Raw genomic sequence first — 112,947 nt, 5'->3', positions numbered from 1 at the left:
GACTCAGCCGCGATAGCCGATCTGCGCGGAGATGTCGGCCGCCGTGCTGCGCAGCCGCTGCGCGATCGTCCCGTTCCAGTCCGAGGAAAATGTCGCCGCCGGCCCCAGCGTGGTCATCACCAGCGCCAGCTGGCCGGCGTGATCGAACACCGGCACGCTGAAGGCATTGATGCCGGGCAAGGGATAGCCCACCGCCCGCGCCATGCCGCGCTCGCGCACCCGCTGCAGCGCCGACTGGAACGCGGCCTGCTCCTCGATACCGGCCTGCCGCGCCGCCATCTCGCTGGCGATCATCTCTTCGGTCAGCCGCGGCGGCAGGTAGGCGGCAAACACCTTGCCGGTTGCCGAATCCAGCAGCGACATCACCGTGCCGGTACGCATATTGATGTGCACCACGCGATTGCACTCCTGGATCCGCACCACGGTCGGGCCGTGGTTGCCCCACACCGCCAGCGCCACGTTCTGCTGGATGTCCAGCGACAGAGCCGCCGCCCGCTCGGTGGCGATCTTGACCGCGTCCAGCTCGTGCAGCGCCACCAGCCCCATCTGCAGTGCAAACGGCCCCAGCTTGTACAGGCCGCTGCCCGCATCCTGCTCGATCAGCCCCAGCTTGCCGAAACTCACCAGATAGGGATGCGCCTTCGCCGCCGGCATGCCGGCCTCGCCGGCCAGGTCCTTCAGCATCATCGGCGCCCCGTGGCGCACCAGCGTCTGCAGCAGGCTGCCACCCACCTCGATTGATTGGATTCCGCGCCGGTCTTTTTCCATCTTTACCCCGTCTTGCCCGCTGGCATGGTCTGTGTTGTCGAAACGGCGGCAATTCTAGCATTTCCACCACGCCGGTCACGGCGATAATATTCGTTATTATCGAACAAATTGACCAATAACGAATTATTGGCTAACTTGCCAGCATCGCCACTGGCCGCCACCGCGATCAGTGCCAGACTGAAATCAGCGCCGCACCCCGGCCACCGCTCACGGAGACAACCATCATGCTGATCAAGAAAATCCACCACGTCGCCTATCGCTGCAAGGACGCCAAGGAAACGGTGGAGTGGTACGTGAAACACCTCGACATGAAGTTCGTGCTGGCGATCGCCGAGAACGAAGTGCCGTCCACCAAGGCGCCGGACCCGTACATGCACGTGTTCCTCGACGCCGGCCAGGGCAACATCCTCGCCTTCTTCGAGCTGCCGACGCGGCCGCCGATGGACCGCGACCCGAACACACCCAACTGGGTGCAGCATCTGGCGATGGAAGTGGACTCGCTGGACACCCTACTCGCCACCAAGGCACGACTGCAGGCGGCCGGCATCGACGTGATCGGCCCCACCGACCACACCATCTTCCAGTCGATCTACTTCTTCGACCCCAACGGCCACCGCCTGGAGCTGGCCTGCAACACCGGCACGCCGAAGATGATGCAGATGCTGGACGAGGTGAAATGGGACATGCTCAACGAATGGGCGGAAACACGGAAGGCGCCGCAGCACGCGCGCTGGATGCACGACGGCAGCTACTCGGAAGACTGAGCCGCCGCGCCTGCGGCCAACCCTGTCCAAGGTTGGCCGCAACACCCCCGCCGGTAGCGGCAGCGATCACGCGGTCGGCGACCTATACCGCAGGCATGGCTGTGCAGTAAACTTGCCGGCAAACAGCTTTCATAATAACGAACGACACCCTTGAGCGACCCCACACGCTTCCTGAGGAGAGACTTGATATGCACGCAGCAGACCATCCGATCTGGCAGCCGTCGCCGGCCCGCCTGAGCGCGACCCACCTGACCGCCTTTACCCGGCTGGCGGAAACGCTGGACAACCAGCGCTACCCCGACTACGCCAGCCTGTGGCACGCCAGCATAGCGCGCCCGGAGCGCTTCTGGAGCCAGCTGTGGGACTACGCCGGCGTGATCGGTGACAAGGGCAGCGTGGCGCTGGAAGACAAGGACGGCATGCGCGCCGCGCGCTTCTTCCCGCAGGCCGCGCTGAACTACGCGGAAAACCTGTTGCGCCGCCGCGATGACACGCTGGCGATGGTGTTCTGGGGCGAGGACAAGGTCAAACGCGAGCTGACCTGGTGGGAGTTGTCCGATCTGGTGTCGCGCCTGCAGCAGGCGATGCTGGCACACGGCATTGCCGAAGGCGACCGCGTCGCCGGCTACATGCCCAACATGCCGGAAACGGTGGCCGCGATGCTGGCCGCCAGCAGCATCGGCGCGGTGTGGACCAGCTGTTCGCCGGACTTCGGCACCGACGGCGCACTGGACCGCTTCGGCCAGACCGCGCCGCGCCTGCTGTTCTGCCCGGACGGCTACTGGTACAACGGCAAGCAGGTCGACATCGCCGAAAAGATGCAGATCATCGCCAGCGGCCTACCGTCGGTGGAAAAAGTGATCGTGGTGCCCTACCTGGAACGCGCCGACGCCTTCGCGGAAACGGTGCCCAAGGCCGTCACCCTGGAGCGCTTCGTCGGCAGCTTCGTCGCCAGCGAGCTGCTGTTCCGCCGCGTCGGCTTCAACCATCCGCTGTTCATCCTCTATTCCAGCGGCACCACCGGCAAGCCGAAGTGCATCGTGCACGGCCACGGCGGTACCCTGCTGCAGCACCTGAAGGAACACCAGCTGCACGCCGACGTGCACGCCGGCGACCGCCTGTTCTACTTCACCACCTGCGGCTGGATGATGTGGAACTGGCTGGTGTCCGGCCTCGCCAGCGGCGCCACGCTGATGCTGTTCGACGGCTCGCCGTTCGCCAAGGGCGGCCGCATCCTGTGGGACTATGCCGAAACCTACCGCTGCACCCATTTCGGCACCTCGGCCAAGTACATCGACGGCCTGCGCAAGATCGACCTGCAGCCCAAGCGCGACTACGACCTGACCTGCCTGCGCGCGGTGTTCTCCACCGGCTCGCCGCTGGTGGCGGAAAGCTTCGACTGGGTGTACGACGCGATCAAGGACGACATTAACCTCGCCTCCATCTCCGGCGGCACCGACATCGTGTCCTGCTTCGCGCTGGGCTGCGCCAGCCTGCCGGTATACCGTGGCGAGCTGCAGTGCCGTGGCCTGGGCATGGCGGTGGAGATCTGGAACGACGCCGGCCAGCCGGTGGTCGGCGAAAAGGGCGAGCTGGTGTGCACCAAACCGTTCCCGTCGATGCCGGTCGGTTTCTGGGGCGACGCGGACGGCGAGAAGTACCGCAAGGCCTACTTCGAGCGTTTCGACAACGTGTGGTGCCACGGCGACTACGCCGAGCTGACCGCCCACGACGGCATGATCATCTACGGCCGCTCCGACGCGGTGCTCAACCCGGGCGGCGTGCGCATCGGCACCGCCGAGATCTACCGCCAGGTGGAAACCTTCGACGCGGTGCTGGACAGCATCGTCGTCGGCCAGCGCTGGCAGGATGACGAGCGCGTGGTGCTGTTCGTCAAGCTGTGCGACGGCTGCGAGCTGGACAAGACGCTGCAGGCCGCCATCCGCGACAAGATCAAGAACGGCGCCAGCCCGCGCCACGTGCCGGCCAAGATCATCGCCGTCGCCGACATCCCGAAGACCATCAGCGGCAAGATCGTGGAGCTGGCGGTGAAGAACGTGATCCACGGCCTGCCGGTGACCAACCTCACCGCGCTGGCCAATCCGGAGGCGCTGCAGCTGTTTGTCGACCTGCCCGAGCTGCAGGACTGAGTGTTGCGGCCAACGTTGGCCGCAACGGCATGAAAAACGCCACCGTCAACGGTGGCGTTTTTCATTGGCGGCGGGTGCTTACGGCAGGCGCTGCCACAACACGAACAGCTCGCGCTTGTCGCGGGCGCGGTTGCCGCGCCAGCGCTCCTGCCAGCCCGGCAACGGCGTTTCGGCGCGGCGGTCGCGCACCATCAGCAACAGCTTGCAGGCCGGTGCGGCGCCGTCGGCCACTGGCTGCAGGCGCAGGCCGGCGTAGTAGGCCCAGCTGATGCGCGCCAGCTGCTGGCTGACCGACACCGACACGCAGTGCTCGCCGGCCGGCATCGCCCGCATCATGCCCTGCACTACCGGCTGGTAGCTCTTGGCGGCATCGAGGAAGGGCAGCCACAGCGTCATCAGCAGCCCCCACAGCAGCGCGAGACCAGCGGCCCAGTTGGTCACCGCCTGGCGGCCACGCAGATGGCGCCGCGTCACCGCCCAGCCCCACAGCGCGGTGGCGACCAGCGCCAGCAGCAGCGCCAGCCACGACACCTGCGGCTCGTAGTAGGGGCTGAAGTAGCGGGCGCGCTCCGCCAGTTTGACCGGCCAGCCGAAGTTCATCGCCGCCCAGCCCAGCCACACCAGCAGCGAGAACAGGCCGAAGGCCATCAGGCCGAACCAGTTGAGGAAGGCGGCCGCGCCACGGCGCAGGCTGTCCAGCTCCACCGCCGCCAGCACCGCCAGCGGCAGCAGCAGCGGCATCGCGTCCTCGGTATGGCTGCGGTTGGAGAAGGTCAGCAGCAGCAGGATCACCGCGAAGAACAGCAGCGGCAACTGCAGCATCGGCAGCTCGTAGCGGCGGTTTTTCCACAGCGTCCACGCCGCCAGCGGCCACGCCGGCCAGCCGTACCACAGCACCAGCTTCGGGTAGTAGCCGAACTCGTGGAACAGGCCCAGGCCGCCGAAGCCGTCCAGCGGTCCCAGCGCGTGGAACTGCCACCAGGCATGGAATACCTCGGGCGCGCCGCGATACAGCGCCAGCGGCCACAGTGCCGCCAGCGGCAACGCGAACAGCAGCGCCATCATGAGCGTGATGGCATAACCCTTGTTGCGCCAGCTGGCGAAGGCCGGCAGCATCAGCGCCACGCTCCACACCAGCAGCACCGGCAACAGGCTGGTGGCAAGGAACAGCACCACCGTCGCCGCGCCGAGGATGGCGCCGGAGAGCGCCGGCGCCCGCCGCGTCAGCACCAGCGCGTACAGCGCCGCGGCATAACCGGCAAAGCCGGCCACCACCGGGTTCATCTCGTGCCCGGTGACGATCAGCCCCAGGCAGCCGATCAGGATCAGCACCACGCTGCGGCCATGCCGTCCCCCGATCAGCTCGCGGCCAACCCCGCCGGCGAAGGCGAGGCCGATGGCCATGAACAGCGGCGTCGCCAGCCGCGCGGCGTCGTGCAGCGACAGCAGCCACGGCGACAGCAGCCGCGCGAACAGCGTGGCCACCCAGTAGTACAGCGGCGCGCTGTCGAGATAGGCCTGGCCGTCGATCGCCGGCAGCCACCACGGCCCGCCGGCCAGCATGTGCTGCACCACGGCGGTGACGTAGGGCTCGTCCGGCTTCCACGGCGTGTGGCCCAGGATGCCCGGCCACAGCCAGGCAAAGGTCAGCAATAACAACAGCCACGGCTTTTCGGTGGCGGCAGGCAGGCGGGACTGGGAGGAGTCGCTATAGGTCAGCATGGGACAGCCGTACTCGGACAATGGGCTTCAGGATAAACCGGAACAACAAAAAAGGCAGCCGTGGCTGCCTTTTTGCGGACTGCTGCAAGCGTAATTAGCGCTTGAAGAAGCTGCCGAACTTCTGGTTGAAGCGGTCAACACGGCCGGCGGTGTCAACGATCTTCTGCTTGCCAGTGTAGAACGGGTGGCACTCGGAGCACACTTCGATGTGGAAGGCGTCTTTAGCCATGGTGGACTTGGTCACGAAAGTGTTGCCGCAGGAGCAAGTCACGTTCACTTCTTTGTAGTTAGGCTGGATGTCAGCTTGCATGGTCTTTTCCTTTTCTATCGGGCGCAGGGGTTTTGCCTGCGCTTCATCTAAAACGCAGCATTATCCGCACTTGACAATGGTTTGGCAAGCAAAAGCTGGCCGCTGGCCAGCCCTGCCCTTCTTGCTCAGACACGGCGCCAGGTGGTGGTGCCGGCGCTGTCTTCCAGCACGATGCCGGCGGCGGTCAACTCGTCGCGGATGCGGTCGGACTCGGCCCAGTTCTTGGCGGCGCGTGCGTCCTTGCGCGCCTGGATCAGCGCCTCGATCTGCGCTGCCGAAAGGCCGTCGCCGGCCTCGCCCTGCAGGAAGGCTTCCGGATCGCGCTGCAACAGGCCCAGCACGCCGCCCAGGTCCTTCAGCAGGCGCGCCTGCTGCACGTCGCGGCTCTTGTTGACTTCGCCGGCCAGCTCAAACAGCACGGAAATCGCCTCGGAAGTACCGAAGTCGTCGTCCATCGCCGCCTTGAAGCGTGCCGCGTAAGGGTTGTTCCAGTCGATGCCGCCGGAGGCCGGCAGATCCAGGCCGCGCAGCGCGGTATAGAGACGGGTCAGGCCCTGCTTGGCGTCGTTCAGGATGCCGTCGGTGAAGTTGACCGGGCTGCGGTAGTGGCTGCGCACGATGAAGAAGCGGATCACCTCGCCGTCGAAATGGCCGAGCACGTCGCGGATGGTGAAGAAGTTGCCCAGACTCTTGGACATCTTCTCGCCGTCGACGTTGATGAAGCCGTTGTGCATCCAGTAGTTCACGTACTGCTGGCCGTGCGCGCCTTCGCTCTGCGCGATCTCGTTCTCGTGGTGCGGGAACTGCAGGTCCTCGCCGCCGCCATGGATGTCGAAATGCTCGCCCAGGTGGTGGCAGCTCATCGCCGAGCACTCGATATGCCAGCCCGGACGGCCAGCGCCCCACGGGCTCTGCCACTGCGGCTCGCCCGGCTTGGCGGCTTTCCACAGCACGAAGTCGTGCGCGTCGCGCTTGTTCGGGTCCACCTCGACGCGCTCGCCGGCGCGCAGGCTGTCCAGCGTCTTGCCGGACAGCTTGCCGTAGCCGTCGAACTCGCGCACCGCGTAGTACACGTCGCCGTTGGCCGCCGGGTAGGCCTTCCCGCGGGAGATCAGCTTGCTGATGATGTCCTGCATGCCGCCGATGTGGGCGGTGGCGCGCGGCTCGAAGGTTGGCCGCAGCAGGCCCAGCGCCTCGGTGTCGGCGTGCATGTCGGCGATGGTTTCCTCCACCAGCGCCTCGGCGCTGATGCCGCGCTCGGCGGCGCGCTTGATGATCTTGTCGTCGATGTCGGTGATGTTGCGCACGTAGGTGACGTCATAACCGGAGGCGGCAAACCAGCGGTAGATCACGTCGAACGCGGTCAGCATCCGCGCGTGGCCGATGTGGCACAGGTCGTAGACGGTCATGCCACACACGTACATCTTTACCTTGCCGGGTTCGATCGGGTTGAATGCTTCTTTCTGGCGGGTCAGTGTGTTGTAAAGATTGAGCATGACTGGATGAGCCTGTGCAGTTGGTTATTGGTGAACCGCTATTGTAGCAAAGCTGTCAATCCCCCCGCAGCGGAGTTTGCCGCTGCCCCGCCCGCACAAAAAACGCTATGCTGGCGGCCATATCTAACCGGGATTTGCATTACCGCACCATAAGGAGAACCGATGAACTGGAGTCAGGAACTGCTGCAAAGCGCCATCTGGCTGGGCGAGGCCACCGCCATCACGCTGGTGGCATCACTGTTGCTGGGGGTCGCGCTGGCGCGCACCACGGTATGGGGACGCCAGTTCTGGCGGCTGGCGGCACCGTTTTTCACCCCGCGCGTCAGCGGCTGGAGGCCGCTGCTGAGCCTGGGCGCCATCCTGCTGATCACGCTGGCCGGGGTGCGCGTCAACGTGCTGTTCTCGCGCTGGTACAACGACATGTACAGCGCGCTGCAACAGCTGAACGTGAAGCTGTTCTGGGCCTCGATGTTGATTTTCGGGGTGCTGGCGGCGGTGCACGTCGGCCGCTCACTGCTGGAGTACTACCTGCGCCAGGTGTTTGCCATTCACTGGCGGGAGTCGCTCAACGAGTACTTTCTCGGCAAGTGGCTGGACAAGCAGGGCTACTACCGCAGCCAGCACCTGGCCAAGCCAGCGGATAACCCCGACCAGCGTATCCAGCAGGACATCAGCAGCTTCGTCGGCTCCTCGCTGTCGCTGGCGATGGGGGTGATCGACGCGCTGGTGTCCACCTTCGAGTTCACGCTGATCCTGTGGGGGCTGTCCGGCATGTTCGCGCTGTTCGGCGTCGAGATCCCGCGCGGGCTGGTGTTCATGGTCTACATCTACGTGATCGTCGCCACCGTGCTCGCGTTCCGCATCGGCAAGCCGCTGATCCGGCTCAACTTCCTCAACGAGAAATTCGGCGCCGACTACCGCTACGCGCTGGTACGGCTGCGCGAGTACGGCGAGAACATCGCCTTCTACCGCGGCGAGAAGGTCGAGGGCACCACCCTGCGCCATCGCTTCCGCCAGGTGATCGGCAACGCCTGGGATATCGTGCACCGGACGCTGAAGCTGTCCGGCTTCAACCTGATCGTCAGCCAGACCGGGGTGATTTTCCCGTTCATCCTGCAGGCGCCGCGCTTCTTCTCCAAGCAGATCACGCTCGGCGACATGGTGCAGACCTCGCAGGCCTTCGGCCAGCTGCAAAGCAACCTGTCCTTCTTCCGCAGCGCCTACGACGAATTCGCCGGCTTCAAGGCGGTGCTGGATCGTCTGACCGGCTTCATCGACGCCATCCACAGCGCCGACCAGCTGCCGACGCCGGAGCTGACGCCGCAGAACGAGGGCCTCAGCGTGCGGCAGCTGACGATCCGCACTCCCGACGGCCAGACGCTGCTGGCGCAGCTCGGCTTCAGCCTCGGCGCCGGCCAGGCGCTGCTGATCCGCGGCCCGTCCGGCAGCGGCAAGACCACGCTGCTGCGCGCCATCGCCGGGCTGTGGCCGCACTGCGACGGCCATATCCAGCGCCCGCCGCAGAGCGAGGTGCTGTTCCTGTCGCAACGCCCCTACCTGCCGCTGGGTAGCCTGCGCGCGGCGCTGCACTACCCGCATCCGGCCACGGCCAAGAACGAGCACGCGGCGGAAGTGCTGCGCTCGGTGCAGCTGGGCCACCTGGTCGACAAGCTGGACGAGGGGGCCGACTGGGGCCGCATCCTGTCGCTGGGCGAGCAGCAGCGGCTGGCCTTCGGTCGCCTGCTGTTGGCGGCGCCGAAGGTGGTCTTCCTCGACGAGGCGACCTCGGCGATGGACGAAGGGCTGGAAGAAGCGCTGTACCGCCTACTGCGCAGCCGCCTGCCACACGCCACGCTGGTCAGCGTCGGCCACCGCAGCACGCTGCTGATCCACCACCAGTTCGCGCTGACGCTGCGCAGCGGCGGCGAGTGGAAGCTGGAGTCGCTGAGCGAATAAGCCGCACCAAGGTTGGCCGCAACGCCTTGCGGCCAACCTTGCCTTGTTCTGGCCTCGCGCCCCTGCGCGGAGACCGGACAAGGCCGGCTGACAGCATGCAAAAGGCCGCCGGCACCTATCGGTGCGGCGGCCTTTTTGCGCGGCGATCGGACTGCCGGCGCCGTGCCTGTCTTAGCGGCTGGCGACGATGCGGATCTCGATCTTCCAGTCCGGATGGGCCAGTTTCGCCTGCACCGTGCAGCGCACCGGCGCATTGCCTTCCGCCACCCAGGCGTCCCACGCCTCGTTCATGGCGTCGAAATCGGCGAGGTCGGTCAGGAAGATGGTGGCTTCCACGATCTTGCTCTTGTCACTGTCCAGCTCGGCCAGCACGGTGTCGATCAGGCCCAGGGTCTCCGCGGTCTGCGCGCGGGCATCACCCTGACCGCTTTCCGGCACCTGCACGGTGTAGATCAGGCCGTTGACGACCACGGCTTCCGACATGCGCTTGCCCGGTTTGTGACGATACAGACTCATTGCGACTCCCGAATAAATGGATGATGGGTACTGGTACTGCGCGGCAGCACCAAACAAAACGCCGGAGGGTCGCTCCGGCGTTGGGTCAGACAACAGGGTTCTCAGGCCACCGAGGCACGACGCAGACTCTGCGAGAAACGCTGCAGCGATTCGATACCACTGGTCTCGGCGCGGGCGCACCAGTCCTGCAGTTCCTTCAGCAGTTCGTCACGGGTCAGCGACGAACGCTCCCACAGGCGCGACAGCTCCTGACGCATCGAGTACACGGTATGCAGCACCTGGCTCTTTTCCAGCACCACCGCCAGCTGCTCGCGTTCCTGCGCCGGGGTGTCCTTGGCGTCCTGCTTCAGCCAGACCTTCATCTTGCGCACCAGCTGCGGTGCCTTCAGCTCCGGCAGGTGCAGCTTTTCCACCTCGACGCGGTACACGTCCTTCAGCTCGCGGGCATAGCGCGCCGCCACCGCGTAACGGTTGGCGATGATCGCCTGCAGGTGTTCCAGATCCAGCTGCTGGGCACGCTGCTCCTCCACCAGGCGCGGCGCCACCTTGCGTACCTTGGCCAGGCCGCAGATTTCCAGGATGCGGATGTACATCCAGCCGATGTCGAACTCGAACCACTTGTACGACAGCTTGGCCGAGGTACCGAAGGTGTGGTGGTTGTTGTGCAGCTCTTCCCCACCGATCAGGATGCCCCACGGCAGCACGTTGGTGGACGCGTCTTCGTTCTCGAAGTTGCGATAGCCCCAGAAGTGGCCGATGCCGTTGATCACGCCGGCGGCGAAGAACGGAATCCATGCCATCTGCACCGCCCAGATCGACAGGCCGGCGGCACCGAACAGCACCACGTCGATGGCCAGCATCAGCAGGATGCCCTTGCCGGTGTGCTTGGTGTAGACATTGTGTTCCAGCCAGTCGTCGGGTGTGCCGTGGCCGAATTTTTCCATGATGCTGCGGTCCTTGCAGGCGGCGCGGTACAGTTCGGCGCCTTCCCACATGACTTTCTTGATGCCCAGCACTTGCGGGCTGTGCGGGTCTTCCGCCGTTTCGCAGCGGGCGTGGTGCTTGCGGTGAATCGCCGCCCATTCCTTGGTCACCTGGCCGGTGGTCAGCCACAGCCAGAAACGGAAAAAGTGGCTCGGGATCGGGTGCAGGTCCAGGGCGCGGTGCGCTTGATGGCGATGCAGGAAGATGGTTACCGACGCGATGGTGATGTGGGTCAGGACCAATGCCACCACGATATAACCCCACCAGGGCAGGTCGATCAGACCGTTAAGCCATTCCATTCGTAGTCAAACCTCATTGTTTTAACAGAGATAACGCACCATTTTACACAATTCGCCGGCGTAAACGGCAAAAGAATCGACAGTCTCCAGCGTAGCGATTCGTCACGCCGGCGCGGCTACTGTAAGATACGCAGTCATTTCGTCACTCAGGCCGGATCGTGAACGTCAACAAGCACGCTATCAAACTCACCGCCGCCGCTGTCGCCGGCACTTTTGCTTTCTATGGCGCCTTTTCCTACTGGGCCGGCATCAAGGCCGAGGAAACGCTGACAGAGCAACACCAGATGATTGCGGCGATGTCAGTGTTCAAGGTCAAGTCGCACCAGTACCAGCGCGGCTGGTTCTCGTCGCAGGAAACCACCGAGCTGGAGTTCAACCAGGAACTGCTCGGCCCCTACATCGGCCTGCTGCCGGAAAACGTGCGCCCGCTGTTCCAGGGCACCATCCGCTACCACCACGACGTGGCCCACGGCCCGCTGCCAGGCCTGCTCAGCGGCCACTTCAGCCCCGGCCGCGCCCGCGTCGAAACCACCTTCGACATGAGCGAGAGCACGCGCAAGACGCTGCAGCGCTTCTTTGGCGACGCCGAACCGATCACCGTGGTCAACCACTTGGGCCTCGCCGGCGGCGGCGAGCTGAACGTGGCGGTGCCGAAATTCGACTACGAGGAAACCCTCGCCGGCGTGAAGATGACCTGGCGCGGCTTCGACCTGCGCCTGAACTACGCCGACGGCTACAAGGAATACCAGGCCGAGTCGGTGTCGCCCGGCTTCGCGCTGGAGGCCGGTCCCAAGGGCCGCTTCAGCTTCGACAACATCCGCTACCTGTCCGATGTGCGCCCCGGCAACACCGGCGTCAAGCTCGGCACCGGCGAGCTGTCGGTGGCCAATGTCAGCCTGAAGTGGAACGAGAGCATTCCGTACAGCATCAAGCTCAACGAACTGATCCACCTGGTCAGCCGCGTGCGCGTCGGCGAGTTCATCAACCCGAGCGGCGAGTTCCGTCCGTCGAATGTCGAGCTGAAAAACCTGAAGTACCAGATCGTCACCAGCGAGCAGGAAGAATTCATCAACACCCGCGGCAAGCTGGATTTCGACACCTTCAGCTACAACGACAGCGTGTACGGCCCGCTGAAGCTGGACATCTCCGCCAACCACCTGCACGGCCCGACGCTGGTGAAGCTGGACCAGGCCTTCACCCGCATCCCGTTCGAGGAGAAGGACCCGACGCAGCTGCGCAAGCGCTACATCGAGGCGATCACCAAGCAAGGCCTGCCGCTGCTGATCAACGATCCGAAGATCATGATCAACACCTTCTCGCTGCGCATGCCGACCGGCGAGGCCAGGCTTGACGGCCAGATCGCGCTGCAGGGGCTGCAGGAAAGCGACCTGAAGACACCGCTGGAATTCATCAAGCGCTTCATCGCGCTGCTCAACATCGAGCTGCCGCGCCAGACGCTGGAAAACATGGTGGTGGCGCAGGCGCGCAACCTGTTCACCGTCGACGCCAGCGCCGAAGAGCAGCCGGATCTCGGCGAAATCGACAACCTGGCCAAGAGCCTGCTCGACGCCCAGCTCAGCGAATGGGAAAACCAGAAGCTGATCACGCAGCAGAACGGCCAGCTGGCCACCAAGATCGACTTCAAGAACGGCACGCTGCTGGTCAACAGCACCCGCGTCGCCTTGCCGTGGGAAGAAGAGGAAGATCCGGCGCCGCCGGCCGCCTCGGCCGCCCAGTAAGAGCCTGTTCAAAGTCTCGCGAGCTAGAGCGAGACAAGGCGAAAGCGCCTGAGGAAGCGGAGTTTACAAGTCGTAAATGAGCATTCCGAAGGCGCTTTTAACGCGGTATCGCCGAAGCGCAGCAGACATTGAACAGGTTCTAAGGCCAGCGGCCCCGTATCACGACACGGGGCCTTTTTCTTGCCCCCTGCCCCGCCATGCCAGGCCATTAAAGCGGCAGCGACCCCGCAATGAATCCAGCCGGCTGCCACCCTTGGACTAGGCTGAAAGCAGAGACCCACCGGAAGACCCACCATGAGCATGCCCCTGAATGTCGCCCTGATCGGCTACGGCTACGCCGGCCGTACCATCCACGCCCCGCTGCTGCACGCCTGCCCGGCGCTGTGCCTGCACACCATCGTCAGCAGCAAGGGCGAACAGCTGCTGCACGAACACCCCGGCAGCCGCGTGCTCAGCGACGTGGCGCTGGCGCTGGCCGATCCTGACATCGACCTGGTGGTGATCGCCAGCCCCAACGACAGCCACTTCCCGCTGGCCGCCGCGGCGCTGGCCGCCGGCAAGCACGTGGTGGTCGACAAGCCGTTCACGCTGACCGCGGCCGAGGCGCAGGAGCTGCAGGTGCTGGCCGGCGTGCACCGCTGCCTGCTGTCGGCCTTTCACAACCGGCGCTGGGATGCCGACTTCCTCACCGTGCGCCAGCTGCTGCAGGACGGCACGCTGGGCGACATCGCGCTGTTCGAGTCGCGCTTCGAGCGCTACCGGCCGCAGGTGCAGGCGCGCTGGCGCGAATCCGCGACGGCCGGCGGCGGGCTGTGGTTCGATCTCGGCCCGCACCTGCTGGACCAGACGCTGCAGCTATTCGGCCGGCCGCGCACCATCCACGCCGACTTCGCCGCGCAGCGCTGCGGCGCCGTCGCCACCGACTACTTCCACGTGCAGCTGCACTACGGCCGGCTGCGGGTGCGGCTGTCGGCCAGCAGCCTGATCAGCGGCGGCGTGCCGCGCTTCGCGGTGCACGGCACGCTGGGCAGCTACGTGAAATACGGGCTGGACACCCAGGAAGCGGCGCTGAAACGCGGCGAGGCACCGGGCTGCGCCGGCTGGGGCGAGGACCCGCTGCACGGCCTGCACTACTGGCAGCAGGATGGCGAGGAGCACGGCGACGTGGTGCCGACGCTGAACGGCGACTACCGCCACTACTACGCCGCGGTGGCGGCGGCGATCCGCGGCGAAGGCGCCAACCCGGTGCCGGCGGACGACGCGATCGCGGTGATGCAGCTGATCGAGCTGGGGCTGGACAGCGCCCGCAGCGGCTGCGAATTGCCGGTGTAAGGGCAAATGTCAAAATACTGCGGCCAACCTTGATTCAAGGTTGGCCGCAAGCGTTTTCCCCTGGCGCGAACGCGCTATTCCCACACCACGCTGCTGACGAACAGGTAGCCGGCGCCGTACACGGTCTTGATCAGGCGCGGATTGTAGGAGTCGTCCTCCAGCTTGCGCCGCAGCCGCGAGATGCGCACGTCGATGCTGCGGTCGAACGGCGAGATGTCGTGCTGCCCCAGCAGCTGCTCGCGCGGCAGCACGCGGTTGGGGCGCTCCAGGAAGCGCAACAGCATCAGCCCCTCGCCAGCGCTGAGCGGGCGCTCGCCGCCGTCCGGCGCGTACAGCGACAGCCGCGCCACGTCGAAGCGCCAGCCGGAGAAATGCGCCACCCGCTGCCGCGCCGCGTCGCCGGTCTCGCCCGGCGCCTCGCAGCGGCGCAGGATGCTGCGCACCCGCGCCACCAGCTCGCGCGGCTCGAACGGCTTCATGATGTAGTCGTCGGCGCCGCTTTCCAGCCCCATCACGCGGTCGCCGACATGGCCGCGGCCGGTGAGGATGATCACGCCGCAGCGATGGCGTTCGCGGATCTGCCGCAGCAGCGCCATGCCGTCCATGTCCGGCAGGCCGAGGTCGACGATGCACAGGTCCGGCGTCTGCTGCCGCAGCCGCTGCAGGAAGGCCTGGCCGGTGCGGAACGACTCGTGACGGAACTGGTACTCCGCCAGCACGCCGCTGATCAGCCGCGCCACCGCCAGGTCGTCTTCCACCACGTAGATCAGTTTTTCGGGCGGCACCGCCACCGTCAGTTCGTTCTGGGACACAACATCACCTCGTCGAGCATCCGGCCCAGCTGGGCCTCGGTAAAGGGTTTCGCCAGCAGCGGAATGTCGCGGGTGCGGTCATCCGCCACCTCCGCCGGCGCGGCGTAGCCGCTCATCAGCAGGATGCGGATCTCCGGCCGCTGCTGACGCGCCAGCGCCGCCAGCTGGCGGCCGCCGAGCCGGCCCGGCATCACGATGTCGCTCAGCAGCAGGCCGATGTCGGCGATGCTGGCCAGCAGCGTCGCCGCCTCGTCGCCGTTTTCCGCCTCCACCACCGGATAGCCGAGCGCGCTCAACTGGCGCTGCACCACGCGCCGCACCTCCGGGTCGTCCTCCACCAGCAGCACCAGCGGCCGCTCGCGGCCTCCGGCCCGGCCGCTGAAATCGAGCCGGCCCTGCGGCTGCGCCGTCGGCGTGGTGCGCGGCAGGCGCAGGCTGAACACGCTGCCGCCCCCCGGCTGGCTGCTGACGCTGACCTGGCCGCCGGACTGGCGCGCGAAGCCGTACACCATCGCAAGGCCCAGGCCGCTGCCGCTGCCGAACTGCTTGGTGGTGAAGAACGGCTCGAACACGCGCAGCTGCACCTCCGGCGTCATGCCGCAGCCATTGTCTGTCACGTCGATGCGGATATAGTCGCCGGCGGCCAGTTGCCACTCGGCGGCGGCGCGCGCATCCAGCGTCTCGACCTTGGCCGCAATCTGCAGCCTGCCGCCGTCCGGCATCGCGTCGCGCGCGTTCAGCACCAGGTTGAGGATGGCGCTTTCCAGCTGGTTGGCGTCGGCCATCACGTAGTCGTGCTCCGCCACCAGCTGGCAATCCAGCACGATGTTTTCCGGCAGCGAACGCTGCAGCAGCTGCATCATGCCGGGGATCAGCCAGCCGATGCGCACCGGCTGCGCCAAGAGCGGCTGCTGGCGGGCAAAGCCCAGCAGGCGCCGCACCAGCTCCACGCCGCGCCCGGCGGCGTGGAGCGCCGGGTCGAGATAGTCCAGCAGCGCCGGCTGCGGCGGCAGGCGGCGGCGCAATTCGCCGAGGTTGCCCAGCACCACGGTCAGCATATTGTTGAAGTCGTGCGCCATGCCGCCGGACAGCTGGCCGATGGCCTCCATCTTCTGCGCCTGCACCAGCGCCGCCTGGGTCTGTTTCTGCTCGGTGATGTCGAAGGACAGCACGAAGCAGCCCAGCACCTCGCCGTCGGCGGCGATCTCCGGCACCAGCGTGCTGCGCGCGAAGATGGTGCTGCCGTCGTCCTTTTCCATCGAGTACTCGTAGCTGAGCTGCTTGCCGGTCAGCGCCTCCTCGACGTAGCGCTGCACCGCGGCGTAGAACTTGCTGCCCAGCGCCTGCGAGATGTGGCGCCCGCTCATCTGCGCACTGTCGCGGCCGAACCAGTCGGCGTAGCCCTTGTTGGCGTAGCGGTAGATCTGGCCGTGATCGAAATAGGCGATCAGCGCCGGAATGGTGTCGGTGATCAGCCGCAGCCGCTGTTCGCTGCGCTGCAAGGCGGCAGCAAGCTGCTCGTTGGCCAGCTGCGCGACCCCCAGCCGCTGCCGCGCCTGCTCCAGCGCCTGCCCCGCCGGATCGGGCGCCGGTGCCTGCCGATGGCACGCGGCTGCCTGCCCTGCGCCCGGGGCGCTGTACAGCGTGATGAAACCGCCCTGCGGCAAGGGTGCGCCGCGCACGCGCAGCAGCGTACCGTCCGGGCGCCTGCGTTCGAACTCGTGGCGCTCGAAGCGCTGCGCGCGCACCACCCGCTCCGCCACCTGCAGTTCCGCGTCGCCGGGGCCGTACTCGCCGCGGCAGGCGTTATAACGGATGAAGGCCTCGAACGGCGTGCCGACCGCCGCCAGCTGTGGAGGGAAATCCAGCAGCGTCAGGAAGCACCGGTTGCAGGCCACCAGCCTCAGCCCGGCATCGAACACGCTGACGCCCTGCTCCAGCAGGTCCAGCCCGGACAGCAGCGTGGTGCCGAGTGCGGCGTCTGGCGACGGGTGTTGCATCATCACGACGTTCCTTGGCCAGAAAACACTGGCATAGCGGGTAAAAGCCCCATTTTAGAGCAGCGGCACCACAAAATGCCCTGTGGCAACGATTCGTTACATTTGACACAAAGTTGCGCAAGGTTTTATCGCAACCATCGACCGGATAACAGTTGCCGCCACCCTGCCCCGGGCCGGACGGCACCACACAAAGCAGCAACACAGGAGAGCCGGATGTCACAAGCAAGCAAGCCCTACCAGACCGGTCTGGCCAAGACCGCCGCCAATTTTACCGCGCTGTCGCCGCTGGGCTTCATCGAGCGCGCCGCCAGCGTCTACCCGGAACACATCGCCGTCATCCACGGCAGCCTGCAGCGCAACTGGCGCGACACCTACGCCCGCAGCCGGCGCCTGGCCTCGGCGCTGCAACGCCACGGCGTCACCGCCGGCGACACCGTGGCGGTGATGCTGCCCAACATCCCGGCGATGGTGGAATGCCACTTCGGCGTGCCGATGTCCGGCGCGGTGCTGAACACCCTCAACACCCGGCTGGACCCGGAAGCGATCGCCTTCATGCTGCAGCACGGCGAGGCGCGGGTGCTGATCACCGACCGCGAGTTCAGCTTCACCATCAAGCCGGCGCTGGCGCTGCTGGCGGCGCCGCCGCTGGTGATCGATGTCGACGACGCGGAATACGACGGCCCCGGCGAGCGTCTGGGGCAGATGGAGTACGAGGAATTCATCGCCGGCGGCGACCCGGAGTTCGCCTGGCAGCTGCCGGCCGACGAGTGGGACGCCATCGCACTGAACTACACCTCCGGCACCACCGGCAACCCGAAGGGCGTGGTCTACCACCATCGCGGCGCCTACCTCAACGCCATCAGCAACATCGTCGACTGGGGCATGCCGCACCACGCCATCTACCTGTGGACGCTGCCGATGTTCCACTGCAACGGCTGGTGCTTCCCGTGGACGGTTGCGGCCAACGTCGGCACCAACGTCTGCCTGCGCCGCGTCGACCCGCGGCTGATTTTCGAGCTGATCAAGCGGCACAAGGTCAGCCACTACTGCGGCGCGCCCATCGTGCACACCATGCTGATCAACGCGCCGGCGGAGTGCAAACAGGGCATAGCGCATACCGTCAACTGCCTGGTGGCCGGCGCCGCGCCGCCGTCGGCGGTGATCGAGGGCATGGAGAAGCTCGGCTTCAACATCACCCACGTCTACGGCCTCACCGAAACCTACGGCCCGGCCGCGGTCTGCGCCAAGCAGCCGGCGTGGCAGGCGCTGGACCTGTCCAGCCGCACCGAGCGCAACGGCCGCCAGGGCGTGCGCTACACCATGCAGCACGGCATGACGGTGCTGGATCCGGAGACGATGCAGGAAGTGCCGCACGACGGCGAGACCATGGGCGAGATCATGTTCCGCGGCAACCTGGTGATGAAGGGCTACCTGAAGAACGAGGCCGCCACCGCCGAGGCGCTGGCCGGCGACTGGTTCCACACCGGCGATCTGGCGGTGATCCAGCCCGACGGCTACGTCAAGATCAAGGACCGCTCCAAGGACGTGATCATCTCCGGCGGCGAGAACATCTCCTCGCTGGAAGTGGAGGACGTGCTGTGCCGCTTCCCGGACGTGATCGCGGCGGCGGTGGTGGCGCTGCCGGATCCGAAATGGGGCGAGGTGCCGTGCGCCTTCATCGAGCTGCGCGAAGGCGTCAGCGGCGACGAGGCGGCGGTGATCGAACACTGCCGCGCCCACCTCGCCCGCTTCAAGGTGCCCAAGCGCATCATCTTCGGCCCGATCGCGCGTACCTCCACCGGCAAGATCCAGAAATTCCTGCTGCGGCAGCAGACCAACGCCATCGCCGCCATCGAGTAAGGCGCAAGCTTGGCCGCCACGCCGCGGCCAACCTTGTCGGCGGCGCCCTGTTGTCCCGGTGCCGCCGCTAGCGCGCCTTGCGGAAGGTGAGATTGATGCGCTGCGCCCCCAGCAGCGGATGGCTGCCCGGCTGCAGCGGCAGCACGCCGTGGTAGCGCAGCCGTGCCGGCCCGCCCCACACCACCACGTCGCCGTGCGCCAGCGGCACCCGTTGCGCACGCTCGCTGCGCTGCATGCCGCCGAACAGGAACACCACCGGCAGACCCAGCGACACCGACACGATGGGCTGGCCGAAATCGCGCTCATCGCGGTCCTGGTGCAGCGCCATGCGCGCGCCCGGCTGGTAGCGGTTGATCAGGCAGGCATCCGGCTCAAAGCCGGCAAAACCTGCCGCCGCCGCCGCGCTGGCGGCCAAGCGCAACCAGTCCGCCGGCAGCGGCGGCCACGGCAGCCCGCTGGCCGGGTCCTGCGCCTCATAACGGTAGCCGCGGCGGTCGCTGACCCAGCCGTAGACACCGCAGCTGCTCATCGCCACCGACATCGGCTGGCCGCCGGGGGTGAGCATGTGGCGCAACGGCGCCTGCGCCAGCAGCGACGGCAGAGCCTGCAGCAGCGCCGCCGCGTACGGCAGCGCAAAGCCGCGCAGCACCCGCGCGCCGTCGCCGAGCGATTCCTGCCACTGTGGCGGCTGGTCGGCAAACAGGTCGGCCGTCATCGCCCGCATGCCTGTTTGCAAGCGCCGGCGCTCACGGCTTGGCCTCGCGCGCCAGCAGCGCCTGCTTGCGCGCCACGCCCCAGCGGTAGCCGGACAGGCTGCCGTCGGTGCGCACCACGCGGTGGCAGGGAATCGCCACCGCCAGCACGTTGGCCGCACAGGCGCCGGCCACCGCGCGCACCGCCTGCGGCGCGCCGATGCGCCGGGCGATGTCGCGGTAGCTGGCGGTCTCGCCGGGCGGAATCTCGCGCAATGCCTGCCACACCCGCTGCTGGAAGGCGGTGCCGCGCACGTCCAGCGGCAGGTCCAGCCCCAGCGCCGGCGCCTCGACGAAACCGACTACCGTCGCCACCAGGCGCTCGAAGTCGGCGTCGCCGCCGATCAGCTCGGCGCGCGGAAAGCGGTCCTGCAGCTCGTGCAGCAGCGGCTCGGCGTCGTCGCCCAGCGAGATGGCGCACACGCCGCGTTCGCTCTGCGCGACCAGGATCGCACCCAGCGTGCACTGGCCGATGGCGAAGCGGATCACCGTGCGCGCGCCGCCGGCGCGATAGTCGCCGGGCGTCATGCCCAGCACCGCGTCGGCCTGCGCGTAGAAGCGGCTGTTGGCGTTGAAACCGGCGTCGAAAATCGCCGCCGTCACCGTGTCGTGCTGCTGCAGGCCGTTGCGCACCCGCTCGGCGCGGCGCGCGGCGGCGTAGGCCTTCGGCGTCAGCCCGGTGCGCTGCTTGAACAGGCGGTGGAAGTGATAGCGGCTGAGGCCGACCGCTGCGGCCAACGTTGCCAGGTCCGGCAGCGAGTCCGCGCTGTCGATCAGGCGGCAGGCGGCGGCGACCTTCTGCGCGTGCTGCTGCGCCAGCGGCGGCTGGTCCGGCTTGCAGCGCCGGCACGGGCGATAGCCGGCGCGTTCGGCGTCGGCGCAGCTGGCGTGAAAGCGCACGTTCTCCGGCCGCGCCTGCCGCGCCGCGCACGACGGCCGGCAGTAGACGCCGGTGCTCTGCACCGAGTAGTAGAAACGGCCGTCGGCGCGCGCGTCGCGTGCCAGCACCGCCGCCCAGCGCGGGTCGCTTTCCGTTGCCGCCGCCAGGGCGCGGCGTTTCGCTGTCGCGGTCATCTCGTTTCCTTTCCCACACTCGTCAGCCACCGTATGAGCCTACTGTAGCCAACGCGCTATCGTGGCGCATCCCGCCGCTTGCTGCCGAATTCGCCTATTTTGCGACAGCGGTCGCGATTGCAACAGACCGCCGCAAGAAACAGGATGCGACCGGCGCGGCGCGGGGTTAGCGTGTGCTGTCTGCCATTCTCCATCCTGCCAGCCATGTCTACCCTGCCGCAAGCCCCCTACCATGACCCCTACCATGACCCCTACCATGACCCCTACCACGCCGCCAGCCGGCACCTGGCCGCCATCGACGCCGACTGGGCACGACTGGTGGCCGGGGTCGGCCACTGCCGGCTGCAACCCAAGCCGGCGCGCGAGCCGTACGAGGCGCTGGTACGCGCCGTCGCCTACCAGCAACTGCACGTGCGCGCTGGCGATGCCATGCTGGCCCGGCTGCTGGCCTGCCAGCCGCAACCGGTGTTCCCGACGCCGGAACAACTGCTGGCGCTGGACGCTGGGCAATTACGCGGCTGCGGCTTTTCCGGGCGCAAGGTCGCCACCATCCACGCCATCGCCGCCGCCACGCTGGACGGCCGCGTGCCGTCGCGGCAGCAGGCGGCGCAGCTATCCGACACCGAACTGATCGAGCGGCTGGTGCCCCTGCCGGGCATCGGCCGCTGGACGGTGGAAATGCTGCTGCTCTACACCCTGGCACGGCCGGACATCCTGCCGGTCGATGACTTCGGCGTGCGCGAGGGCTACCGTTTTTTGAAAGCGCTGCCGGCGCTGCCCGGCCGCCGCGAATTGCTGGCCGCCACCGCCGCCTGCAGTCCCTACCGCAGCGTCGCGACCTGGTATCTGTGGCAGGTGCCGGGCCTCGCCGACTACCGGCCGCGACCGGGCAAGCGCCGCGCGGCGGCGACCGGCACCGGCTGACCGCAAAGGTTGGCCGCAATAAAAAACCGCCTGCCCGGCGAGCCGGACAGGCGGTTTGTTCATGCGCTAGCGTACGGGCTTAGGCGCCGGTTTTCAGGCCGAAAGCCGCGTCGCCGCTGGCCGGAGCCGCTGCCGGATTGTCCAGCAGTGCCTTGATCGACAGACGCACGCGACCGCGGTCGTCCATCTCGATCGCTTTCACTTTCACGATCTGGCCTTCCTGCAGGTAGTCGGCCACGTTCTTGATGCGCTCGTGGGCGATCTGGGAGATGTGTACCAGACCGTCCTTGCCCGGCATGATGGACACGATGGCGCCGACGTTGTTGTCGAGGATCTTCACCACCGGGCCTTCGTACACCTTGCCCACTTCCACTTCGGCAGTGATCTCTTCGATACGCTGCTTGGCGGCTTCCGCGCTCTCGGTGGAAACCGAAGCGATGGTGATGGTGCCGTCTTCACCGATGTTGATCTCGCAACCGGTGTCCTTGGTGATGGCGCGGATGGTTTCGCCGCCCTTGCCGATCACTTCGCGGATTTTCTCCGGGTTGATCTTCATCACGTACAGGCGTGGCGCGTGGTTCGACAGCTCTTGCGGGCCTTCGATCGCCTCTTTCATGTGACCGAGGATGTGAACGCGGCCTTCCTTGGCCTGTTCCAGCGCGATCTGCATGATTTCCTTGGTGATGCCCTGGATCTTGATGTCCATCTGCAGCGCGGTGATGCCTGCGGCAGTACCGGCCACCTTGAAGTCCATGTCGCCCAGGTGATCTTCGTCACCCAGGATGTCGGTCAGCACCGCGAAGCGGTTGCCTTCCAGGATCAGGCCCATGGCGATACCGGCCACGTGCGCCTTCAGCGGCACACCGGCGGACAGCAGCGACAGGCAGCCGCCGCACACGGAAGCCATCGACGAGGAGCCGTTGGATTCGGTGATTTCCGACACGATACGCATGGTGTAGCCGAAATCGGCTTCCGATGGCAGAACCTGTGCCAGCGCGCGCTTGGCCAGACGGCCGTGGCCGATTTCGCGGCGCTTCGGCGGGCCCATGCGGCCGGCTTCGCCGGTGGAGTACGGCGGGAAGTTGTAGTGCAGCATGAAGCGGTCGGTGTATTCACCGGCCAGCGCGTCGATGATCTGCTCGTCACGCTTGGTGCCCAGCGTGGTGGTCACGATGGCCTGGGTTTCGCCACGGGTGAACAGCGCGGAGCCGTGTACGCGCGGCAGCACGCCGGTGCGGATGGCGATCGGACGCACGGTGCGGGTGTCGCGACCGTCGATACGCGGTTCGCCGGCCAGGATCTGGCCACGCACGATCTCGGCTTCCAGCGACTTGAAGATGCCCTTGATCTCGTTGGCCACCAGGGTGTCGGTGTCTTCGGTGATCAGCGCGCTCTTCACTGCGGTCCAGGCCGCGCCCAGCGCTTCGGAGCGGGCGCCCTTCTGGCGGATGCGGAAGGCGTTGGCGATCATTTCGCCGGCGATGTCGCGGATCTTGGCGATCAGCTCTTCGTTCTGTGCCGGCGCAGCCCAGTCCCACATTACCGGATTCACTTCGTCGGCGAATTCGTTGATGGCGTTGATCGCGGCCTGCATCTGCTCGTGGCCGAACACCACGCCGCCCAGCATCACGGCTTCGGACAGCTCTTTGGCTTCGGATTCAACCATCAGCACGGCACGCTGGGTACCGGCGACCACCAGGTCCATTTCCGAGGTTTCCAGCTCGGTCTTGGTCGGGTTCAGGATGTATTCGCCGTTGGCGTAGCCGACACGGGCAGCGCCGATCGGGCCGTTGAACGGCAGGCCGGAGATGGCCAGCGCGGCGGAGGCGCCGATCATGGCCGGAATATCGGAATCCACTTCCGGGTTCAGCGACATCACGGTGGCCACGATCTGCACGTCGTGGTAGAAGCCTTCCGGGAACAGCGGACGGATAGGACGGTCGATCAGGCGGCTGGTCAGGATTTCCTTCTCGGACTGCTTGCCTTCGCGCTTGAAGAAGCCGCCCGGGATCTTGCCGGCCGCGTAGGTACGCTCCAGGTAGTCCACGGTCAGCGGGAAGAAATCCTGGCCTGGCTTGACGTTCTTGGAGCCGACAACCGATACCAGTACCACGGTATCTTCAACGGTAACGACCACGGCGCCGGAGGCCTGACGGGCCACTTCGCCGGTTTCCAGGGTCACGGTGTGGCGACCGTACTGGAACGATTTGCTAACTTTATTAAACACGTGAGGTTTCCTTTGATTTAAGGAATAGAACTTGCAACGGGAACCCCTAGCAATCAACACCGTAACCGATACCGATTCCTAGAGGCTCCCCCCGTTGACTCAATAAGATACTGCAGAAACGAAAAAGTCGCAGACAGGCTGCGACTTTTCCGAATTTAAACCGATTACTTACGCAGACCCAGACGAGCGATCAGAGCGCGGTAGCCAGCGACGTCGGTGCGCTTGAGGTAGTCAAGCAGGCGACGACGGGAGCTAACCAGTTTCAGCAGGCCGCGACGGCTGTGATGATCCTTGGTGTTCGCTTTGAAGTGCGGGGTCAGATCGTTGATACGAGCGGTCAGCAGGGCTACCTGAACTTCGGTAGAACCGGTGTCGCCTTCCTGGCGCTGGAAATCTTTAACGATCTGTGCTTTTTGAGCGGCGGTCATTGCCATAATAATAAACTCCGATATCGGTTTAGGGTGTTGCCACCCGACAAGTGTAGCGAGCCGAAACCCATCCACACTTCACTATTCGGTTGCCGGAGCAACCATCACCCGCACCGGTTGAAGCAAACCGTCTTCCGTTGCCTCCGCCAGTCCGAGAAACTCGCGTGTTTGCGCGTGGTAAACACGAAAGCGCTGCATTGTCGCACAGTTTTCGGCACCGCGCACGGCCTGGCCGTGACAAAAGCGGCGCGCGTCTTCTGCGGCCAACGTTTGCTCGGGGAAATGCGACACCAGGATATCGACCGGCAGCAGCAGGCCGTCGCGCGCCTCGCGCGGCAAGGCTTCGATCGCCTCCAGTGTATGCGCCTCCTCCAGCCGGAAGCCGCCGGTGGTGGTGCGGCGCAAGCCGGTGAGGTGCGCGCCGCAACCGAGACGCTCGCCCACGTCCTGTGCCAGGGTGCGGATATAGGTACCCTTGCTGCACAGCACCTCGATCACCGCGGTATCGACGCCGTCAAACGACAGCAACTTGATCTCATGGATGGTGACCTCGCGCCCGGCACGCTCGATCTCGATGCCCTCGCGCGCATACTCGTACAGCGGCCGCCCCTGGAATTTCAGCGCCGAATACATCGGCGGCACCTGGGTGATCACGCCGCAGAATGCGGCCAACGTTTGCTCCAGCGTCGCGCGGTCAAACGCCACCGGCCGCTCGATAACCACCTCGCCCTCGATGTCACCGGTGGTGGTGACCTGGCCGAACTTGACGGTGGCGCGGTAGCCCTTGTCGGCATCCAGCAGATAGGACGAGAACTTGGTCGCCTCGCCGAAGCACACCGGCAGCAGGCCGGTCGCCAGCGGATCGAGCACGCCGGTATGCCCGGCCTTGGCCGCGCTGTACAGCCAGCGCGCCTTCTGCAGGGCACCGTTGGAGCTGACGTCGTAAGGCTTGTCCAGCAGCAGCACGCCGTTGATCGGCAGTTTCACCCGACGTGGTGCGCTCATGCCTTGTCGCCAGCCTCGTCGTCCGCGCCGTCAACCGGCTCGTCGTCCTCGGCTTCGTCCGCGTCGCTGCCGGCATCCTGGGCCACCGTCACCGCCGTGCCGTTGACCTCATCGATCAGGCGGCTCATGTACACGCCGCGCTCGATGGAGTCGTCATAAATGAAGTGCAGCTGCGGCGTGGTGAAAATCTGCAGCACCTTGCCGATGCCGTTGCGCAGGTAGCCGGCAGCGCTTTCCAGCGCTTCCTGGGTGATCTCGCGCTTACCCTCTTCCATCACCGTGTAGAACACCTTGGCGTGGGAGTAGTCGCGGGTCACTTCCACCGCGGTGATGGTAACCCAACCGACGCGCGGATCCTTCAGCCCCTTGCGGATCAGCTCGGCCAGCTCGCGCTGGATTTGCTCGGCGATGCGGTCCGAGCGGGAGAAACCTTTTTTGGCTTTGGCCATGATTGCAAACACCTATTGGGCCACGAATACCACGAAAGGACACGAAGCCGTTGCGCCCTTGCGGACAAGCCACGGCAAGCTGTTCGTGTTTTTTCGTGGGTTTCGTGGCAGATAAAACTCAAAAAGGCGGGGCAAGGCCGGCCTTGCGGCCAACCTTGCTCCCGCCCCTAACCACCGTCTTACAGTGTACGCGCCACTTCGACGATTTCGAATACTTCCAGCTGATCGCCTTCCTGGATGTCGTTGAAGTTCTTCAGCATCAGGCCACATTCGTAACCCTGGCGCACTTCCTTAACGTCGTCCTTGAAGCGCTTGAGCGAGTCGAGTTCGCCGGTATGCACCACCACGTTGTGACGAATCAGACGGACGTGAGCAGAGCGCTTGATGATGCCGTCGGTCACCATACAACCGGCGATGTTGCCTACCTTGGACACCGAGATAACCTGACGGATCTCGACTGTACCCAGGATCTGCTCCTTCTTCTCCGGAGCCAGCATGCCGGACATGGCCGCCTTCACGTCGTCCACCACATCGTAAATGATGTTGTAGTAACGGATTTCGACGCCTTCGCTCTCCGCCAGCTTGCGCGCGGCAGCATCGGCGCGGGCGTTGAAGCCCACCACGATGGCCTTGGACGCAATCGCCAGGTTGATGTCGGATTCGGAAATGCCGCCCACGCCGGAGTGCAGGATGTTGACGCGCACTTCGTCGGTCGACAGTTTCTGCAGGCTGTGCGCCAGCGCTTCGTAGGAACCCTGCACGTCGGCCTTGATGATCAGCGACATGCTCTGCACTTCGCCTTCCGCCATCTGGGCAAACATGTTTTCCAGCTTGGCAGCTTGCTGCTTGGCCAAGCGTACGTCACGGTACTTGCCGGCACGGAACAACGCAATTTCACGCGCCTTGCGTTCGTCGGTCAGCACCATCGCGTCTTCACCAGCGGAGGGCACGTCGGACAGACCCAGGATCTCCACCGGAATCGATGGACCGGCTTCGTCGATCTGCTTGCCATTCTCGTCGATCATGGCGCGAACGCGACCGAAGGCGGTACCGGCCAGAATCACGTCGCCCTTCTTCAGGGTACCGGACTGCACCAGCAGCGTGGACACCGGGCCGCGGCCCTTGTCCAGACGCGCTTCGACGATCACACCCTTGGCCGGCGCATTGACCGGCGAGGTCAATTCCAGCACTTCGGCCTGCAGCAGGATGCTTTCCAGCAGCGAGTCGATGCCCTGACCGGTTTTTGCCGACACTTCGACAAACATGGTGTCGCCACCCCAGTCTTCCGGCACCACTTCGTGGGCAACCAGTTCCTGGCGCAGCCGCTCGACGTTGGCCTCAGGCTTGTCGATCTTGTTCACGGCCACCACGATCGGCACACCGGCCGCTTTGGCATGGTGGATCGCTTCAATCGTTTGCGGCATCACGCCGTCGTCGGCAGCCACCACCAGAATCACGATGTCGGTCGCCTTGGCACCACGGGCACGCATCGCGGTAAACGCTTCGTGACCCGGGGTATCGAGGAAGGTCACCACGCCGCGCGGAGTTTCCACGTGGTAGGCACCGATGTGCTGGGTAATGCCACCGGCTTCGCCGGACGCCACCTTGGCGCGACGGATGTAGTCGAGCAAGGAGGTCTTACCGTGGTCGACGTGACCCATCACGGTCACTACCGGCGGACGCGGCAGCGCCTCGGCGGCTTCGGCCACTTCATCCTTGTCCAGGTACGCTTCCGGATCGTCCGCCTGGGCGGCCTTGCCGACGTGGCCCATTTCTTCCACGATGATCAGCGCGGTTTCCTGGTCCAGCACCTGGTTGATGGTCACCATCATGCCCATCTTCATCAGCACCTTGATCACTTCGGCAGCCTTGACTGCCATCTTGTGAGCGAGGTCCCCAACGGTGATGGTTTCCGGCACCAGCACTTCGTGCACGATAGGCTCGGTCGGCGCCTGGAAAGCATGGGCGTTGTTGCCATTCTTGTGCTTGCCACCCTTGCGGCTCTTCCAGTCATTGCTGGCATCGCCACCGCGGGTCTTCAGGCCTTTGCCTTTTTTGCCGTCGTTCCAGTCACGACCACCGGCACCACCTTTTTTCGCCGGACCGCGACGGGCATCGCCTGCCGGCGCCGGAGCGGCGGCGGGTGCGCCAGCCGGAGCCGGACGCGAAGGGGCTGCACCGGCTGCCGGACGGGCACCCGCGCCGGCAGGACGACCTGCACCACCCTGGCCCGGACGCTGACCGGTCGCACCGGCAGGACGCTGGCCGCCTTGCGGACGGGCACCGTCGGTACGGGCGCCGTCACGACCGCCGGCAGCAGCAGGCTGCATGCGTGGCTGGGTCGGCTTGGCCGAACGCGGCATGTCTTCGGTACGCGCAGCAGGCTTGGCTTCCACCGGTGCCGGCTTAGCGGCCGGCGCTGCGGCTTCCAGGCGGGCAGCGGTACGACGGGCTTCACGTTCCTGCTTTTCACGCATCAACGCTTGCTGGCGAGCACGGAATTCGGCCTGGCGAGCCTCTTCCGCGGCGCGGGAGGCCAGCTCGGCGTCGGACAGGATCGAGGCCGGACGGCTGAGTGTCGGTTGTTTCACCGGTGCGGCCGGAGTTTCCACAGCGGCAGGCTTGGCCTCCACCTTGGTTTCCGGTGCCTTCTCGGCAGATTTTTCCGCCTTGGCTGCAGCAGGCTTGGCTTCCACCGGCTTAGCGGCTTCCACCTTGGCTGGCTCGGCAACGACGACAGGCTCGGGCTTGGCTTCCGTTACCGGAGCGGCAACCACTGCCGGCTCTGCCGCAACTGGTGCAGCGACAGTCTTCGGCGCTTCGTCTTCCGGACGCACGAACACGCGCTTCTTGCGGGTTTCCACCTTCACCGTACTGCCCGTTGCGCTCTGCACCTCGGAAGTCTGCTTGCGGGTCAGGGTCACCTGGTTCGCGTCGCGGGCACCGTGCGACGTTTTCAGGAAGTCCAGCAAACGCTTCTTGTCGCCTTCGGTCAGGGTTTCTTCCAGACCGCGCTTGGCGACACCGGCCTTGTTCAACTGCTCAACGAGCCTTTCGGGAGAAAGGCCAAGCTCACTGGCAAACTGCTTAATATTTGTCAAAACCATGCGTATTCCTAATTCCTCTAGCAATCGTTCCGGGCCTTACTGGTCAAACCAGTGCTCACGAGCCTTCATAATCAAGGCGCGGGCAGCCTCGGACTCCATGCCGGTCATGTCGACCAGATCGTCAACGGCGAGATCGGCCAGGTCGTCACGGTTAGTCACGCCGTTTTCGGCCAGCTTGCGCAAGAGCTCGGCATCCATACCTTCCAGATCCTTGAGCTCGTCGGCCACTTCTTCCACTTTTTCTTCCGAGGCAATGGCCAGGGTCAGGATGGCATCGCGGGCCCGGCTGCGCAGCTCGTTCACCAGCGCATCGTCGAAACCTTCGATTTCCAGCATTTCCGCCACTGGCACATACGCCACTTCTTCCAGCGTAGCAAAGCCTTCCTGCACCAGCAGGTTGGCCATGTCTTCATCGACACCGAGGTGCTGAATGAAGTGTTCACGCAACTTGGCATCTTCTTCCAGATGCTTTTCTTCCGCTTCGGCCACGGTCAGGATGTTCAGACCCCAGCCGGTCAGTTCGGCAGCCAGCTTCACGTTCTGACCGCTACGACCGATGGCCAGCGCCAGCTGTTCTTCCTCGACCACCACGTCCATATTGTGGTTGTCTTCGTCGATCATGATGCGATTGACTTCGGCAGGCGACAGCGCGTTGATGACGAACTGGGCCGGGTCCGGCGACCACAGCACGATGTCGATGCGCTCGCCCGCCAGTTCCTGGGTCACCGCCTGCACGCGCGAACCGCGCATGCCGATGCAGGTACCCTGCGGGTCAAGACGCGCATCGTTGGATTTCACCGCCATCTTGGCGCGCAGGCCCGGGTCCCGTGCGGCTTCCTTGATCTCCAGCGTGCCTTCCTCGATTTCCGGTACTTCCAGCTCGAACAGCTGAACCAGGAATTCGCGAGCGGTACGCGACAGGATCAGCTGCGGGCCACGACCCTGGCGGTCAACACGCATCAGGTAGGCCTTGACGCGGTCACCGACACGCAGGTTTTCCTTCGGGATCATCTGGTCACGCGGCAGCACCGCTTCCAGACGACCGCACTCGACGATGGCATTGCCGCGCTCGATACGCTTGATGGTACCGACCACGATGCTCTCGCGGCGCTGCAGGAACTCGTTCAGCAGCTGCTCGCGCTCGGCGTCACGGATTTTCTGCAGGATGACCTGCTTGGCGGCCTGGGCGCCGATACGGCCGAATTCGACCGCTTCCATCGGCTCTTCGATCACGCCGTGCAGCTCGGCGGCGGGATCACGCTCGCGCGCCTCTTCCAGGCTCAGTTCGCGGTCTTCGAATTCCAGCGCCTCGGCATCGACCACGGTCCAGCGACGGAAAGTATGGTACTGACCGGTGTGGCGATCGATCTCGACACGGATATCCAGCTCATCTTCATTGAACTTCTTCTTGGTCGCCGAGGCCAGGGCCAGTTCCAGCGCACCGAATACCACTTCACGGCTGACGTTCTTTTCACTTGCCAGTGCATCCACCAGCAACAAGATTTCACGACTCATCCAACCCTCCGAATTTCTTCTTTACCTTATATACGCGGCCAACATCCTGCCCGATCAGAACTCAGGCTCCAGCCTGGCTTTGTCGATATTGGACAGGGGAATGGCCACAGTGCGACCATCTTCGAGCTGAAGCTGCAAGACGCTGTCCTGGATGCCCGCGATACGACCCATGAAACGCTTCTGCTGCTCGACCGGCAAACGGGTTCTTACCTTGGCCAGGCTCCCCTGGAAGCGCACATAATCCGCCTCCTTCTTCAAGGGGCGATCAAGGCCCGGCGAGGACACTTCCAGTCGGTCATAGTCGATGTTTTCAACCATGAACAGGCGCGTCAGGTGGTTACTGGTGCTGACACAATCCTCGACCGTAATGCCGCCCGGCTTGTCGATGAACACGCGGAAACCACCACCGGGGGTCAATTCAAAATCAACCAGTTCATACCCCAGACCGGGCAGCGTATTCTCAAGCAGCAAACGTACATCCATGGGCATTCGATTCCAGAAATGAAAAATGGGCGAACCGCCCATCCCTTAAAATGGCGCGATTATACCTGATTTCACGACAGATGAAAACCAATGCACCAAGTGCCCGCCGGAGCCCGCGCTTTGCACTGGCGGTGACATCCTGTACATTTGCAATGATTCCGAACGGTCGTTTGGAATGCAGCTTTGGATAATGCTAAAAAAGATAGATACAACACACCGCACCGAGGGGCTCGGCAGCGGCATCGCATAAACAGCACGATGGAGAAGCCACACGTTATGGAAAAAATCTGGCTAAAAAACTACCAAGCCGGTGTAGCCCACGAGATCGACATCAACGAATTCCAGTCGGTCGTCGAGGTTTTTGAGCGCAGCGTCAACAAATTCCGCGACCGCCCGGCCATGGCGTGCATGGACAAGATCTTGAGCTACGGCGAACTGGACACCCTGTCGGCCAATTTTGCCTCCTACCTGCAAAACACCTTGCAGCTGGCCAAGGGTGCCCGCGTCGCCATCATGATGCCCAACCTGCTGCAGTATCCGGTGGCGGTGTTTGGCATCCTGCGCGCCGGCTGCACCGTGGTCAACGTCAACCCGTTGTACACCCCGCGCGAACTGGAACACCAGCTCAAGGATGCCGGCGTCGATACCATCGTCATTCTGGAGAATTTCGCCGGCGTACTGGAGGACGTGATTGCGCGCACGCCGGTCAATAACGTGGTGGTGGCAGCCATCGGCGACATGCTCGGTTTCCCCAAGTCGCTGATCGTCAATTTCGTAGTACGCAAGATCAAGAAGATGGTGCCGCCGTGGCACTTGCCGGGCCACACCCGCTTCAACGACACGCTGACACTGGGCAGCAAGCAGCCGCTGCGCAAGGTCACCCTCGGCCACGACGACATCGCCTTCCTGCAGTACACCGGCGGCACCACCGGCGTCGCCAAGGGCGCGATGCTGCTGCACAAGAACATCGTCGCCAACATGCTGCAGGCCGGCGAATGGGTGAAACCGGTTGTCCGCGAGGGCCAGGAAATCATCATCACCGCCCTGCCGCTGTATCACATCTTCTCGCTGACCGCGAACCTGATGGTATTCACCGAGCTGGGCGCCCTCAACGTGCTGATCACCAACCCGCGCGACATCCCCGGCTTCATCAAGGAGCTGAAGAAGTACAAGGTCACCGCGATGACGGGGGTCAACACCCTGTTCAACGCGCTGCTGAACCACCCGGAGTTCAAGAGCGTCGACTTCTCCACCTGGCGCCTGGCGCTGGGCGGCGGCATGGCAGTGCAGAAGGCGGTGGCGGAAAAGTGGAAACAGGTCACCGGCACGCCGCTGATCGAAGCCTACGGCCTGACCGAGACCAGCCCCGCCGCCTGCATCAACCCGCTGGACCTGAAGGAATACAACGGCACCATCGGCGTGCCGGTGCCGTCCACCGAGATCGAGCTGCGTGACAACGACGGCAAGCCGGTGGCGCGCGGCGAGGCCGGCGAGCTGTGCATCCGCGGCCCGCAGGTGATGAAAGGCTACTGGAACCGCCCGGACGAGACCGCCAAGGTCATCGACAGCCAGGGCTATCTCGCCACCGGTGACGTCGCCGTGATCACCGACGACGGCTTCGTGAAGCTGGTCGACCGCAAGAAGGACATGATTCTGGTGTCCGGCTTCAACGTGTATCCGAACGAGATCGAGGACGTGGTGGCCATGCACCCGGGAGTGCTGGAAGTGGCCTGCGTCGGCGTCCCCGACGACAAGTCCGGCGAGGTGGTCAAGGTCTTCGTGGTGCGCAAGGACATGAGCCTGAACGAGAAGGACATCATCGAGCACTGCAAGACCAACCTGACCGGCTACAAGGTGCCCAAGGCGGTCGAGTTCCGCAACGAGCTGCCGAAAACCAACGTCGGCAAGATCCTGCGCCGCGCGCTGCGCGCCTGACGCCTTCGCGCCCACAACCACCAACCCGTCGCCAGGCGGGTTTTTTCATGGCCGGACTCTCTACAGCCGGCTACCATTCGGGCTAGACTAGCGCCACCCGAGGCGACCAACAAGGCAACCCGCAACCATGCTCATGCTCCCGTTCCTGAAGCTGATGGCCGACAAGAAGGCCAGCGACCTGTTTTTCAGCTGCGGCGCCCCACCGCAAATCAAGATCGACGGCCACACCCTGCCGGTCAACGACAAGCCGCTGAGCGCGGAAAACGTGCAACGCCTCGCCCACAGCCTGATGAGTCCGGAACAGATCGAGGAGTTCGAACGCGAGCTGGAGATGAACTTCGGCACCGCGGTGGACGAGCTGGGCAACTACCGCGTCAACATCTTCCGTCAGCGCGGCAGCATCGGCATCGTCATCCGTTACATCGCGCCCAAGATTCCGTCGCTGGGCCAACTCAACCTGCCGGAAACGCTGAAGGAGCTGACCTCGCTCAAGCGCGGCCTGATCTTTGTCGTCGGCGCCACCGGCTCCGGCAAGAGTTCGACGGTGGCGGCGATGATCGAACAGCGTAACCAGACACAGACCGGCCACATCCTGACGGTGGAAGACCCGATCGAATTCATCTTCGAGCACAAGCGCTCGCTGGTGAACCAGCGCGAAATCGGCGTCGATACCCACAGCTACCAGAACGCACTGAAAAGCGCGATGCGCGAGGCGCCGGACGTGCTGATGATCGGCGAGATCCGCGACGCCGAAACGCTGACCCACGCCATCAACTACGCACAATCGGGCCACCTGTGCATCTCTACCCTGCACGGCAACAACAGCTACCACGCGCTGAACCGCATCATCAGCTTCTTCCCGCTGGAAAACCGCAGCGCGCTGCTGATGGACCTGTCGGCCGCGTTGAAGGCGGTGATCTCGCAACGCCTGATCCCCGCCACTGACGGCAAGCGCCGCCCGGCGCTGGAGGTGCTGATCAACACCTCGCACATCGCCGACCTGATCCGCAACGGCGAGATCGACAAGATCAAGGAGGCGATCGAGGCCAGCATGACCGAGGGCGCGCAGACCTTCGAACAGTCGCTGTTCCGCCTGTACAAGGACGGCCTGATCTCGCTGGAGGAAGCGTTGCACAACGCCGACTCGCCGACCAACCTGTACTGGCTGATCAACCACGACAACAGCAAGCCGGAAGACAGCAAGCCGGACGACGGCGAAAGCTTTGCCGGCTTTACCCTATCCCACTGAACCACAGCCGACGATTACAACCACCATGATTACCCTTTACGGCATTCCCAACTGCGACACCGTCAAAAAAGCCCGCCAATGGCTCGCCGCGCAGGGCATCGACTACGCCTTCCACGACTTCAAGAAACAGGGCATCGCCGCCGACAAGCTGGCGCAATGGATAGACAGCCTCGGCCTCGAACAGGTGATCAACCGCAAGGGCACCACCTGGCGCGCGCTCAGCGACGCCGAAAAGGCACTGGCGACCATCCCGGCCAGCGCCATCGACCTGCTGATCTGCAAGCCGTCTCTGATCAAGCGTCCGGTGCTGGAGCATGACGGCAAGCTGCACCTCGGCTTCAAGGAAGCCGACTATCAGGAGGCATTCGGCAAATGAGCGCAACCCTGGAACTGACCCGCACCCTGATCGCCCTGGACTCGATCACCCCGCGCGACGAAGGCTGCCAGGAGCTGATGATCGCGCGCCTGGAAGACCTCGGCTTTACCATCGAGCGCATGCCGTTCGGCGACGTCAGCAACTTCTGGGCCCATCGCGGCCACGGCGCGCCGCTGCTGTGCTTTGCCGGCCACACCGACGTGGTGCCCACCGGCCCGGTCGACCAGTGGGACAGCCATCCGTTCCAGCCGGTGATCCGCAACGGTCACCTGTTCGGGCGCGGCGCGGCCGACATGAAGGCGTCGCTGGCCGCCTTCATCACCGCCAGCGAGCGCTTTGTCGCGGCCAAGCCGCAGCACAAGGGCACCCTTGCCTTCCTGATCACCTCCGACGAGGAAGGCATCGCCACCGACGGCACCGTGCGCGTGGTCGATGCGCTGGAAGCACGCGGCGACGTGATCGACTATTGCATCGTCGGCGAGCCGACCTCGTCGCAGCGCTTCGGCGACACCATCAAGAACGGCCGCCGCGGCTCGCTGTCCGGCCACCTGATCGTGCACGGCATCCAGGGCCATATCGCCTACCCGCAGCTGGCCAGGAACCCGGTGCACCTGGCGGCACCGGCCCTGGCGGCACTGGCCGCCGAGGTGTGGGATCACGGCAACGAGTACTTCCCGCCGACCAGCTGGCAGATTTCCAACATCCACGCCGGCACCGGTGCCACCAACATCATCCCCGGCAGCTGCGACATCAAGTTCAACTTCCGCTTCTCCACCGAACACACCGCGGAAACACTGAAGGACCGCGTGCACCAGATCCTCGACCAGCACGGCCTGGCCTACGAGTTGCACTGGCTGCTGTCCGGCAACCCGTTCCTGACCGCACCGGGCGCGCTGACCGACGCCATCAGCGGCGCGATCCACGAGGTTGCCGGGGTGGAGCCGGAGCTGAACACCACCGGCGGCACCTCCGACGGCCGCTTCATCAAGCGCATCGCGCGCGAGCTGGTGGAGTTCGGCCCCATCAACGCCAGCATCCACAAGCTGAACGAGTGCGTCAGCGTCGACGACATCGAGCCGCTGTCGCAGGTATACGAGAAGACCCTGCACAAGCTGCTGGGCTGAGCCCAAGCTTGACCCAAGGTTGGCCGCAAAAAAGCCGCCCGGACCGGGCGGCTTTTTCATGGCCGGCAAGCATTCAGCTCAGCGTGCGCCGCTCGTACATCGCCTGCGCCAGCGTGCCCGGATCGACGTACTCCAGCTCGCCGCCGACCGGCATGCCGCGCGCGATGCGCGTCACCTTCAGCCCCTGCGCCTTCAGCATTTCCGCGATCAGGTGCGCGGTGACCTCGCCTTCGGCGGTGAAGTTGGTGGCCACGATCACCTCGGCCACCACGCCGTCACAGGCGCGCGCGATCAGCCGCTCCAGATCGATGTCCTTGGGGCCGACCCCGTCCATTGGCGACAGCCGCCCCATCAGCACGAAGTAGAGGCCGTCGTAGCAGCGGGTCTGCTCCAGCATCAGCAGGTCGGCCGGCATCTCCACCACGCACAGCACCTCCTGGCGACGCTGGTCGTCGGCACAGACATTGCACAGCGGCGTCTCGCTGAAGGTATGGCAACGCTCGCAGTGGCGCAGATTGAGCAGCGCCCGGTCCAGCGCCCGCGCCAGCTTGTCGGCGCCGGCCTTGTCGCGCTGCAGCAGGTGGAAGGCCATGCGCTGCGCCGACTTGGGGCCGACGCCGGGCAGCACCTTCAGTGCGGCGATCAGTTGATCGAGGGACGGAGGATTTTTCATGACAGGACCTGTGGATCACAAAAAAGGTTGGCCGCAAGCACGCACGGCTTGCGGCCAACCTTTGTCGGGGCATGACTCAGAACGGCAGCTTCATCCCGGCCGGCAGGTTCATGCCGGCGGTGAAGCCGGACATGCGCTCCTGCGACAGCGCGTCGGCCTTGCGGCTGGCGTCGTTGAACGCGGCGGCGATCAGGTCTTCCAGCATTTCCTTGTCTTCCTTGGCGTCGTCCAGCAGGCTGTCGTCGATGCTGACGCGCTTCACGTCGTGGCTGCAGGTCATCACCACCTTGACCAGACCGGCGCCGGACTGGCCCTCGATCTCGATCTTGGCCAGTTCTTCCTGCGCCTTTTTCATGTTTTCCTGCATTTGCTGGGCCTGTTTCATCAGACCCGCGATTCCGGCTTTACCAAACATCGTCTTACTCCTGAACGGGTTGTATCGTCTCGGCCAGCAAGGTCGCGCCCATTTCCTGCACGAGTTGCTGTACCACCTTATCGTTTTGCATGATCAGCCTGGCCTCGGCCAGCTGCTCGCGCTTGAAGCGGGCGTCCCGCATCGCCGGGGTTTCCACATCCAGCGTCTCGATCGACACGCTGATCTGTACCGCACGGCCCAGGTGCTCGCCCAGCACCGTGCGCAGTTTGTCCTGAAAATCGCGGCCCGCCATATTGCGGAACGCTTCCGGCACCGCAAGGTGGAACACCTCGCCGTCCCACCGTTTCAGCGCCGCATTCTGCGCCAGCATGCGCGCGGCGCCCATCCTGGCCCCCAGCTGGCCGATCAGCGCCGACCAGTCGCCATCGAAGGCGACAACCGCCGGCTGTGCCGGCGCGGCGTCGGCCTCCGCCTGCAGCAGCGCATACTCGGCCAGTTCGCCGTCGGCGTCGCCGGCGGCCGGCAACTCGACTATCTCGTCGTCGACCGTATCGGCCGCGTCAACCTCGTCAGAGTCCGGCATGGGTCCGGCCGCCTCACCCGCTGCCGCAGGCGCTGCCACCGGAGCCTCGTGCCACGGCGCGAGATCGACCGGTGGCGGTGGCGTGACGTCAGCCGCTGGCGGCGTGACGGCCGCCGCCGCGGGGGCGGGCTCGGGTTCCGTTTCTGCCGCCGGCAGCGGCTCGGCGGCGGCGGCAGGCGTCACCGCCGACTTGCCGCCGATATTGGCCAGCAGCGCGCGCGCGGGCGACACCGCCGCCGTTGCCGGCGCAAGGTTGGCCGCAGGCTGTGGCGCGCCCGGTGCCGGGCGGTTCTGCACGGCGGCACGCGGCGCCACCTCGGCGCCCCCCTGTGCCGGATGGAAGGCCAGCATGCGCAGCATGGTCATGCTGAAGCCGGCGTGTTCGTCCGGCGCCAGCGCCAGATCGCGGCGGCCATGCAGCGCGATCTGGTAGTAAAGCTGTACGTCCTCGGCACCCAGGCGCTGCGCGAGGGCGAACAGCGCGTCGCGCTCCGGCTCGTCGGCGGCGATGGCGTCCGGCACCGTCTGTGCCAGCGCCAGCTGGTGCAGCAGCATCGCCAGTTCGGCCAGCGCGCTGTCGAAACCGATACCGCGCGCCACCAGCGCCTCCACTTCCTGCATCAGGCGCGCGCCGTCGGCATCGGCCAGCGCCTCCAGCAGGGCAAACAGGTAGCGCTGGTCGACCGCACCCAGCATCGCGCGCACGCCGTCTTCGCGCACGTCGCCGACACCGTAGGCGATGGCCTGGTCCAGCAGCGACAGCGCATCGCGCATCGAGCCGGCGGCGGCGCGGCCGAGCAGCGCCAGCGCCGGTGCCTCGAAGCTCACGCCCTCGGTGTCCAGCACGTGCGCCAGATGCCCTGCCACCTGCTGCGGCGTCATGTTGCGCAGGCTGAACTGCAGGCAGCGCGACAGCACCGTGACCGGCACTTTTTGCGGGTCGGTGGTGGCGAGGATGAACTTGACGTGCGCCGGCGGCTCTTCCAGCGTCTTCAGCATCGCGTTGAAGGCACTCTTGGACAGCATATGCACTTCGTCGATGATGTAGACCTTGAAGCGGCCCATGGTCGGCGTGTACTGCGCGTTTTCCAGCACTTCGCGGATGTTGTCGATGCCGGTATTGGACGCAGCGTCGATTTCCAGCAGGTCGACAAAGCGACCGGCGTCAATCTGGGTGCAGGCCTGGCACACACCGCACGGCTCGGCGGTGGTGCCGGTCTCGCAGTTCAGGCTCTTGGCCAGGATGCGGGCTATGGTGGTCTTGCCCACGCCGCGGGTACCGGTCAGCAGGTAGGCGTGGTGCAGGCGCGATTCTTTCAGCGCATTGCTGAGCGCGCGCACCACGTGCTCCTGGCCGACCAGATCGGCGAAGCGTTTGGGGCGCCATTTGCGGGCGAGAACTTGATAGGTCATGGCGGGCGATTCTAGCAGTTTGCGCCCGGTTCAGGGAGCAGGCGTCACGGCAAAACGCGCCGCCAGGTAGCGGTTGCGGATTTCCTGCGCCAGTTCGTGCGCCACCATCGCGTACAGCGTGCTCTTGTTGTAGCGGGTGATGGTGTAGAAGTTGTTCAGCCCCAGCCAGTAGCGCGTCTCGCCCGGCGCCACTTCCAGCGCGAACAGCACCGCCTTGGCGTCGTCACGCACCGGCGCCAGCGGCGACACCCCCATCGCGCGCAGCTCGGCCACGCTGTAGTGCAGGTTGAATTTGTCCGCCAGCAGCTTGTCCAGTGCCTCGCCCGGCGTCACCTCGGCCGGCACCACCACGTCGTCGCCACCCAGCCAGCCGTGCAGCCGGAAGTAGTTGCCGACGCTGCCGATGGCGTCAACGCGGTTGTTCCAGATGTCGCGATGGCCGTCGCCGTCGAAATCCACCGCCCACTTGCGGAAGCTGGACGGCATGAACTGCGGCAAGCCCATCGCCCCGGCGTAGCTGCCCTTCAGTGACAAGGCGTTGACGTTCTCGCTGCGCGCCAGCAGCAGCAGCTCGGTCAGCTCGTCGCGGAAGAACGCGGCGCGGCGCGGGTAGTCGAAGGCCAGCGTGGACAGCGCGTCGGCCAGGCGGAAGCTGCCGGTGTTGCCGCCGTAGCGGGTCTCGATGCCGATGATGGCGACGATCATTTCCGGCGCGACATGGTATTGCTGCTCGGCGCGGCGCAGCGCGTCCTCGTTGGCCTGCCAGAACGCCACGCCCTCGCCCATCAGCCGCTCACTGTAGAAATTGGGACGGAACTGGTACCACGGCCGCGCGGTGGACGGCCGGTCCATGATGCTGATGATGTTCGGTTTGAGTTCGACATTGGCGAACACCGCCTCCAGCTCCGGCCGCGTCAGCACGCCGGCGGCAACCTGTTCGTCGATGTAGCGCTGCACGTCCGGCCGCGCCAGAAAGGCGGCATCGGCACGGGCCAGCGCGGCGCACAGCGCCAGCAGGGACAACAGCATCTTGGGCAGAAAAGACATGGCGGATCCGTCAAAAGGTTGGCCGCAAGGCGGCCGGTGAGTGAATTCTAGTCGTTGAGATTGAGCGCGCTGGAAACCAGCCGCGCGGTGATGTCGACGATGGGGATCACCCGCTCGTAGGCCATGCGCGTCGGGCCGACCACGCCGAGGGTGCCGACCACCTGGCCGCCCATCCGGTACGGCGCGATCACCACGCTGCAGTCGTCCAGCGTCACCACGCCGGACTCGTCGCCGATGAACAGGTTCACGCCCGGCGCCTGCCGGCTCTGCTCCAGCAGCTGCAGCAGCTCGGTCTTGCGCTGGAAGGTATCGAACAGCTCGCGCAGGCGCTGCAGGTCGCCGCCGAAGTCGTTGGCACACAGCAGCTTGCCCTCGCCGGACACCATCACCTCGTCGCCGCTGAGGCTCTCGCGGCCGAAATGGATCGCCGCCGTCATCAGCCCGGAGATGTCGCCCTGCAGGCAGGTCAGCTCCCGTTCCATGCGCTCGACCACCCCGGCCAGCGCCTGGCCGGCGTAGTGCTGGTTGAGGAAATTGGCGGCCTCGATCAGCTCGCTGCCGCTGTAGTCGCGCGGAGTATTGAACAGGTGGTTGCGCACATCGCCTTCCAGCGTCACCAGGATCATCAGCACCCGCCGTTCGGACAGGCGCAAGAACTCGATCTGGCGGAAGGCGCCGTCCGGGCGCTGCGGCGTCATCACCACGCCGGCAAACTGGGTCAGCTCCGACAGCATCTGCGACGCCGACTGCAGCACGCGCTGCGGGCTGTCCGGCTGCAGGTTGTGGCGCAGCTCCTGCACCATCGGCGCCGCCAGCGGCTGGATGGTGATCAGGCGGTCAACGAACAGGCGGTAGCCGCGCTGCGTCGGCACCCGTCCGGCCGAGGTGTGCGGCGACGCAATCAGACCCATCGCCTCCAGGTCCGCCAGCATGTTGCGGATGGAGGCCGGCGACAGCTCCAGTCCGGAGACCGCGGCCAAGGTTTTCGAGGCGACCGGCTGGCCGTCGGCGATATAGCGCTCGACCAGCACCTTGAGCAGGCGTTGCGTACGTTCATTCAACATGCGGCCATTCTGGCACAGCTTGGCTTGTCGCCAAAAGCATTACTTGCACCGCCGCTTATGCCATAAGCAAGCTTGGCCCCCGGGGGTTTTGTGCGATAATCCTGCGCTTGAATATCCCGCGCGCCCCTGCCCTTGTGGCGCGCACGCATCGTTGCCTGTCGCTTTTATTTGGCACGCCAGATGAAAACGTACATAATCAAACCCAATCCCTTACACCACACCGTTGAATGAATGGAGCAAGCATGGCGGAGCGTTCCGAAGACAAGAGCAAGGCCCTGAGCGCAGCACTGGCCCAGATCGAAAAGCAGTTCGGCAAAGGCTCGATCATGCGCATGAGCGACAACCAGGTGCACGAAAACCTGCAGGTAATCAGCACCGGTTCGCTCGGCCTTGACCTCGCCTTGGGCGTTGGCGGCCTGCCGCGCGGCCGCGTGGTGGAAATCTACGGCCCGGAATCGTCCGGCAAGACCACGCTGTGCCTGCAGGTGGTCGCCGAGGCGCAGAAGCTGGGCGGCACCTGCGCCTACATCGACGCGGAAAACGCGCTCGACCCGTCCTACGCGCAAAAGCTGGGCGTCAAGGTCGACGAGATGCTGATCTCGCAGCCGGACACCGGTGAACAAGCGCTGGAAATCTGCGACATGCTGGTGCGCTCCGGCGGCGTCGACGTCATCGTGGTCGACTCGGTGGCGGCACTGGTACCGAAGGCCGAGATCGAAGGCGAAATGGGCGACAGCCATGTCGGCCTGCAGGCGCGCCTGATGTCGCAGGCCCTGCGCAAGCTGACCGGCAACATCAAGCGCACCAACACGCTGGTGATCTTCATCAACCAGATCCGCATGAAGATCGGCGTGATGTTCGGTAGCCCGGAAACCACCACCGGCGGCAACGCGCTGAAATTCTACGCCTCGGTGCGCATGGACATCCGCCGCATCGGCGGCATCAAGAAGGGCGAAGAGGTCATTGGCAACGAAACCCGCGTCAAGGTGGTCAAGAACAAGGTGTCGCCACCATTCAAGCAGGCGGTGTTCGATATCTTCTACGGCGAAGGCATCTCGCGCGAAGGCGAAATCATCGACATGGGCGTCGAGCACGACTTCATCAGCAAGTCCGGCGCCTGGTATGCCTACAACGGCCAGAAGATCGGCCAGGGCAAGGACAACACCCGGCAGTGGCTGAAGGACAATCCGGAAGTCGCTCAGGAAATCGAGCGCAAGATCCGCGACACCGTCGGTGTGCAGATCGTGGCCAACAAGGATGACGCCGCCGACGAAGAAGAGCTGCTCGACGATACCTTCGATGTCTGATGGCCGGCACTGAAAAAAGCCTGAAGGCGCGAGCCGTCGATCTTCTGTCCCGCCGCGAATACTCGCGGCTGGAACTGAAGCGGCGGCTCGCGCCGTTTGCCGACAGCGAAGCAGAAATCGACGCGCTGCTGGACGAACTGGCCGCCAAGCACTGGCAATCGGACAGCCGCTTTGCCGAGCAGTTTGCCAGCAGCCGCGGCCACAAGTACGGCAGCCGCCGCCTGGCGCAGGAAATGCGCGAACGCGGCATCGACCGCGACACCATCCAGTCTGCGCTGGCACAGCAGGACGATCTGGCCACCGCGCGCGCCGTCTGGCAGCGCAAGTTCGGCCGTCCGCCGGCCGACCAGCAGGAGCGGCTGAAGCAGATGCGCTTTCTCGCCAGCCGCGGCTTCGGCATGGACATCATCCAGCGCGTCCTGCGCGGCGAACCCGACGACGAATAAACCGCGCTGCACTTGCCAGCACCGGCCACGCTTGCCACAATCGGGCATCGCTTTCTGCACCGCGCCACCGCAAGGTTGGCCGCAACCCGAATTCACTGAAGATACTGACCGAATCCCCATGAAAACAGCTGAAATCCGCCAGAAGTTCCTCGACTTCTTTGCCTCGAAAAACCATCAGGTGGTTGCCTCCAGCAGCCTGATCCCCGGCAACGACCCGACCCTGATGTTCACCGTGGCCGGCATGGTGCAGTTCAAGGACGTGTTCCTCGGCTTCGAAAAGCGCGACTACACCCGCGCCACCACCAGCCAGAAGTGCCTGCGTGCCGGCGGCAAACACAACGACCTGGAAAACGTCGGCTACACCGCGCGCCACCACACCTTCTTCGAAATGCTGGGCAATTTCAGCTTCGGCGACTACTTCAAGCAGGATGCCATCACCTACGCCTGGGAATTCCTGACTGGCGAGCAATGGCTGAACCTGCCGAAAGACAAGCTGATGGTGACCGTCTACGCCAGCGACGACGAAGCCTACGACATCTGGCACAAGACCGTCGGCCTGCCGGCAGAGAAGATCGTACGCATCGGCGACAACAAGGGCGCACCGTACGCGTCCGACAACTTCTGGACCATGGGCGACACCGGCCCGTGCGGCCCGTGTACCGAGATCTTCTATGACCACGGCGAAGAAGTCGCCGGCGGCCCGCCAGGCAGCCCGGACGAAGACGGCGACCGCTTCATGGAAATCTGGAACAACGTGTTCATGCAGTTCAACCGCGACGAGACCGGCACCCTGCACCCGCTGCCGAAACCGTCGGTGGACACCGGCATGGGCCTGGAGCGCCTGTCCACCGTGCTGCAGCACGTGAAATCCAACTACGAAACCGACGCCCTCGCCTGCCTGGTGCGCGCCGCCGCCCGCGAAACCGGCGTCGAGTACAGCCAGAACGTGCCGTCGCTGAAGGTGATCGCCGACCACATCCGTGCCTGCTCGTTCATGATCGCCGACGGCATCCTGCCGTCCAGCGACGGTCGCGGCTACGTGCTGCGCCGCATCGCGCGCCGCGCCATCCGCCACGGCTACAAGCTGGGCCAGAAAGGCCTGTTCTTCCACAAGATCGTGGCCGATCTGGTGGGCGAGATGGGTGACGCCTACCCCGAGCTGCGCCAGAAGCAGGCGGTGATCGAGGACGCGCTGCGCCAGGAAGAAATCAAGTTCGCCGAAACGCTGGAAACCGGCATGGCACTGGTCGACGCCGCACTGGCCGGCGGCAAGACCGCGATGGACGGCGACACCGTATTCAAGCTGTATGACACCTTCGGCTTCCCGGTCGACCTGACCGCCGACATCTGCCGCGAACGCCATATCGAGGTCGACATGGCCGGTTTCGAACGTGCGATGGAAGAACAGCGCAGCCGCGCCCGTGCCGCGTCCGCGTTCAAGGTTGCCGGCAACGTCAGCTACGACGGCGCCGATACCAGTTTCCACGGCTACAACCAGCACAGCGTCGATGCCAAGGTGATCGCGCTGTACAAGGGCACCGAGCCGGTACAAACGTTGGCCGCAGGCGATGAAGGCATCGTGGTGCTGGACAACACCGCGTTCTACGCCGAAGGCGGTGGCCAGGTCGGCGACGTCGGCGAGATCTCCGTCGCCGGCGGCGTGGGCGCCCTGTTCGACGTCAACGACACGCAGAAGATCAAGTCGGCGGTATTCGGCCACACCGGCCGCCTCGCCAAGGGCAGCCTCACCATCGGCGATACCGTGCAGGCCACCATCGACCTGCACAAGCGTCTCGCCACCGCGCGCAACCACTCGGCCACGCACCTGCTGCACGCCGCGCTGCGCAAGGTGTTGGGCAACCACGTCGCGCAGAAAGGCTCGCTGGTCAACGCCGAGCGCACCCGCTTCGACTTTGCCCACGGCCAGCCGGTCAGCGCCGAAGAAATCGCCGAGATCGAACGCGTGGTCAACCACGTGGTCGCGGCCAACCACGAGGTCAAGGCCAGCCTGATGGGCTACGACGACGCGATCCGTGCCGGCGCCATGGCGCTGTTCGGCGAGAAGTACGGCGACGAAGTGCGCGTGCTGCAGATGGGCGACTTCTCCGCCGAACTGTGCGGCGGCACCCACGTTGGCCGCACCGGCGACATCGGCTTCTTCAAGATCGTGGCCGAAGGCGGCGTTGCCGCCGGCGTGCGCCGCATCGAGGCGGTGACCGGCGAAGGCGCGGTCGCCTACGTACAGGCCCAGGACAGCCTACTGAAGGCCACTGCGGCCAGCCTCAAGGCGCAGACCAGCGACGAGGTGCTCAGCAAGATCGGCGCGCTGCAAAGCGAACTGAAGGCGCTGGAGAAGGAACTGGCCGCCGCCAAGGGCAAGCTGGCCGCCTCCGCCGGCGACAGCCTGGCGGAACAGGCCATCGAGGTGAACGGCGTCAAGCTGCTGGCCGCCGAGCTGGACGGTGCCGACAGCGCCGCGCTGCGCGACCTGCTCGACAAGCTGAAGGACAAGCTCGGCTCCGCCGTGATTGCGCTGGGCAGCAAGTCCGACGGCAAGGTGGCGCTGATCGCCGGCGTCACCAAGGACCTGACCGGCCGTTTCAAAGCCGGCGAGCTGGTCAACCATCTGGCACAGCAGGTCGGCGGCAAGGGCGGTGGTCGTCCGGACATGGCCCAGGCCGGCGGCACACAGCCGGAAAACCTGAGCGCGGCCATTGCCAGCGCCAGGGACTGGCTGGCAGCCAAGTAAGCCACGCCAGCGGCAACAAAAAGCCCACCTTCCAAGGTGGGCTTTTTCATTCGCTATCGCCGCCAGCATGGCACGGGTCAGAGCCGATCACGCTGACCAACTGGCTAATTGTCAGCGCAATGCAGACACCCTAGCCCAGCCAGCGCGCGGTGGCGAAGCCGGCAATCGTCAGCAGCAGCGAACCGAACAGGTGCAACGACACCGCCAACAGCGCGGTGCCGTAGCGCTGCAGCTGCAGCAAGGACACCACCTCCAGCGAGAAGGTGGAAAACGTGGTTAGCGCGCCAAGAAAGCCGGTAAGGATGAACAGCCGCCACTCCGGCAGCCAGTGCGGATTGGCCACAAACAGACCCGCGATCAAGCCCACCAGATACGCGCCCAGCCAGTTGGCGACCACCGTACCCGGCGGAATGGCCGGAAACAGGCGGTTGAGTTGCGCCGCAAAACTCCAGCGCAGCAAGGCGCCCAGCACCGCCCCACTGGCAATCGCCACTACCGACTTGATCATGCCCCCTCCTCCATTTGCTGCCACATGCTAAACAAAAAACCCGCCGGAAGGCGGGTTTTTGATTTGGCTGGCTCCCCGACCTGGACTCGAACCAGGGACCTGCGGATTAACAGTCCGTCGCTCTACCGACTGAGCTATCAGGGAACATCAAACTGGTTACTGCTAACATCAAACCAGCATCACATTGGCTGGCTTGCTGCACTGGGTGTTGGTGGCTCCCCGACCTGGACTCGAACCAGGGACCTGCGGATTAACAGTCCGTCGCTCTACCGACTGAGCTATCAGGGAACATCAAACTGGCTACTGCTGACATCAAGCCAGCTATCACATCGACTGGCTTGCTGTACTGGGTGTTGGTGGCTCCCCGACCTGGACTCGAACCAGGGACCTGCGGATTAACAGTCCGTCGCTCTACCGACTGAGCTATCAGGGAACATCAAACTGGCTACTGCTGACATCAAGCCAGTTATCACATCGACTGGCCTGCTGCACTGGGTTGTTGGTGGCTCCCCGACCTGGACTCGAACCAGGGACCTGCGGATTAACAGTCCGTCGCTCTACCGACTGAGCTATCAGGGAACATTCAAGCTTATTACTGCTGACATCAAGCCAGTTATCACATCGACTGGCTTGCTGCACTGGGTGTTGGTGGCTCCCCGACCTGGACTCGAACCAGGGACCTGCGGATTAACAGTCCGTCGCTCTACCGACTGAGCTATCAGGGAATTGCCTAAAGAGGTGCGCAGTTTAGACAGCGATCGCCGATTCGTCAAGCCCGAAAAATGAATTTTCCGGGCTTGACGCCTGCATCAACTTAGGCGTCCGGGCTAGCCGGGGCTTGAGTCTGCACCTGCACCAGCTCGACAGGTGCCTCGCCATCTTCAGCCTGGCGCACCACCTCGCGGCGACGCTTGCCCTTCTGCACCGGCTCTGGCTGCACCACCTCCGGCAACTCGCTGGCGGCACGGGTAGTCACCATCACCAGCCCGGCTGACGCAACAACCTCAGCCGCCACTACCGGCGTTGGCTCGACCACGGCTTCTGCTACCGCCGCCAGTACTTCCTCGACCGCAGCGACTTCGGCAGCGATCTCGACAGGTACTTCAGCCACCGGTTCGGATAGCACTTCCGCCACTTCTGCAACGTTGGCCGCAGGCTCTGGCTGGATCTCGGTCACAGCCACCACCTCAACCGCTGCGTCAGGCGCAGGCTCTGCCGCCTCCGCAACAAGCTCCGGCGCGGCCGGCTCGACGGCTTCCACCGCAACGGCTTCGGCAAGCTCGGCTTTCGCCACCTCCGCCGCAACCACCGGCTGTGCCGCTTCCTCGGCCGCCACTGGCACCACCTCGGCCACGACTACGGCATCGGCCACCACCTCGGTCGCCTGCTGTTCGGCAGTCACGTCGGCACCGGCCTCAGCGCCTACGGCCGCGTCATCACGACGGTCACGACGGCTGCGACGACGACGACGCTCGCGTGGCTCGCGCGCTTCGCGCTCGCCCTGCTCCGGCGCAACCGCGGCCTCTGTCACCACCGCATCGCCAGCCACGGCATCCGCCGCTGGCTGTTCGGTTTCCAGCTCCGGCGCCTGCACCACTTGCTGTTCCTTGGCGACACGCTGTTGCTCGCGTTCACGGCGACGCTCATTGCGCTGATTGTCACGCTGCTCTTTTACCGCACCATCGGCTGCGGCATCGCTGCGCGCCACCATTGCATTCGCGTTATCGCGTGGCTCACGCGGTTCGCGTTCACGGCGCGGCGCACGCTCGGCACGAGTCGGCACCTGACCTTCTTCGCGCACCTCGTTGCGACGATTGTCGTTGCGTGGCTGGCGTTCCTGGCGTTCGGCACGGCCTTCGCCCGGTGCACGTTCTTCCCGTTCGCGGCGACCGTTGCTGCGGCGCTCGCCGTTGCGCTGGCGCGGATTGCGCGCTTCGCGCTGCGGACGCTTCTCTTCGACCACCGGCTTGGCTTCGACCACCTGCGGCTCCGGCGACAGTACCGACTTGAACCAGCCGACCACACGGGCCAGCAGACCCTGCTCGGCAACCACTATCGGGGCGGCGGCGACCGGCGCTACCGGTTCGGCGGCCTGCGGTGCCGGCTGGGCCGGGGTCACACCCTTGACCGCAGCTTCCTGACGCTCCAGCTTCGGCTTTTCCTGGCCGAACGGGTGCGAGGCGTCTTCCTCCGGCATTTCGACGCGCTGATAGCTCGGCGCATCGCCCACTTCCGCCAGATCGTCGTGGCGTACGCGCACGATCTTGTAGTGCGGGGTTTCCAGATGCAGGTTAGGAATCAGCACCACCGCCACGTCCAGACGCGCTTCGATGGAGTAGATCTCGGCACGCTTCTCGTTGAGCAGGAAGGTGGCCACGTCGACCGGCACCTGCGCGTGTACCGCGCCAGTGTTTTCCTTCATCGCCTCTTCCTGGATGATGCGCAGGATGTGCAGCGCGGAGGATTCGATGCCGCGAATGAAGCCGATGCCGTGGCAACGCGGGCAGGCTTCGTGACTGGTTTCACCCAGGCTAGGCTGCAGGCGCTGACGCGACAGTTCCAGCAGGCCGAAACGCGACAACTTGCCCATCTGCACGCGGGCACGGTCGTGCTTCAGCACGTCGCGCAGGCGGTTTTCCACGTCACGCTGGTTCTTCTGGCTTTCCATGTCGATGAAATCGATCACGATCAGGCCACCCAGATCGCGCAGGCGCAGCTGGCGGGCGATTTCTTCCGCCGCTTCCAGGTTGGTGCGGAACGCGGTGTCCTCGATGTCGGAACCCTTGGTGGCACGTGCCGAGTTCACATCGACCGACACCAGCGCCTCGGTATGGTCGATCACGATGGCACCACCGGACGGCAGGGTGACGGCGCGCGAGAACGCGGTTTCGATCTGGTGTTCGATCTGGAAACGGGAGAACAGCGGCACCGGGTCCTTGTACAGCTTCACGCGGCCAACGTTGTTGGGCATCACGTGACTCATGAACTGGCGGGCCTGTTCGTAGATTTCTTCGGTATCGATCAGGATTTCGCCGATGTCGGGCTGGTAGTAGTCGCGGATGGCGCGAATCACCAGGCTGCCTTCCTGCAGGATCAGGAACGGCGCAGCCTGGGCGCCGGCGGCGCTGTCGACCGCACGCCACAGTTGCAGCAGGTAGTTGAGGTCCCACTGCAGCTCTTCCAGCGAACGGCCGATACCGGCGGTGCGCGCGATCAGGCTCATGCCTGCCGGCACCTCCAGCTGCGACAGCAGGTCTTTCAGCTCCTGACGCTCCTCACCCTCGATGCGGCGCGACACGCCACCGCCACGCGGATTATTAGGCATCAGCACCACGTAGCGGCCAGCCAGGCTGACGTAGGTGGTCAGTGCGGCGCCCTTGTTGCCGCGCTCGTCCTTCTCGACTTGCACGACAACCTGCATGCCTTCACGCAGTACGTCCTGGATACGCGGACGGCCGCCTTCATGCTGCTGAAAATAGCTGCGGGAAACTTCCTTGAACGGCAGGAAACCGTGACGGTCGGTGCCGTAGTCGACAAAACACGCCTCCAGCGACGGCTCGATCCGGGTGATGGTGCCCTTGTAGATGTTGCCCTTGCGCTGTTCTTTACCGACGGTTTCGATATCGAGGTCGATGAGCTTTTGCCCGTCGACGATGGCGACACGCAGTTCTTCTGCCTGTGTCGCATTAAAAAGCATGCGTTTCATGAATCATGTCCCTACGCGTGCACTCACGCTAGGGGTACAGCAAGTATTTGACGGCTCAATGAGTGTAATGAGCGCATGCCGTTAAGAAGTGTCGGAGTAAAGAGCAACTGAACTGCGATCGGGTTAAGCCAACTTCTTGTTCTACACGCGGCCCCTGCTGCGCCAGCTTCGGCGCTTACCAAACCCACCCTGCCTTGGCGGCAGGATAGGCAAAATCGGGTGGCCACGTCGGGTCAAATTTTGCTGCGAAGCTTCGGTGCGGGCCTTATCGCCCCGAAACGGGAAACTGGCGTGAGTGCGTCATGCATCCAAATGCATTAACATCGCTACTTCGGGGTGAGCGAGATAACCATGGCTGCGCCCGGTACAACCGGCGTCAGGTCAGGACCAATGTCCTGCCGGCCGGTTTTTGTTGCGCAGCAGCGCCGCAGGCAGTATTGTCTGCGACCCATTTCCGGTGTGCTACACATCGCACTATTTCAGGCGAAGGAGCCAACGGAGTATAAGCAATATGACTGACATTCGCAAAGATTCCGTTACATTCATCACCGTCGACGAAAACGGTGCCGATCAGCGCCTGGACAACTACCTGACCCGCCTGCTCAAGGGCGTGCCGAAAAGCCATATTTACCGCATCATCCGCTCCGGCGAGATCCGCGTGAACAAGGGCCGTGCCGACGCGATGCAGCGCCTGCAGCAAGGCGACGAACTGCGCATCCCGCCTATCCGCCTCGCCGCCAAGGCGAGCGACGGCCAGGTGGTGCCCGGCGCCAATTTCCCGATCGTGTACGAGGATGACGCACTGTTGGTGATCAACAAGCCGGCCGGCGTCGCCGTGCACGGCGGCAGCGGCGTGTCCTTCGGTGTCATCGAGCAATTGCGCAAGGCGCGCCCGGACGCGCGCTATCTGGAGCTGGTGCACCGCCTCGACCGCGAGACCTCCGGCCTGCTGATGATCGCCAAGAAGCGCTCGGCGCTGGTCAAGCTGCACGAGATGATCCGCAACGACGTACCGCAGAAGCGCTACTTCGCGCTGGCGCTGGGACAGTGGCCGGACAAGGTCCGCCACGTGAAGCTGCCGCTGCACCGCTTCCACACCCCGAGCGGCGAGCGCATGGTGCGGGTCGACGAAGCGCTAGGTATCTACGCGCACACCATCTTCACGGTGCAGCAACGCTATCGCGATTTCACGCTGCTGGAGGCGCTGCTGCGCACCGGCCGCACCCACCAGATCCGTGTGCACATGCAGGCTAACGGCTGCCCGATTGCCGGCGACGAGAAGTACGGTGACTTTGCCGCCAACCGCGAGCTGCAGCGCCACGGCCTGAAACGCATGTTCCTGCATGCGGCCAACCTGGTGCTGCCGCACCCGCTCACCGGCGAGGAGCTGCAACTGCAGGCACCGCTGCCGCCCGAACTGACCCGCTTTCTGGATACCCTGCCCCAATCATGACTAGCCGTTTCGATCTGATCGTGTTCGACTGGGACGGAACCCTGATGGATTCCACCGCCCACATCACCAGCTCCATCCAGGCCGCCTGCCAGGACCTCGGCCTGCCGATCCCGCCGCGCGAGCGCGCCAGCCACGTGATTGGCCTCGGCCTGGTCGACGCCATGCGCGTGGTGTGCCCGGGCCTGCCCGAGCCGCGCTACCAGGACATGGTGCAGGCCTACCGCCATCACTATCTGGCCGGCGACGAGACCATCGAGCTGTTCGATGGCGTGGCCGAAGGGTTGGCCGCACTGGAAGCCGCCGGCTACCTGCTGGCGGTGGCCACCGGCAAGAGCCGCGTCGGTCTGGACCGCGCTCTGAACGTGACCGGCCTGACGCCCCACTTCCTCGCCACCCGCACCGTCGACGAGTGCCACTCCAAACCGCACCCGCAGATGCTGCTGGACATCACCGCACAGCTGGGGGTGGCACCGGAGCGCACGCTGATGGTCGGCGACACCACCCACGACCTGCAGATGGCGCTCAACGCCGCCACCCTCAGCGTCGGGGTCAGCTACGGCGCGCATCCGGTCGAGGACCTGCTCGACTGCGAACCGCTGGCGATTTTCGATGTCTTTGACGACCTGCAACAATGGTTGATCCAGCAGCGCAGCTGATCTGCGACGCCGACGCCCTACAGGACGGCGGCAACGGCGTGCGCTTCGAGATCCGGCAACACGGCGAGACGGCGGCCGCATTTGTCATTCGTCATGGCGGCGTGGTATACGGCTATCTCAACCGTTGCCGCCATGTGCCGGTGGAGCTGGACTGGCAGGAAGGCCGCTTCTTCGATGGCGATGGCGACTACCTGGTCTGCAGCATGCACGGCGCGCTGTATCTACCGGACAACGGCTACTGCGTCGCCGGTCCCTGCCGCGGATTATCGTTGCAGTCGCTCGCAGTCACCGAGCACGAGGGTCGGATATACTATTTGCCGCACGCCGACGGCGCCTGAGGCGCCTTGCGGCCAACGTTGCGGAAGATCGAGGCAAGCATGGAGCAAGAACCCAAATGGGAGCGCCAGCTGATTGAAAAGCTGGCTGGCGCGGCACTACTGGAACAGAAGCGCACCCGCCAGTGGAAGACCTTCTTCCGGCTGGCGTGGCTGTTGCTGATCGGCACGCTGCTGGCGATGTTTTTCTGGCAGGACGAACAGGACAGCGGCACGCTGGGCGGCAAGCACACCGCGGTGATCTCGCTGGACGGCGTCATCGACAGCGAAAGCAACGTCAGCGGCCGGCTGCTGGAAGGCCTGGAGAACGCCTACAACGATCGCAACACCAAGGGCATCATCATCCGTGCCAACAGCCCCGGCGGCAGCCCGGTGCTGTCCGGCATCGCCAATGACGAGATCCGGCGCCTGAAAAAACTACACCCTGCCATTCCGCTGCACATGGTGGTAGAGGAAGTATGCGCCTCCGGCTGCTACTACATCGCCGCCGCAGCCGACAAGATACACGTCGACAAGGCCAGCATCATCGGCTCCATCGGCGTGGTGTCGGACGGTTTCGGCTTCGACAAGGCGATCGAGAAGCTCGGCATCGAGCGCCGGCTGACCACCGCCGGCAGCAACAAGGCGATGAACGACCCGTTCTCGCCGCGCGACCCGCAGCAGCAGGCCATCCACCAGTCGCTGCTCGACGAAATCCACCAGCAGTTCATCGCGGTGGTGAAGCAGGGACGCGGCAGCCGGCTGAAGGCCGACGCCGAGGTCTTCAGCGGCCGGGTATGGCTGGGCAGCGGCAGCATCGCGCTGGGGCTGGCCGACGGCCTGGGTTCGGTCAGCTCGGTAGCCCGCGAGCAGATCCAAGCCGAAGAGCTGGTCGACTTCACCCCCAGCGACGACTTCGGCAACTTTTTTGCCAAGCGCATCGGCGTCAGCTTTGCCGGCGGCATCCGTGCGCTGTTCGATACCCGCCTTTTCTGACCGCTGACACGGAGCATTCATGGCACGACGCCGCAAACAGGAAGAAGTCCACGAGAACCACGAACGCTGGCTGGTTTCCTACGCCGACTTCATCACCCTGCTGTTTGCCTTCTTCGTCGTGATGTACGCCATTTCCCAGGTCAACGAGGGCAAGTACCGGGTGTTGTCGACGTCGATGATCGACGCTTTCCGCAGCGGCAACCTGGCGATCCAGGCCACGCCGCCGTCCGGCAGCGCCAACACCATGATCGAGATTCCCAATACCAAGCCGATCGCCACCGCGGTCGAGGGCCAGCAGCGCTTGCAGGAACGCGCGCGCCTGAAACAGCTGGCCGACGACATCGGCAAGAGCCTGGCGCCGCTGATGCAGGGCGGCCAGGTCAGCATGCGCCAGGACGACGAAGGCATCCATATCGAGATCAAGGATACCGCGCTGTTCCCGGTCGGCCAGGCGCTGCCGACCGGCAACTCGCCGCAGATCCTGTCGGCGGTAGCGCAGCAGCTGGCGCAGGTGCCGAACGAGGTGCGGGTGGAAGGCTTTACCGACAACATCCCGATCCGCAACGCCTTCTTCCCGTCCAACTGGGAACTGTCCGCCGCCCGCGCCGGCAGCATCGTGCGCCTGTTCATGGAAAACGGCATCGCGCCGGAACGGCTGGTGGCCATCGGCCGCGCCGAGACCATGCCGGTGGCCAACAACGCCTCCGCCGACGGCCGCGCCCGCAACCGCCGCGTGGCGATCACCATCATTGCCAAGACCAGCGGCAAGAGCGAGGACATCGCCGCCGCGACCGCCGCACAGCCGGGCAACCTGCTGCCGACCTCGGTCACCGCCCCCTGAAACACCGCCAAGTAGAGAGACCATCCGCATGAGCACACCTGTCAGCCACGCCGCACTGGAACAACTGTTCCTCAACGCCCGTACTCACAGCCACTGGCAAGACCGCCCGGTCAGCAAGGACACCCTGCACCAGCTGTTCGAGCTGATGAAAATGGCGCCGACCAGCGCCAACTGCTCGCCGGCACGCCTGGTATTCGTCGAGTCGCCGGAGGCCAAGGCCAAGCTCAAGCCCTGCCTGTCGGAAGGCAACCGGGACAAGACCATGGCGGCGCCGGTCACCGTGATCGTCGCCATGGACCTGCAGTTCTACGAACAGCTGCCGCGCCTGTTCCCGCACACCGATGCCCGCAGCTGGTTTGCCGGCAACGACGCCGTGATCCAGTCCACCGCCATGCGCAACAGCTCGCTGCAGGGCGCCTACCTGATCATGGCCGCGCGCGCGCTGGGATTGGACTGCGGTCCGATGTCCGGCTTCGACAACGCCGCCGTGGACGCCGCCTTCTTCCCGCAAGGCAACATCAAGAGCAACTTCCTGATCAATCTCGGCTACGGCGACGCCAGCAAGCTGTTCCCGCGCGCGCCGCGCCTCGGCTTTGACGACGCCTGCCAGATCCTTTAACCCTGTTGTGGCGCGCGCCGCGCCCGCGCCTTACGGAGACACCCATGCTTTACCCGCTGTTACGCCCCTTGCTGTTCCGCACCGATGCCGAATCCGCGCACGAAACCACCCTGTCGCTGCTGGATACCGCGTATCGCCTGCAATTGACCGGCTTGCTTAGCCGCAAGGTTGGCCGCAATCCGGTAAAAGCCATGGGCCTGACCTTCCCCAATCCGGTCGGCCTCGCCGCCGGTCTGGACAAGAACGGCGACCACATCGACGCCCTCGCCGCGCTGGGCTTCGGCTTCATCGAGATCGGCACCGTGACGCCGCGCCCGCAGGACGGCAACCCCAAGCCGCGCCTGTTCCGCGTACCGGAGTACGAAGGCATCATCAACCGCATGGGCTTCAACAACAAGGGCGTCGACGCGCTGCTGCAGAACGTGCGCAACAGCCACTTCCAGGGCATTCTCGGCATCAATATCGGCAAGAACGCCAGCACGCCGATCGAGAACGCCAAGGACGACTACCTGACCTGCCTCGACAAGGTGTACGAGTGTGCCAGCTACGTCACCGTCAACATCTCGTCGCCCAACACCAAGAACTTGCGCCAGCTGCAGCAGTCCGATGAGCTGGGCGAGCTGCTCGCCGCGCTGAAGAACCGCCAGTCGCGGCTGGCCGACCAGCACGGCCGCTACGTGCCGCTGGCGGTGAAGATCGCGCCGGATCTGGACGCGGAACAGACGCAGGAGATCGCCCGCCTGCTGACCGAGCACCAGCTGGACGCGGTGATCGCCACCAACACCACGCTGTCGCGCAGCGAGATCGCAGGTCATCCGCTGCAGAACGAGGCCGGCGGCCTGTCCGGCGCGCCGGTGCGCGAGCGCTCGACGCAGCTGATCCGCAACCTAGCGCGGGCACTGGACGGCGCACTGCCCATCATCGGTGTCGGCGGCATCCTGTCCGGCACCGACGCCCAGGAGAAGATCGACGCCGGCGCCACGCTGGTGCAGCTGTACTCCGGCCTGATCTACCGCGGCCCAGGCCTGATCAACGAATGCGCCGAAGCGCTGCGCAGCAAGCGCCACGGCTGACACCCTGCCCACGAAAGGGGACATCATGAAGCGCAGACTACTGCAACTGGGCGGCATCGCCCTGCTGGCCGCCGGCCTTGCCACCGGCTGCGCCAACACCTCCGACTCCGGCCAGGTCTACAGCAAGGACCAGATGCGCCAGGCGCACGTGGTCGAATTCGGCCAGGTGATCGCCGTCAAGAACGTGCTGATGGAAGGCAACCGCAACGAGCTGCTGACCATGGGCGGCACCGCGCTGGGCGGTCTGGCCGGCAGCCATGTCGGCAAGGGTAGCGGCGCCGTCGCCGGGGCCATCGTCGGTGCCATCGCCGGCGGGATGGCGGCACAATCGGCGCAGCAGTCGCTGAACACCAAGCCGGCGCTGGAAATCACGGTAAAACTGGATAACGGCGGCAAGATGCTGTCCATCGTGCAGGAAGCCGACGTGCCGTTCAGCCAGGGCCAGCGCGTGCGGGTACTGAGCGGCGGCGGCACCACCCGCGTCAGCCCGCTGTAAACGGGCGGCTCTCGCAAAAAAAAACAGGCACCCGCGGGTGCCTGTTTTTTTTACCCTGTTTTCGTTGCAAGGTTGGCCGCAATCAGGGCTCGAACGCGTGCCAGCGGCCATCGTCCAGCCGCTCCAGCGGCCGGTAGCGCGTCTTGTACGCCATCTTCGGCGACTCGGCGATCCAGTAGCCGAGGTAGAGATAGGACAGCTGCAGCCGGCGCGCGAGATCCACCTGCCACAGCACGTTGTAAACGCCGTAGGCGGTGCGCGGCTGGTCCGGATCGAAGAAGGTGTACACCGCCGACAGGCCGTCATCCAGCCGGTCGATCAGGCTGACCATGCGCAGCACGCCCTGTTCGCGAAACTCCACCAGCCAGCTCTCGACCCGGCTCTTCAGGATGAACTCCGCGTACTGGCCCGGATCATCCTCCGACATGCCGCCACCGTCGTGGCGCGCCTGCTGGTAGCGGCGGTACAGCTGGAAATGCTCGTCGACAAAGCTGAGCGGCAGGATCTGCGCACTCAGCTCGCCATGGCGGCGCAGCGTGCGACGCTGGCTGCGGTCCGGCACGAAGCGCGCCACCGGGATGCGTACCGGCACACAGGCGCGACAACCGTCGCAATACGGGCGGTAGGTGAAGTGGCCGCTGCGACGGAAGCCCAGCCCCACCAGCTGGCTGTAGACCGTGCTGTCGATCGCCTCCGCCGGCACCGCAACCTGGGAGCGGGCCTGGCGGTCATCCAGATAGCTACAGGCATACGGGGCCGTGGCGTAGAAATGAATGATGGCAATGGCGTCGTTATCGCGATGGCTCATGATCGTAGACGTAATCCCACACGGTATCCGGCAATGGACAACGCAGCAGCTGCTGCACCCGGGCGACAAACAGCTCCCGCCCGATCAGGTGCGCACCGAGGCTGGCAAGGTGCGCGGTCGGCATCTGGCAGTCGATCAGCCCGACACCGTGAGCGAACAGGTGCTGCGCCATGTGGATGAAGGCGATCTTGGAGGCGTCGCGCCGGCAGTGGAACATCGACTCGCCGTAGAACATGCCGCCGATGGCGACGCCGTACAGCCCGCCGGCCAGCTCGTCATCCATCCACACTTCAAAGGAATGGGCATAGCCCTGCCGATGCAATTCAGTATAGGCGGCGATCATCTCCGCGGTGATCCAGGTGCCGCCCTGCTCGTCGCGCTGCACGGCGCACGCCTGCATCACGGCGCCGAAGGCGCGGTCGGTGGTCACGCGGTAGCGACGGTTGCGCAGCACCTTGGCCATCGAACGCGAGACTTTCAGTGCGCCCGGCTCCACCACCATGCGCTGCGACGGCGACCACCACAGGATGGGATCGTCCGGAGAGAACCAAGGAAAAATGCCGTGCGAATAGCCGGCAAGCAGACGGGCAACGGACAGGTCGCCGCCGGCGGCCAGCAGGCCGTCCGGCTCGGCCAATGCCTGCGACACGGGCGGGAATTGCAGCCCCCGCCCCAGCCAGGGAATCATCGACGGAAAGGCTTGCGCTCGCTCTTGCTGCAGTCTGCGCATTCACCGTACAGATAGAGCGAGTGGTCCTGGATGCTGAAACCGTGCTGCGCGGCGATCTGGTTTTGCAGCTCCTCGATCTTCGGATCGAAGAACTCGGTCACCTTGCCGCAGCGGTAGCACACCATGTGGTCGTGATGGCCGCCTTCGTTCAGTTCGTAGACCGCCTTGCCGGACTCGAAGTGGTGACGGATCAGGATACCGGCCTGTTCGAACTGGGTCAGCACGCGATAGATGGTGGCCAGACCGATATCGGCATCTTCGGCGATCAGCTTCTTGTACACGTCCTCGGCCGACAGATGGCGATCCTTGCTGTTCTCGAACAGCTCCATGATACGCAGGCGCGGGCCGGTTGCTTTCAGGCCGATGTCTTTGAGATGGCTGGCTTTGTTCATCATGGGGGGTGGGTATCTTTGAAGAGTAGTCTTACAGTATGATAAAACCTTTTCCTGGATTCCCCAACCCGTACGGTGGTGTGGTCACGATGTTCAAGACAATTTCTACGCTTTTCATCAGCAGCCTGCTGTTGTCCGCCTGCTCCTCAGTCAATCCGATGACCTGGTTCACCCCTCACCGCATGGTGATCCAGCAAGGCAATTACGTGACAGAAGACGCGGTCGCCCGCGTCAAACCGGGCATGACCCGCTCGCAAGTACGCTTCCTGCTGGGCACCCCGCTGCTGAACGACCTCTTCCACGCCGACCGCTGGGACTACCCGTACCGCATCGAGCGCCAGGGCCAGCCCGCAGAAGAAAAACGCCTGACCGTGTTCTTTGACAAGGACACCGTCACCCGCGTGGAAGGCAACGCCTTCCCCGCCACCCGCCCCGCTATCGACAACCCACCACCTGCCGGACAGAATTGATGAGCCTGAATATTGTCATCGTCGGCGCCGCTGGCCGCATGGGCCGCACGCTGATCGAATCCGTACTCGACACCCCTGAGGCCCGCCTGCACGCGGCGCTGGAGCGCGAGGGATCGCCGTTCGTCGGCCAGGATGCCGGCCTGTTCATGGGCCGCGACACCGGCGTCAAGATCAGCACCGACTTCAACGCGGCGCTGGACGGCGCGCACGTGGTGATCGACTTCACCCGCCCGGAAGGCACGCTCACACACCTGGCCGCCTGCGTCGAGAAGAAGGTGCAGATGATCATCGGCACCACCGGTTTTGACGACGCCGGCAAGGCAGCCATCGCCGCCGCCGGCGAGCAGATCGGCATCGTGTTTGCGGCCAACTTCAGCGTGGGGGTGAACCTCACCTTCAAGCTGCTGGACATGGCGGCCCGCGTGCTGAACGAAGGCTACGATATCGAGATCACCGAGGCGCACCACCGCTTCAAGGTCGACGCCCCGTCCGGCACCGCGCTGCGCATGGGCGAAGTGGTGGCCAATGCGCTGGGCCGCGACCTGAAACAGTGCGCGGTCTACGGCCGCGAAGGCGTCACCGGCGAGCGCGACCCGGGCACCATCGGCTTTGCCACCGTGCGCGCCGGCGACGTGGTCGGCGACCACACCGTGCTGTTCGCCGCGCTGGGCGAGCGCGTGGAGATCACCCACAAGGCTTCCAGCCGCGCCACCTTCGCCAACGGCGCGGTGCGCGCCGCCAAGTGGCTGGCCGCCAAGCCGCACGGCGTCTTCGACATGCAGGATGTGCTGGGCCTGCATTGATGCCTGCTTCACACTGACATGTCGGCACGCACGCTGCTGATCCTGCTGGCCAGCCTCACCGGGCTGGCCTTCTTCATTTCCCTGCTCGCCGGCGAACACGCCGGCGCCAGGTTGGCCGCACTGCTGGCGCTGCCCGGCCACGACGCGCTGGAGCGCGAGCTGTTGCTGGCGTTGCGCCTGCCGCGCGTGCTCAGCGCCGCTGCCGCCGGCGCGCTGCTGGCCACCGCCGGCCTCGCCATCCAGGCCCGTTTTCACAATGACCTGGCCGAACCGGGCCTGATCGGCATCTCCGGCGGCGCGGCACTGGCCGCCGCGCTGGCGCTGGCCGCCAGCTGGCCGATGCTGGCGGTCTCCGTCGCCGCCTTTGGCGGCGCGCTGGCGGCGCTGTTGCTGGTCAGCCATCTAGCCCGCGGCCGCGCCACCGCCACGCTGATTCTGGCCGGCGTCGCCGTCAACGCGCTGTGCGGCAGCCTGCTGACGCTGCTGATCAGCACCCTGCCCGATGGCGCGCTGCGCAGCGTCACCTTCTGGCTGATGGGCAGCTTTGCCGGCAGCGACGGCCGCCAGGCGTGGCTGCTGGCGCCGCTGGCCGTCGCCGTCACCGTGGCGCTGCAGCGCCAGGGACGCTTCCTGCAGGCGCTGCAACTGGGCGACCGTGCCGCGTTCTACAGCGGCTTCAACGTTGGCCGCAACGGTGCCGTCACCATCGCGCTGGCGGCACTGGCCGCCGGCGTGGTGGTGTCGCAGTGCGGCATGGTCGGCTTTGTCGGACTGATGGCGCCGCACATCCTGCGCCGCCTGACCGGGCTGCACCTGCCGACGCTGCTGAAACTGGCGCCGCTGGCCGGCGCCCTGCTCACGCTGCTGGCCGACCTCGCCGCGCGCGAGCTGCTGTACCCGGCCGAGCTGCCGGTGGGGGTGATCACCAGCCTCGCCGGTGCGCCGTTCTTCCTGTACCTGCTGACCCGTAAACGGCCAAGCCATGCTTGAGATCCGCCGGCTGTCGCTGCGCCACCCCGCCCCGCTGCACGACATCAGCCTTGCCTGCGCCGCGGGCGAGCTCACCGTCATCCTCGGCCCCAACGGCGCCGGCAAGAGCACGCTGCTGCACGCCATCGGCGGCTACTACCCGGCCGCGGCGGGCGAGATCCTGCTCGCCGGCGAACACCTTGCCGACCTCGACGCCGGCCGCCTCGCCAGCTGCCGCGCGTTGGTCGAACAGCACCCGGCACGGCCGGCAGGCATGCGGGTGGCCGATCTGCTGTGCATCGGCGTGGCGCAGCCGGACCCCGCGATACTGGTGCAGGTGTTGGCCCTGAGCGACTGCCAGACGCTGCTGGCGCGCGACTGCGCCAGCCTGTCCGGCGGCGAGCTGCAGCGCGTGCACCTGGCGCGGGCGCTGCACCAGTTGCTGGCCAGCAAGGCCCCACAACGCTACCTGCTGCTGGACGAACCGACCGCCGCGCTGGATATCGGTGCCGCCAACCAGCAGCTGGCCACCCTGCGGCAACTGGCGCAGCGCTGGCAGCTGGGCATGATCGCGGTACTGCACGACGTCAACCTGGCGCTGCGCCACGCCGACAAGGTGCTGCTGCTCAAGGACGGTGTGCAAATCGCCCACGGTGACACGGCGCAGGTGATGACCCAGGCGCGGCTGGAGCAGGTCTACGACACCCGCCTCGCCGAGCTGAGCGATCATCACGGCCAGCGCGCCTTCATCGCCTGCTGAGCGGCGCGCGACGCCGACCGTAGCGGCTACACAATAAAAGCCTATCGAAGCCCGATGGCATTGCGAACGCCGCGCTAAAGATGTCATAAAGTGCTGCCGGCGTGCGGCAACGACAGGCTACAATCGGCAAACCACCAGCGTTGCCGGCAACACCAGTGCGCCGCAGCGTTCAGCCTTTACCGCGTCGCCCGCTTCGAGTCACCGCATGAAAGACAATTTCTCCGCCACGCCCAGCCGGCCGGCCATGATCCTGGCCGGGGTGCTGATGCTGCTGATGACGGCCGCGGCCGTGTTATTGCTGCCCTACGCCACACAGCCCATCGCCGGCAGCAATCTGCGGCCAGTACTGATCACCGCACTGGCGGTCAACAACAGCATCATCGCCTACCTGATCCTGCTGCACTTCTACGTCAAGCGCCGCCCCGCCACCGGTCTGCTCGGCACCGCCTTCGCCTACTCGGCGCTGATGGCCAGCTACCAGCTGCTGATGCTGCCCGAACTGTTTCCCGGGCAGCACGGTCTGCAGCCCGGCTCGCACCTGAGCATCTGGCTGTGGTTCGCCCGCCTAGCCGGCTTTGCCATGCTGATCATGCTGGCGATGTTGTGCCTGGCCTGGCAGCCGAAGCCGCCGCTTTCACCACACCTGAGCAGCGGCTTCCTGCTCGGCTGTCTGCTGCTGGCGGTGTCGCTGATCTGGCTGGTGACGCAGTGGTTGCCACCTTATCTGCCCGACCTGGGACGGCTGGTCAGCCAGCAAGGCGATTATCGGGCACTGCGTGATAGCGGGCTGGTGATTGCCCTGCTGCTGTGCTGGGGCGGCGCGCTGCTCAGCGTGCTGCTGGTGACGCGGCTGCGCAGTGCCTTCCACTGCTGGCTTGCACTGTGCTGCTATGGCTACCTGCTGTATCTGGTGCTGCTGTTTTCCTCCAGCCAGCGGCTGACGGTCGGCTGGTACGCCTCGCGCTTTTTCGAACAGTTCGCCGCCACCATCATGCTGGGGGCACTGCTGTTCGAGGTGTTCCGCCTGCAGAAGCGGCTGCAAAGCTCCTACAGCCAGGCCTACGAGACCTCGATCCGCGACAGCCTGACCGGCCTGTTTTCGCGCCGTCACTTCGACGGCGTGCTGGACGCCATCCGCCATCGCCCACCGGAGCTGGTGCGCCCGTTTACCGTGCTGATGGCCGACATCGACCACTTCAAGCGCTACAACGACAGCTTCGGCCACGTGCAGGGCGACGACTGCCTGCGCCAGATTGCCCTCTGCATGGCGCAACAGCTGCGCGATGGCGACACCCTGGCCCGCTACGGCGGCGAGGAATTCATCGCGATTCTGGATGGCTGCGATGAGCTGCATGCGGCGCAGATTGCCGAGCGCATCCGCGGCGCGGTGGAGCAGCTGGCCATTCCGGCAGCCAGCGACAGCCCGGCGCAGCGCGCGGTGGTGACCGTCAGCATCGGCTTGTATTGCCAGCCGGCAAGCGCGCTGGCGGAGGCGGAACACCAGCTGGTCGAACAGGCCGACAAGGCGCTGTACCTCGCCAAGCATCAGGGCCGCAACCAGGTCTGTCGCCTGCCGGGCGCCGCCTTGCCGGCGGGCTGACGGCAGCCGTTCGTCTTGGCGGCAGGCCGAGGCCTGTCGCCGATGCGTGCCCCATGTGGTCGCGCCCCTCGGTCCGGCAGGCAACGCCAGCGCGGCCCGCACCTCGCCATCAGCGCATCTCGCCCCCCGAGCGACGCGGGCAAAAACGACTTGCGGCCAACGTTGGCCGCAAGTTTTTCGCATCGACAGACGCCGGTACCTTACAGGCTGGCTACTGCCGCCTCCGGATGGCAGTCGAAACGCTGCTGCACCGTGCCGTCGCTGTCGACACTTTCCAGCTTGACGCCGAAGCCCCACAGCCGGGCGACATGCTTCAGCACCTCCTGTGCGCTGGCCTCGTCCAGCGGCTTGCGGTTGTGACGGGTATGGCGCAGCGTCAGGCCACGGTCGCCCCGCACGTTCACCGACCACACCTGGATGTTCGGCTCGCGCGAGCCGAGGTTGTACTGCTCCGACAAGGTAGCGCGAATCGCCTGGTAGCCCTGCTCGTCGTGAATGGCGGACACCTCCAGCTTGTCGTCGCGGTCGTCGTCGCGGATGGCAAAGAAACGGAAATCGCGGATCAGCTTGGGCGACAGATACTGCGAGATGAAGCTCTCGTCCTTGAAGTTCTTCATCGCGAATTCCAGCACCGGCCGCCACGGCGTGCCGGCGATGTCCGGGAACCACTCGCGGTCCTCGTCGGTGGGGGCCTCGCAGATGCGCTTGATGTCCTGGTACATGGAGAAACCCAGCGCGTACGGGTTGATGCCGTTGTACCAGCGCGCGGTCACCGGCGGCTGGTACACCACGTTGGTGTGGCTCTGCAGGAATTCCATCATCGCGCCATCGGTCAGCATCTCCTTGTCGTACAACCGGTTCATCAGCGTGTAGTGCCAGAAGGTGGCCCAGCCCTCGTTCATCACCTGGGTCTGGCGTTGCGGATAGAAATACTGCGCCACCTTGCGCACGATGCGCACGATCTCGCGCTGCCACGGTTCCAGCAGCGGCGCCGATTTCTCGATGAAATAGAGGATGTTTTCCTGCGGCTCCGACGGGAAGCGCGGCGCCGCCCGGCTGGCACCGTCCTTTTCCCGGCGCGGAATGGTGCGCCACAGGTCGTTGACCTGCAGCTGCAGGTAGTTCTCTCGCTCGACCTGCCGCGCCTGCTCCTCGGCCAGCGACAGTTTCTGCGGCCGCTTGTAGCGGTCGACACCGTAGTTCATCAGCGCGTGGCAGGAATCCAGCAGCTCTTCCACCGCGTCGATGCCGTAGCGCTCCTCGCAGCGGCTGATGTACTGCTTGGCGAACACCAGGTAGTCGATGATGGCCGAGGCGTCGGTCCAGGTGCGGAACAGGTAGTTGCCCTTGAAGAAGCTGTTGTGACCATAGGCGGCATGGGCGATCACCAGCGCCTGCATGGTCATGGTGTTCTCTTCCATCAGGTAGGCAATGCAGGGGTTAGAGTTGATCACGATTTCATAGGCCAGCCCCATCTGGCCGCGCTTGTAGCCCTTCTCGGTCTGCACGAAGTGCTTGCCGAAGCTCCAGTGCTGGTAGTTCACCGGCATGCCGACCGAGGAATAGGCGTCCATCATCTGCTCGGCGGTGATGATCTCCAGCTGCACCGGGTAGGTGTCGAGGTGAAACTCGCCGTGCGCGATCTCGCGGATGGCGGCGTCGTAACGTTCAATCAGGTCAAAGGTCCATTCGGAGCCGGTAGAGATCGGTTTCATGATGCCTCGCTCTCCATATTGTGTGCGCCGGGGGCTAGCTGCGGGTGGCAGGCTGGCGCTTGAACAGCTCGCGGAACACCGGATAGATGTCTGCCGGCGAGCCGATCTTCTGCATCGCGAAGTGCTTGTAGTGCTCCGCCACTTTCAGGTACTCGTACCACAGGTTTTGCGGCTCGCCCTGGGTGATCTCGATGTAGGCGAAGTACTGGCACCACGGCAGCAGGCTTTCCTGCATGATGCGGCCGCAGTTGGCCGAGTCGCTGTCCCAGTTGTCGCCGTCGGAAGCCTGCGCCGCGTAGATGTTCCAGTCGCGGTTGGCGTAGCGCTTCTGCACGATGTCGTGCATCAGGTTCAGTGCCGACGACACCACGGTGCCGCCGGATTCGCGCGAATGGAAAAAGTCCTGCTCGCTGACCTCGACCGCACTGGTGTGGTGGCGGATGAACACCACCTCGATCTTTTCGTAATTGCGCTGCAAAAACAGGTACAGCAGGATGAAAAAGCGCTTGGCCATGTCCTTTTTCGACTCATCCATCGAGCCGGACACGTCCATGATGCAGAACATCACCGCCTGGCTGGTCGGCTTGGGCTGCTTGATGCGGTTGTTGTAGCGCAGGTCGTAGGGGTCGATGAACGGGATGCGGTTGACCTTCTCGCGCAGCGCGTGGATGCGCTTGCGCCGCTCGCGCACTTCCGGGCCGTTGTCGGCGTCGGACTCCAGCAGCGTGTCGAGGTCTTCTTCCGCCTCGCGCAGCTGGCGCAGCGTCGGCGCCGCCATCGCCACCCGCCGTGCCAGCGCCCCGCGCAGCGAACGCACGATGCTGATGTTGGCCGGGGTGCCGTCATTGGTGTAGCCGGCGCGCACCGACTTCATTTCCTCGATGCCCATCAGCTGGGTCTTGATCAGGTTGGGAAGTGCCAGGTCCTCGAAAAACACGTTCATGAATTCTTCGCGCGACAGCTGGAAGGCAAAGTCGTCCTCGCCCTCACCCTCGTTGCTGGCCTTGCCGCCCCCTCCCCCGGCACCACCGCCCTGCGGACGGTTGATGCGGTCGCCGCGGATGAACTCTTCGTTGCCGGGGTGAACCTGGTCGCTGCGGCCACCGCGTCCATGGTGAAAACTCGGCTCGGAGATGTCCTTTACCGGGATGGACACGCTCTCGCCGCTGTCGATATCGGTGATGCTGCGCCCCTTGATGGCCTTGCCGACGGCCTCCTTGATCTGGGCCTTGAAGCGCCGCAAAAAACGCTCGCGGTTAACCGCCGACTTGTTCTTGCCGTTGAGTCTTCTGTCGATGATATTCGACATGATTGTCTCCTAGCCTTGTGTGCGGTACGCACGTTGGCCGCAGGCCCCGCGGCCAACGTTGGCGCCGCTATTGCTCAGGACGACTTGCGCACCCGCAGATACCATTCGCACAGCAAGCGGACCTGTTTCGGGGTGTAGCCTTTGGTCACCATGCGGTTGACGAAGTCTTCGTGCTTCTTGGCCTCGTCGGCGCTGGCCTTGGCATTGAAGCTGATCACCGGCAACAGCTCCTCGGTGTTGGAGAACATTTTCTTCTCGATGACCGTGCGCAGTTTCTCGTAACTGGTCCAGGTCGGGTTCTTGCCGGCATTGTTGGCCCGCGCCCGCAGCACGAAGTTGACGATCTCGTTGCGGAAGTCTTTCGGGTTGGAGATGCCGGCCGGCTTCTCGATCTTTTCCAGTTCGGCGTTGAGCGCATTGCGGTCGAAGCTTTCGCCGGTGTCCTGGTCGCGATACTCCTGATCCTGAATCCAGTAGTCGGCAAAGGTCACGTAACGGTCAAAGATGTTCTGGCCGTACTCCGAGTAGCTTTCCAGATAGGCGGTCTGGATTTCCTTGCCGATAAATTCGACATACTTCGGCGCCAGAAACTCCTTGATGAAGGTGAGATATTTCTGCTCCAGCTCCGGTGGAAACTGCTCGCGCTCGACCTGCTGCTCCAGCACGTAGAGCAGGTGTACCGGGTTGGCCGCCACCTCGGTGTGGTCGAAGTTGAACACCTTGGACAGGATCTTGTAGGCGAAACGGGTCGACAAGCCGCTCATGCCCTCGTCGACGCCGGCGAAATCGCGGTACTCCTGCTGCGACTTCGCCTTCGGATCGGTGTCCTTCAGGTTTTCGCCGTCGTAGACCTGCATCTTGCTGAACAGGCTGGAGTTTTCCGGATCCTTCAGCCGCGACAGCACCGAGAACTGCGCCATCATCTTCAGGGTGCCCGGTGCGCACGGCGCGCCGCCCAGCGACGAGTTGCGGATCAGCTTGTCGTAGATGCGGGTTTCGTCGGTAACGCGCAGGCAGTACGGCACCTTGACGATGTAGATACGGTCGAGGAAGGCCTCGTTGTTCTTGTTGTTGCGGAACTGCTTCCATTCGCTCTCGTTGGAGTGGGCAAGGATGATGCCGTCGAACGGAATGGCGCCAAAACCTTCGGTGCCCTTGAAGTTGCCTTCCTGGGTGGCGGTCAGCAGCGGGTGCAGCACCTTGATCGGCGCCTTGAACATTTCCACGAACTCCAGCAGCCCCTGGTTGGCCAGGCACAGGCCGCCGGAGTAGCTGTAGGCATCCGGGTCATCCTGGGCGTAGCTTTCCAGCTTGCGGATGTCGACCTTGCCCACCAGCGAGCTGATGTCCTGATTGTTTTCGTCGCCCGGCTCGGTCTTGGCCACCGCGATCTGTTTCAGCACCGAGGGATAGCGCCGTACCACGCGGAACTGGCTGATGTCGCCGTTGAACTCGTGCAGGCGCTTCACCGCCCACGGGCTGGGGATACCGCGCAGGTAGCGGCGCGGAATGCCGTACTGCTCTTCCAGGATCGGGCCGTCCTCGTCGTAGTTGAACAGCCCCAGCGGCGACTCGTTGACCGGGCTGCCCTTGACGGCATAGAACGGCACCCGCTCCATCAGCTCTTTCAGCTTCTCGGCAATGGAGGACTTGCCGCCGCCGACCGGCCCCAGCAGATAGAGAATCTGTTTCTTCTCTTCCAGCCCCTGCGCGGCATGGCGGAAATAGGACACCACCTGTTCCACCACTTCTTCCATGCCGTAAAAGTCACGGAATGCCGGGTAAACACGGATGATCTTGTTGCTGAAAATGCGCGACAGGCGGGGATCATGGCGGGTATCGACCACTTCCGGCTCGCCCACCGCCATCAGCATGCGCTCGGCGGCAGACGCATAGGCGGTGCGGTCCTGCTTGCACAGTTCCAGATACTCCTGAATGGTCAATTCTTCTTCGCGAGTGCGATCGAAACGGGAAGCGAAACTGCTGAAGATGTCGGGGCTCATGGCTTAACCCTCCTGCTGGAGGCAAGCGGAGCGGGAACGGTGCCGATCGCACCGCTCTTCCCCCTTGCCAAGTTATCAGTGGACTAACAAGCTGCATCTGTTTTTTTGGGTATAGCACAGTAGCGCTGCTGCAAATAAAAAAAGCCGCCATTCCAGCGACTTTTTTAGGACAAGCAATTCATGCAAATGAATTAACTAGCGTTTGATAATTTTTGCGCCGATTTCATACAGCTTACCGCGCTCCACCTCGTTGCAGCGCCGCACTTCCACCACCACCTCGAACGGCTTGCTGTACACCTCGCCGACCGGTGGCACGATGATGGTGACCTCCAGGATTTCGCCGAATTGCGGCACGAACGCGGAGCGGATGGCGAGCCCGTCCACCGACAGATCCACGCATTCGCCATAGTGGGTTTCGCCGGTATGGCGCGATTTCATCTTGGCACGGCAGCCCATGCGCAGGCGTTTGCCGCCCCGACGCTCGTGATGCGCGTCAAAGGGCTTCACAGCGCAGCTCCCCGCGTTGCCATGCGGCCAACCAGTGCAGGCCGACGAGGCTCTTGCTGTCGCAGATGCGGCCATCCAGTGTCATCGTCATTACCTCGGCCAGTGGCACAGTCAGCACTTCCAGGAATTCGCCCTCGTCCAGCTGCCGCTCGCCGGCGGTCAGCGCGGTCGCCAGATAATAGTGAATCACCTCATCAGAATAGCCGATGCACGGATAGGCCTTGCCCAGATAAAACCAGTTGGCCGCCCGATAGCCGGTTTCTTCCAGCAGTTCGCGCCTGGCGGTATCCAGCGGCGCCTCCTGCGGATCGATCTTGCCGGCCGGAATCTCCAGAAAAGTGCGCGCCAGCGGATAGCGGAACTGGCACTCCAGCAGCAGCTTGCCGTCGTCGGACAGCGCCAGCACCGCCACCGCGCCGGGGTGACGGATGTACTCGCGCCACGCGGGGCTGCCGTCCGGCAGCGCCACGCTATCGCGCTGCACCTTGATGAAGCCGCCGCTGAACACCTGCTCGCCGGCCAGTTTCTTTTCAGTCAGATCCACGAACTTCCTTTCGCTTGCGCCACTGCCGCAACACGGCGCATTGCCATAACAGCATCACGATAACATATCCGGTGAGGCCGAAGGTCAGCCCCAGCGCCGGCACGCCCACCACCAGCGGCCACCCCATGTGCAGGGTCCACCCCACAACCGCGTGCTGCCATTGCCACAGGTGTTCGCCGTCAAATGCCGGGAACGGCGGCATCACCAGTTCGCCGTTGATGCCCAGCAACTGCTTGCCCAGTTCGAAGGCCAGGTAGTACAGCGGCAGATAGGTCAGCGGGTTGGTATACAGGGTGCAGGCCAGCGCCACCGGCAGATTGATGCGAAAAAGCAACGCGAGCAACGCCGCCGTCAGCATCTGCGTCGGCCCCGGCATCAGCCCGGAAAACAGGCCGACCGCCACCGCCAGCGCCACCTTGCGCCGCTGCAGGCTCCACAGCGCGGCATGACCCAGATACGGGGCCAGCGGCCGCAGCAGGGCCGAATTGGCCAGCCACACTCCCGGGTGCGGCATATGTCGCAATAACCAGCGTTTGACACTCATAGGCTACCTGCGCCCTTTCCGTGGCCGGCTGCGCCGCGCCGACCAAAAAAATAAAACAAGCGTTTGACTTAAACATGTATCGCTGTGCACACTACGTCCCAGCACACGGTTTTGTGCCGCCACCCCAATACGACACGAGAGACGACCCGTTGCATCCGGGCCGTGCATTAATACGGAGACCATCATGCCCGCTTATCAAGCACCGCTGCGCGATTTCGACTTTGTCCTGAACGAGCTGATCAAAGTTCAGGATACCCTGCCCTCGCTGCCGGGTTATGAAGAAGCCACGCAGGACATTTTCTCGTCTTATCTGGAGGCGGCGGCACAATTCTGCGAAAACGAGCTGGCACCGCTGAACCGCCCGGCCGACGAGGAAGGCTGCACCTTCGACGCCGCCACCAAGTCGGTCACCACCCCGGTCGGCTTCAAGGAAGCGTACCAGCAGTTCTGCGAACTGGGCTTCACCGCGCTGGACTGCGACCCGGCCTACGGCGGCCAGGGCATGCCCAAGACGCTGTCCTTCCCGATCATCGAGATGCAGTGCTCCGCCAACGTCGCCTGGTCGATGTACCCCGGCCTGAGCCACGGCGCCTACTCCGCCATCCACGCCCACGGCAGCGACGAGCAGAAAGCCACCTACCTGCCGCATCTGGTCGATGGCAGCTGGACCGGCACCATGTGCCTGACCGAGCCGCACTGCGGTACCGACCTCGGCCTGCTGAAAACCAAGGCCGAACCGAACGGCGACGGCAGCTACAGCATCAGCGGCACCAAGATCTTCATCTCCGCCGGCGAGCACGACCTGTCCGACAACATCATCCACCTGGTGCTGGCGCGCCTGCCGGACGCGCCGAAGGACGTGAAGGGCATCTCGCTGTTCATCGTGCCGAAATTCCACGCCGACGGCAGCCGCAACAGCGTGTACTGCGGCAGCCTGGAACACAAGATGGGCATCAAGGCCAACGCCACCGCCGTCATCAACCTCGACGGTGCCCGCGGCTACCTGATCGGCGAGGCCAACAAGGGCCTGGCCTGCATGTTCACCATGATGAACGCCGCGCGTCTGGGCTGCGGCATGCAGGGCCTGGGCCTGGGTGAGGCCGCCTTCCAGGGCGCGCTGAGCTATGCCCGCGACCGGCTGCAGATGCGCGCGATGGCCGGCGCCAAGTTCCCGGAAAAGGCCGCCGACCCGATCATCGTGCACCCGGACGTGCGCCGCATGCTGCTGACGCAGAAGGCCTACACCGAAGCCGGCCGTGCGCTGGCCGCGCTGCTGGCGCTGCAGCTGGACATCGAAGAAAAGCATCCGGACGCCGACGCGCGCGCCGATGCCGCCGACCTGGTGGCGCTGCTGACCCCGGTGGCCAAGGCCTTCATGACCGACAACGGCTACACTGCGGCCAACCTTGGCATGCAGGTGTTCGGCGGCCACGGCTTTATCCGCGAGTGGGGCATGGAACAGCTGGTGCGCGACTGCCGCATCTCGCAGATCTACGAAGGCACCAACGGCATCCAGGCCATCGACCTGCTCGGCCGCAAGGTGCTGCTGGATCAGGGCCAGAAGCTGCGCAAGTTCACCAAGCAGATCCACAAGTTCTGCCAGGCCAACGAAGGCAACGCGCAGCTGGCCGAGTTCGTGGCCCCGCTGGCCAAGCTGCTGAAGGACGTCGGCGACATCACCATGGGCATCGGCATGGCGTCGATGAAGGACCGCGACGAAGCCGGTGCCGCCGCCAGCGACTACCTGCGCCTGCTCGGTCACCTGACCTACGGCTGGCTGTGGGCGCGCATGGCGGAAGTGGCCTACGCCAAGCTGGAAACCGGCGGCGACGACTTCTACAAGGCCAAGATCGCCACCGCCCGCTTCTACTTCGCCAAGCTGCTGCCGGAAGTGGAAGCGCTGAAAGCCACCATCAAGGGCGGCGCCAAGCCGCTGATGACGCTGGCGGACGAGCACTTCGCCTTCTGATCGCGCGCTGCCGACGGTCACGACACGAGCACGACACGAGGCAGCCTGCGGGCTGCCTTTTTTTGCGCCCCGCTCACGACAAACGGCGGCAGCCGCGCGAGAAAGCACTATAACGTCAAGGAGATAGCCACGCCCAGCCAACCTGCGGGAGTTTGCCATGTCCTTGTTTCCCACCTCGGGGATGTCGTCGCTGACACCCGTCGCCCACAATAGCCAGGCCAGCAGCGCGCCCGGCCGCCTCAACAAGCCGTCGGCGCTGGAGCGCAGTGCGCGCGACGAGATGAACGCCCAGGTGATCGACAGCCTCAACGTCTCGATCGGCGCCGGCAACAAGTCGCAGCAACTGCTGTACCGCAGCGCCATCGACAAGATCAACGAGCTGCTGGCGCCGGATTTCGGCCCCGATGCGTTGCAGACGGCGGCCGACAAGCAGGACAACAGCGCGGCGGCTACCGCCGAGCGCATCCTGTCGCTGTCGCTCGGCTTTTACGACGCCTACGCGCAGCAGCATCCGGAAATGAGCGAGGAAGAGCGGGCCACCAGTTTCGTCGCGCTGGTACGCGGCGGCTTCGAGCAGGGTTTCAACGAGGCCAGGGACATTCTGGACGGACTGAAGGTGCTGGGCGGCGACATCGCCAGCGGCATCCAGCAGACCTTCGAGCTGGTGCAGAAGGGCTACGACGATTTCCTTGCGAGCAAACTGCCGCCCAAGAGCGACAGCAGCAGCGCCTGATCTGCCACCCCAGCCCAAAGCATTGCGGCCAACCTTGCAAGGTTGGCCGCAATGCTTTTAACGCACTGGAAAGCGGTCGCCCTCACACGCCGTGGCGGCGGAACCACTGCAGCATGCGGCGCCAGCCATCCTCGGCCGACGGCGCGTGGTAGCTGGGGCGATAGTCGGCATGGAAGGCGTGGCCGGCATCGGGGTAGACCACGAACTCGCTGCCGCTGCCGCCCTGCTGCAGCGCCGCCTTCATCGTCGCCACGCTGTCCAGCGGGATGCCACCATCCTTGCCGCCATACAGCCCCAGTACCGGCACGGTCAGCTGCGGCGCCACCGCCACCGGATGGCGCGGCGTCAGCGCCGTCTCCTGCCCCAGCAGCCGGCCATACCAGGCGGCACCGGCCTTGAGCCGCGGGTTGTGGGCGGCGTAGAGCCAGGTGATGCGCCCGCCCCAGCAGAAGCCGGTGATCGCCGCACGCGCGCTGTTACCGCCCAGCACCCGCGCGTACTCCAAGGTCGCGTCCAGATCGGCCAGTACCTGCGCGTCCGGCACCTTGCTGACCACGCCTGCGATCAGCGTGGCGGTGTCGGGGTAGCCGCGGACATCGCCCTGGCGCAGGAACAGCTCCGGCGCGAGGGCGAGATAGCCCTGCTTGGCCAGGCGGCGGCAGACGTCCTGGATGTGTTCGTGCACGCCGAAGATTTCCTGCACCACCAGCACCACCGGCCACTGGCTGCCCTGCGCCGGGCGCGCGGCGTACAGCAGCAGGTCGGGGCCGGCCTTGTGCCAGCCGGCAACCAGGCCGTCGCTGTCGGTGTGGATGGTGGCGGCGGTCACCGGCTGCACCGCGAGGGCGAAGCCGCCGGCCAGCACGGCGGAAATCAGCAGGCGGCGCTGCGGATCGACATCATCCGGCAGCGGCAAGGGATCGGCTTGAGGCAGGGACATGGGCGGCTCCTTCGGTTCGGTGGCGGCAATGCCAGCGCATCGCCGTCTGCTTCAGAGCCAAGCATAGCGGGTAAAGTTCGGTGTTGCTGCCGGAAGTGCGGCCGCGTCAGGCGCCACCTTTTTGCTGGCGGTAGGCGACCACGGTCTGCACCAGATCGGCGATCGAGCGCACCCCCATCTTGTCCATCATCTTGCCGCGGTGCGCCTCGACGGTCTTGATGCTGATGCCGAGGTCGTCGGCGATCACCTTGTTCATCTTGCCCTCGATCACCCGCTCCAGCACCTCGCGCTCACGCGTGGTCAGCGTCTGCAGCCGCGCCTCGCACTGCTGCGCCAGCGTGCTGCTCTGCTGCAGGCTGGCCGCCGCCTCCAGCGCGCTGTTCACCGCCAGCAGCAACGCCTCCTGGTTGAACGGTTTTTCCAGGAAGTCATAGGCGCCGCGCTTCACCGCCTGCACCGCCATCGGCACATCGCCGTGGCCGGTAATGAAGATCACCGGCCAGCGATTGCCGCGCGCCTGCAGCTCTTCGTACAGCTCCAGCCCGCTCATGCCCGGCATGCGGATGTCGAGGATCAGGCAGCCGACGCTCGACTCCGGGCGGAAGCCGGCGAGAAAGGCCTCGGCATGGTCGTGGCAGATCACACGGTAGTCGTGGCTTTCCAGCAGCCAGACCAGCGAGTCGCGGAACGCCTCGTCGTCGTCAACGATATGGATGGTGATGGATTTGCTCGCAGTCATGGCTCGTATACCGGCAAAGTGAATCGGAAAATGGTACCACCCAGCGGATGGTCTTCCACCGAGAGTTGACCCTGATGGAACTCGACGATCGAGCGGCAGATGTTCAGCCCCATGCCCATGCCTTCGCTCTTGGTGGTGAAGAAGGCGTCGAACAGCTGCGACTTGATGTCGTCCGGCACGCCGTGGCCGCAATCGACGATCGCCACCTCCACCCGCTTGCTGCTGCTGCGCTGCACGCTGACCTGCAGCTCGCGCTGCGCCGGCGGCAGCTGCTGCATCGCCTCCATGCCGTTCTTGATCAGGTTGAGCAGCACCTGCTCGATCAGGATCGGGTCGACGTTGACGGCGGGAAGGTTGGCCGCAAGGTGCACGTTGATCACCGAGCCGAGGCGGCGCGCCTCGATCTCGGCGATCGCCAGCGCGGCGTCGATGATGTCGGACGGCTGGCACGGCTTGCACACCGGCTCGCTCTGCTTCACGAATTCGCGCACCCGGCGCACGATCTTGCCGGCACGCTCCGCCTGCGCGGTGATCTTTTCCATCACCGGAATCAGCGATTCCGGCGTGGCGCGGCCCTGGCGCAGGCGCTCGACGCAGCCGGCCTGGTAGTTGGCGATCGCCGACAGCGGCTGGTTCAGCTCGTGCGCCAGCGTCGACGCCATCTCGCCCATGGTGATCAGGCGCGAGGTGGCCTGCAGCTTGGCCATCTGCTCCTGGTAGCGCTGCTCGGCGTCGTGCTGCTCGGTGATGTCGGTGAGGATCAGCATCTGCGCCATCTCGCTGTCGACCCAGCGCACCGGGCGCGAGCGCAGCAGGAACCAGCGCTGCAGATCGTCCAGCCAGATCTCCTGGTCGGCGCTGGCCTGCTGCAGCAGGCGGTACAGGCGCAGGTCGCAGCATTCCGAACTGTCCTCCGTGGCCGGTGCGGCCAACCATTCGCGGTAGCGATGGTTGCAGAACAGCAGCTGCTGGCTTTCGCCGCGCACCACCGCCACCGCCGCGTCCAGCCCCTCGATCACCGCGATGAAGCGCTCGTTGGCCGCCTCCAGCATCTGCTGCGCGTGGCGCTTCTCGGTCATGTCGGTCAGTGCCGCCATCCAGCCGGTCTGGTGGCCGTCGGCGTCGATCAGCGGCGAAATCAGCAACTGCGCGTAGAAACGCTCGCCGTTCTTGCGCTGCATCACCGACTCGAACAGCTGCTGCGACTGCTCGCCGGACAGCGTCTGGCGCAGGGCGTCGTAGTTGTGGTGGGCGATATCCGGCGACCAGTACGGGTACGGCGGCAACAGCCCGATCAGCTCCGCCTCGTCATAGCCGGTGATGCGGCAGAACGCCGGGTTGACGTAGGTGATGCGGCCATCCAGCGCGATGGCGCGGATGCCGACCACCAGCGAATCCTCCATCGCCTTGCGGAACATGTACTCGTGGCGCAGCGCCTGCTCCGCCTGTTTCTCGGCGGTGATGTCGCGGCCGGACAGGTACACCACGCCGGCGTCCGGCAGCGGGCTCATCGCCCAGGCGATGGCGCGCACCTCCTGCGCGCGGTTGATCACCCTCGTCTCGACGTAGCGGTCGACACTGCCGGCCTCGATCACCTGCCGCAACAGCTGCTGCGTCGATTCGCGCTCGTCCGGGTGCAGGTAGTTGAGGATGGAGGTGCCCAGCAGCTGCTCCGCCGGATAGCCGAGGCCGCCGACAAAGGCCGGGTTGACGTGCAGCAGGTAACCGTCCTCGCGCATCACGCCCAGCCATTCGCGCGACAGGCCGTAGACGCGGTCGCGCTCGCGCTCGGCGTCGACGCGGCGGCGGATGTGGCGCGACAGGCTCATCAGGCTGAGCAGGGTCAGCAGCGACAGGCCGACGATCAGCCCGAGCTGGATCACGCGCCCCTTGTTGTTGTCGCCGCGCACCGGCCGCGCCACCAGCTGCAGCGGCGTGCCGCCCAGCACGATGCTCTGCGACAGGCGCGAGGACGGCGCGCCGTGGCTGTTGCGCACCAGCGACTGCTCGCCGTTGTTCAGCTCCAGATAGTATTTCTCGGCAAACCAGCTCGGCGGCACGCGGCGGATGAAGACACTGGCCTTGTAGATGCCGATCACCATGCCGCGGAACTGGGTGTCGCGGAACACCGGCACCATCAGGTCGAAGCGCCACTCGCCGGAATCCAGCTGGTAGGGCTGGCTCATCACCGAGCGGCCGTCGGTGCGCGCCTGCAGGTAGGCCGAGGCGGACACGCCGCTGAGGCCGGAGCCGACGGTGAGCCGGCTTTCCTCGTACGGCGCGATCCAGCGCAGGGTAAAGCTGTTGTCGGCCCACACCACCGCCGCCATCTCCGGGGTGTTGGCGAGGAACTCCGAGGCCTGCACCAGGAACTGGTCCTCGTCGATGGCCTCGCGGCCGATGTCGCGCGCCAGCCGCGACAGCTCGTCCTTGTGCTCGTCCAGGCGCAGGCGCAGCGTCTGCTCCGCCCACAGCGTGTCCTTGGCCAGATCGAGGCGCAGCTGTTCGGTCTCGCGCGCGTCCAGCGTCCACAGCATCACCGCCATGGTCAGGAAGAACAGCACGATGGTGCTGTTGGGCATCAGCCGGTAGAAACGGCTGCGTTTGAGGGACTGGTAGAAACGCTGGGTTCGCATGGCGGCTACGGGCAAAGGTTGGCCGCAAGCGGGGCCAAAGTGTGATAATAGCGGGGATTGTCACCGCCTAGCCATCAGGAATCCCCCGTGTATCGCACCCTCCGCCTGCTGTTGCTGTGCCTGCCGCTTGCCGCCACCGCGGCCGAAGCGCTGCGTATCGGCGTCTCCGGCCCGTTCACCGGCGGCTCGGCGCCGATGGGCATCAGCATGCGCAACGGCATCCGCCTGGCGGCGGCGGAGATCAACCGCCAGGGCGGCATCCGCGGCCGGCCGCTGCTGCTGGTCGAGCGCGACGACATGGGCCGCCCCGAGATCGGCATCCGCATCGCCCGCGAGCTGACGCTGCACCAGCCCGTGATCGCCAGCGTCGGTTTCGTCAACAGCGGCGTGGCGCTGGCCTCGCAGGGGCACTACCAGCAGGCCGGCATCCCGGCGATCACCGCGGTCGCCACCGCGCCGCAGGTCACCTCACAGTTCGCTCCACCCAGGCACCCGCTCAACTACGTGTTCCGCGTGTCGGCCTCCGACGCGCAGCAGGCGCCGCTGATCGTGCGCGAGGCGAAACGCAGCGGCCTGAGCCGGCTGGCGATTTTTCACGACAAGACCAATTACGGCCGCACCGGCAAGGACGAGCTGCTCAGGGCGCTGCGCGAACAGGGAATGAGCCCGGTCTACACCGGCCAGTTCCGCCTCGGCGAGCGCGACATGATCGCGCAACTGAGCCGGGCGCGCGATCTCGGGGCGCAGGCGATCCTGACCTACGCCATCGGCCCGGAGCTGGCGCAGATCGCCAACTCGCTGGCGCAGATGGACTGGCGGCCGCAGCTGATCGGCAGCTGGACGCTGTCGATGTCCAACTTCATCGACGACGCCGGCCCCAATGCCGAAGGCGCACGCATGGTGCAGACCTTCATCAGCGACAGCGCCGACCCGTTGCGACAGGACTTTGTCGCGCGCTACCTGCGCACCTTCGGCGGGCGGCGCATTCCGTCGGCGGTATCGGCGGCGCAGGGCTACGACAGCATGCTGCTGCTGGCGGCGGCATTGCGCCACAGCGCCAGCACCGACGGCAAGGCCATCGTCCGTGCGCTGGAAACCCTGCCCACCCCGGTCAAGGGCGTGATCACTACCTACCATAAACCGTTCTCCGCCACCGACCACGACGCCATCGACCTGGCGGTACCGGTGATCGGCAAACTGCAGCGCGGCGAAGTCGTCCACGCCTACAGCAGCGAGCGCACGCAAAAACGCCGTCCCTAGCGCAGACCAGGAACGGCGTTTTGTATACAAAAATGACGGTTAACGACGCTCGGCGGAGTTCATGTACGCCTCCAGCGCGTGGCCGGCAGACTGGATGTGGAAGCGGATGAACTCCGCCGCCTCGTCCGCCTTGCCCTCGCGGCACAGCTGCAACAGCTTGCTGTGCTCCTGGTGCGCCAGCTCCATGGTGCGGGTGAACAGGATCTGCATCCGGGTGTAGCGGTCTGTCTTGTTGTGCAGCTGCTCGATCAGCGCCAGCGTGTTCGGGCGCTTGGCGGCACGATACAGCGCCAGGTGGAAGCGCGCGTTCAGCTCGCCCCAGTGGCGGATGTCGTTGCTGACCAGCGCCTGTTCGAATTCCTTCAGCGTGGCCTCGGCGGCGGCGTGATCCGCCTCGTTCTGACAGGGAATGGCCGCCCGCAGCAGCTCGCTCTCCAGCGTGGCGCGGATGTCCAGCAGCTCCAGCACGTCATCCAGCGACAGCTTGGATACCAGCGCCCCCTTGTGGTCGATGATCTGGATCAGCCCCTCGGCCTCCAGCTGGCGCAGGGCCTCGCGCACCGGCACGCGGCTGACGCCGTATTCGTTGGAAAGGGCCTCCTGGCGCAGCTGCTGCCCGTCGGCAAATTCGCCGGACAGGATGCGCTGGCGCAAGGATTCTGTAACCGCACTGGTCAGGGTCTGGCGTTTGATCGGCTGCAAGGTGGTCATGGTCACGCTCTGGCTATCGGATACATGCAAATGTATTCGATTATACGGTGAATTTCACCGGCCACAAGCGGAAAACAGGGAAGAAATGGAAAAACCCGGCACAAAGCCGGGTTTTTAACTGGGGTGGATGATGGGGCTCGAACCCACGACAACAGGAATCACAATCCTGGACTCTACCAACTGAGCTACATCCACCGCTGAGCGGTGCGCTTTGCCGCATTGCTGCGACAAGGCTAAAAGAGGTGGGGTGGATGATGGGGCTCGAACCCACGACAACAGGAATCACAATCCTGGACTCTACCAACTGAGCTACATCCACCACAGATAAAACTAAAACATGCTTGGCGCACCCGACAGGGTTCGAACCTGTAACCCCCAACTTAGAAGGTTGGTGCTCTATCCAATTGAGCTACGGGCACGTTATGCCGGGTTGTCTGTGGTCGGGGCGGTGGGATTCGAACTCACGACCCTCTGCTCCCAAAGCAGATGCGCTACCAGACTGCGCTACGCCCCGACGACAGGAGGCGAACTATACGTGGCGGAAATCCGCCTGTCAACACCCGCGGTGCAATAAAATCGAAATGGATGATCCGCACCGGCCGGCACTGCCGCGCGCCTGTCGCGGCCACGGATGCCGCACCGCACAAAAAAAGCGCCACCGACGCGCTAAAAGATTGAGCACCACCCCGGAAAAATGAGAAAATCCGGCTTTCGTTTACATCAGACCTTAACGGTGGATAGCAGCATGGCGGCACAACTTATCGACGGCAAAGCCGTCGCCGAAACCCTGATCAACCGCGTACGCGAAGGCGTGGACGCCCGCGTGGCCGCAGGCAAGCGCGCTCCGGCGCTGGCCGTGATTCTGGTGGGCGACGATCCGGCCTCCGGCATCTACGTCAAGAACAAGAAGCGTTCCTGCGAAAAGGCCGGCGTGCGCTCCGTCGCCTACGACCTGCCCGGCAGCACCTCGCAGGAAGAGCTGCTGTCCATCATCGACCAGCTCAATGCCGACGACAGCGTGGACGGCATCCTGGTGCAGCTGCCGCTGCCCAAGCAGATCGACCCGCAGCTGGTGATCGAGCGCATCGACCCAAAGAAGGACGTCGACGGCTTCCACCCGTACAACGTCGGCCGCCTGGCCACCAAGATGCCGCTGCTGCGTCCGTGCACCCCGCGCGGCGTGATGACGCTGCTGCAGGAATACGGCATCGATCCGAAAGGCAAGAACGTGGTGATCGTCGGCGCCTCCAACATCGTCGGCCGCCCGCAGGCGCTGGAAATGCTGCTGGCGCGCGCCACAGTGACGGTATGCCATAGCGCCACCGCCGATCTCGCCGCCGAGGTTGGCCGCGCCGACATCGTGGTCGCCGGCGTCGGCATCCCGAAATTCGTGAAGGGCGAATGGCTGAAGCCGGGCGCGGTGGTGATCGACGTCGGCATCAACCGCCTCGACGACGGCAGCATCTGCGGCGACGTCGACTTCGCCGTGGCGCGCGAAGTGGCCAGCTTCATCACCCCGGTGCCGGGCGGCGTCGGCCCGATGACCGTGGCCACGCTGTTGCAAAACACGCTGGATGCGGCCAACCTCAACGCCTGATCGCAGACCGCGCCCCGTCCGACGCCACAGTCCACCTGCCGACTGTGGCGTTTGTTTTCCGCAAACCAATAACAAAGAGCGAACCATGAGCAACAAGCACTCGGCCACCCTGCTGGTCAGCTGCCCCGACAGCCAAGGGCTGGTGGCGGCCATCGCCAATTTCCTGCTGACCTACAACGCCAACATCCTGCACGCCGACCAGCACCAGGACGCGGTGGAGAACCTGTTCCTGATGCGGATCCAGTGGGACCTGCACGGCTTCAGCCTGCCGATGGAAAGCTTCGCCGCCGCCTTCGCCCCGATCGCGGAAAAGCACAACATGAGCTGGGAAGTGTCGCTGTCCTCGCGCAAGCCGCGGATGGCGATCTTCGTGTCGAAGTACGAGCACTGCCTGGTCGACCTGCTGCACCGCTGGCGCATCGGCGAGCTGGACTGCGACATCCCGCTGATCGTGTCCAACCACGAGGACTGCCGCGGTCTGGCCGAATTCCACGGCATCCCCTACCACGTGATCAGCGTGAACAAGGACAACAAGGAGCAGGCCGAAGCCGCGCAGTGGGCGCTGCTGGAAGCCGCCGAGGTGGACCTGATCGTGCTCGCGCGCTACATGCAGGTGCTGTCGCACAAGTTCGTCGAGCGCTATCCGCACCGCGTGATCAACATCCACCACAGCTTCCTGCCGGCCTTTGACGGCGCCAAGCCCTACCACCGCGCCTTCGCCCGTGGCGTGAAGCTGATCGGCGCCACCAGCCACTACGTGACCGAGATCCTCGACGACGGCCCGATCATCGAGCAGGAAGTGATGCGCATCTCGCACCGCGACGATGTCGACGACCTGATCCAGAAGGGTCGCGACCTGGAGCGGGTGGTGCTGTCGCGCGCGGTGCGCTGGCATCTGGAAAACCGCATCCTGGCCTACAACAACAAGACCGTCATTTTTGACTGAACCATGAACCAGCCCCTCATCAACGACGCGCTGGCCATGCTGCGCCTGCAGTTCCAGCCGCTGGCGCACTACCAGTACCCGACCCGGCACCTGGCCCTGTCCTTGCTGCTGCTGGGCGTGGTGGCCGCCGCCGGCGCGCCGGCCGGCATGGGCGAGCCGCTGAACGTGATCCTGTTCTTCACCGCCTACGTCACGCTAGAGACCCTGCTCTACGGCCGCTTCATGCAGTGGTGGCTGCGCCGCGCCACCGGCGCCGGCGTGCCGTCGCTGACCGGCACCATCGTCGCCGCCAGCGCCATCCAGCTGCTGGACCCGCTCAGCAGCTGGCTGCCGGACGACGTCGCCAGGGTGGCCAGCATGACCATCGGCATGATCGGCCTGTGGCTGCTGGTGTCGGCGCTGGCGTTCGGCAGCGGCCTCACCAAGCTGCGCATCCTGCTGGGCACCCTGCTGTTCGCACCGGTGGCACTGGCCCTGTCCGTCGTGCTGATGAACGGCGCCACCGGCCTCGGCCTGGTGACGATGCCGGAAGAGCTGCAGCGCGCGCTGCAGCAGGCGGAACAGCAGGCGGAACAGCAGGCCGACAGCAGGCCGGCCGCCGCCGGCAACGTGCAGGCGCCATAAAATGCTAGCGGGTCTGGCTCACGGCTCTTCCTCGGCCGGGGCCAGTAGCGCGGCCGCCAGTGCCGCCTGCACCGCCTTCGCCTGGAATGGTGCGGCGAAGCGGCAGTGGAATTCACCGTGCCGGTACAGCACGAAATCCGGCAACTGGAACAGCTCGAAACGGTTGGCCAGCGCCTGCGCGCGGGCGACATCGACATAGAACAGCCGCACCGCACCATCACCCAGCCATTGCGGCAGTTGCCGGTACCAGCCGCGACAGGCGCCGCACGCGGGCTGGCCAAACATCACCAGCGCCGTGCCGGCCGTGTCCGCCAGCGCGTGATCGAAGCCGAACTCGTCCAGCGCCTGCCAGCCCGTCATCACTCCACCTTGGCGATGTAGCGCGCCAGCTTGAGCATGGCGCGCACCGCCTCGCTCTTGGCGCCCTCCTCGCCGCGCAGCTTGGCGTAGCGGCGCAGGATGGCGCGCGACTCGATGTGGATGTCCATGTCGGCATCCGGCGACGTCACCAGCGTCAGCCGGCTACCGCCCTCCTGTAGCCGCGGCTGGCCCTGCGCGATCACCAGGTACACCTTGTGCGCGTTGTGCTGGGTGATGTGGTCGAACAGGTAGAGCATGGAATTGATGCGCAAGCCGGTCTGGTCGCGGATCTGGCGGATCAGCGCCTGCGAGCGCAGCTCGCCGCGTTGCGACACGCCGCCGGGCAGGCAAAAACGGCTGTTGACCGAGGCCGTCATCAGCACGCCATCGGGCAACTCGATGATGGCGGTGGCGCGGCGCGGCAAGCTGGGGCACAAGCGGGTGTCGCGTGCATGGCGTTCCGAAACAATCTGCATATTATGGGGATTCAATTCTCGAAAATTCGACAAAACAATTAAAAATCAATACTTTCGCCGGCGTGGCGAGCAATCGGCAATTTTAAACAGCCACTTGGAATATCTGCAAACGCCGTATGCATGAAATGACGAGAAAGACCGCACCGGCCGGCACCCTCCGCTGAAACGCGGCTGCTGCTGGTGCCGCCATTTCGGTACAATGCCGCTCTTTCCTTGCGGCCAACCCTTGCACACGTTCCGACCATGCCCGATTCCTCCCCTACCCGCCCGCGCGTTGCCATCATCGGCGGTGGCCCGGCCGGCCTGATCGCCGCCGAGACCCTGCTCGCGCACGGCGCCGCTGTCGAGCTGTTCGACGCCATGCCCTCGGTCGGGCGCAAGTTCCTGCTCGCCGGCGTCGGCGGCATGAACATCACCCACAGCGAGCCGCGCACACCGTTCCTGGCGCGCTACGGCCGGCGCGAGGCCGAGCTGACCCCGATCATCGACGCCTTTGACGCCGCCGCGCTGCGCGACTGGGTGCACAGTCTCGGCATCGACACCTTCGTCGGCAGCTCCGGCAAGGTGTTCCCCACCGGGATGAAGGCGGCGCCGCTGCTGCGCGCGTGGCTGACGCGGCTGCGCGACGCCGGCCTGCACATTCACGTACGCCACCGCTGGCTGGGCTGGGATGCCGACGGCGGGCTGCGCTTCGCCACCCCGGACGGCGAGGTCGTGCGGCACGCCGACGCGGTGCTGCTGGCGCTGGGCGGCGGCAGCTGGGCCAAGCTGGGTTCGGACGGCAAGTGGCTGCCGCTGCTGCAGGACAAGAGTGTGGCGGTGGCTGAGCTACAGCCGTCCAACTGCGGCTTCGACGCGCAGTGGAGCGCCCATTTCCGGGAAAAATTTGCCGGCAGCGCGCTGAAGAATGTCGCCCTCACCTTCCGCGACGCCTGCGGCCAGCCGCTGACCCGCCGCGGCGAGTGCGTGGTGTCCGCCCACGGCATCGAGGGCAATCTGGTGTACGCGTTCAGCGCCGCCATCCGCGACGAGATCAACGCCCACGGCAGCGCCACCATCCTGCTCGACCTGGCGCCGGACCGCGACCTGCCTCGCCTGCGCGCCGAGCTGGAACGCGGCCGCGGTGCGGCGTCGCTGGCCAACCACCTGCGCAAGCAGTGCGGCATCGACGGTGTGCGCGCCGGCCTGCTGCGCGAGCTGCTGGACAAGGACGGCTTTACCGACATGGCGCGCCTCGCCGCCGCGATCAAGGCGCTGCCACTAACGCTGCACGCGGCGCGGCCGCTGGACGAGGCGATCAGCAGCGCCGGCGGCGTGCGCTTCGACGCCGTCGACAGCCGGCTGATGCTGCGCGCGCTGCCCGGCGTGTTTGTCGCCGGCGAGATGCTGGACTGGGAGGCGCCGACCGGCGGCTACCTGCTCACCGCCTGCTTCGCCAGCGGCCGCGCCGCCGCACAGGGCATGCTGCAGTGGCTGAGCGCCCGCGGCTGATTACCGCGCCCCCGTAAAACATTGCGGCCAACCTTGGAGACAAGGTTGGCCGCAACCATTTTCGCCCGCCTCAGCAGGCCAAATCAATCACCCGGCTCAGCACGCCGCCTGCAGCGCCTGCCGGATGTCGGCAAGGATGTCGTCGACGTGCTCGATGCCGATCGACAGCCGGATCATCTCCGGGCGCACGCCGGCCTTGAGCTGCTCGTCCGGCGACAGCTGGCGGTGGGTGGTGGAGGCCGGGTGGCAGGCCAGCGACTTGGCGTCGCCGATGTTCACCAGCCGCGTCACCAGCTGCAGCGCGTCGATGAAACGGCCGCCGGCCTCGACCCCGCCCTTGATGCCGAAGGACAGGATGCCGGAGGCGCGGCCGCCCATGTACTTGTCCACCAGCGGCTTCTGCGGATGCTCGGCGCGGCCGGCGTACTCCACCCACGCCACCGCCGGATGCGCGGCCAGCGCGTTCGCCACCGCCAGCGTGTTGTCGCAGATGCGGTCCATGCGCAGCGCCAGCGTCTCGATGCCGAGCAGGATCTGGTGCGCGTTGAACGGCGAGATGGCGGCGCCCATATTGCGCAGCGGCACCACGCGGGCACGGGCGATGTAGGCGGCGGCGCCCAGCGCCGCCACGTAGTTGACGCCGTGGTAGCTGACGTCCGGCGTGTTCAGGCGCACGAAGCGCTCGGCGTGCTCGCCCCACGGGAACTTGCCGGAGTCGACGATGATGCCGCCGATGCTGCCGCCGTGGCCGCCGAGGTATTTGGTCAGGCTGTGCACCACGATGTCGGCGCCGTGCTCGAACGGGCGGCACAGATAGGGCGAGGGCACGGTGTTGTCGACGATCAGCGGCAGGCCGTGACGGTGCGCCTCGGCGGCAAAGGCGCCGAAGTCCACCACGTTGCCCAGCGGGTTGCCGATCGACTCGCAGAACACCGCCTTGGTACGCGCGTCAACGTTGGCCGCGATGTCCTGCGGCCGGGCCGGGTCGATGAAGCGCACGGTGATGCCCAGCTGCGGGAAGGTGTGGGCGAACAGGTTGTAGGTGCCGCCGTACAGGGTGCTGGTGGCGATGATGTTGTCGCCGGCCTCGGCAATGGTCTGGATCGCGTAGCTGATCGCCGCCATGCCGGAGGCCACCGCCAGCGCGCCGATGCCGCCTTCCAGCGCCGCGACGCGCTTTTCCAGCACGTCGGTGGTCGGGTTCATGATGCGGGTGTAGATATTGCCCTGCACCTTGAGATCGAACAGGTCGGCGCCGTGCTGGGTGCTGTCGAAGGCGTAGCTGGTGGTCTGGTACAGCGGCACCGCCACCGCCTTGGTGGTCGGGTCCGGGCTGTAGCCGGCGTGTACGGCGAGGGTTTCCAGTTTCATTGCTCTCTATCCTGTATTTATGGTTGCAAAACCGTTTAACTTTATCGTCATTTTTTGACGGCGCAAAGCAGGATTACCGATAAGCAATGCCGCAAAAAAAACCCCGCACCGGGCGGGGTTGTTGGCGACAGTTCACGCGTCCGGCGTGACTTCCGGCGGCGGCGCCGTCACCAGCAGCTTGTCGACACGGGTGCGATCCATGTCCACCACCTCGAAGGTGAAACCGCCCCACTCCACGCGGTCGGCGGTGGCCGGCACGCGGCCGAGCATGAAGATGACGAAACCGGCCACGGTCTGGAAATCGCCGGTTTCCTCGCCCTCGATCATGTCGAGGTCGAAGTGCTCCTTGAAATCGTCCAGCGACATCATGCCGTCCACCAGCCAGCTGCCGTCGTCGCGCAGCACGATCTCCTCATCGCTGTCGGTGGCCTCGGTCGGCAGGTCGCCGACAATCGCCTCCATCACGTCGTTGATGCTGACCAGGCCCTCGATCTCGCCGTATTCGTCCACCACCAGCGCGGTGTGGTTGCGGGTGCGCTTGAACTGCTCCAGCAGCTGCATCGGGCTGATCGCCTCCGGCACGTACAGCGGCGGGCGCACCAGGCCTTCCAGCGTCACCGACTTGTCGTCCAGCAGGCGGTGCAGCAGGTCCTTGGCCTGGATCATGCCCAGCACGTTCTCGAAGCCGCCCTTGCACACCGGATAGCGGGTGAACACGCTCTCCTTGATGATGCGCAGGTTGTCCTCCAACGGGTCGTCGATGTCCAGCGCCACGATGTCCTTGCGCTGGGTCATGATCGAGACCACCTTCTTCTCGTCGAGGCTGAAGATGTTTTCCACCAGCTCCTGCTCGGCGCGTTCGAAGATGCCCTCTTCCGCGCCCTGCTCCATCAGCACCTTGATTTCTTCTTCGGTGATCGACGGCTCTTTCGGCTTCTTGACGCCCAGCACGCGCAGCACCGTCTCGGTGGACAGGCTGAGGAAACGCACCAGCGGTCGCGTCGCCCGCGCCAGCAGCAGCATCGGCGGCGCCAGCACCGTGGCCAGCACTTCCGGGTTCTGCATGCCGATGCGCTTGGGCACCAGCTCGCCGATGATCAGCGAGAAATAGGTAATCAGCAGCACGGTGATGCCCAGCGCCAGCGGGCGGGCAAAATCGGCCAGCAGCGGCACGCTGGCGAAATAGGGAATCAGGCGGTCGGCGATGGCGGCCTCGCCGAAGGCACCGGACAGGATGCCGATCAGGGTGATGCCAATCTGGATGGTGGACAGGAAACGGGTCGGCTCGTCGGCCAGCTTGAGCGCGGCGATGGCACCGCGGTGTCCTTCTTCGGCCCACTGCTGCAGGCGGACTTTGCGCGAGGAGACGATGGCGATTTCCGCCATCGCGAAGATGCCGTTCAGGAAGAACAGCACGAAAATTATGAAAATGTCCATCGGACTGTGGGGTCACCCCGGTAATAAGGAAGCCCCGATTCTACATCAGGGCGCACCGGATTCAACTTTTTCGCGACCGGCCGGGCGTGGCGACAAGCGCCCCGCCCCCCGGCCGCGATGGCCGCTCAGCCGCGCACCAGGCGCCAGCCGCGCTGCCCCGCCGTCACCAGCAACAGCACCAGCGCCCCGGCGACGATGCCCAGCAGCGCGTCCAGCACCGTCGGCGTCAGCAGCGCCAGCGTGCGCCCCACCAGCGGCAGGTTGCCGGCGATGGCGGTGGTCTGCTCGATCGCGTGGTGCAGGAAGGACAGGCCGTGGCTGAGAATGCCGCCGCCGACCATGAACATCGCGGCGGTGCCGACGATGGCCAGCGTCTTCATCAGGTAGGGCGCGGCATTGAGCATCAGCGCGCCCAGCCATTGCAGCGCGGTGTTGTCCTTGCCGCTGAGGTACAGGCCGCCGTCGTCCAGCTTGACGATGCCGGCCACCAGGCCGTAGACGCCGACGGTCATGATCAGCGCGATGCCGGACAGCACCGTCAGCTGCGACAGGAAGGGCGCCGCCGCCACCGTGCCCAGCGTGATGGCGATGATCTCCGCCGACAGGATGAAATCGGTGCGGATCGCGCCCTTGATCTTGTCGCGCTCGAAGGCCAGCATGTCGGTGGCCGGGTCGCTCAGCGCCGCCGTCAGCGCCTGGTGGTGCGCCTCGTCCTCCGCCGCGCTGTGCAAGAGCGGGTGCGCCAGTTTCTCGAAGCCCTCGAAGCAGAGGTAGGCGCCGCCCAGCATCAGCAGCGGCGTGATCAGCCACGGTGCCACCAGGCTGATCAGCAGCGCCGCCGGCACCAGGATCAGCTTGTTGCGCAGCGAGCCCATCGCCACCGCCCATACCACCGGCAGCTCGCGGTCGGCGTGGACGCCGGCCACCTGTTGCGCGTTGAGCGCCAGATCGTCGCCCAGCACGCCGGCGGTCTTCTTGGCGGCGACCTTGGTCATCACCGCCACGTCGTCCAGCACGGTGGCGATATCGTCAATCAGGGTTAACAGGCTTGCTCCTGCCATCATCGGCTCCTGCCGCCTCGCGCGGGCGGGCGGTCGTCAGTAAGTGGGAAAATCGGCTGGCATGGTAGCAGCTTTCCGTGACCGGCCCCATCACCAATCTGCGTGCCGGCACGCGCGACGTGACCAAACCCGGTGCCAGCCCTACACTGGCGGCTGTCTCTCAACGGAATCCGATCATGTACTTGCGTTCCCTGCTACTGGCCGCCCTGCTGCCGGCCCTCACCGGCTGTGCCGTGATTACCGTCGCCGATGCCGCCGTCACCGTGGTGGCCACCACCGTCAAGGTCGGCGCCACCGTGGTCGGCGCCGCGGTCGATGTCACCGCCGCCGGCGTGCGCGCCGCCACCCGCGACGACGAGCCGGAACAGGCCAAGCAGGCAAGCGAGGCCGCCTGCCCGCCGGCAGGGCCCTGCCCGTAAGCCGTCGCCACCGCGCGCCGCGGCCATGAAAAAACCCCGCCGTTTCCGGCGGGGTTTTGCTTGCGTAGCGCCCAGGGTTGGCCGCAGGCGCGCTGACTCGTACGCTGCTTACTCGTACGCTGCTTACTCGTACGCTGCTTACTCGTACTCTTCGACCGACGGGCAGCTGCACACCAGGTTGCGGTCGCCGTACACGTCGTCGATGCGGTTCACGCTCGGCCAGAACTTGTTGTCCAGCACGTACGGCAGCGGGAAGAACGCCTCTTCGCGGCTGTAGGCACGCGCCCACTCGCCGGCGATATCGGCCTTGCTGTGCGGCGCGTTGACCAGCGGGTTGTCGTTCAGCGGCCAGACGCCGTTCTGCACCTTGTCGATCTCCTGACGGATGGCGACCATGGCGGCGATGAAGCGGTCCAGCTCGGCCTTGGACTCCGACTCGGTCGGCTCGATCATCAGCGTGCCCGCTACCGGGAAGCTCATGGTCGGCGCGTGGAAGCCGTAGTCCATCAGGCGCTTGGCCACGTCCACCTCGGTGATACCGGAGGCGGCCTTCAGCGGACGCAGGTCGATGATGCACTCGTGCGCGACACGGCCGTTGGCACCGGTGTACAGCACCGGGTAGTGCGCCGACAGCTGCTGCATCAGGTAGTTGGCGTTCAGCAGCGCCATTTCGGTGGCGTGCTTCATGCCTTCCGCGCCCATCATGCGGATGTACATGTAGGAGATCGGCAGGATGGAGGCGGAGCCGAACGGCGCGGCGGAAACCGCGCTCTGGCCGGCCACCGCGCCCGGAACCTCGGACACCACGTGGTTGGCCATGAACGGCGCCAAGTGCGACTTCATGCCGATCGGGCCCATGCCCGGACCGCCGCCGCCGTGCGGGATGCAGAAGGTCTTGTGCAGGTTCATGTGCAGCACGTCGGCGCCGATGTCGGCCGGACGGGTCAGGCCCACCTGCGCGTTCATGTTGGCACCGTCCATGTACACCTGGCCGCCGGCCGCGTGCACCATCTCGCAGATTTCCTTGATGCCCTGCTCGAACACGCCGTGGGTAGACGGATAGGTGATCATCAGCGCGCCAAGGTTGGCCGCATGCTGCTCGACGCGGGCCTTGAGGTCGGCCATGTCCACGTTGCCGTTGTCGTCGGTCTTCACCACCACCACCTGCATGCCCAGCATCTGCGCGGTAGCCGGATTGGTGCCGTGCGCCGATTGCGGGATCAGGCACACGCTGCGGTGCGCTTCGCCACGGCTGGCGTGGTAGCGGCGGATCGCCAGCAGGCCGGCGTATTCACCCTGCGCGCCGGAGTTCGGCTGCATCGAAATGGCGTCGAAACCGGTGATCGCCAGCAGCTGCTGTTGCAGGCCTTCGATCATTTCCAGGTAGCCAACGGCCTGGTCGCGCGGCGCGAACGGGTGCATGTTGGCGAATTCCGGCCAGGTCACCGGGATCATCTCGCTGGTGGCGTTCAGCTTCATGGTGCAGCTGCCCAGCGAAATCATCGAGTGATTCATCGCCAGGTCGCGGTTTTCCAGCTTCTTCAGGTAGCGCAGCATCTCGTGCTCGCTGTGGTGCTCGTTGAACACCGGGTGCGTGAGGATCGCCGATTCGCGCTTCAGCGCGGCCGGGATGGCGTCGGCAGCGGCCGCGTCCAGCGCGGCGATGTCGGCGGCCTTGCCGGTGAAGATCTCGATCAGCTGCGCGAGGTCCGCTTCGGTGGCGGCTTCGTGGAAGGCCACGCCCAGCACGCCGTTGCCGGCATCGCGCACGTTGATGCCGGCAGCCAGCGCCGCGGCGTAAACGTTGGCCGCACGATCACCCAGCTCAACCTGTACCGTGTCGTAGAAGCGGTCGAACACCAGCTTGCCGCCGGCGGCCTTCACCGCGTGGGCGAAGATCGCCGCCAGACGGTGGATGCGGGTGGCGATGCGCTTCACGCCTTCCGGACCGTGGTACACCGCGTACATGCCGGCCATGTTGGCCAGCAAAACCTGACTGGTGCAGATGTTGGAGTTGGCTTTTTCGCGGCGGATGTGCTGCTCGCGGGTCTGCAGCGCCATGCGCAGCGCGGTCTTGCCCTTGGCATCAATGGAGACGCCGATGATACGGCCGGCCGCGGAACGCTTCATGTCGTCGCGGAAGGCGAAGTAGGCAGCGTGCGGGCCGCCGAAGCCCATCGGCACGCCAAAGCGCTGGGTGTTGCCCACCGCCACGTCGGCGCCCATTTCGGCCGGCGACTTCAGTGCCACCAGTGCCATCACGTCGGCGGCAACGATGGCCACCGCGCCACGGGCTTTGGCCGCGGCGATGTACGGGGTCAGGTCCAGCAGCTCGCCGGATTCGCCCGGGTACTGGAACAGCGCACCGAAGTAGTCGCCGTTGCCGGCTTCTTCCGGATGGCCCAGCACCAGCTCGAAGCCGAAGTACTCGGCGCGAGTCTTCAGCACGTCCAGGGTCTGCGGCAGCACGCGGCTGTCGACGAAGAACTGCTCGGACTTCACCTTCGACACGCGGCGCGCCAGCGTCATCGCCTCGGCGGCGGCGGTGGCTTCGTCCAGCAGCGAGGCGTTGGCCAGCTCCAGGCCGGTGAGGTCGATCACCATCTGCTGGAAGTTCAGCAGCGCTTCCAGGCGGCCCTGGGCGATTTCGGCCTGGTACGGGGTGTAGGCGGTGTACCAGCCCGGGTTTTCCAGCACGTTGCGCAGGATCACGCCCGGCACCTGTACCGGGTAGTAGCCCAGACCGATGAAGGACTTGTTGACGATGTTCTTGCTGGCGACGGTTTTCAGCGCGGCCAAGGCGTCGGCTTCACGCATCGCCGGCGGCAGGTCCAGCGCGCGGTTGAAGCGGATGCCGGCCGGCACGGTCTGCGCGACCAGGTCTTCCAGCGAGCTGGCGCCGACGGCGGCCAGCATCGCGGCTTTTTCGGATTCACACGGGCCGATGTGGCGTTCGATGAATTCTTGATGATTGAAGAGTTGCGAGAGCGACATGTCTTCGATTCCGTTTGTATATTTGCCGAGGCAAAAAAACAAAAAGCCCCACTGTCAGGCGACAGCAGGGCCGTTCGATCAGGCGCCGATTTCGGCTGCGTAGGCAGCGGCGTCGAGCAGCTTGTCCAGATCCGCGGCGTTGGCCGGCTTGATCTTGAAGAACCAGCCCGCGGCGTACGGCTCGCTGTTGGCCAGCTCAGGGTTGGCTTCCAGCTCGGCGTTCACGGCCAGGACTTCGCCGGCGATCGGTGCGTACACGTCGGACGCAGCCTTCACCGATTCCACCACACCGGCCTGCTCGTCGGCGGCCAGGTCGGCACCAACGGCAGGCAGCTCGACGAATACGATGTCACCCAGCAGCTCTTGCGCATGCTCGGTGATGCCCACGGTCACGGAGCCGTCGGCTTCCAGGCGCAGCCACTCGTGGCTGGATACGTATTTCAGTTCGGCAGGAATGTTGCTCATGGTTTCTCTCCAGAAAAATGTGTCGTGATGGTGTCTCGGGACAAGCCCGCGCTCGCCCCGTCGTTATACACCAGCTTATTCAAAAACCTTCTTGCCGTTGCGCACGAACGGCATTTTCACCACACGCACCTCGGTCAGCGTGCCGCGCAGGTCGACCTGGGCGGTAGCGCCGGTGGACGCCGGGACGCGGGCGATGGCGATGGAGTGTTTCAGGGTCGGCGAGAAGGTGCCGCTGGTGATGATGCCTTCGGCACCGTCGACCACGACCTTCTGGCCTTCGCGCAGCACGCCGCGGCCTTCCAGCACCAGGCCGACCTGCTTCATCGGCACGCCGGCGGCTTTTTGCGCTTCCAGCGCCTTGCGGCCGATGAAGTCGCGCTCTTCCGGGTTCCAGGCGATGGTCCAGCCCATGCCGGCCTGCAGCGGCGACACGGTTTCGTCCATGTCGTGGCCGTACAGGTTCATGCCGGCTTCCAGGCGCAGGGTGTCGCGCGCACCCAAGCCGATCGGCGCCACGCCGGCGGCCTTCAGCTCGTTGAAGAAGGGGATGGCCTGGTCGGCCGGGATCATGATTTCCAGGCCGTCTTCACCGGTGTAGCCGGTGCGGGCGTAGAACCAGTCGCCGGACGGCAGACCCTGGAAGACTTTCAGTGCCTGGATGGATTCGGCCAGGGCTGGCTTGACGGAGCAGACCTTCTCGATGGCTTTCGGGCCTTGCACCGCCAGCATCGCCAGGTCGCGGCGCACCTGCAGCTGCACGTCGAAGCCGGCGGACTGCTTGTCCATCCACGCCAGGTCCTTGTCGGTGGTGCCGGCGTTGATCACCATGCGGTAGCCGGTGGCGGTCAGGTACACGATCAGGTCGTCGACCACGCCGCCGTCGTCGTTGAGCATGCCGGAGTACAGCGCCTTGCCTTCGAAGCCGAGCTTGGCCACGTCGTTGGCGATCAGCTTCTGCAGCCAGACCTTGGCGTCGCTGCCGCTGATGTCGACCACGGTCATGTGCGACACGTCGAACATGCCGGCGTCGCTACGCACGATCTCGTGCTCTTTCAGCTGCGAGCCGTAGTGGATCGGCATTTCCCAGCCGGCGAAATCAACCATCTTCGCGCCGGAAGCGACGTGGGCATCAAATAAAGGGGTACGTTTCGGGGCCGTCATTGCAAGTCCTTAGGAGTGAGATTTTCCCTGCCTCACACCCCTCTGTCCCTGCACCTGAGATTTTCCGGCATTGCGCCGTTAGCCCCTTCGGTGGGCGCTGTACGCGCCGCTCTCCAGATTCTGCGGGCCGCTGACGGCCCGATTCTTGCAGTCCTTTTGCCTGAGCGATTGCGGGTGCACTTGCGCCTTCGGCGGCGGCGTCCGGTTTGGCCCGGCGCGGCTCTCTCCTGCGGAATGGGCGCATTATCAGCGCAGCCATGGCGCTTGGCAAGTCGGCTTTTGCAACAGGATCAGGCACTTGGCGCAAAAAAGCTTGGCCGCAATGGCAGAAGGGCTTTGCGGCCAACCTTTTAGCGGCGTTTTATGCCTTCACGATATTTTCACGCAACTGCCACAAATACACCGGCAGCCCGGCCAAGAGCAGCAATACCCCCCACATCACCACCTCGGCACCGGAGCCGAAAATGGTCCACAGCGCGAACACGAAGCCGCCACCGGAGAACGCCAGCGGCGCCAGCCAGTCGCGGGGACGGAACTGGCGGTGGCGCTGCAGCATCACCGCCAGCAGCGCCATGGCGCAGAATGCGTACGGCAGCAAGGTGGTGGCGGTGGCGAGCAGGATCACGAATTCGAAGATCTGCACACCGCTGTCGCCGCCGGTGTACTTGCACGCCAGCAGGATGGTGACCAGCAGCGTGGACAGCAGCAGGCCGACGATGGGCACCCCGGCCGCGTTCTCGCGCTTGAAGAAGGCCGGAAACAGCTTGTCGCGCGCGGCGGCAGCCGGGATGTGGCCCTGCATCAGGCACCAGCCGTTGAGCGCACCGAAGCAGGAGATCACCGCGCCAAAGCCGACGGCGTAATATGCCCACTCGCCCCACAGGCTGCGCGCGGCATCGGCAAACGGTGCCGCCGATGCGGCCAACGTCGCCGCCGGCATCAGCCCCTGCAACGCGATGGTGCTGGCAATGTACAGCGCGGCGGCAATCAGTGTACCCAGCACCGTGGCGCGCGGAATAGTGCGTTCCGGCTGCTCGACATCACCGGCCGGCACCGACGCCGACTCCAGTCCGAGGAAGGCCCACAGCGTTAGCGCCATGGTGGCCGGAATCGCCTCGGCCAGCGGCTTGTGCTGCGGGTTGAATACGACGAAATCAGGATTAAGGTACAACAGGCCGGCGATGGTGACCCCGGCCAGTGGCAGCAGCTTGATCAGGGTAGTGACGATCGCCACCCGGCCGGAGCTTTGTGCGCCGCGGCTGTTGATCCAGGTCACCAGCCAGATCAGGCCGATGGCGGTGGCGCCGGCGGCAAGATTACTGTCGTTGAGCTGCGGGAAGAACACCCCCAGATAGCTGACGCCGGCCACGGTCAGCGCGGCATTGCCGGCCCACAGCGCGATCCAGTAGCCCCAGGCAATGAGGAAGCCGGCGAAATCGCCAAAGCCTTCATGGATATAGGCATAGGGGCCGCCGGCCTTGTGCGGCAGCAGCGAGGCCAGGCGCGCGAACACCAGCGCCAGACAGATCGCGCCCAGCGAGGTAATGCCCCAGCCGATCAGCGAGGCCGCGCCGTACTGCGCCAGCGACGCCGGCAGCAGGAACACGCCGGAGCCGATCATGTTGCCCACCACCAGCGCGGTGCACATCCAGATGCCAAGCTTGCCCTTGGCGGCTTGCGGAGCATGACTCATGCGACCCTCCCGGCGGAAGGTCGCTGCGGTAAACGGAGAAACGGACACGGCACGGCGGCCGTGCAAGAGATGAAAGCCTGCATGTGGTTCGAGGGTCCTGAATGGGCGGCGCGGCCGCTTTGCTCTGTCTGCGTGCCGCCGCCGGGCAGCGGCACCCCGGCAACCTGTTCCGGTTGCTCTGCCATGACAAACGGGCCTCGAAAGAGGCCCGTTTGGCGAAAGGGTGGCGATTGTATACCAAGTTCACTATGCAATGACGATAGGTCCCGGTGGCACCCGCGCCAGTTGCCAGTTATCCCGTGCCCACTGCCACAGCTCGGCCACGTCGCCCGCCTCCGTCGGCGGCGCATGCCCCAGCCGCGTCAGCGCCTGCCGCAGCTCGATGGCGGCGGCGCGGGCGTCGATCGCCGGCGCCAGCGTCTGTTTCGACAGCTTTTCGCCGGCGGCATTGACCATCAACGGCAGATGACAGTGCGTCACCGCCGGCCCGCCCAGCTTCTGCCGCAGCCACAGCTGGCGCGGCGTGGACACCAGCAGATCGGCGCCGCGCACGATGTCGGTCATGCCCTGCGCGATGTCGTCCACCACCACCGCCAGCTGGTAGGCCCAGAAACCATCGGCGCGCAGCAGCACGAAATCGCCGATCTCGCTTTGCAGGTGTTGGCCGTATTCGCCCTGCAGGCGGTCGTGAAACGCGGTCAGGCTGTCGTCGACCCGCAGCCGCCACGCCCGCGCGCTGCGCCCCGGCGCCACGCCGTGACGGCAGGTGCCGGGATAGACCATGCCGTCGGCACCGTGCTGGCCGGCGGCGGCGATTTCCTTGCGCGTGCAGGCGCAACCGTAGGCGTCGCCCTGTGCCACCAGCTGCGCCAACGCCGCGCGATACCGCTCGTGTCGGTCATGCTGGTACACCAGCTCGCCATCCCACTCGAAACCGAACGCCTGCAGCGTGCGCAGGATGGCGTCAGCAGCACCAGGCATCTCGCGCGGCGGATCGAGGTCTTCCATGCGCAGCCACCACTCGCCGCCATGGCGCTTGGCCTCCAGGTAGCTGCCAACCGCAGTGGTCAGCGAGCCGGCATGCAACAGGCCGGTGGGGCTGGGCGCAAAACGGCCACGATAGGGCAACACGGGAACGGGGGCAGTGACGGACATGGCGGGAGCAGCGAAAATAGGAAAATACGACTAAAATGTTGAGTAAATAACTCAACCATTACCCCGGACACCCACCATTCAAGGAGCGCGCCCAGATGACGCACGTTGTAACCGAAGCCTGTATCAAATGTAAATACACCGACTGCGTCGATGTCTGTCCGGTGGACTGCTTCCACGCCGGCCCCAATTTCCTGGTGATCGACCCCGACGAGTGCATCGACTGCACGCTGTGCGTGGCCGAGTGCCCGGCCGAGGCGATCTACGCCGAGGAAGACCTGCCGGCCGATCAGCAGGACTTCATCGCCATCAACGCCGAGCTGACGCCACTGTGGCCGGTGCTGTCCGCCAAGATCGACCCGCCCGCCGACCACGCCGACTGGCTGCCGGTGAAGGACAAGCGCCACCTGCTGGAGCGCTGAGCCGCCTCACAAGCACCGATCTGCCGCGGCGGCCAACGTTGGCCGCCGCCGGTCGCGCCATGCGACAATAACCGGCCATTCCGTTACCGCACACCACCATGTCTGATCATCCTGCTGCCATCCTGTTGATGGGCCCCACCGCCTCCGGCAAGACCGGCCTCGCCCTGGCGCTGGCCGAACGCTTTCCGGTCGAAATCATCAGCGTCGACTCCGCGCTGGTCTACCGTGACATGGATATCGGCAGCGCCAAGCCGACGGCGGCCGAGATGGCGCAATGCCCGCACCACCTGATCGACATCATCGACCCCACGGATGCCTACTCCGCGGCACAGTTCCATGCCGATGCCAACCGCCTGATCGCGGCCATCCACGCCCGCGGCAAGCTGCCGCTGCTGGTTGGCGGCACCATGCTCTACTTCAAGGCGCTGACCGACGGCCTGTCCGACCTGCCGCAGGCCGATCCGGCGCTGCGCCAGCAACTGGAGGCCGATGCCGCCCGCCTCGGCTGGCCGGCCATGCACGCCCACCTTGCCACCCTCGATGCGGTGACCGCCGCCCGCCTCGCCCCCAACGACTCGCAACGCATCCAGCGCGCGCTGGAAATCTGCCTGCTCAGCGGCGACACCATGTCGGCGCTGCTGGCACGCGGCCGCGACGACGCCGCGCGCGGCAACCTGCTGCGGCTGGCACTGAATCCGGACGAGCGTAGCTGGTTGCATCAGCGCATCGCGCAGCGTTTCCACATCATGCTGGAACAGGGTTTCCTCGACGAAGTCAGCCGCATCCGCGCACGTTGGCCGCAGCTGTCGCTGGAGCTGCCATCGATGCGCTGCGTCGGCTACCGCCAGGCGTGGGAATACCAGGACGGCCTGTACAGCCATGCCGAATTCGTCGAGCGCGGCATCGCCGCCACCCGCCAGCTGGCCAAGCGCCAGATCACCTGGCTGCGCAGCATGGCGCCGGACAACCTGAACCTGCCCGCCGACCACGGCGACATCCTGAGCCCGGCCTGCCGCGCCATCGAACACTGGCTGGCAGCGCAGCGGCACGCCTGAGCGGCGACGGCGGCCGCTACTCCGCCGCCAGCAAGGCCAGCGCCTGTCCGGTAGTCAGCACCCGCGCATACTCGCCATCCAGATTCGCCAATGCCATCGCGTGCACCTCGTCCGCACTGCGCGGCGTGCCATGGTAGTCGGCCTTGGCGAAGGCGAAGCAGGCATCGCTGACCACCAGCGTGTCGAAGCCGAGATTGCCGGCGCTGCGCGCGGTGGCTTCCACCGAGTTGTTGGTGCTGACACCGACCAGCAGCAGGCGGCGGATGCCGCGCACGTGCAGCCAGCGCTCCAGCGCACTGTGGGTGAAGGCATCGGGCACGTTCTTCTCGAATACCGTCTCGCTATCCAGCGGCTGGAATGCCGGCTGAAACTCGGCCCCGCTCTGGCCGGGCCAGAACAGCGAGCCCGGCGTGCGCGACATGTGGCGCACGTGGACAACCGTCTGCCCTGCCGCGCGCCACGCCGCCAGCAGGTGCGCGATATTGGCCTCCGCCTGCGGATTGTTGCGCGCCCCGGCCTGTGGCATGGCCATCGCCTGCTGCATGTCGATGATCAGCAGTGCCGGTAGTGGCTGTGTCATGCGGTATTCCCCTTGCTGTCAAAGCGTTGCGGCCAACCTTGGCCGCACGCTGTTGCCTTTAATCATTGTGTGACGCGCGCCGGTCGGGGTCGCCCCGCTCCCGCCTACTCCGGCGCCTTGCTGTCCAGCCAGATGGTCACCGGGCCGTCGTTGACCAGCGCCACCTGCATGTCGGCGCCGAACACCCCGGTCGGCACCGGTTTGCCCAGCGCCGCGCCCATCAGCTCGACGAATTCGTCGAACATCGGCGACGACTGTTCCGGCCGCGCCGCGCGACTGTAGCCGGGGCGGTTGCCCTTTTTGGTGGTGGCGAACAGGGTGAACTGGCTGACAGCCAGCACCTCGCCGCCGCAGTCGAGCAGCGAGCGGTTCATCACGCCGTCGTCGTCGTTGAAAATGCGCAGCTGGCTGATCTTCTTCACCAGCCACTCGCTGTCGGCGCGGCTGTCCGGCGCCTCGATGCCGACCAGCAGCAGCAAGCCCGCCCCGATCGCCCCCGTAACCTCGCCGTCGACGCTGACCGACGCCTCGCGCACCCTTTGTACCAATACTCGCATCATCCCTCCTGAAAAGCGTTTCGCCTCTGCGTTACAATCCCTGCCATTGCGCGCGACAAGGACCCGCTATGTTAATGGTTATTTCTCCGGCGAAAACGCTGGATTTCGACACCCCGCCGCGGACGGTGCCGTACACGCAGCCGGCTTTCCTCGATCACAGCATGGCGCTGATCCGCGTGCTGCGCGACAAGTCGCCGGCCGACATCGGCCAGCTGATGGGCATCAGCGACGCGCTGGCGCAGCTCAACGTCGGCCGCTACCACGACTGGCAGCCGGATTTCACACCCGACAATGCCAAGCAGGCGGTGCTGGCGTTCATGGGCGACGTGTACGAGGGGCTGGATGCGGCGTCGTTGAGCGCGGCCGAACACGACTACCTGCAGCAGCACCTGCGCATCCTGTCCGGGCTGTACGGCCTGCTGCGGCCGCTGGACCTGATGCAGCCGTACCGGCTGGAGATGGGCACCCGCCTTGCCAACCCGCGCGGCAAGAACCTGTACGAGTTCTGGGGCTCGATCATCACCGAAGCGCTGAATCGCGAGCTGGCGACGGAGGCGGCGCCGGTGCTGGTCAACCTCGCCTCCGACGAGTACTTCAAGTCGGTGAAGCCGAAGCAACTGCAGGCCCGCATCATCACCCCGGTGTTCCAGGACCTGAAGAACGGCCAGTACAAGATCATCAGCTTCTACGCCAAACGCGCGCGCGGGCTGATGGCACGCTGGGCGACGCAGCACCAAGTGTCGGACGCCGAGCAGCTGAAGGCGTTCGACAGCGAGGGCTACGCCTTCGTGCCGGAGCTGTCCGACGCCCAGACCTGGCTGTTCCGCCGCGATCCGGCGGCGCAGTAAACCCTACCGCATGCGGCCAACGTTGGCCGCAACACGAAAGGAACCCCCGATGCAAGGCAGCTGCCTGTGCGGCACCGTCCGCTATGAAATCGACCGGCTCGACGCGCCGATCACGCATTGCCACTGCCTGACCTGCCAGAAGGCGCATGCGGCGGCGTTTGCCAGCACCGCCGGCGTGCTGCGCCAGCACTTCCGCTGGCTGGCGGGGCAGCAGGTGCTGGGCAGCTACGAGTCGTCGCCCGGCAAGCTGCGCCACTTCTGTACCCGCTGCGGCAGCCAGCTGGTGGCGGAGCGCACCGCCCAGCCGCACGTCATCGTGCGCGTGGCGACGCTGGACGACGATCCCGGCGTCAGTCCGCAACAGCACATCTGGTGCAGTCACGACCGGCCGTGGCTGGCCAGCGACGGTCAGCCGCACTACGCGGCGTGGCAACCGGGCCGCGAATGAAGCTTGCGGCCAACGTTGGCCGCAGGCGCGGCCGGCGTCAGCCGTGCACCGCGTTGTCCAGCACCGCGCCGCGGGCGAAGGCCTGCACATTGCCCAGCGTAGTGCGGGCGATATTGTCCAGCGCCTCGCGGGTGAGAAAGCCCTGGTGCGAGGTGACCAGCACGTTGGGGAAGGTCAGCAGCCGCGCCAGCTGGTCGTCCTGCAGCCCGGCCTCGGACAGGTTTTCAAAGAACACGCCCTCCTCCATCTCGTAGACATCCAGCCCCACCCCGCCGAGACGGCCATCCTTCAGCGCCTCGATCAGCGCCGGGGTATCGATCAGGCCGCCGCGACTGGTGTTGATCAGCAGCGCGCCGCGTTTCATCTGCGCCAGGGTGTCGGCGTCGATCAGGTGCCGCGTCGCCGGCAGCAGCGGCAGGTGCAGGCTGACGACGTCGGATTCGGCCAGCAGCGTGGCGCGATCGACATAGCTGAAGCCGAGCTGCTTGGCCAGCAACCGGTCCTGTGCCACGTCGTGGGCCAGCACGCGCATGCCGAAGCCGCGGGCGATGCCGATCGCCGCCTCGCCGATGCGGCCGGTGCCGATCACGCCGAAGGTCTTGCCGTGCAGGTCGAAGCCGACCAGCCCGTCCAGCGAAAAGTCCATCTCGCGCACCCGCACGTAGGCCTTGTGGATGCGGCGGTTGACCGCCAGCAGCAGCGCGAACGCGTGCTCGGCCACCGCGTGCGGGGAATAGGCCGGCACCCGCACCACGCGGAGGCCGTGCCGGCTACAGGCCGCCAGGTCGACGCCGTTGAAACCGGCGCAGCGCAGCGCCACCAGCCGCGTGCCGCCGGCGGCCAGGCTGGCCACCACCGCCGCGTCCAGCCTGTCGTTCACGAACGGGCATACCACCTCGAAGCCGGCGGCCAGCGCCACGGTGTCGCCGTTGAGGCGCGGCTCGAAAAAGCTCAGCGCAAAACCGTAATCATGATTTGCCAGGGTCAGCGCCTGACGATCGTATTGCTTGCTATCGAAAACGGCGATTTTCATGTGCGGTCTCTCCGTGCTGTATCGGATTCGATACAAATCCGCCGTGCCGAACGGCGATATTCATTAAAAACAGCTGCAACAAACCGAATGATTTTAAACAGGAAAATCGGAGTCGCGCGACCTTGATCCAGATCAAGCGGATAAATGGCGCGCCCCATGACGTGGTTATAACATGCGTGCCTTGCAGCGTTATCCACCTCCACGATTGCCTAGCCGTCTCAGTGTCCCGATCATGAAAAAGAACCTGCCAGTCCATGATATTGAAGTGCCGTTCACCAGCGGCCTCATTGTTACCCAAACCGACCTCAAGGGCAGCATTACCTACGCCAACGACAGCTTCGTCGAGCTGTCCGGCTTCAGCCGCGAGGAGTTGCTCGGCCAGAACCATAACATCGTGCGCCATCCGGACATGCCACCGGTACTGTTCGAGGATCTGTGGCAGACGGTGAAGCGCGGCGACTGCTGGCGCGGCCTGGTCAAGAACCGCTGCAAGAACGGCCACTACTACTGGGTCGACGCCTTCGTGGTGCCGGTGAAGGAACGCGGCACCATCCGCGGCTACATGTCGGTGCGCAGCCCGGCACGGCCGGAGGCGGTGCGCGAGGCGAAACTGCTGTACCCACAGCTGATGCAGGGCAAGCCGCTGCCCAGGGCCAAAACGCCCGGCCGCACGCTGGCCTGGTTCCGCCGCGCCCATGTGGTGCTGAACACGGCGCTGCTGCTCGGCGCCGGCGTGCTGACCGGCGGCGTCGCCGGCGGCGCGATCATCGGCGTCGGCGCGCTGTCGACGCTGGGCTGGCTACTGGCAGAAAAACACCGCCGCGAACACCAGCAGCACCTGCTGGACAGCTGCATGAACATCTCCGAAGGCCGCCTCACCAACGAGCTGGCCATCAACCGCGCCGGCGAACAGGGCAAGCTGGAAGCCGCGCTCGCCTACATGCAGGTGCACCTCAAGGTGATGCTGGACGAGCTGCAGATGACCGCGCGCGCGCAGGCCGAAGAAACCATGCACATGCAGCAGCGCATCGCCGAGCTGTTCAACCGCATGGCCGCCGGCAACGAAAGCGTCAGCCAGATCAGCAGCGCGGTGGAGGAGCTGTCCGCCTCCATCGAGCAGGTGGCCAGCCACGCCGAGGAAACCGCCCGCCTCAGCATCGACACCAGCAGCAGCGTGGCGCAGAGCAGTGCCGACATGAACACCTCGCAGCAGCGCACGCTGGCGGCCAGCCAGTCGGTGGAACAGGCGCAGCACATCATCACCGATCTCGCCAGCGCCATCGACAGCATCACCCAGGTGACGCAGACCATCCACGACATCGCCGACCAGACCAACCTGCTGGCGCTGAATGCGGCGATCGAGGCGGCGCGCGCCGGCGAATCCGGCCGCGGCTTCGCCGTGGTCGCCGACGAGGTGCGCAAGCTGGCGGAACGCACCAGCCTCAGCACCGACCAGATCAAGCAGCTGATCCACAATGTGCGCCAGGCCGCCAACAGCACGGTCAGCGCCATCGCCACCATCACCGAGCAGACCCGCGCCGGTGCCGAGGCGCAGCTGCGTACCACCGCCAAGCTGCAGGGGGTGCAGGACAGCTCGCACAGCGTCAACCAGATGATGCAGGCCATCGCCGGCACCAACGCGCAGCAGTCCGCCGCCGCCGCCCACCTCGCCGAACGCATGGCCCACATCGCCGAGCAGTTTGCCGAGTCGCACCAGCACATCCGCTCCGCCAATCACGGCATCGAGAAGCTGGCCGACCAGGCGGCGCGGGTGTCGGCGCTGGCCGCTCACTTCGAGGTGGAGGCGGACGCCCAGCCTGCCTGAGCCAGGCCCCGGCTTGCACACCCGCTCCCGCGACGGCGGCAGCGGGTGTTTTTGCGTGCAAAAAGCCGTTGCCCTTGCCTTTGCCACTGTCGGATACTAGCTTGTCATTGATATCCGACATCAAACGAAGGGAAAAACATGTCCGTACTGAAAGAATTTCGCGAATTTGCCATGCGTGGCAACGTCATCGATCTGGCCGTTGGCGTCGTCATCGGCGGTGCTTTTGGTACCATCGTCAAGTCGCTGGTTGACGACGTCATCATGCCGCCGATCGGCCTGCTGATCGGCAACGTCGACTTTGCCAACCTGTTCTTCGTGCTGAAGGAAGGCGCCAAGGCGGCGCCGTACGCCTCGGTGGCGGCGGCGAAGGAAGCCGGCGCGGTGACGCTGAACATCGGCCTGTTCATCAACGCGCTGGTCAGCTTCACCATCATCGCCTTTGCCATCTTCATGCTGATCAAGACGCTGAACAAGCTGCAACGCCCGGCACCGGCCGCACCGGCAGAAGTCACCACCAAGGAGTGCGGCTACTGCCTGTCCAGCATTCCGCTGAAGGCGACGCGCTGCCCGCACTGCACCTCGCAGCTGAACTGATCCGGCCCAGGGTTGGCCGCAACGCTTGCGGCCAACCTTGAAGCTCGCACCGCCATCGCGTACAATCCGCCCGTCCTGAGGGAGTAGCCGCTCTGCATTACTGACAGAGGCTTGCGTCAACACACTTGGTTCGCCGGGCAATCCGGCCGCACCATGGCGCAAACAGCCGCAAGGCCTGGCAAGACTCATGATTTTCCGGTGCGTAGCGGGGGCTGCGGCAGCGGAGAATCATGTTGTCCGCGCAGCCCCCCGGATCATTTCATGGAAGCCTTCCTGCTCTCTACCGGCATCGTCGCCCTGGCCGAAATCGGCGACAAGACCCAGCTGCTCGCGCTGCTGCTCGCCGCCCGTTTCAAGAAACCGCTGCCCATCATCGCCGGCATTTTCGTGGCCACCGTGCTCAACCATTTTGCCGCGGCCTGGATAGGCCAGATCGCGTCGGCCTACATCACCGACAACATCCTGCGCTGGGTGCTGGGCATCTCCTTCATCGCCATGGCGTTGTGGATGCTGATTCCGGACAAGCTGGACGACGACATGCCGCTGCTGGACCGCGTCGGCGTGTTCGGCGCCACCGTGATCGCCTTCTTCATGGCCGAGATGGGCGACAAGACGCAGATCGCCACCGTGGCGCTGTCGGCACGCTTCGACGCGCTGCCGGCGGTGGTGATGGGCACCACGCTGGGCATGATGATCGCCAACGTGCCGGCGGTGCTGCTGGGCGAAGTGGCGGCGCGCAAGCTGCCGGTCGCCACCGTGCACCGCATCGCCGCCTGTATCTTCGCGGTGCTGGGGGTGGTCACCCTGGTCGGCTTCTAAGCCGTCATGTAAGCCGTCATGCCGTCATGAGAAAAGCCGGATCGCGATGTGATCCGGCTTTTTTGTGTCCGCGTCAGCGCTGGCGTCCCTCGCGGATGCCGGCACGCAGCGTTGCCATCTGCTGCCGGAAATGGCGGCAGTTGCGGCACAGCAGCAGGTGGAAGCGGAGGCTGAGCTGCTCATGGCGGCTGAGCTTGCGATCCATGGCGTCGGATATCAGCCGGCTGGCCTCGCGGCAACTGAGCATCATGCGCTTTCCCCCTGCAGCCAGCGCAGCTGCAAACATTCGCGCAGGCTCATCCGTGCGCGATAGAGCATCACCGAACAGTTGGTCGCGCTGATCTCCAGATTCTGACAGATCTCGCCGATGTCCATGTCCAGCACCTCGCGCATGGCGAACACCAGCGCGGTGCGCCGCGGCATCGCCTCGGCACAGCGCGCGTACACCTGCCAGAACTCTCTGGCCAGCAGCGACTGCTCCGGCGCACCCCAGGCGCTGACCCTTTCCTGCCAGTGGCCGCTGGCGCTGAACAGGCCGTCCAGGTCGCTGTCGTCCAGGTCCTCGGACAGGTCGGTGGCCAGCTCGCGGTGCTGCTTGCGCACGATGTCGATCAGCTTGAAGCGCAGGATGGACGTCAGCCAGGTGCGCAGGCTGGCCTTGCCGGCAAAACGCTCGCGCGCCTCCAGCGCCGCCAGCAGCGCGTCCTGTACCGCGTCCTCGGCCGCGGCCGCATCGCGCAATTGCGCCAGCGCAAAGCGCAGCAGGTAGGGCCGTTCGGCCTCGATCTGTTCAACACTGGGCGGCATGGTGGCTCCCGCGGTCAGCGACGGGCACAGTATTCCACGGCTTCGGACAAGCGCTCCACCCCGATCACCTCCAGCCCGTCGATGGCCTGGCGCGGCTTGTTGGCCGCCGGCACGATGGCGCGCTCGAAACCGAGCTTGGCCGCCTCTTTCAGTCGCTCCTGGCCGCGCGTCACCGGTCGCACTTCGCCGGACAGGCCGACCTCGCCGAACACCACCAGCTTCTCCGGCAGCGACTTGTTGCGCAGCGAGGACACCATCGCCAGGATCACCGCGAGGTCGGCGGCCGGCTCGTTGATCTTCACGCCGCCCACCGCATTCAGGAACACGTCCTGGTCGAAGCAGGCGATGCCGGCGTGGCGGTTGAGCACCGCCATCAGCATCGCCAGCCGGTTCTGCTCCAGGCCGACGGTCAGGCGCTTGGGCTGGAAGCCGTGGGCGTCGTCGACCAGCGCCTGGACCTCCACCAGCAACGGGCGGCTGCCCTCCTGCGTCACCAGCACGCAGGAGCCGGACACGTCGTCGCGGTAGCTGGACAGGAAGATCGCCGACGGGTTGGACACGCCCTTCAGGCCGCGGTCGGTCATCGCGAACACGCCCAGCTCGTTGGCCGCGCCGAAACGGTTCTTGATGGCGCGGATCATGCGGTAGCTGGAGTGGCTGTCGCCCTCGAAATAGAGCACGGTATCGACGATGTGCTCCAGCACGCGCGGGCCAGCCAGCGAGCCTTCCTTGGTGACATGGCCGACCAGGATGATGGTGATGCCGCTCTGCTTCGCCATCCGCGTCAGCTGCGCCGCACACTCGCGCACCTGCGACACCGAGCCCGGCGCCGACGTCACCTGGTCGGAATAAAGCGTCTGGATCGAGTCGATCACCGCCACTTCCGGCATCTCGGTCTGCAACGTGGCAAGGATGGATTCGAGACGGATTTCCGACAGCAGCCGCACCCGCGCCGCGTCCACCGCCAGCCGCGAGGCGCGCAGCGCGATCTGTTGCGGCGACTCCTCGCCGGACACGTACAGCACCTTGCGCGTCGAGCCGATGGCGGACAGCGCCTGCAGCAGCAGCGTGGACTTGCCGATGCCGGGGTCGCCGCCCAGCAGCACCACTGCGCCCTTGACGATGCCGCCACCGAGCACGCGGTCCAGCTCCTCGATGCCGGACGGCTCGCGCGGCACTTCCGCCGCCTGCACCTGCGACAGCTGCTGCACCGGCTGCGTCTGCGCCGTCCAGCTCTGGTAGCGAGCGTTGGCCGCCGGGGCCGGTGCGGCCACGGTCTCGGTCAGCGTGTTCCATTCGCCGCAGTGCGGACACTGGCCCTGCCACTTGGGCGAGCTGCCGCCGCATTGCGTGCACTGATAGAGGGTCTTGTTGAATTTGGCCATAAGGGTCTTCAGAAAATGACAAAACCCGTTAGTGCCGGCACTAGCGGGTTGCAACAGGGAGCGCGGGGCGCGTGATTATTTCTTGACCATGGCGGCCGGCTTGCCGAAGGAATCCTCCTGCCCCACGGCCGCCGGTGGCGCGCTCTGCTCGTTGATCAGGCTGAGCAGACGCTGCTCCGCAGGCGACGGGCCGCTGTCTTTGGGCTTGATGTCGTCCCGGCCATTCTTGCGGATGGCGGACAGAACGGCCTCGACCTGCGGGTCGTTGCGCGCCAGTTCGTCGGCTTCGGCACTGGTCAGCGAATGCGGCTTCGCCAGCGGGGCGAGCGAGGCTAGGGCTGGCTCATTTTTTTTTTGAGCCGCGTGTTCCGCCGCTTTTGCACTGCTGCTGTCGACCGCGGCCAGCGGTGCGGACAAGTCCGGCGCAGGCTCCGGCGGCGGATCCATGGTCTCCAGCTTGTTCTTGGCCATGTATTCGTGCATCTCGCGCCAGCCGGCGTAGATCTGCGCCTTGTCCGCGTCCGGATTGCGGGTGTAGCACGCCTCCAGCGAACGGCCGGTCTGGCGGCAGGCGGCGCCGATGGCCTTGTTGGCCTCGGCGGCCAGGCCGCTGACATTCATCACCCAGTTACAGCCGCTCAGCAGCGCCAACGCTGGTAATAACAGATAGGCACGCATACTTGTCCTTGTGGTTTACGACGGACGCAGATCCAGCTCGATGATCTCGCCGCTGCGCCCGGCACTGGCCTGTCCCAGCCAGTACAGCATGTGCGGCATCAGCGCCGCCAGTTCGCCGCGCTCGCTCTTGGCTTCGCCCGGATGGGTACGGGTGCGCTGCGGCGAGTTGACCGGCCCCGGTACCAGCAGGTTGACGCGCAGCTGCGGCCACACGTCCCACTCGTTGGCGGCGACCTTGACCAGATAACCCAGGCCGGCCTTGGAGGCGCCGAAAGCTCCCCAGAACGGCCCCGGATGCTGGCCGTGGGTCTCGCCGACGAACACCACGCTGGCGTCGGCCGCCTGCTTCAAGAGCGGCAGGCAGGCGCGGGTCAGCGCGAACGGCGCCACGGTGTTGATGCGGTACTGGTTCATCCACTCGTCGATGCGCTGGTCCACCAGCGGCGACAGCGCATAGAAGTGCGCGGCGCAGTGCACGATGCCGTCCAGCCGCCCCACCGCCTGCTTGATCTGGAACGCCAGGGTATTGAATTCGTCGTCGCTGGCCTTGAGCAGGTCCAGCGGAATCGCCAGCGGCTCCGGCAGGCCGGCCGCCACGATCTCGTCGTACACCTTTTCCAGACCCTTCACGCTGCGCGCCAGCAGCACCACGGTGGCGCCATGGCCCGCGGCGGCCAGCGCCGTCTCGCGGCCGATGCCTTGCGTGGCGCCGGTCACCAGCAGCACGCGGCCGGCGAGATAGTCTTTGTCAAACGTTTGCATCATGTTCTTTTTTCCAGTCCTGCATGAGGGCATGGGCGCTGGCGATGCCGCTGCGGACGGCGCCTTCGAGCGTCGCCGGATAGTCGGCACACAACCAGTCACCCGCGAGATAGCCGGATTTTACGCCAAGTCGCGGCGCCGGGCGCGCGAGGCCAACGTTGGCCGCAAAGGTCGCGCGTTGTTCGGTGATCTGCCAGCTGGCCGCCAAGGGCGGCAAGTTCGGCACGTGCTGCTGCAATTCGGCCAGCACCCGCGCCGTCAGCGCCGCGCGCGACAGCGTGTCGTGCTCGCCGGCGGCGCTGATCACCACCGACACCAGCCCGGCCTCGCCGGTCAGCGCCTCGCGGTCGAACCACCACTGGCCGAGGCCGCGCTGCAAGCCGGTCATCGCCTGCGGCAGGCGCACCCTGCCCTCGAAACGCAGGTATAGGGTCGTTATCGGCTGGTATTGCCACGCCTTGAGCAAGTCGCCCAGCTTTTCGTCGGCAGCGAGGCTGGCGGCGTGATACGGCGCGGTGGCTATCAGCACCGCATCGAAGGCCTCGCCGTCCACCAGCGGCCGCTTTGCCTGCCAGTCGATGTGCCGCACCCGCTGCCCGAGGCGCAGCTGCGCACCGGCACCGGCCAGCCACTGCAGCGCCGGCTCGGCGAACAGCGCGCCCAGGTCGGTGCGCGGCAGCAGCAGGCGGCTGGCGTTGGCTTGCGCGGCGCCCAGGCTGTCGCGCAGCACATTGGCCAGCAACTGCATCGAGGCCTGCGCCGGCGGCGTATTCAGCGTCGCCAGGATCAGCGGCGTCCAGAAGCCGTCCAGCACGGCGCCGGACTGGCCGCGCTGGCGCAGCCAGTCCAGCGCCGCGACATCCTGCCCGATCCGCCAGCGCCGCACCCTGAGCTGGGTCAACACTCGCGCCAGTGCCAGCTTGTCGCGCCAGCCCAGGCCGCGCGCCGTCATCAGCCCGGCCAGCATATGCCAGGGCGCCGGCAGCGCCGGGCACTGCAGCTGCACGCCGTCCACCTGGTGCCAGCACAGCGGCGCCGATGCCAGCGCCCGCGCCGGATCGACGCCCACCTGCCGCATCAGGCGCAGCGATTCGCGATAGGCGCCGATCAGGATGTGCTGGCCGTTGTCCAGCGCCATGCCGTCCAGCATGACCCGGCGGGCACGGCCGCCGGCCACCTTGCCAGCCTCGAACAGCACAAGGTTGGCCGCAGGCGCCAGCGTGATGGCGGCGGCGAGGCCGGCCCAGCCGGCGCCGATGACGGCGACGCGCGGTGTCACGGCTTGTAGCCGAAGGTCCAGGTTTTCCACGCCAGCCAGATCTTGCGCCCCGGCGACAGCGACAGCCGCTGATTGAGCACCTTGCCCGGGCCGTCCAGCGCGATCTCGTCCAGCGTGGCGCGGTAGATCGCCGCCATCACCAGGCCGATGCGCTGCGCCTTGCGGTCGGCCGCCGGCAGCAAGTCCCACGCCCGGCGGTAGTGCTCGCGCGCGCGCTCGATCTGGAAGCGCATCAGCGCCTCGAACTGCGGCGATTCACGGTAGGCCAGCACCTCGGACGCCGGCACGCCGAAGCGCTGCAGGTCTTCCACCGGCAGGTACAGGCGGCCGCGGCGCGCGTCCTCGCCCACGTCGCGGATGATGTTGGTGAGCTGGAACGCGAGCCCCAGCTCGTGCGCATACTTCAGCGTGGCGCGGTCGGTATAGCCGAAAATCTGCGCCGACAGCTGGCCGACCACGCCGGCGACGCGGTGGCAGTACAGCTGCAGGTCGGCAAAACGGTTGTAGCGCGGCACGTCGAGGTCCATCTGCATGCCGTCGATGATCTCCGCCAGCCAAGCCTGCGGCAGCTCGAAGCGCGCCACGTGCGGCTTAAGCGCCAGCATCACCGGATGGCTGGGCGTGCCGTGGTACAGCGCCGCCAGCTCGCTGCGCCACCAGGCCAGCGTGGTACGCGCCACGTTGTCGTCGTGGATCTCGTCGACCACGTCGTCCACCTCGCGGCAGAACGCGTACAGCGCCACCATCGCGTCACGCTGCGCCGGCGGCAGGTAGCGGAAGCTGGCGTAAAAGCTGGAGCCGCTCTTGGCGGCCTTGTCTTCACAGTATTGCTGCGGGGTCACGCCCGTCTCCTCTTGTTTTTGCCGGAACGCGCGCTCAGCGCCTTCCAGATGATCGCCAGCCAGTCGCGGCCGGTCAGCACCGGCCGCTGCGTGAATACGTCACCGCGCGCGTCGTGTATCTTTTTCAGGATGCGCTCGCCGCCGAGCACGATCAGGCGCAGCTCCCAGCCCAGCCGCCCCTTCAGCTTCAGCGCCAGCGGCGAGCCGGCCTCCAGCATGGCGAGCGCGCGCTTCACTTCCTTGTCCATCAGCATCGGCCACACCCCGCCGGCGTCGCCACGCGCGATCTGATCTTCGCTGACGCGGAATTTCGCCAGATCGTCCTGCGGGATGTAGACGCGGCCCTTCTGCCAGTCCACGGCCACGTCCTGCCAGAAGTTGATCAGCTGCAGCGCGGTGCAGATGCCGTCCGACATCGCCAGGCTGCGCGGATCACGCTCGCCGTACAGCGCCAGCATCAGGCGCCCGACCGGGTTGGCCGAGCGACGGCAGTAGTCGACCAGCTCGGCAAAATCCTGATAGCGGGTCTTCTCCACGTCCTGGCTGAACGCGGACAGCAAGTCGTAGAACGGCGCCAGCGGCAATTGATAGGCGGCGATCACCCGCGCCAGATCCTGCATCAGCGGCAGCTGCGGCGCGGTGCCGGCCTCGATGCGCGCCAGCTCGTCGCGCAGCGCCTGCAATGCGGCCAACCTTTGCGCCGGCTGGGCGTCGCCCTCGTCGGCAATATCGTCGGCATGACGGGCAAAGTGATAGATCACGTGCACCGCGCGGCGCATGCGCCGCGGCAGCAGGAGGGAACCGACCGGGAAATTCTCGTAATGACCAACCGACATCGCCTGCGCACCGCCCGTCAACAAAAGCGGCATTATAAAGCAAGCCGGCGGCGGGCTTGCTTTGATTGCGCGGCGGCCGCGCGCCGGCGCTGGCGCCCCACAAAGCCTGCGCTGGCGTGCCATCCCGCCGGTTGCAGGCCGGACGCATCCGCGTCACGCAGCCGGCGCATAGCCCCGCAAAAACACCGATACCGCATCCCGGACGGATTGCAAAACCTGTTCTGCCGTGGGTGGCTCACTGGCGGCGCCAAGCAGGTGCTGCTGGTATTCCGACTCCAGCATGCCCAGCAGATGGGCGGCTGCGGTGTCGGGCCTGGCCTGGCGCAGCCGGCCGGCGTCCATTTCTGTCGCCAGGAAAGCCGCCAGTTTTGCGATCTCCTGGGCCAGCCCCTTGTCGAACAGCATGGCCCCGATGCCCGAACGCCGCCCCTCCGTCATGATGATGCCGCGCAAGGTGATCAGGTCGGGCTGCAGCATATTGGCAAGAAAGTGCTCGCCGAAATTCAGCAGGGTCTGCCCCAAGTCCTTGCCCGGCTCCAGGCGCTCGAAGGAAGCCGCCAGCAGCTCGGTCGCCACTTTTTTCATCACCTGCAGGAAGAGGTCTTCCTTCGACGGGAAATACCCATAAAGCGTGGGCTTGGTCACGCCCACCTGCGCAGCGATTTGCGCCATCGACGTGGCATCGAAGCCCTGCTCCAGAAACACCTTGGCCGCCCCGGCAACAATGGCCTGGCGCCTGTCTTCCGTTTTTACACGCATGCCGCCTCAACTATTCCGCCCGGTGTTCATCCTTCCCCACCGATGGCACTGTCATTTAACCAAACGGTTTAGTTATAACACGAACCGCCGCCTTCGTTCACCTACGGGCACGCCGCACCTCACCCGGTCCCGGCCACAGGCCTGCCTTCCTCACACATCGGCCGCACACGGGAGCGGCGCCGGACTGTAGCCATGCAAGTACATCCGGACCGCCTCCCGCGCCGACTCCACGATCTGCTCGGCAGCGGGCTTCTGCTCGAATCCGGTCATGAAGAATTCGAGGAAGTCGGCTTCCAGCAGATTGATCAGATGCAGGGCCGCCCGCCAGGGTTTGGCGGGGCGCAGTCGCCCGGCCGCCATTTCACCTTCGAGAAACTGCGCCAGCTGCCCCCACCCTTGCGCCGGGCCGCTGTCAAAGAACACCCGCCCCATGCCTGAGCGCGGCCCCTCGCCCATCACGATGCTGCGCATGATGAGCAGCTCCGGGAGCAGGATCGCGTTCAGATAGTGCTCTCCGAATTTCTGCAAGGTCGCGGCGAGATCACCGCCCGGCGACAGACGGCCAAACGCCTCCACCATGTACTCCTCGGCCTGTTGCTTCATCACCACCAGGAACAGCGCTTCCTTGGACGAAAAGTAGCTGTACAGCGTGGCTTTCGATCCACCGGATCGCTCGGCGATTTCCGCCATGGAGGCGATCTCGTAACCACGCTCCAGGAACACTTCGGCCGCTGCGGCGACAATCGCTTGTCGCCGGCGCTCGCTCTTCACCCGCATCTCTCTCTCCTCATAAGTTTACTGTACGGTTAAGTTAAGTATTGACAGTCATTGTAGCTTGTTGCTATAACTTTACCAATAAGTTTACTTATAGGAGAGCGCAATGACCAATAAACCGCACAATCCAGCACGCAAATTTGCATTGAACGGCCTTGCGCTAGCACTTGCTGCCGCCCTGGCCGGCTGCGCCAGCGTGCCGGATCTCGGCCCGCAGCCGCAGTTGCACACCGAGACAACCCTGCAAAGCAGCCAGAGCCTGGCCGGCACCAACAACAGCTGGGCCGAGCAACCGTGGTGGCAACACTACGGCGATTCCCAGCTCGACAAGCTGATGGCGGAAGCGCTGGCCAACGCCCCGGACCTGGCCACCGCCCAGGCGCGCATCCTCAAGGCCGAGGGCTATGCCCAGCAGGCCGGCGCCAGCCGCCTCCCCGGCGTGGACCTGAATTCCAGCGTGACGCGCCAGAAGCAGAGCTACAACAACGGCACGCCCCGCGCCGCCATGCCGCAGGGCTTCAATACCTCGGCCCGCGCGGCGCTGGACTTCAGCTATGAGCTGGACTTCTGGGGCAAGAACCGCGCCGCCGTCGCCGCCGCGACGTCTGAGCTGGCCGCCGCCCGGGCCGAAGCCGCACAGACCCGGCTGATGCTGACCAGCGCCATCGCCGCCGCCTACGCCGAACTGGCACGACTGCATGCCGATCGCGATGCCGCCGCCCAGGCGGAGGAAGTCCGCCGCCACAGCGAGGCGCTGCTGAATGATCGCCAGCGGAACGGGCTGGAAACCATCGGCAGCGTGCACCAGGCCGAATCGCGCCGCGCCGCCGCGGAGGCCGACCTGATCGCGGTGGACGAGGCGATCGCCTTGCAGCGCCACGCCCTGGCCGCCCTGATCGGCGCCGGCCCGGACCGCGGGCTGGCGATTGCGCGCCCGAGCGTGGACCTCAGCCGCGCCCAGGGCCTGCCGTCCGCGGTACAGGCCGAGCTGATCGGCCGCAGGCCGGATCTGGTGGTGGCGCGCCTGCGCGCCGAAGCCGCCGCCAGGCGCATCGACGTCGCCCACGCCGGCTTCTACCCCAACGTCAACCTGGCCGCCTATGTCGGCGTCCAGTCACTCGGGATCGACATGCTGACCAAGGGCGGCGCCGGCATCGCCGGTATCGGCCCGGCGATCAACCTGCCGATCTTCCGTGGCGGCCAGCTGGAAGGCGGCTACCGGGTGGCACGCGCCGAATACGACAGCGCGGTCGCCAGCTACAACCAGACGCTGACCCAGGCGCTGCGCGAAGTCGCCGATGCGGCCACCCGGCAGCGCATGCTGGATCCGCAGTTGAAGCTGCGCGAAGCGGCCTTGCAGGCCGCGCAACAGGCCTACCGTGAGGCCCGGGAACGCTACCAGGGCGGGCTGGGCAACTACCTGACCGTGCTGAACGCAGAAGACAGCGTGATCGGCACGCGGCGCACGCTGGCCGATCTGCAGAGCCAGCAATTCACCCAGGACGTCGCCCTGATCAAGGCGCTGGGTGGCGGCTACCAGAGCGACCGGACCTGACACCCGAACACAAACACCATCACA

104 protein-coding genes, 9 tRNA genes and 3 riboswitches are annotated in these 112,947 nt (G+C 65.5%); of the genes, 43 read left to right on the top strand and 70 right to left on the bottom strand.

Going from position 1 to position 112,947, the window contains the following annotated elements; translation table 11 throughout:
- Positions 1–3: 3 nt before the first annotated feature.
- Complete coding sequence (locus IE100_RS09790) at positions 4–768, bottom strand: IclR family transcriptional regulator (RefSeq protein ID WP_189373891.1); 765 nt, start codon at positions 766–768, stop codon at positions 4–6.
- 2 nt (positions 769–770) lie between these two features.
- Positions 771–1,013, bottom strand: a complete 243-nt coding sequence (locus tag IE100_RS09785; RefSeq protein WP_189373890.1) for a hypothetical protein — start codon at positions 1,011–1,013, stop codon at positions 771–773.
- Between IE100_RS09785 and IE100_RS09780 the strand changes: the two genes are divergently transcribed.
- Entirely contained in the window at positions 993–1,532 is a 540-nt protein-coding gene (locus IE100_RS09780; RefSeq protein ID WP_189373889.1) for a VOC family protein, read from the top strand. The genes IE100_RS09785 and IE100_RS09780 overlap by 21 nt on opposite strands.
- A gap of 188 nt (positions 1,533–1,720) precedes the next feature.
- Entirely contained in the window at positions 1,721–3,682 is a 1,962-nt protein-coding gene (locus IE100_RS09775; RefSeq protein ID WP_189373888.1) for an acetoacetate--CoA ligase, read from the top strand.
- Between the two features lie 78 nt (positions 3,683–3,760).
- On the opposite strand, the gene IE100_RS09770 is transcribed toward IE100_RS09775, so the two are convergent.
- The 3 genes from IE100_RS09770 to cysS form a co-directional block, all read right to left on the bottom strand.
- Complete coding sequence (locus tag IE100_RS09770) at positions 3,761–5,404, bottom strand: ArnT family glycosyltransferase (protein ID WP_189373887.1); 1,644 nt, start codon at positions 5,402–5,404, stop codon at positions 3,761–3,763.
- A gap of 94 nt (positions 5,405–5,498) precedes the next feature.
- Positions 5,499–5,714, bottom strand: coding sequence for a 50S ribosomal protein L31 (gene rpmE / locus IE100_RS09765; protein WP_189373886.1), 216 nt, complete (start codon positions 5,712–5,714; stop codon positions 5,499–5,501).
- Positions 5,715–5,839: 125 nt separating this feature from the next.
- Positions 5,840–7,210 (bottom strand): cysteine--tRNA ligase, encoded by a 1,371-nt coding sequence (cysS, locus tag IE100_RS09760; protein ID WP_189373885.1) that lies wholly within the window; start codon positions 7,208–7,210, stop codon positions 5,840–5,842.
- Positions 7,211–7,372: 162 nt separating this feature from the next.
- Here cysS and IE100_RS09755 point away from each other — a divergent pair, with 162 nt between their 5' ends.
- Positions 7,373–9,166, top strand: coding sequence for an ABC transporter ATP-binding protein/permease (locus IE100_RS09755; RefSeq protein WP_189373884.1), 1,794 nt, complete (start codon positions 7,373–7,375; stop codon positions 9,164–9,166).
- Positions 9,167–9,337: 171 nt separating this feature from the next.
- Here the strand turns inward: IE100_RS09755 and IE100_RS09750 are convergent, their stop codons facing one another.
- Both IE100_RS09750 and IE100_RS09745 read right to left on the bottom strand, forming a co-directional pair.
- On the bottom strand, positions 9,338–9,682 hold the full coding sequence (locus IE100_RS09750; RefSeq protein ID WP_189352195.1) for a RidA family protein: 345 nt from the start codon (positions 9,680–9,682) through the stop codon (positions 9,338–9,340).
- A gap of 101 nt (positions 9,683–9,783) precedes the next feature.
- On the bottom strand, positions 9,784–10,965 hold the full coding sequence (locus IE100_RS09745; RefSeq protein WP_189373883.1) for a DesA family fatty acid desaturase: 1,182 nt from the start codon (positions 10,963–10,965) through the stop codon (positions 9,784–9,786).
- Between the two features lie 158 nt (positions 10,966–11,123).
- Here IE100_RS09745 and IE100_RS09740 point away from each other — a divergent pair, with 158 nt between their 5' ends.
- The gene (locus tag IE100_RS09740) at positions 11,124–12,704 is read left to right on the top strand and encodes a YdgA family protein (protein ID WP_189373882.1); all 1,581 of its coding nucleotides are present in this window, start codon (positions 11,124–11,126) and stop codon (positions 12,702–12,704) included.
- A 294-nt stretch (positions 12,705–12,998) separates the two neighbouring features.
- On the top strand, positions 12,999–14,036 hold the full coding sequence (locus IE100_RS09735; protein ID WP_189373881.1) for an oxidoreductase: 1,038 nt from the start codon (positions 12,999–13,001) through the stop codon (positions 14,034–14,036).
- Between the two features lie 74 nt (positions 14,037–14,110).
- Here the strand turns inward: IE100_RS09735 and IE100_RS09730 are convergent, their stop codons facing one another.
- Positions 14,111–14,848: a response regulator transcription factor gene (locus IE100_RS09730; protein WP_229800319.1), complete on the bottom strand. Its 738-nt coding sequence runs from the start codon at positions 14,846–14,848 to the stop codon at positions 14,111–14,113.
- Entirely contained in the window at positions 14,830–16,851 is a 2,022-nt protein-coding gene (locus tag IE100_RS09725; protein WP_189373880.1) for a PAS-domain containing protein, read from the bottom strand. The genes IE100_RS09730 and IE100_RS09725 overlap by 19 nt, the downstream gene beginning before the upstream one ends.
- Positions 16,852–17,061: 210 nt before the next feature.
- Between IE100_RS09725 and IE100_RS09720 the strand changes: the two genes are divergently transcribed.
- Entirely contained in the window at positions 17,062–18,708 is a 1,647-nt protein-coding gene (locus IE100_RS09720; RefSeq protein WP_189373879.1) for an acyl-CoA synthetase, read from the top strand.
- Between the two features lie 67 nt (positions 18,709–18,775).
- Here the strand turns inward: IE100_RS09720 and alkB are convergent, their stop codons facing one another.
- Complete coding sequence (gene alkB, locus IE100_RS09715) at positions 18,776–19,423, bottom strand: DNA oxidative demethylase AlkB (protein ID WP_189373878.1); 648 nt, start codon at positions 19,421–19,423, stop codon at positions 18,776–18,778.
- A 31-nt stretch (positions 19,424–19,454) separates the two neighbouring features.
- On the bottom strand, positions 19,455–20,534 hold the full coding sequence (ada, locus tag IE100_RS09710) for a bifunctional DNA-binding transcriptional regulator/O6-methylguanine-DNA methyltransferase Ada (RefSeq protein WP_189373877.1): 1,080 nt from the start codon (positions 20,532–20,534) through the stop codon (positions 19,455–19,457).
- Positions 20,535–20,738: 204 nt separating this feature from the next.
- Here ada and IE100_RS09705 point away from each other — a divergent pair, with 204 nt between their 5' ends.
- The gene (locus IE100_RS09705) at positions 20,739–21,458 is read left to right on the top strand and encodes a DNA-3-methyladenine glycosylase family protein (RefSeq protein WP_189373876.1); all 720 of its coding nucleotides are present in this window, start codon (positions 20,739–20,741) and stop codon (positions 21,456–21,458) included.
- Between the two features lie 79 nt (positions 21,459–21,537).
- Here IE100_RS09705 and pnp read toward each other — a convergent pair whose 3' ends face one another.
- The 7 genes from pnp to rimP form a co-directional block, all read right to left on the bottom strand.
- Positions 21,538–23,685: a polyribonucleotide nucleotidyltransferase gene (pnp, locus tag IE100_RS09700; protein ID WP_189373875.1), complete on the bottom strand. Its 2,148-nt coding sequence runs from the start codon at positions 23,683–23,685 to the stop codon at positions 21,538–21,540.
- A 164-nt stretch (positions 23,686–23,849) separates the two neighbouring features.
- A complete protein-coding gene (rpsO, locus tag IE100_RS09695) occupies positions 23,850–24,119 on the bottom strand; it encodes a 30S ribosomal protein S15 (protein ID WP_189354131.1) in 270 nt (89 codons plus the stop codon).
- Between the two features lie 75 nt (positions 24,120–24,194).
- A complete protein-coding gene (gene truB, locus IE100_RS09690; protein WP_189373874.1) occupies positions 24,195–25,118 on the bottom strand; it encodes a tRNA pseudouridine(55) synthase TruB in 924 nt (307 codons plus the stop codon).
- On the bottom strand, positions 25,115–25,567 hold the full coding sequence (gene rbfA / locus IE100_RS09685; protein WP_189373873.1) for a 30S ribosome-binding factor RbfA: 453 nt from the start codon (positions 25,565–25,567) through the stop codon (positions 25,115–25,117). Before rbfA ends, truB begins: the two co-directional genes overlap by 4 nt.
- A gap of 179 nt (positions 25,568–25,746) precedes the next feature.
- A complete protein-coding gene (gene infB, locus IE100_RS09680; RefSeq protein ID WP_189373872.1) occupies positions 25,747–28,674 on the bottom strand; it encodes a translation initiation factor IF-2 in 2,928 nt (975 codons plus the stop codon).
- Positions 28,675–28,710: 36 nt separating this feature from the next.
- The gene (nusA, locus tag IE100_RS09675; RefSeq protein ID WP_189373871.1) at positions 28,711–30,189 is read right to left on the bottom strand and encodes a transcription termination factor NusA; all 1,479 of its coding nucleotides are present in this window, start codon (positions 30,187–30,189) and stop codon (positions 28,711–28,713) included.
- A 54-nt stretch (positions 30,190–30,243) separates the two neighbouring features.
- The gene (rimP, locus tag IE100_RS09670) at positions 30,244–30,672 is read right to left on the bottom strand and encodes a ribosome maturation factor RimP (protein WP_189373870.1); all 429 of its coding nucleotides are present in this window, start codon (positions 30,670–30,672) and stop codon (positions 30,244–30,246) included.
- A 276-nt stretch (positions 30,673–30,948) separates the two neighbouring features.
- On the opposite strand from rimP, the gene IE100_RS09665 reads away from it, so the two are divergent.
- The 4 genes from IE100_RS09665 to dapE all read left to right on the top strand — a co-directional run bounded on the left by IE100_RS09665 (position 30,949) and on the right by dapE (position 35,356).
- Positions 30,949–32,607: a long-chain-fatty-acid--CoA ligase gene (locus tag IE100_RS09665; RefSeq protein ID WP_189373869.1), complete on the top strand. Its 1,659-nt coding sequence runs from the start codon at positions 30,949–30,951 to the stop codon at positions 32,605–32,607.
- A 127-nt stretch (positions 32,608–32,734) separates the two neighbouring features.
- Positions 32,735–33,856: a PilT/PilU family type 4a pilus ATPase gene (locus IE100_RS09660; protein WP_189373868.1), complete on the top strand. Its 1,122-nt coding sequence runs from the start codon at positions 32,735–32,737 to the stop codon at positions 33,854–33,856.
- 25 nt (positions 33,857–33,881) lie between these two features.
- Positions 33,882–34,232 carry an ArsC family reductase gene (locus tag IE100_RS09655; RefSeq protein WP_189373867.1) on the top strand — a complete coding sequence of 117 codons (351 nt, stop codon included), beginning with the start codon at positions 33,882–33,884 and terminating at the stop codon, positions 34,230–34,232.
- The gene (dapE, locus tag IE100_RS09650) at positions 34,229–35,356 is read left to right on the top strand and encodes a succinyl-diaminopimelate desuccinylase (protein WP_189373866.1); all 1,128 of its coding nucleotides are present in this window, start codon (positions 34,229–34,231) and stop codon (positions 35,354–35,356) included. The genes IE100_RS09655 and dapE overlap by 4 nt, the downstream gene beginning before the upstream one ends.
- Before the next feature lie 73 nt (positions 35,357–35,429).
- On the opposite strand, the gene recR is transcribed toward dapE, so the two are convergent.
- From recR to hrcA, 5 genes are all read right to left on the bottom strand, one after another.
- Positions 35,430–36,029 carry a recombination mediator RecR gene (gene recR / locus IE100_RS09645; protein ID WP_189373865.1) on the bottom strand — a complete coding sequence of 200 codons (600 nt, stop codon included), beginning with the start codon at positions 36,027–36,029 and terminating at the stop codon, positions 35,430–35,432.
- Between the two features lie 76 nt (positions 36,030–36,105).
- On the bottom strand, positions 36,106–36,444 hold the full coding sequence (locus tag IE100_RS09640; RefSeq protein ID WP_189373864.1) for a YbaB/EbfC family nucleoid-associated protein: 339 nt from the start codon (positions 36,442–36,444) through the stop codon (positions 36,106–36,108).
- A 4-nt stretch (positions 36,445–36,448) separates the two neighbouring features.
- Positions 36,449–38,401 (bottom strand): DNA polymerase III subunit gamma/tau, encoded by a 1,953-nt coding sequence (gene dnaX / locus IE100_RS09635; RefSeq protein WP_189373863.1) that lies wholly within the window; start codon positions 38,399–38,401, stop codon positions 36,449–36,451.
- A 30-nt stretch (positions 38,402–38,431) separates the two neighbouring features.
- Positions 38,432–39,448, bottom strand: coding sequence for a lytic murein transglycosylase B (mltB, locus tag IE100_RS09630; RefSeq protein ID WP_189373862.1), 1,017 nt, complete (start codon positions 39,446–39,448; stop codon positions 38,432–38,434).
- A gap of 47 nt (positions 39,449–39,495) precedes the next feature.
- Positions 39,496–40,512: a heat-inducible transcriptional repressor HrcA gene (hrcA, locus tag IE100_RS09625; RefSeq protein WP_189373861.1), complete on the bottom strand. Its 1,017-nt coding sequence runs from the start codon at positions 40,510–40,512 to the stop codon at positions 39,496–39,498.
- Positions 40,513–40,754: 242 nt separating this feature from the next.
- Here hrcA and recA point away from each other — a divergent pair, with 242 nt between their 5' ends.
- From recA to alaS, 3 genes are all read left to right on the top strand, one after another.
- Positions 40,755–41,819 carry a recombinase RecA gene (gene recA, locus IE100_RS09620; protein ID WP_189373860.1) on the top strand — a complete coding sequence of 355 codons (1,065 nt, stop codon included), beginning with the start codon at positions 40,755–40,757 and terminating at the stop codon, positions 41,817–41,819.
- Entirely contained in the window at positions 41,819–42,265 is a 447-nt protein-coding gene (gene recX, locus IE100_RS09615) for a recombination regulator RecX (protein WP_189373859.1), read from the top strand. The genes recA and recX overlap by 1 nt, the downstream gene beginning before the upstream one ends.
- 118 nt (positions 42,266–42,383) lie before the next feature.
- The gene (gene alaS, locus IE100_RS09610; RefSeq protein WP_189373858.1) at positions 42,384–45,014 is read left to right on the top strand and encodes an alanine--tRNA ligase; all 2,631 of its coding nucleotides are present in this window, start codon (positions 42,384–42,386) and stop codon (positions 45,012–45,014) included.
- A 130-nt stretch (positions 45,015–45,144) separates the two neighbouring features.
- On the opposite strand, the gene crcB is transcribed toward alaS, so the two are convergent.
- The 7 genes from crcB to IE100_RS09575 form a co-directional block, all read right to left on the bottom strand.
- Positions 45,145–45,522, bottom strand: coding sequence for a fluoride efflux transporter CrcB (gene crcB, locus IE100_RS09605; RefSeq protein WP_189354085.1), 378 nt, complete (start codon positions 45,520–45,522; stop codon positions 45,145–45,147).
- A 68-nt stretch (positions 45,523–45,590) separates the two neighbouring features.
- Positions 45,591–45,666 (bottom strand) — tRNA-Asn (locus tag IE100_RS09600).
- 68 nt (positions 45,667–45,734) lie between these two features.
- A tRNA-Asn gene (locus tag IE100_RS09595) sits at positions 45,735–45,810 on the bottom strand.
- 69 nt (positions 45,811–45,879) lie between these two features.
- Positions 45,880–45,955 (bottom strand) — tRNA-Asn (locus IE100_RS09590).
- Positions 45,956–46,025: 70 nt separating this feature from the next.
- Positions 46,026–46,101 (bottom strand) — tRNA-Asn (locus IE100_RS09585).
- A gap of 70 nt (positions 46,102–46,171) precedes the next feature.
- Positions 46,172–46,247, bottom strand: a tRNA-Asn gene (locus IE100_RS09580).
- A gap of 89 nt (positions 46,248–46,336) precedes the next feature.
- Complete coding sequence (locus IE100_RS09575) at positions 46,337–49,228, bottom strand: Rne/Rng family ribonuclease (protein ID WP_189373857.1); 2,892 nt, start codon at positions 49,226–49,228, stop codon at positions 46,337–46,339.
- 511 nt (positions 49,229–49,739) lie between these two features.
- Here IE100_RS09575 and IE100_RS09570 point away from each other — a divergent pair.
- The 8 genes from IE100_RS09570 to IE100_RS09535 are packed head-to-tail and all read left to right on the top strand — an operon-like array spanning position 49,740 to position 55,676.
- Positions 49,740–50,681 (top strand): RluA family pseudouridine synthase, encoded by a 942-nt coding sequence (locus tag IE100_RS09570; protein WP_189373856.1) that lies wholly within the window; start codon positions 49,740–49,742, stop codon positions 50,679–50,681.
- The gene (locus IE100_RS09565) at positions 50,678–51,337 is read left to right on the top strand and encodes an HAD-IA family hydrolase (protein ID WP_189373855.1); all 660 of its coding nucleotides are present in this window, start codon (positions 50,678–50,680) and stop codon (positions 51,335–51,337) included. Before IE100_RS09570 ends, IE100_RS09565 begins: the two co-directional genes overlap by 4 nt.
- The gene (locus tag IE100_RS09560; protein ID WP_189373854.1) at positions 51,313–51,675 is read left to right on the top strand and encodes a Rieske (2Fe-2S) protein; all 363 of its coding nucleotides are present in this window, start codon (positions 51,313–51,315) and stop codon (positions 51,673–51,675) included. Before IE100_RS09565 ends, IE100_RS09560 begins: the two co-directional genes overlap by 25 nt.
- Positions 51,676–51,714: 39 nt before the next feature.
- Entirely contained in the window at positions 51,715–52,647 is a 933-nt protein-coding gene (locus tag IE100_RS09555; RefSeq protein ID WP_189373853.1) for a S49 family peptidase, read from the top strand.
- Between the two features lie 19 nt (positions 52,648–52,666).
- Complete coding sequence (gene motD / locus IE100_RS09550) at positions 52,667–53,488, top strand: flagellar motor protein MotD (RefSeq protein WP_189373852.1); 822 nt, start codon at positions 52,667–52,669, stop codon at positions 53,486–53,488.
- Positions 53,489–53,516: 28 nt separating this feature from the next.
- Complete coding sequence (locus tag IE100_RS09545) at positions 53,517–54,107, top strand: malonic semialdehyde reductase (protein WP_189373851.1); 591 nt, start codon at positions 53,517–53,519, stop codon at positions 54,105–54,107.
- Positions 54,108–54,151: 44 nt separating this feature from the next.
- Positions 54,152–55,180 carry a quinone-dependent dihydroorotate dehydrogenase gene (locus IE100_RS09540; RefSeq protein WP_189373850.1) on the top strand — a complete coding sequence of 343 codons (1,029 nt, stop codon included), beginning with the start codon at positions 54,152–54,154 and terminating at the stop codon, positions 55,178–55,180.
- 25 nt (positions 55,181–55,205) lie between these two features.
- Complete coding sequence (locus tag IE100_RS09535; RefSeq protein WP_189373849.1) at positions 55,206–55,676, top strand: outer membrane lipoprotein; 471 nt, start codon at positions 55,206–55,208, stop codon at positions 55,674–55,676.
- Positions 55,677–55,758: 82 nt separating this feature from the next.
- On the opposite strand, the gene IE100_RS09530 is transcribed toward IE100_RS09535, so the two are convergent.
- Genes IE100_RS09530 through fur form a run of 3 tightly spaced genes read right to left on the bottom strand, consistent with a single transcriptional unit; the run spans position 55,759 to position 57,606 of the window.
- Positions 55,759–56,484: an arginyltransferase gene (locus IE100_RS09530; protein WP_189373848.1), complete on the bottom strand. Its 726-nt coding sequence runs from the start codon at positions 56,482–56,484 to the stop codon at positions 55,759–55,761.
- Positions 56,468–57,133: a leucyl/phenylalanyl-tRNA--protein transferase gene (aat, locus tag IE100_RS09525; RefSeq protein WP_229800318.1), complete on the bottom strand. Its 666-nt coding sequence runs from the start codon at positions 57,131–57,133 to the stop codon at positions 56,468–56,470. Before aat ends, IE100_RS09530 begins: the two co-directional genes overlap by 17 nt.
- A 35-nt stretch (positions 57,134–57,168) precedes the next feature.
- Positions 57,169–57,606, bottom strand: coding sequence for a ferric iron uptake transcriptional regulator (fur, locus tag IE100_RS09520; RefSeq protein WP_189373943.1), 438 nt, complete (start codon positions 57,604–57,606; stop codon positions 57,169–57,171).
- Positions 57,607–57,695: 89 nt separating this feature from the next.
- On the opposite strand from fur, the gene IE100_RS09515 reads away from it, so the two are divergent.
- The 5 genes from IE100_RS09515 to IE100_RS09495 all read left to right on the top strand — a co-directional run bounded on the left by IE100_RS09515 (position 57,696) and on the right by IE100_RS09495 (position 62,208).
- Positions 57,696–58,076, top strand: a complete 381-nt coding sequence (locus IE100_RS09515; RefSeq protein ID WP_189373846.1) for an outer membrane protein assembly factor BamE — start codon at positions 57,696–57,698, stop codon at positions 58,074–58,076.
- A complete protein-coding gene (gene dapB / locus IE100_RS09510; RefSeq protein ID WP_189373845.1) occupies positions 58,076–58,879 on the top strand; it encodes a 4-hydroxy-tetrahydrodipicolinate reductase in 804 nt (267 codons plus the stop codon). The genes IE100_RS09515 and dapB overlap by 1 nt, the downstream gene beginning before the upstream one ends.
- 18 nt (positions 58,880–58,897) lie before the next feature.
- Positions 58,898–59,869, top strand: coding sequence for a FecCD family ABC transporter permease (locus tag IE100_RS09505; protein WP_189373844.1), 972 nt, complete (start codon positions 58,898–58,900; stop codon positions 59,867–59,869).
- The gene (locus IE100_RS09500) at positions 59,862–60,608 is read left to right on the top strand and encodes an ATP-binding cassette domain-containing protein (RefSeq protein ID WP_189373843.1); all 747 of its coding nucleotides are present in this window, start codon (positions 59,862–59,864) and stop codon (positions 60,606–60,608) included. The genes IE100_RS09505 and IE100_RS09500 overlap by 8 nt, the downstream gene beginning before the upstream one ends.
- 205 nt (positions 60,609–60,813) lie before the next feature.
- A complete protein-coding gene (locus IE100_RS09495; protein ID WP_189373842.1) occupies positions 60,814–62,208 on the top strand; it encodes a sensor domain-containing diguanylate cyclase in 1,395 nt (464 codons plus the stop codon).
- A gap of 200 nt (positions 62,209–62,408) precedes the next feature.
- On the opposite strand, the gene IE100_RS09490 is transcribed toward IE100_RS09495, so the two are convergent.
- The 6 genes from IE100_RS09490 to IE100_RS09465 form a co-directional block, all read right to left on the bottom strand.
- Entirely contained in the window at positions 62,409–63,923 is a 1,515-nt protein-coding gene (locus IE100_RS09490; RefSeq protein WP_189373841.1) for a SpoVR family protein, read from the bottom strand.
- 34 nt (positions 63,924–63,957) lie between these two features.
- The gene (locus IE100_RS09485) at positions 63,958–65,232 is read right to left on the bottom strand and encodes a YeaH/YhbH family protein (protein ID WP_189373840.1); all 1,275 of its coding nucleotides are present in this window, start codon (positions 65,230–65,232) and stop codon (positions 63,958–63,960) included.
- Positions 65,233–65,306: 74 nt separating this feature from the next.
- On the bottom strand, positions 65,307–67,235 hold the full coding sequence (locus tag IE100_RS09480) for a PrkA family serine protein kinase (protein ID WP_189373839.1): 1,929 nt from the start codon (positions 67,233–67,235) through the stop codon (positions 65,307–65,309).
- A 195-nt stretch (positions 67,236–67,430) separates the two neighbouring features.
- Positions 67,431–67,742 (bottom strand): PilZ domain-containing protein, encoded by a 312-nt coding sequence (locus IE100_RS09475; RefSeq protein WP_229800316.1) that lies wholly within the window; start codon positions 67,740–67,742, stop codon positions 67,431–67,433.
- Positions 67,729–68,286: an NUDIX domain-containing protein gene (locus tag IE100_RS09470; protein ID WP_189373837.1), complete on the bottom strand. Its 558-nt coding sequence runs from the start codon at positions 68,284–68,286 to the stop codon at positions 67,729–67,731. Before IE100_RS09470 ends, IE100_RS09475 begins: the two co-directional genes overlap by 14 nt.
- On the bottom strand, positions 68,273–68,800 hold the full coding sequence (locus tag IE100_RS09465; protein WP_189373836.1) for a DUF2062 domain-containing protein: 528 nt from the start codon (positions 68,798–68,800) through the stop codon (positions 68,273–68,275). Before IE100_RS09465 ends, IE100_RS09470 begins: the two co-directional genes overlap by 14 nt.
- 214 nt (positions 68,801–69,014) lie before the next feature.
- On the opposite strand from IE100_RS09465, the gene IE100_RS09460 reads away from it, so the two are divergent.
- Both IE100_RS09460 and IE100_RS09455 read left to right on the top strand, forming a co-directional pair.
- Positions 69,015–70,799 (top strand): acyl-CoA dehydrogenase C-terminal domain-containing protein, encoded by a 1,785-nt coding sequence (locus IE100_RS09460; protein ID WP_189373835.1) that lies wholly within the window; start codon positions 69,015–69,017, stop codon positions 70,797–70,799.
- Positions 70,800–70,956: 157 nt separating this feature from the next.
- On the top strand, positions 70,957–71,532 hold the full coding sequence (locus IE100_RS09455) for a DUF5610 domain-containing protein (protein WP_189373834.1): 576 nt from the start codon (positions 70,957–70,959) through the stop codon (positions 71,530–71,532).
- A gap of 82 nt (positions 71,533–71,614) precedes the next feature.
- Here the strand turns inward: IE100_RS09455 and IE100_RS09450 are convergent, their stop codons facing one another.
- The 3 genes from IE100_RS09450 to IE100_RS09440 form a co-directional block, all read right to left on the bottom strand.
- A complete protein-coding gene (locus IE100_RS09450; protein WP_189373833.1) occupies positions 71,615–72,472 on the bottom strand; it encodes a dienelactone hydrolase family protein in 858 nt (285 codons plus the stop codon).
- Between the two features lie 106 nt (positions 72,473–72,578).
- Positions 72,579–73,211, bottom strand: a complete 633-nt coding sequence (locus IE100_RS09445; protein WP_189373832.1) for a response regulator transcription factor — start codon at positions 73,209–73,211, stop codon at positions 72,579–72,581.
- Positions 73,208–75,847 carry a PAS domain-containing sensor histidine kinase gene (locus tag IE100_RS09440; protein ID WP_189373831.1) on the bottom strand — a complete coding sequence of 880 codons (2,640 nt, stop codon included), beginning with the start codon at positions 75,845–75,847 and terminating at the stop codon, positions 73,208–73,210. The genes IE100_RS09445 and IE100_RS09440 overlap by 4 nt, the downstream gene beginning before the upstream one ends.
- An 87-nt stretch (positions 75,848–75,934) precedes the next feature.
- Between IE100_RS09440 and IE100_RS09435 the strand changes: the two genes are divergently transcribed.
- Positions 75,935–77,107 (top strand): ABC transporter substrate-binding protein, encoded by a 1,173-nt coding sequence (locus IE100_RS09435; RefSeq protein WP_229800315.1) that lies wholly within the window; start codon positions 75,935–75,937, stop codon positions 77,105–77,107.
- Positions 77,108–77,146: 39 nt separating this feature from the next.
- Here the strand turns inward: IE100_RS09435 and IE100_RS09430 are convergent, their stop codons facing one another.
- The 5 genes from IE100_RS09430 to IE100_RS09410 form a co-directional block, all read right to left on the bottom strand.
- On the bottom strand, positions 77,147–77,818 hold the full coding sequence (locus tag IE100_RS09430; protein ID WP_189373830.1) for a GntR family transcriptional regulator: 672 nt from the start codon (positions 77,816–77,818) through the stop codon (positions 77,147–77,149).
- Positions 77,819–77,937: 119 nt separating this feature from the next.
- Positions 77,938–78,013: transfer RNA gene (locus IE100_RS09425), tRNA-His, on the bottom strand.
- 48 nt (positions 78,014–78,061) lie between these two features.
- Positions 78,062–78,137 (bottom strand) — tRNA-His (locus IE100_RS09420).
- Between the two features lie 23 nt (positions 78,138–78,160).
- Positions 78,161–78,237 (bottom strand) — tRNA-Arg (locus IE100_RS09415).
- Between the two features lie 18 nt (positions 78,238–78,255).
- Positions 78,256–78,332: transfer RNA gene (locus IE100_RS09410), tRNA-Pro, on the bottom strand.
- 231 nt (positions 78,333–78,563) lie between these two features.
- On the opposite strand from IE100_RS09410, the gene folD reads away from it, so the two are divergent.
- The 3 genes from folD (at position 78,564) to IE100_RS09395 (ending at position 80,985) form a co-directional block, all read left to right on the top strand.
- A complete protein-coding gene (gene folD / locus IE100_RS09405) occupies positions 78,564–79,415 on the top strand; it encodes a bifunctional methylenetetrahydrofolate dehydrogenase/methenyltetrahydrofolate cyclohydrolase FolD (protein ID WP_189373829.1) in 852 nt (283 codons plus the stop codon).
- Positions 79,416–79,500: 85 nt separating this feature from the next.
- Positions 79,501–80,361, top strand: coding sequence for a formyltetrahydrofolate deformylase (gene purU / locus IE100_RS09400; RefSeq protein WP_189373828.1), 861 nt, complete (start codon positions 79,501–79,503; stop codon positions 80,359–80,361).
- Between the two features lie 3 nt (positions 80,362–80,364).
- Positions 80,365–80,985 (top strand): hypothetical protein, encoded by a 621-nt coding sequence (locus IE100_RS09395; protein WP_189373827.1) that lies wholly within the window; start codon positions 80,365–80,367, stop codon positions 80,983–80,985.
- A gap of 18 nt (positions 80,986–81,003) precedes the next feature.
- Here IE100_RS09395 and IE100_RS09390 read toward each other — a convergent pair whose 3' ends face one another.
- Positions 81,004–81,345: a thioredoxin family protein gene (locus IE100_RS09390; protein WP_189373826.1), complete on the bottom strand. Its 342-nt coding sequence runs from the start codon at positions 81,343–81,345 to the stop codon at positions 81,004–81,006.
- The gene (locus IE100_RS09385) at positions 81,345–81,821 is read right to left on the bottom strand and encodes an NUDIX hydrolase (protein ID WP_229800314.1); all 477 of its coding nucleotides are present in this window, start codon (positions 81,819–81,821) and stop codon (positions 81,345–81,347) included. Before IE100_RS09385 ends, IE100_RS09390 begins: the two co-directional genes overlap by 1 nt.
- 243 nt (positions 81,822–82,064) lie before the next feature.
- Between IE100_RS09385 and IE100_RS09380 the strand changes: the two genes are divergently transcribed.
- On the top strand, positions 82,065–83,312 hold the full coding sequence (locus tag IE100_RS09380) for a TIGR03862 family flavoprotein (protein ID WP_189373825.1): 1,248 nt from the start codon (positions 82,065–82,067) through the stop codon (positions 83,310–83,312).
- A gap of 96 nt (positions 83,313–83,408) precedes the next feature.
- Here the strand turns inward: IE100_RS09380 and IE100_RS09375 are convergent, their stop codons facing one another.
- From IE100_RS09375 to IE100_RS09365, 3 genes are all read right to left on the bottom strand, one after another.
- Positions 83,409–84,683, bottom strand: a complete 1,275-nt coding sequence (locus IE100_RS09375; RefSeq protein ID WP_189373824.1) for an O-acetylhomoserine aminocarboxypropyltransferase/cysteine synthase family protein — start codon at positions 84,681–84,683, stop codon at positions 83,409–83,411.
- Between the two features lie 132 nt (positions 84,684–84,815).
- Positions 84,816–86,120, bottom strand: a complete 1,305-nt coding sequence (locus tag IE100_RS09370; RefSeq protein ID WP_189373823.1) for a hemolysin family protein — start codon at positions 86,118–86,120, stop codon at positions 84,816–84,818.
- A 125-nt stretch (positions 86,121–86,245) separates the two neighbouring features.
- Positions 86,246–87,181 (bottom strand): DUF808 domain-containing protein, encoded by a 936-nt coding sequence (locus tag IE100_RS09365; RefSeq protein WP_189373940.1) that lies wholly within the window; start codon positions 87,179–87,181, stop codon positions 86,246–86,248.
- Between the two features lie 176 nt (positions 87,182–87,357).
- On the opposite strand from IE100_RS09365, the gene IE100_RS09360 reads away from it, so the two are divergent.
- The gene (locus tag IE100_RS09360) at positions 87,358–87,600 is read left to right on the top strand and encodes a hypothetical protein (protein ID WP_189373822.1); all 243 of its coding nucleotides are present in this window, start codon (positions 87,358–87,360) and stop codon (positions 87,598–87,600) included.
- Between the two features lie 138 nt (positions 87,601–87,738).
- Here the strand turns inward: IE100_RS09360 and gcvP are convergent, their stop codons facing one another.
- The 5 genes from gcvP to gluQRS form a co-directional block, all read right to left on the bottom strand.
- Positions 87,739–90,594, bottom strand: coding sequence for an aminomethyl-transferring glycine dehydrogenase (gcvP, locus tag IE100_RS09355; RefSeq protein ID WP_189373821.1), 2,856 nt, complete (start codon positions 90,592–90,594; stop codon positions 87,739–87,741).
- Between the two features lie 78 nt (positions 90,595–90,672).
- Positions 90,673–91,059: a glycine cleavage system protein GcvH gene (gene gcvH / locus IE100_RS09350; protein ID WP_189373820.1), complete on the bottom strand. Its 387-nt coding sequence runs from the start codon at positions 91,057–91,059 to the stop codon at positions 90,673–90,675.
- A 75-nt stretch (positions 91,060–91,134) separates the two neighbouring features.
- Positions 91,135–92,220: a glycine cleavage system aminomethyltransferase GcvT gene (gene gcvT, locus IE100_RS09345; protein WP_189373819.1), complete on the bottom strand. Its 1,086-nt coding sequence runs from the start codon at positions 92,218–92,220 to the stop codon at positions 91,135–91,137.
- Between the two features lie 32 nt (positions 92,221–92,252).
- A riboswitch (glycine riboswitch) is annotated at positions 92,253–92,347 on the bottom strand.
- An 11-nt stretch (positions 92,348–92,358) separates the two neighbouring features.
- A riboswitch (glycine riboswitch) is annotated at positions 92,359–92,460 on the bottom strand.
- 121 nt (positions 92,461–92,581) lie between these two features.
- The gene (locus tag IE100_RS09340; RefSeq protein ID WP_189373818.1) at positions 92,582–93,913 is read right to left on the bottom strand and encodes an amino acid permease; all 1,332 of its coding nucleotides are present in this window, start codon (positions 93,911–93,913) and stop codon (positions 92,582–92,584) included.
- 246 nt (positions 93,914–94,159) lie between these two features.
- Entirely contained in the window at positions 94,160–95,068 is a 909-nt protein-coding gene (gene gluQRS, locus IE100_RS09335) for a tRNA glutamyl-Q(34) synthetase GluQRS (RefSeq protein ID WP_189373817.1), read from the bottom strand.
- Between the two features lie 95 nt (positions 95,069–95,163).
- Between gluQRS and fdxA the strand changes: the two genes are divergently transcribed.
- Entirely contained in the window at positions 95,164–95,487 is a 324-nt protein-coding gene (gene fdxA / locus IE100_RS09330) for a ferredoxin FdxA (protein ID WP_189373816.1), read from the top strand.
- Between the two features lie 98 nt (positions 95,488–95,585).
- A complete protein-coding gene (gene miaA / locus IE100_RS09325) occupies positions 95,586–96,542 on the top strand; it encodes a tRNA (adenosine(37)-N6)-dimethylallyltransferase MiaA (protein ID WP_189373815.1) in 957 nt (318 codons plus the stop codon).
- A 16-nt stretch (positions 96,543–96,558) separates the two neighbouring features.
- On the opposite strand, the gene IE100_RS09320 is transcribed toward miaA, so the two are convergent.
- Together IE100_RS09320 and dtd are read right to left on the bottom strand one after the other, a co-directional pair.
- Positions 96,559–97,122, bottom strand: a complete 564-nt coding sequence (locus IE100_RS09320) for a cysteine hydrolase family protein (RefSeq protein ID WP_189373814.1) — start codon at positions 97,120–97,122, stop codon at positions 96,559–96,561.
- Between the two features lie 104 nt (positions 97,123–97,226).
- Positions 97,227–97,679 (bottom strand): D-aminoacyl-tRNA deacylase, encoded by a 453-nt coding sequence (gene dtd / locus IE100_RS09315; protein WP_189373813.1) that lies wholly within the window; start codon positions 97,677–97,679, stop codon positions 97,227–97,229.
- A 68-nt stretch (positions 97,680–97,747) separates the two neighbouring features.
- Between dtd and yaaA the strand changes: the two genes are divergently transcribed.
- Together yaaA and IE100_RS09305 are read left to right on the top strand one after the other, a co-directional pair.
- The gene (yaaA, locus tag IE100_RS09310) at positions 97,748–98,527 is read left to right on the top strand and encodes a peroxide stress protein YaaA (RefSeq protein WP_189373812.1); all 780 of its coding nucleotides are present in this window, start codon (positions 97,748–97,750) and stop codon (positions 98,525–98,527) included.
- Between the two features lie 49 nt (positions 98,528–98,576).
- Complete coding sequence (locus IE100_RS09305; protein WP_189373811.1) at positions 98,577–98,975, top strand: GFA family protein; 399 nt, start codon at positions 98,577–98,579, stop codon at positions 98,973–98,975.
- A 37-nt stretch (positions 98,976–99,012) separates the two neighbouring features.
- Here the strand turns inward: IE100_RS09305 and IE100_RS09300 are convergent, their stop codons facing one another.
- Positions 99,013–100,008 carry a 2-hydroxyacid dehydrogenase gene (locus IE100_RS09300; RefSeq protein ID WP_189373810.1) on the bottom strand — a complete coding sequence of 332 codons (996 nt, stop codon included), beginning with the start codon at positions 100,006–100,008 and terminating at the stop codon, positions 99,013–99,015.
- A 232-nt stretch (positions 100,009–100,240) separates the two neighbouring features.
- On the opposite strand from IE100_RS09300, the gene IE100_RS09295 reads away from it, so the two are divergent.
- From IE100_RS09295 to IE100_RS09285, 3 genes are all read left to right on the top strand, one after another.
- On the top strand, positions 100,241–101,833 hold the full coding sequence (locus IE100_RS09295) for a methyl-accepting chemotaxis protein (RefSeq protein ID WP_189373809.1): 1,593 nt from the start codon (positions 100,241–100,243) through the stop codon (positions 101,831–101,833).
- 138 nt (positions 101,834–101,971) lie between these two features.
- Complete coding sequence (mscL, locus tag IE100_RS09290) at positions 101,972–102,427, top strand: large-conductance mechanosensitive channel protein MscL (RefSeq protein WP_189373808.1); 456 nt, start codon at positions 101,972–101,974, stop codon at positions 102,425–102,427.
- Between the two features lie 66 nt (positions 102,428–102,493).
- Positions 102,494–102,683: riboswitch (yybP-ykoY riboswitch) on the top strand.
- A 5-nt stretch (positions 102,684–102,688) separates the two neighbouring features.
- The gene (locus IE100_RS09285) at positions 102,689–103,246 is read left to right on the top strand and encodes a TMEM165/GDT1 family protein (RefSeq protein WP_189373807.1); all 558 of its coding nucleotides are present in this window, start codon (positions 102,689–102,691) and stop codon (positions 103,244–103,246) included.
- Positions 103,247–103,319: 73 nt separating this feature from the next.
- Here IE100_RS09285 and IE100_RS09280 read toward each other — a convergent pair whose 3' ends face one another.
- From IE100_RS09280 to IE100_RS09235, 10 genes are all read right to left on the bottom strand, one after another.
- Entirely contained in the window at positions 103,320–103,496 is a 177-nt protein-coding gene (locus tag IE100_RS09280) for a zf-HC2 domain-containing protein (protein ID WP_229800313.1), read from the bottom strand.
- A complete protein-coding gene (locus IE100_RS09275; RefSeq protein ID WP_189373806.1) occupies positions 103,493–104,053 on the bottom strand; it encodes a sigma-70 family RNA polymerase sigma factor in 561 nt (186 codons plus the stop codon). The genes IE100_RS09280 and IE100_RS09275 overlap by 4 nt, the downstream gene beginning before the upstream one ends.
- A gap of 14 nt (positions 104,054–104,067) precedes the next feature.
- Positions 104,068–105,438 carry a DNA repair protein RadA gene (gene radA, locus IE100_RS09270; protein WP_189373805.1) on the bottom strand — a complete coding sequence of 457 codons (1,371 nt, stop codon included), beginning with the start codon at positions 105,436–105,438 and terminating at the stop codon, positions 104,068–104,070.
- Positions 105,439–105,513: 75 nt separating this feature from the next.
- Positions 105,514–106,116, bottom strand: coding sequence for a hypothetical protein (locus tag IE100_RS09265; RefSeq protein WP_189373804.1), 603 nt, complete (start codon positions 106,114–106,116; stop codon positions 105,514–105,516).
- Positions 106,117–106,131: 15 nt separating this feature from the next.
- The gene (locus tag IE100_RS09260) at positions 106,132–106,881 is read right to left on the bottom strand and encodes an SDR family oxidoreductase (protein WP_189373803.1); all 750 of its coding nucleotides are present in this window, start codon (positions 106,879–106,881) and stop codon (positions 106,132–106,134) included.
- Positions 106,865–108,157 carry a hydroxysqualene dehydroxylase HpnE gene (hpnE, locus tag IE100_RS09255; protein ID WP_189373802.1) on the bottom strand — a complete coding sequence of 431 codons (1,293 nt, stop codon included), beginning with the start codon at positions 108,155–108,157 and terminating at the stop codon, positions 106,865–106,867. The genes IE100_RS09260 and hpnE overlap by 17 nt, the downstream gene beginning before the upstream one ends.
- Complete coding sequence (gene hpnD, locus IE100_RS09250; RefSeq protein ID WP_189373801.1) at positions 108,154–108,999, bottom strand: presqualene diphosphate synthase HpnD; 846 nt, start codon at positions 108,997–108,999, stop codon at positions 108,154–108,156. Before hpnD ends, hpnE begins: the two co-directional genes overlap by 4 nt.
- The gene (gene hpnC, locus IE100_RS09245) at positions 108,996–109,835 is read right to left on the bottom strand and encodes a squalene synthase HpnC (RefSeq protein ID WP_189373800.1); all 840 of its coding nucleotides are present in this window, start codon (positions 109,833–109,835) and stop codon (positions 108,996–108,998) included. The genes hpnD and hpnC overlap by 4 nt, the downstream gene beginning before the upstream one ends.
- A gap of 153 nt (positions 109,836–109,988) precedes the next feature.
- The gene (locus IE100_RS09240; RefSeq protein ID WP_189373799.1) at positions 109,989–110,594 is read right to left on the bottom strand and encodes a TetR/AcrR family transcriptional regulator; all 606 of its coding nucleotides are present in this window, start codon (positions 110,592–110,594) and stop codon (positions 109,989–109,991) included.
- A 150-nt stretch (positions 110,595–110,744) separates the two neighbouring features.
- Positions 110,745–111,371 (bottom strand): TetR/AcrR family transcriptional regulator, encoded by a 627-nt coding sequence (locus tag IE100_RS09235; protein WP_189373798.1) that lies wholly within the window; start codon positions 111,369–111,371, stop codon positions 110,745–110,747.
- 103 nt (positions 111,372–111,474) lie between these two features.
- Here IE100_RS09235 and IE100_RS09230 point away from each other — a divergent pair, with 103 nt between their 5' ends.
- Entirely contained in the window at positions 111,475–112,923 is a 1,449-nt protein-coding gene (locus tag IE100_RS09230) for an efflux transporter outer membrane subunit (protein WP_189373797.1), read from the top strand.
- Positions 112,924–112,947 lie beyond the last annotated feature (24 nt).

This window comes from Vogesella alkaliphila (genome assembly GCF_014652475.1).
Lineage (GTDB): Bacteria > Pseudomonadota > Gammaproteobacteria > Burkholderiales > Chromobacteriaceae > Vogesella > Vogesella alkaliphila.
Note: the sequence above shows the minus strand (reverse complement) of the source record. Positions and strands in the feature narration are given on the sequence as shown.

Coding starts and splice junctions, on each gene's coding strand:
- alaS (WP_189373858.1), top strand. CDS start 42,384: ATGAAAACAGCTGAAATCCGCCAGAAGTTCCTCGACTTCTTTGCCTCG.
- IE100_RS09430 (WP_189373830.1), bottom strand. CDS start 77,818: ATGACCACCTTGCAGCCGATCAAACGCCAGACCCTGACCAGTGCGGTT.
- IE100_RS09260 (WP_189373803.1), bottom strand. CDS start 106,881: ATGATGCAAACGTTTGACAAAGACTATCTCGCCGGCCGCGTGCTGCTG.
- IE100_RS09745 (WP_189373883.1), bottom strand. CDS start 10,965: ATGGAATGGCTTAACGGTCTGATCGACCTGCCCTGGTGGGGTTATATC.
- rbfA (WP_189373873.1), bottom strand. CDS start 25,567: ATGGCCAAAGCCAAAAAAGGTTTCTCCCGCTCGGACCGCATCGCCGAG.
- IE100_RS09395 (WP_189373827.1), top strand. CDS start 80,365: ATGAACCAGCCCCTCATCAACGACGCGCTGGCCATGCTGCGCCTGCAG.
- crcB (WP_189354085.1), bottom strand. CDS start 45,522: ATGATCAAGTCGGTAGTGGCGATTGCCAGTGGGGCGGTGCTGGGCGCC.
- IE100_RS09295 (WP_189373809.1), top strand. CDS start 100,241: ATGAAAAAGAACCTGCCAGTCCATGATATTGAAGTGCCGTTCACCAGC.
- IE100_RS09485 (WP_189373840.1), bottom strand. CDS start 65,232: ATGTCGAATATCATCGACAGAAGACTCAACGGCAAGAACAAGTCGGCG.
- gcvT (WP_189373819.1), bottom strand. CDS start 92,220: ATGACGGCCCCGAAACGTACCCCTTTATTTGATGCCCACGTCGCTTCC.
- IE100_RS09655 (WP_189373867.1), top strand. CDS start 33,882: ATGATTACCCTTTACGGCATTCCCAACTGCGACACCGTCAAAAAAGCC.
- recR (WP_189373865.1), bottom strand. CDS start 36,029: ATGAAAAATCCTCCGTCCCTCGATCAACTGATCGCCGCACTGAAGGTG.
- IE100_RS09365 (WP_189373940.1), bottom strand. CDS start 87,181: ATGGCAGGAGCAAGCCTGTTAACCCTGATTGACGATATCGCCACCGTG.
- infB (WP_189373872.1), bottom strand. CDS start 28,674: ATGGTTTTGACAAATATTAAGCAGTTTGCCAGTGAGCTTGGCCTTTCT.
- IE100_RS09640 (WP_189373864.1), bottom strand. CDS start 36,444: ATGTTTGGTAAAGCCGGAATCGCGGGTCTGATGAAACAGGCCCAGCAA.
- yaaA (WP_189373812.1), top strand. CDS start 97,748: ATGTTAATGGTTATTTCTCCGGCGAAAACGCTGGATTTCGACACCCCG.
- IE100_RS09445 (WP_189373832.1), bottom strand. CDS start 73,211: ATGACTGCGAGCAAATCCATCACCATCCATATCGTTGACGACGACGAG.
- IE100_RS09775 (WP_189373888.1), top strand. CDS start 1,721: ATGCACGCAGCAGACCATCCGATCTGGCAGCCGTCGCCGGCCCGCCTG.
- IE100_RS09380 (WP_189373825.1), top strand. CDS start 82,065: ATGCCCGATTCCTCCCCTACCCGCCCGCGCGTTGCCATCATCGGCGGT.
- rpsO (WP_189354131.1), bottom strand. CDS start 24,119: ATGGCAATGACCGCCGCTCAAAAAGCACAGATCGTTAAAGATTTCCAG.
- nusA (WP_189373871.1), bottom strand. CDS start 30,189: ATGAGTCGTGAAATCTTGTTGCTGGTGGATGCACTGGCAAGTGAAAAG.
- cysS (WP_189373885.1), bottom strand. CDS start 7,210: ATGCTCAATCTTTACAACACACTGACCCGCCAGAAAGAAGCATTCAAC.
- IE100_RS09535 (WP_189373849.1), top strand. CDS start 55,206: ATGAAGCGCAGACTACTGCAACTGGGCGGCATCGCCCTGCTGGCCGCC.
- IE100_RS09530 (WP_189373848.1), bottom strand. CDS start 56,484: ATGAGCCATCGCGATAACGACGCCATTGCCATCATTCATTTCTACGCC.
- radA (WP_189373805.1), bottom strand. CDS start 105,438: ATGGCCAAATTCAACAAGACCCTCTATCAGTGCACGCAATGCGGCGGC.
- IE100_RS09465 (WP_189373836.1), bottom strand. CDS start 68,800: ATGCCGCACCCGGGAGTGTGGCTGGCCAATTCGGCCCTGCTGCGGCCG.
- ada (WP_189373877.1), bottom strand. CDS start 20,534: ATGACCGCGACAGCGAAACGCCGCGCCCTGGCGGCGGCAACGGAAAGC.
- gcvP (WP_189373821.1), bottom strand. CDS start 90,594: ATGTCGCTCTCGCAACTCTTCAATCATCAAGAATTCATCGAACGCCAC.
- rpmE (WP_189373886.1), bottom strand. CDS start 5,714: ATGCAAGCTGACATCCAGCCTAACTACAAAGAAGTGAACGTGACTTGC.
- IE100_RS09660 (WP_189373868.1), top strand. CDS start 32,735: ATGCTCATGCTCCCGTTCCTGAAGCTGATGGCCGACAAGAAGGCCAGC.
- fdxA (WP_189373816.1), top strand. CDS start 95,164: ATGACGCACGTTGTAACCGAAGCCTGTATCAAATGTAAATACACCGAC.
- IE100_RS09725 (WP_189373880.1), bottom strand. CDS start 16,851: ATGATGCAACACCCGTCGCCAGACGCCGCACTCGGCACCACGCTGCTG.
- IE100_RS09780 (WP_189373889.1), top strand. CDS start 993: ATGCTGATCAAGAAAATCCACCACGTCGCCTATCGCTGCAAGGACGCC.
- IE100_RS09505 (WP_189373844.1), top strand. CDS start 58,898: ATGTCGGCACGCACGCTGCTGATCCTGCTGGCCAGCCTCACCGGGCTG.
- truB (WP_189373874.1), bottom strand. CDS start 25,118: ATGAGCGCACCACGTCGGGTGAAACTGCCGATCAACGGCGTGCTGCTG.
- IE100_RS09665 (WP_189373869.1), top strand. CDS start 30,949: ATGGAAAAAATCTGGCTAAAAAACTACCAAGCCGGTGTAGCCCACGAG.
- IE100_RS09370 (WP_189373823.1), bottom strand. CDS start 86,120: ATGGACATTTTCATAATTTTCGTGCTGTTCTTCCTGAACGGCATCTTC.
- IE100_RS09240 (WP_189373799.1), bottom strand. CDS start 110,594: ATGCGTGTAAAAACGGAAGACAGGCGCCAGGCCATTGTTGCCGGGGCG.
- mscL (WP_189373808.1), top strand. CDS start 101,972: ATGTCCGTACTGAAAGAATTTCGCGAATTTGCCATGCGTGGCAACGTC.
- alkB (WP_189373878.1), bottom strand. CDS start 19,423: ATGACGGCCGACCTGTTTGCCGACCAGCCGCCACAGTGGCAGGAATCG.
- IE100_RS09495 (WP_189373842.1), top strand. CDS start 60,814: ATGAAAGACAATTTCTCCGCCACGCCCAGCCGGCCGGCCATGATCCTG.
- IE100_RS09545 (WP_189373851.1), top strand. CDS start 53,517: ATGAGCACACCTGTCAGCCACGCCGCACTGGAACAACTGTTCCTCAAC.
- IE100_RS09390 (WP_189373826.1), bottom strand. CDS start 81,345: ATGACGGGCTGGCAGGCGCTGGACGAGTTCGGCTTCGATCACGCGCTG.
- IE100_RS09570 (WP_189373856.1), top strand. CDS start 49,740: ATGACTGACATTCGCAAAGATTCCGTTACATTCATCACCGTCGACGAA.
- IE100_RS09575 (WP_189373857.1), bottom strand. CDS start 49,228: ATGAAACGCATGCTTTTTAATGCGACACAGGCAGAAGAACTGCGTGTC.
- IE100_RS09460 (WP_189373835.1), top strand. CDS start 69,015: ATGCCCGCTTATCAAGCACCGCTGCGCGATTTCGACTTTGTCCTGAAC.
- IE100_RS09230 (WP_189373797.1), top strand. CDS start 111,475: ATGACCAATAAACCGCACAATCCAGCACGCAAATTTGCATTGAACGGC.
- IE100_RS09790 (WP_189373891.1), bottom strand. CDS start 768: ATGGAAAAAGACCGGCGCGGAATCCAATCAATCGAGGTGGGTGGCAGC.
- IE100_RS09500 (WP_189373843.1), top strand. CDS start 59,862: ATGCTTGAGATCCGCCGGCTGTCGCTGCGCCACCCCGCCCCGCTGCAC.
- hpnC (WP_189373800.1), bottom strand. CDS start 109,835: ATGTCGGTTGGTCATTACGAGAATTTCCCGGTCGGTTCCCTCCTGCTG.
- dapE (WP_189373866.1), top strand. CDS start 34,229: ATGAGCGCAACCCTGGAACTGACCCGCACCCTGATCGCCCTGGACTCG.
- IE100_RS09440 (WP_189373831.1), bottom strand. CDS start 75,847: ATGCGAACCCAGCGTTTCTACCAGTCCCTCAAACGCAGCCGTTTCTAC.
- recA (WP_189373860.1), top strand. CDS start 40,755: ATGGCGGAGCGTTCCGAAGACAAGAGCAAGGCCCTGAGCGCAGCACTG.
- fur (WP_189373943.1), bottom strand. CDS start 57,606: ATGAACAAAGCCAGCCATCTCAAAGACATCGGCCTGAAAGCAACCGGC.
- IE100_RS09320 (WP_189373814.1), bottom strand. CDS start 97,122: ATGACACAGCCACTACCGGCACTGCTGATCATCGACATGCAGCAGGCG.
- IE100_RS09265 (WP_189373804.1), bottom strand. CDS start 106,116: ATGCGTGCCTATCTGTTATTACCAGCGTTGGCGCTGCTGAGCGGCTGT.
- IE100_RS09235 (WP_189373798.1), bottom strand. CDS start 111,371: ATGCGGGTGAAGAGCGAGCGCCGGCGACAAGCGATTGTCGCCGCAGCG.
- IE100_RS09770 (WP_189373887.1), bottom strand. CDS start 5,404: ATGCTGACCTATAGCGACTCCTCCCAGTCCCGCCTGCCTGCCGCCACC.
- IE100_RS09340 (WP_189373818.1), bottom strand. CDS start 93,913: ATGAGTCATGCTCCGCAAGCCGCCAAGGGCAAGCTTGGCATCTGGATG.
- IE100_RS09735 (WP_189373881.1), top strand. CDS start 12,999: ATGAGCATGCCCCTGAATGTCGCCCTGATCGGCTACGGCTACGCCGGC.
- gluQRS (WP_189373817.1), bottom strand. CDS start 95,068: ATGTCCGTCACTGCCCCCGTTCCCGTGTTGCCCTATCGTGGCCGTTTT.
- folD (WP_189373829.1), top strand. CDS start 78,564: ATGGCGGCACAACTTATCGACGGCAAAGCCGTCGCCGAAACCCTGATC.
- dtd (WP_189373813.1), bottom strand. CDS start 97,679: ATGCGAGTATTGGTACAAAGGGTGCGCGAGGCGTCGGTCAGCGTCGAC.
- rimP (WP_189373870.1), bottom strand. CDS start 30,672: ATGGATGTACGTTTGCTGCTTGAGAATACGCTGCCCGGTCTGGGGTAT.
- IE100_RS09450 (WP_189373833.1), bottom strand. CDS start 72,472: ATGTCCCTGCCTCAAGCCGATCCCTTGCCGCTGCCGGATGATGTCGAT.
- IE100_RS09385 (WP_229800314.1), bottom strand. CDS start 81,821: ATGCAGATTGTTTCGGAACGCCATGCACGCGACACCCGCTTGTGCCCC.
- IE100_RS09555 (WP_189373853.1), top strand. CDS start 51,715: ATGGAGCAAGAACCCAAATGGGAGCGCCAGCTGATTGAAAAGCTGGCT.
- recX (WP_189373859.1), top strand. CDS start 41,819: ATGGCCGGCACTGAAAAAAGCCTGAAGGCGCGAGCCGTCGATCTTCTG.
- IE100_RS09300 (WP_189373810.1), bottom strand. CDS start 100,008: ATGAAAATCGCCGTTTTCGATAGCAAGCAATACGATCGTCAGGCGCTG.
- IE100_RS09540 (WP_189373850.1), top strand. CDS start 54,152: ATGCTTTACCCGCTGTTACGCCCCTTGCTGTTCCGCACCGATGCCGAA.
- IE100_RS09275 (WP_189373806.1), bottom strand. CDS start 104,053: ATGCCGCCCAGTGTTGAACAGATCGAGGCCGAACGGCCCTACCTGCTG.
- IE100_RS09565 (WP_189373855.1), top strand. CDS start 50,678: ATGACTAGCCGTTTCGATCTGATCGTGTTCGACTGGGACGGAACCCTG.
- IE100_RS09480 (WP_189373839.1), bottom strand. CDS start 67,235: ATGAGCCCCGACATCTTCAGCAGTTTCGCTTCCCGTTTCGATCGCACT.
- IE100_RS09720 (WP_189373879.1), top strand. CDS start 17,062: ATGTCACAAGCAAGCAAGCCCTACCAGACCGGTCTGGCCAAGACCGCC.
- motD (WP_189373852.1), top strand. CDS start 52,667: ATGGCACGACGCCGCAAACAGGAAGAAGTCCACGAGAACCACGAACGC.
- dapB (WP_189373845.1), top strand. CDS start 58,076: ATGAGCCTGAATATTGTCATCGTCGGCGCCGCTGGCCGCATGGGCCGC.
- mltB (WP_189373862.1), bottom strand. CDS start 39,448: ATGTCTTTTCTGCCCAAGATGCTGTTGTCCCTGCTGGCGCTGTGCGCC.
- IE100_RS09360 (WP_189373822.1), top strand. CDS start 87,358: ATGTACTTGCGTTCCCTGCTACTGGCCGCCCTGCTGCCGGCCCTCACC.
- IE100_RS09490 (WP_189373841.1), bottom strand. CDS start 63,923: ATGAAACCGATCTCTACCGGCTCCGAATGGACCTTTGACCTGATTGAA.
- purU (WP_189373828.1), top strand. CDS start 79,501: ATGAGCAACAAGCACTCGGCCACCCTGCTGGTCAGCTGCCCCGACAGC.
- IE100_RS09750 (WP_189352195.1), bottom strand. CDS start 9,682: ATGAGTCTGTATCGTCACAAACCGGGCAAGCGCATGTCGGAAGCCGTG.
- miaA (WP_189373815.1), top strand. CDS start 95,586: ATGTCTGATCATCCTGCTGCCATCCTGTTGATGGGCCCCACCGCCTCC.
- IE100_RS09455 (WP_189373834.1), top strand. CDS start 70,957: ATGTCCTTGTTTCCCACCTCGGGGATGTCGTCGCTGACACCCGTCGCC.
- IE100_RS09755 (WP_189373884.1), top strand. CDS start 7,373: ATGAACTGGAGTCAGGAACTGCTGCAAAGCGCCATCTGGCTGGGCGAG.
- dnaX (WP_189373863.1), bottom strand. CDS start 38,401: ATGACCTATCAAGTTCTCGCCCGCAAATGGCGCCCCAAACGCTTCGCC.
- IE100_RS09375 (WP_189373824.1), bottom strand. CDS start 84,683: ATGAAACTGGAAACCCTCGCCGTACACGCCGGCTACAGCCCGGACCCG.
- gcvH (WP_189373820.1), bottom strand. CDS start 91,059: ATGAGCAACATTCCTGCCGAACTGAAATACGTATCCAGCCACGAGTGG.
- IE100_RS09280 (WP_229800313.1), bottom strand. CDS start 103,496: ATGATGCTCAGTTGCCGCGAGGCCAGCCGGCTGATATCCGACGCCATG.
- IE100_RS09285 (WP_189373807.1), top strand. CDS start 102,689: ATGGAAGCCTTCCTGCTCTCTACCGGCATCGTCGCCCTGGCCGAAATC.
- IE100_RS09305 (WP_189373811.1), top strand. CDS start 98,577: ATGCAAGGCAGCTGCCTGTGCGGCACCGTCCGCTATGAAATCGACCGG.
- IE100_RS09515 (WP_189373846.1), top strand. CDS start 57,696: ATGTTCAAGACAATTTCTACGCTTTTCATCAGCAGCCTGCTGTTGTCC.
- IE100_RS09705 (WP_189373876.1), top strand. CDS start 20,739: ATGTCTACCCTGCCGCAAGCCCCCTACCATGACCCCTACCATGACCCC.
- IE100_RS09560 (WP_189373854.1), top strand. CDS start 51,313: ATGGTTGATCCAGCAGCGCAGCTGATCTGCGACGCCGACGCCCTACAG.
- hrcA (WP_189373861.1), bottom strand. CDS start 40,512: ATGTTGAATGAACGTACGCAACGCCTGCTCAAGGTGCTGGTCGAGCGC.